This window comes from Paenibacillus sp. Marseille-Q4541, assembly GCF_018310695.1.
Classification (GTDB): domain Bacteria; phylum Bacillota; class Bacilli; order Paenibacillales; family Paenibacillaceae; genus Paenibacillus.
The window spans coordinates 1-107,741 of the sequence record NZ_JAGXCY010000014.1; the positions used below are offsets into that span (position 1 = coordinate 1).

The 107,741-nt window shown below is 42.9% G+C and carries 94 protein-coding genes, 1 rRNA gene and 1 riboswitch; of the genes, 15 read left to right on the forward strand and 80 right to left on the reverse strand.

Annotated elements, in window-relative coordinates; all coding sequences use genetic code 11:
* Positions 1 to 364: 364 nt before the first annotated feature.
* Together KFT32_RS15070 and lpdA are read right to left on the reverse strand one after the other, a co-directional pair.
* A complete protein-coding gene (locus KFT32_RS15070) occupies positions 365 to 1,519 on the reverse strand; it encodes a beta-ketoacyl-ACP synthase III (protein WP_211748055.1) in 1,155 nt (384 codons plus the stop codon).
* Between the two features lie 208 nt (positions 1,520 to 1,727).
* A complete protein-coding gene (gene lpdA, locus KFT32_RS15075; RefSeq protein ID WP_211748056.1) occupies positions 1,728 to 3,113 on the reverse strand; it encodes a dihydrolipoyl dehydrogenase in 1,386 nt (461 codons plus the stop codon).
* Between the two features lie 196 nt (positions 3,114 to 3,309).
* Between lpdA and KFT32_RS15080 the strand changes: the two genes are divergently transcribed.
* On the forward strand, positions 3,310 to 3,876 hold the full coding sequence (locus KFT32_RS15080; protein WP_211748134.1) for a TetR/AcrR family transcriptional regulator: 567 nt from the start codon (positions 3,310 to 3,312) through the stop codon (positions 3,874 to 3,876).
* A gap of 156 nt (positions 3,877 to 4,032) precedes the next feature.
* On the opposite strand, the gene KFT32_RS15085 is transcribed toward KFT32_RS15080, so the two are convergent.
* The 6 genes from KFT32_RS15085 to KFT32_RS15110 form a co-directional block, all read right to left on the reverse strand.
* Complete coding sequence (locus tag KFT32_RS15085) at positions 4,033 to 5,043, reverse strand: Gfo/Idh/MocA family protein (protein WP_211748057.1); 1,011 nt, start codon at positions 5,041 to 5,043, stop codon at positions 4,033 to 4,035.
* A 263-nt stretch (positions 5,044 to 5,306) separates the two neighbouring features.
* Positions 5,307 to 5,558 carry a hypothetical protein gene (locus KFT32_RS15090; protein ID WP_211748058.1) on the reverse strand — a complete coding sequence of 84 codons (252 nt, stop codon included), beginning with the start codon at positions 5,556 to 5,558 and terminating at the stop codon, positions 5,307 to 5,309.
* A 211-nt stretch (positions 5,559 to 5,769) separates the two neighbouring features.
* Positions 5,770 to 6,192, reverse strand: a complete 423-nt coding sequence (locus tag KFT32_RS15095; protein ID WP_211748059.1) for a hypothetical protein — start codon at positions 6,190 to 6,192, stop codon at positions 5,770 to 5,772.
* A 5-nt stretch (positions 6,193 to 6,197) separates the two neighbouring features.
* Complete coding sequence (locus KFT32_RS15100) at positions 6,198 to 6,515, reverse strand: hypothetical protein (RefSeq protein ID WP_249435908.1); 318 nt, start codon at positions 6,513 to 6,515, stop codon at positions 6,198 to 6,200.
* A 259-nt stretch (positions 6,516 to 6,774) separates the two neighbouring features.
* Positions 6,775 to 7,050: a hypothetical protein gene (locus KFT32_RS15105; protein WP_211748060.1), complete on the reverse strand. Its 276-nt coding sequence runs from the start codon at positions 7,048 to 7,050 to the stop codon at positions 6,775 to 6,777.
* 458 nt (positions 7,051 to 7,508) lie between these two features.
* A complete protein-coding gene (locus KFT32_RS15110) occupies positions 7,509 to 8,015 on the reverse strand; it encodes a DUF4241 domain-containing protein (RefSeq protein ID WP_211748061.1) in 507 nt (168 codons plus the stop codon).
* Between the two features lie 403 nt (positions 8,016 to 8,418).
* Here KFT32_RS15110 and KFT32_RS15115 point away from each other — a divergent pair, with 403 nt between their 5' ends.
* Positions 8,419 to 8,673 (forward strand): helix-turn-helix domain-containing protein, encoded by a 255-nt coding sequence (locus KFT32_RS15115; RefSeq protein WP_211748062.1) that lies wholly within the window; start codon positions 8,419 to 8,421, stop codon positions 8,671 to 8,673.
* Positions 8,674 to 8,704: 31 nt separating this feature from the next.
* On the opposite strand, the gene KFT32_RS15120 is transcribed toward KFT32_RS15115, so the two are convergent.
* From KFT32_RS15120 to KFT32_RS15165, 11 genes are all read right to left on the reverse strand, one after another.
* Positions 8,705 to 9,418 (reverse strand): nuclease-related domain-containing protein, encoded by a 714-nt coding sequence (locus tag KFT32_RS15120; protein WP_211748063.1) that lies wholly within the window; start codon positions 9,416 to 9,418, stop codon positions 8,705 to 8,707.
* Positions 9,419 to 9,816: 398 nt separating this feature from the next.
* A complete protein-coding gene (locus KFT32_RS27695) occupies positions 9,817 to 10,095 on the reverse strand; it encodes a 5-methylcytosine restriction system specificity protein McrC (protein WP_211748135.1) in 279 nt (92 codons plus the stop codon).
* 279 nt (positions 10,096 to 10,374) lie between these two features.
* Positions 10,375 to 10,785 carry an Imm7 family immunity protein gene (locus tag KFT32_RS15130; protein WP_211748064.1) on the reverse strand — a complete coding sequence of 137 codons (411 nt, stop codon included), beginning with the start codon at positions 10,783 to 10,785 and terminating at the stop codon, positions 10,375 to 10,377.
* Positions 10,786 to 10,808: 23 nt separating this feature from the next.
* A complete protein-coding gene (locus KFT32_RS15135) occupies positions 10,809 to 11,462 on the reverse strand; it encodes a restriction endonuclease fold toxin (RefSeq protein ID WP_211748065.1) in 654 nt (217 codons plus the stop codon).
* A 45-nt stretch (positions 11,463 to 11,507) separates the two neighbouring features.
* Positions 11,508 to 12,215, reverse strand: coding sequence for a WXG100 family type VII secretion target (locus tag KFT32_RS15140; RefSeq protein ID WP_211748066.1), 708 nt, complete (start codon positions 12,213 to 12,215; stop codon positions 11,508 to 11,510).
* 241 nt (positions 12,216 to 12,456) lie between these two features.
* Entirely contained in the window at positions 12,457 to 12,582 is a 126-nt protein-coding gene (locus KFT32_RS27470; protein ID WP_283246442.1) for a hypothetical protein, read from the reverse strand.
* Positions 12,583 to 12,713: 131 nt separating this feature from the next.
* A complete protein-coding gene (locus tag KFT32_RS15145) occupies positions 12,714 to 15,041 on the reverse strand; it encodes an ABC transporter permease (protein WP_211748067.1) in 2,328 nt (775 codons plus the stop codon).
* The gene (locus KFT32_RS15150; RefSeq protein ID WP_211748068.1) at positions 15,041 to 15,745 is read right to left on the reverse strand and encodes an ABC transporter ATP-binding protein; all 705 of its coding nucleotides are present in this window, start codon (positions 15,743 to 15,745) and stop codon (positions 15,041 to 15,043) included. Before KFT32_RS15150 ends, KFT32_RS15145 begins: the two co-directional genes overlap by 1 nt.
* A gap of 477 nt (positions 15,746 to 16,222) precedes the next feature.
* On the reverse strand, positions 16,223 to 17,386 hold the full coding sequence (locus tag KFT32_RS15155; protein ID WP_211748069.1) for a DUF4317 domain-containing protein: 1,164 nt from the start codon (positions 17,384 to 17,386) through the stop codon (positions 16,223 to 16,225).
* Positions 17,387 to 17,562: 176 nt separating this feature from the next.
* A complete protein-coding gene (locus KFT32_RS15160; RefSeq protein WP_211748070.1) occupies positions 17,563 to 19,197 on the reverse strand; it encodes a formate--tetrahydrofolate ligase in 1,635 nt (544 codons plus the stop codon).
* 332 nt (positions 19,198 to 19,529) lie between these two features.
* Positions 19,530 to 20,099 carry an SF0329 family protein gene (locus tag KFT32_RS15165; RefSeq protein WP_211748071.1) on the reverse strand — a complete coding sequence of 190 codons (570 nt, stop codon included), beginning with the start codon at positions 20,097 to 20,099 and terminating at the stop codon, positions 19,530 to 19,532.
* A gap of 262 nt (positions 20,100 to 20,361) precedes the next feature.
* Here KFT32_RS15165 and KFT32_RS15170 point away from each other — a divergent pair, with 262 nt between their 5' ends.
* Positions 20,362 to 21,216: a copper amine oxidase N-terminal domain-containing protein gene (locus tag KFT32_RS15170; protein WP_211748072.1), complete on the forward strand. Its 855-nt coding sequence runs from the start codon at positions 20,362 to 20,364 to the stop codon at positions 21,214 to 21,216.
* 306 nt (positions 21,217 to 21,522) lie between these two features.
* On the opposite strand, the gene KFT32_RS15175 is transcribed toward KFT32_RS15170, so the two are convergent.
* The 6 genes from KFT32_RS15175 to KFT32_RS15200 all read right to left on the reverse strand — a co-directional run bounded on the left by KFT32_RS15175 (position 21,523) and on the right by KFT32_RS15200 (position 28,647).
* On the reverse strand, positions 21,523 to 22,680 hold the full coding sequence (locus tag KFT32_RS15175; protein ID WP_211748073.1) for a cobalamin-independent methionine synthase II family protein: 1,158 nt from the start codon (positions 22,678 to 22,680) through the stop codon (positions 21,523 to 21,525).
* Between the two features lie 239 nt (positions 22,681 to 22,919).
* The gene (locus tag KFT32_RS15180; protein WP_211748074.1) at positions 22,920 to 23,897 is read right to left on the reverse strand and encodes a tRNA dihydrouridine synthase; all 978 of its coding nucleotides are present in this window, start codon (positions 23,895 to 23,897) and stop codon (positions 22,920 to 22,922) included.
* 409 nt (positions 23,898 to 24,306) lie between these two features.
* Positions 24,307 to 25,119: an MBL fold metallo-hydrolase gene (locus KFT32_RS15185; protein WP_211748075.1), complete on the reverse strand. Its 813-nt coding sequence runs from the start codon at positions 25,117 to 25,119 to the stop codon at positions 24,307 to 24,309.
* 76 nt (positions 25,120 to 25,195) lie between these two features.
* Positions 25,196 to 26,791 carry an extracellular solute-binding protein gene (locus KFT32_RS15190; protein WP_211748076.1) on the reverse strand — a complete coding sequence of 532 codons (1,596 nt, stop codon included), beginning with the start codon at positions 26,789 to 26,791 and terminating at the stop codon, positions 25,196 to 25,198.
* A 69-nt stretch (positions 26,792 to 26,860) separates the two neighbouring features.
* Positions 26,861 to 27,715 (reverse strand): carbohydrate ABC transporter permease, encoded by an 855-nt coding sequence (locus KFT32_RS15195; RefSeq protein WP_249435913.1) that lies wholly within the window; start codon positions 27,713 to 27,715, stop codon positions 26,861 to 26,863.
* 56 nt (positions 27,716 to 27,771) lie between these two features.
* Positions 27,772 to 28,647, reverse strand: a complete 876-nt coding sequence (locus KFT32_RS15200) for an ABC transporter permease (RefSeq protein ID WP_211748137.1) — start codon at positions 28,645 to 28,647, stop codon at positions 27,772 to 27,774.
* A gap of 297 nt (positions 28,648 to 28,944) precedes the next feature.
* On the opposite strand from KFT32_RS15200, the gene KFT32_RS15205 reads away from it, so the two are divergent.
* Positions 28,945 to 31,191, forward strand: coding sequence for an AraC family transcriptional regulator (locus KFT32_RS15205; RefSeq protein ID WP_211748077.1), 2,247 nt, complete (start codon positions 28,945 to 28,947; stop codon positions 31,189 to 31,191).
* A 708-nt stretch (positions 31,192 to 31,899) separates the two neighbouring features.
* Here KFT32_RS15205 and KFT32_RS15210 read toward each other — a convergent pair.
* Complete coding sequence (locus KFT32_RS15210; RefSeq protein WP_211748078.1) at positions 31,900 to 33,357, reverse strand: sulfatase family protein; 1,458 nt, start codon at positions 33,355 to 33,357, stop codon at positions 31,900 to 31,902.
* A gap of 138 nt (positions 33,358 to 33,495) precedes the next feature.
* On the opposite strand from KFT32_RS15210, the gene KFT32_RS15215 reads away from it, so the two are divergent.
* Positions 33,496 to 34,356 carry an AraC family transcriptional regulator gene (locus KFT32_RS15215; protein ID WP_211748079.1) on the forward strand — a complete coding sequence of 287 codons (861 nt, stop codon included), beginning with the start codon at positions 33,496 to 33,498 and terminating at the stop codon, positions 34,354 to 34,356.
* Between the two features lie 255 nt (positions 34,357 to 34,611).
* Here KFT32_RS15215 and KFT32_RS15220 read toward each other — a convergent pair whose 3' ends face one another.
* On the reverse strand, positions 34,612 to 35,328 hold the full coding sequence (locus KFT32_RS15220) for a 3-ketoacyl-ACP reductase (protein ID WP_211748080.1): 717 nt from the start codon (positions 35,326 to 35,328) through the stop codon (positions 34,612 to 34,614).
* 281 nt (positions 35,329 to 35,609) lie between these two features.
* Here KFT32_RS15220 and KFT32_RS15225 point away from each other — a divergent pair, with 281 nt between their 5' ends.
* The gene (locus tag KFT32_RS15225; protein WP_211748081.1) at positions 35,610 to 35,990 is read left to right on the forward strand and encodes a winged helix-turn-helix transcriptional regulator; all 381 of its coding nucleotides are present in this window, start codon (positions 35,610 to 35,612) and stop codon (positions 35,988 to 35,990) included.
* Between the two features lie 213 nt (positions 35,991 to 36,203).
* Here the strand turns inward: KFT32_RS15225 and KFT32_RS15230 are convergent, their stop codons facing one another.
* The 13 genes from KFT32_RS15230 to KFT32_RS15290 all read right to left on the reverse strand — a co-directional run bounded on the left by KFT32_RS15230 (position 36,204) and on the right by KFT32_RS15290 (position 48,302).
* A complete protein-coding gene (locus KFT32_RS15230) occupies positions 36,204 to 36,431 on the reverse strand; it encodes an HTH-like domain-containing protein (RefSeq protein WP_211748082.1) in 228 nt (75 codons plus the stop codon).
* A 39-nt stretch (positions 36,432 to 36,470) separates the two neighbouring features.
* Positions 36,471 to 37,961 carry a recombinase family protein gene (locus tag KFT32_RS15235; protein ID WP_211748083.1) on the reverse strand — a complete coding sequence of 497 codons (1,491 nt, stop codon included), beginning with the start codon at positions 37,959 to 37,961 and terminating at the stop codon, positions 36,471 to 36,473.
* Positions 37,962 to 39,190: 1,229 nt separating this feature from the next.
* The gene (locus tag KFT32_RS15240) at positions 39,191 to 39,886 is read right to left on the reverse strand and encodes a hypothetical protein (protein ID WP_211748084.1); all 696 of its coding nucleotides are present in this window, start codon (positions 39,884 to 39,886) and stop codon (positions 39,191 to 39,193) included.
* Positions 39,883 to 40,068 carry a helix-turn-helix domain-containing protein gene (locus KFT32_RS15245; protein WP_211748085.1) on the reverse strand — a complete coding sequence of 62 codons (186 nt, stop codon included), beginning with the start codon at positions 40,066 to 40,068 and terminating at the stop codon, positions 39,883 to 39,885. The genes KFT32_RS15240 and KFT32_RS15245 overlap by 4 nt, the downstream gene beginning before the upstream one ends.
* Before the next feature lie 180 nt (positions 40,069 to 40,248).
* Positions 40,249 to 40,437, reverse strand: a complete 189-nt coding sequence (locus KFT32_RS15250; protein WP_211748086.1) for a hypothetical protein — start codon at positions 40,435 to 40,437, stop codon at positions 40,249 to 40,251.
* A 250-nt stretch (positions 40,438 to 40,687) separates the two neighbouring features.
* Positions 40,688 to 41,065: a hypothetical protein gene (locus tag KFT32_RS15255; protein ID WP_211748087.1), complete on the reverse strand. Its 378-nt coding sequence runs from the start codon at positions 41,063 to 41,065 to the stop codon at positions 40,688 to 40,690.
* Positions 41,062 to 41,229: a helix-turn-helix domain-containing protein gene (locus KFT32_RS15260; protein ID WP_249435914.1), complete on the reverse strand. Its 168-nt coding sequence runs from the start codon at positions 41,227 to 41,229 to the stop codon at positions 41,062 to 41,064. The genes KFT32_RS15255 and KFT32_RS15260 overlap by 4 nt, the downstream gene beginning before the upstream one ends.
* Before the next feature lie 549 nt (positions 41,230 to 41,778).
* Complete coding sequence (locus tag KFT32_RS15265; RefSeq protein ID WP_211748089.1) at positions 41,779 to 42,303, reverse strand: hypothetical protein; 525 nt, start codon at positions 42,301 to 42,303, stop codon at positions 41,779 to 41,781.
* Positions 42,304 to 42,420: 117 nt separating this feature from the next.
* Positions 42,421 to 43,467, reverse strand: a complete 1,047-nt coding sequence (locus KFT32_RS15270) for a DUF262 domain-containing protein (RefSeq protein ID WP_211748090.1) — start codon at positions 43,465 to 43,467, stop codon at positions 42,421 to 42,423.
* Between the two features lie 588 nt (positions 43,468 to 44,055).
* A complete protein-coding gene (rlmD, locus tag KFT32_RS15275; RefSeq protein ID WP_211748091.1) occupies positions 44,056 to 45,936 on the reverse strand; it encodes a 23S rRNA (uracil(1939)-C(5))-methyltransferase RlmD in 1,881 nt (626 codons plus the stop codon).
* Between the two features lie 51 nt (positions 45,937 to 45,987).
* The gene (locus tag KFT32_RS15280; protein ID WP_211748138.1) at positions 45,988 to 46,869 is read right to left on the reverse strand and encodes a diacylglycerol kinase; all 882 of its coding nucleotides are present in this window, start codon (positions 46,867 to 46,869) and stop codon (positions 45,988 to 45,990) included.
* A gap of 366 nt (positions 46,870 to 47,235) precedes the next feature.
* The gene (locus KFT32_RS15285; protein ID WP_211748092.1) at positions 47,236 to 48,009 is read right to left on the reverse strand and encodes a sirohydrochlorin chelatase; all 774 of its coding nucleotides are present in this window, start codon (positions 48,007 to 48,009) and stop codon (positions 47,236 to 47,238) included.
* A 2-nt stretch (positions 48,010 to 48,011) separates the two neighbouring features.
* Complete coding sequence (locus KFT32_RS15290; protein ID WP_160033767.1) at positions 48,012 to 48,302, reverse strand: YerC/YecD family TrpR-related protein; 291 nt, start codon at positions 48,300 to 48,302, stop codon at positions 48,012 to 48,014.
* Positions 48,303 to 48,858: 556 nt separating this feature from the next.
* Between KFT32_RS15290 and KFT32_RS15295 the strand changes: the two genes are divergently transcribed.
* Positions 48,859 to 49,587, forward strand: a complete 729-nt coding sequence (locus KFT32_RS15295; protein ID WP_211748093.1) for a hypothetical protein — start codon at positions 48,859 to 48,861, stop codon at positions 49,585 to 49,587.
* A gap of 144 nt (positions 49,588 to 49,731) precedes the next feature.
* On the opposite strand, the gene corA is transcribed toward KFT32_RS15295, so the two are convergent.
* The 5 genes from corA to KFT32_RS15320 all read right to left on the reverse strand — a co-directional run bounded on the left by corA (position 49,732) and on the right by KFT32_RS15320 (position 55,182).
* The gene (gene corA / locus KFT32_RS15300; protein WP_211748094.1) at positions 49,732 to 50,691 is read right to left on the reverse strand and encodes a magnesium/cobalt transporter CorA; all 960 of its coding nucleotides are present in this window, start codon (positions 50,689 to 50,691) and stop codon (positions 49,732 to 49,734) included.
* 352 nt (positions 50,692 to 51,043) lie between these two features.
* Positions 51,044 to 52,036 carry an inorganic phosphate transporter gene (locus KFT32_RS15305; RefSeq protein ID WP_249435909.1) on the reverse strand — a complete coding sequence of 331 codons (993 nt, stop codon included), beginning with the start codon at positions 52,034 to 52,036 and terminating at the stop codon, positions 51,044 to 51,046.
* 14 nt (positions 52,037 to 52,050) lie between these two features.
* Positions 52,051 to 52,668, reverse strand: coding sequence for a DUF47 domain-containing protein (locus tag KFT32_RS15310; RefSeq protein ID WP_211748095.1), 618 nt, complete (start codon positions 52,666 to 52,668; stop codon positions 52,051 to 52,053).
* 267 nt (positions 52,669 to 52,935) lie between these two features.
* Positions 52,936 to 53,994 carry a right-handed parallel beta-helix repeat-containing protein gene (locus KFT32_RS15315; protein WP_249435910.1) on the reverse strand — a complete coding sequence of 353 codons (1,059 nt, stop codon included), beginning with the start codon at positions 53,992 to 53,994 and terminating at the stop codon, positions 52,936 to 52,938.
* Between the two features lie 111 nt (positions 53,995 to 54,105).
* On the reverse strand, positions 54,106 to 55,182 hold the full coding sequence (locus KFT32_RS15320; protein WP_249435911.1) for a DUF3048 domain-containing protein: 1,077 nt from the start codon (positions 55,180 to 55,182) through the stop codon (positions 54,106 to 54,108).
* 300 nt (positions 55,183 to 55,482) lie between these two features.
* On the opposite strand from KFT32_RS15320, the gene KFT32_RS15325 reads away from it, so the two are divergent.
* Positions 55,483 to 56,010, forward strand: a complete 528-nt coding sequence (locus KFT32_RS15325; protein WP_211748096.1) for a DoxX family protein — start codon at positions 55,483 to 55,485, stop codon at positions 56,008 to 56,010.
* Positions 56,011 to 56,161: 151 nt separating this feature from the next.
* Complete coding sequence (locus KFT32_RS15330; protein ID WP_211748097.1) at positions 56,162 to 56,374, forward strand: hypothetical protein; 213 nt, start codon at positions 56,162 to 56,164, stop codon at positions 56,372 to 56,374.
* 81 nt (positions 56,375 to 56,455) lie between these two features.
* On the opposite strand, the gene KFT32_RS15335 is transcribed toward KFT32_RS15330, so the two are convergent.
* The 3 genes from KFT32_RS15335 to KFT32_RS15345 all read right to left on the reverse strand — a co-directional run bounded on the left by KFT32_RS15335 (position 56,456) and on the right by KFT32_RS15345 (position 58,657).
* Positions 56,456 to 57,241 carry a DODA-type extradiol aromatic ring-opening family dioxygenase gene (locus tag KFT32_RS15335; protein ID WP_211748098.1) on the reverse strand — a complete coding sequence of 262 codons (786 nt, stop codon included), beginning with the start codon at positions 57,239 to 57,241 and terminating at the stop codon, positions 56,456 to 56,458.
* A gap of 102 nt (positions 57,242 to 57,343) precedes the next feature.
* Positions 57,344 to 58,174: an alpha/beta hydrolase family protein gene (locus tag KFT32_RS15340; RefSeq protein WP_211748099.1), complete on the reverse strand. Its 831-nt coding sequence runs from the start codon at positions 58,172 to 58,174 to the stop codon at positions 57,344 to 57,346.
* A gap of 126 nt (positions 58,175 to 58,300) precedes the next feature.
* Positions 58,301 to 58,657, reverse strand: coding sequence for a hypothetical protein (locus tag KFT32_RS15345; protein WP_211748100.1), 357 nt, complete (start codon positions 58,655 to 58,657; stop codon positions 58,301 to 58,303).
* Positions 58,658 to 58,849: 192 nt separating this feature from the next.
* Between KFT32_RS15345 and KFT32_RS15350 the strand changes: the two genes are divergently transcribed.
* Positions 58,850 to 59,602 carry a DUF1129 family protein gene (locus tag KFT32_RS15350; RefSeq protein ID WP_211748101.1) on the forward strand — a complete coding sequence of 251 codons (753 nt, stop codon included), beginning with the start codon at positions 58,850 to 58,852 and terminating at the stop codon, positions 59,600 to 59,602.
* An 82-nt stretch (positions 59,603 to 59,684) separates the two neighbouring features.
* Here the strand turns inward: KFT32_RS15350 and dhaK are convergent, their stop codons facing one another.
* Positions 59,685 to 61,442, reverse strand: a complete 1,758-nt coding sequence (dhaK, locus tag KFT32_RS15355) for a dihydroxyacetone kinase subunit DhaK (protein ID WP_211748102.1) — start codon at positions 61,440 to 61,442, stop codon at positions 59,685 to 59,687.
* Between the two features lie 5 nt (positions 61,443 to 61,447).
* Positions 61,448 to 62,581: a glycerol dehydrogenase gene (locus KFT32_RS15360; RefSeq protein ID WP_211748103.1), complete on the reverse strand. Its 1,134-nt coding sequence runs from the start codon at positions 62,579 to 62,581 to the stop codon at positions 61,448 to 61,450.
* Positions 62,582 to 62,796: 215 nt separating this feature from the next.
* On the opposite strand from KFT32_RS15360, the gene KFT32_RS15365 reads away from it, so the two are divergent.
* Entirely contained in the window at positions 62,797 to 63,852 is a 1,056-nt protein-coding gene (locus KFT32_RS15365) for a PocR ligand-binding domain-containing protein (protein WP_211748104.1), read from the forward strand.
* A 101-nt stretch (positions 63,853 to 63,953) separates the two neighbouring features.
* Here the strand turns inward: KFT32_RS15365 and KFT32_RS15370 are convergent, their stop codons facing one another.
* The 8 genes from KFT32_RS15370 to KFT32_RS15405 form a co-directional block, all read right to left on the reverse strand.
* Positions 63,954 to 65,762 carry a glycoside hydrolase family 35 protein gene (locus KFT32_RS15370; protein ID WP_211748105.1) on the reverse strand — a complete coding sequence of 603 codons (1,809 nt, stop codon included), beginning with the start codon at positions 65,760 to 65,762 and terminating at the stop codon, positions 63,954 to 63,956.
* 123 nt (positions 65,763 to 65,885) lie between these two features.
* Complete coding sequence (locus tag KFT32_RS15375) at positions 65,886 to 67,259, reverse strand: ABC transporter substrate-binding protein (protein ID WP_211748106.1); 1,374 nt, start codon at positions 67,257 to 67,259, stop codon at positions 65,886 to 65,888.
* 164 nt (positions 67,260 to 67,423) lie between these two features.
* The gene (locus tag KFT32_RS15380) at positions 67,424 to 68,260 is read right to left on the reverse strand and encodes a carbohydrate ABC transporter permease (protein WP_211748107.1); all 837 of its coding nucleotides are present in this window, start codon (positions 68,258 to 68,260) and stop codon (positions 67,424 to 67,426) included.
* A gap of 18 nt (positions 68,261 to 68,278) precedes the next feature.
* Entirely contained in the window at positions 68,279 to 69,208 is a 930-nt protein-coding gene (locus KFT32_RS15385; RefSeq protein WP_349304914.1) for a carbohydrate ABC transporter permease, read from the reverse strand.
* A gap of 259 nt (positions 69,209 to 69,467) precedes the next feature.
* Complete coding sequence (locus KFT32_RS15390) at positions 69,468 to 71,057, reverse strand: response regulator transcription factor (RefSeq protein WP_211748108.1); 1,590 nt, start codon at positions 71,055 to 71,057, stop codon at positions 69,468 to 69,470.
* Positions 71,050 to 72,768 (reverse strand): sensor histidine kinase, encoded by a 1,719-nt coding sequence (locus KFT32_RS27600; RefSeq protein ID WP_211748109.1) that lies wholly within the window; start codon positions 72,766 to 72,768, stop codon positions 71,050 to 71,052. Before KFT32_RS27600 ends, KFT32_RS15390 begins: the two co-directional genes overlap by 8 nt.
* A 134-nt stretch (positions 72,769 to 72,902) precedes the next feature.
* Positions 72,903 to 74,033, reverse strand: coding sequence for a glycoside hydrolase family 88 protein (locus KFT32_RS15400; protein WP_211748110.1), 1,131 nt, complete (start codon positions 74,031 to 74,033; stop codon positions 72,903 to 72,905).
* Between the two features lie 181 nt (positions 74,034 to 74,214).
* Positions 74,215 to 76,959 carry a stalk domain-containing protein gene (locus KFT32_RS15405; protein ID WP_211748111.1) on the reverse strand — a complete coding sequence of 915 codons (2,745 nt, stop codon included), beginning with the start codon at positions 76,957 to 76,959 and terminating at the stop codon, positions 74,215 to 74,217.
* A gap of 447 nt (positions 76,960 to 77,406) precedes the next feature.
* Between KFT32_RS15405 and KFT32_RS15410 the strand changes: the two genes are divergently transcribed.
* Positions 77,407 to 77,790, forward strand: a complete 384-nt coding sequence (locus KFT32_RS15410) for a VOC family protein (protein ID WP_211748112.1) — start codon at positions 77,407 to 77,409, stop codon at positions 77,788 to 77,790.
* A 94-nt stretch (positions 77,791 to 77,884) separates the two neighbouring features.
* Here KFT32_RS15410 and ilvA read toward each other — a convergent pair whose 3' ends face one another.
* Positions 77,885 to 79,165 carry a threonine ammonia-lyase IlvA gene (ilvA, locus tag KFT32_RS15415; RefSeq protein WP_211748113.1) on the reverse strand — a complete coding sequence of 427 codons (1,281 nt, stop codon included), beginning with the start codon at positions 79,163 to 79,165 and terminating at the stop codon, positions 77,885 to 77,887.
* A 218-nt stretch (positions 79,166 to 79,383) separates the two neighbouring features.
* Here ilvA and KFT32_RS15420 point away from each other — a divergent pair, with 218 nt between their 5' ends.
* Entirely contained in the window at positions 79,384 to 79,668 is a 285-nt protein-coding gene (locus tag KFT32_RS15420) for a DUF4176 domain-containing protein (RefSeq protein ID WP_211748114.1), read from the forward strand.
* A gap of 111 nt (positions 79,669 to 79,779) precedes the next feature.
* Here the strand turns inward: KFT32_RS15420 and KFT32_RS15425 are convergent, their stop codons facing one another.
* Positions 79,780 to 82,068 (reverse strand): beta-glucosidase, encoded by a 2,289-nt coding sequence (locus KFT32_RS15425; RefSeq protein ID WP_211748115.1) that lies wholly within the window; start codon positions 82,066 to 82,068, stop codon positions 79,780 to 79,782.
* A gap of 219 nt (positions 82,069 to 82,287) precedes the next feature.
* Here KFT32_RS15425 and KFT32_RS15430 point away from each other — a divergent pair, with 219 nt between their 5' ends.
* A complete protein-coding gene (locus tag KFT32_RS15430) occupies positions 82,288 to 83,541 on the forward strand; it encodes a helix-turn-helix domain-containing protein (protein WP_211748116.1) in 1,254 nt (417 codons plus the stop codon).
* A gap of 104 nt (positions 83,542 to 83,645) precedes the next feature.
* On the opposite strand, the gene KFT32_RS15435 is transcribed toward KFT32_RS15430, so the two are convergent.
* The 18 genes from KFT32_RS15435 to KFT32_RS15520 form a co-directional block, all read right to left on the reverse strand.
* The gene (locus KFT32_RS15435) at positions 83,646 to 84,257 is read right to left on the reverse strand and encodes an alpha/beta hydrolase (RefSeq protein WP_211748143.1); all 612 of its coding nucleotides are present in this window, start codon (positions 84,255 to 84,257) and stop codon (positions 83,646 to 83,648) included.
* 2 nt (positions 84,258 to 84,259) lie between these two features.
* Positions 84,260 to 85,210: a ring-cleaving dioxygenase gene (locus KFT32_RS15440; RefSeq protein WP_211748117.1), complete on the reverse strand. Its 951-nt coding sequence runs from the start codon at positions 85,208 to 85,210 to the stop codon at positions 84,260 to 84,262.
* A 451-nt stretch (positions 85,211 to 85,661) separates the two neighbouring features.
* Positions 85,662 to 86,927, reverse strand: a complete 1,266-nt coding sequence (gene purD / locus KFT32_RS15445) for a phosphoribosylamine--glycine ligase (RefSeq protein ID WP_211748118.1) — start codon at positions 86,925 to 86,927, stop codon at positions 85,662 to 85,664.
* A gap of 218 nt (positions 86,928 to 87,145) precedes the next feature.
* Positions 87,146 to 88,693, reverse strand: a complete 1,548-nt coding sequence (purH, locus tag KFT32_RS15450) for a bifunctional phosphoribosylaminoimidazolecarboxamide formyltransferase/IMP cyclohydrolase (RefSeq protein WP_211748119.1) — start codon at positions 88,691 to 88,693, stop codon at positions 87,146 to 87,148.
* Positions 88,694 to 88,895: 202 nt separating this feature from the next.
* Positions 88,896 to 89,546 carry a phosphoribosylglycinamide formyltransferase gene (purN, locus tag KFT32_RS15455; protein ID WP_211748120.1) on the reverse strand — a complete coding sequence of 217 codons (651 nt, stop codon included), beginning with the start codon at positions 89,544 to 89,546 and terminating at the stop codon, positions 88,896 to 88,898.
* A complete protein-coding gene (gene purM, locus KFT32_RS15460; protein WP_211748144.1) occupies positions 89,546 to 90,586 on the reverse strand; it encodes a phosphoribosylformylglycinamidine cyclo-ligase in 1,041 nt (346 codons plus the stop codon). The genes purN and purM overlap by 1 nt, the downstream gene beginning before the upstream one ends.
* A gap of 371 nt (positions 90,587 to 90,957) precedes the next feature.
* Entirely contained in the window at positions 90,958 to 92,439 is a 1,482-nt protein-coding gene (gene purF, locus KFT32_RS15465) for an amidophosphoribosyltransferase (RefSeq protein WP_211748121.1), read from the reverse strand.
* On the reverse strand, positions 92,424 to 94,667 hold the full coding sequence (gene purL / locus KFT32_RS15470) for a phosphoribosylformylglycinamidine synthase subunit PurL (protein ID WP_211748122.1): 2,244 nt from the start codon (positions 94,665 to 94,667) through the stop codon (positions 92,424 to 92,426). The genes purF and purL overlap by 16 nt, the downstream gene beginning before the upstream one ends.
* Positions 94,645 to 95,334, reverse strand: a complete 690-nt coding sequence (gene purQ, locus KFT32_RS15475) for a phosphoribosylformylglycinamidine synthase subunit PurQ (protein ID WP_211748123.1) — start codon at positions 95,332 to 95,334, stop codon at positions 94,645 to 94,647. Before purQ ends, purL begins: the two co-directional genes overlap by 23 nt.
* Positions 95,335 to 95,337: 3 nt before the next feature.
* Complete coding sequence (purS, locus tag KFT32_RS15480) at positions 95,338 to 95,583, reverse strand: phosphoribosylformylglycinamidine synthase subunit PurS (protein WP_211748124.1); 246 nt, start codon at positions 95,581 to 95,583, stop codon at positions 95,338 to 95,340.
* A 236-nt stretch (positions 95,584 to 95,819) separates the two neighbouring features.
* On the reverse strand, positions 95,820 to 96,692 hold the full coding sequence (locus KFT32_RS15485) for a phosphoribosylaminoimidazolesuccinocarboxamide synthase (RefSeq protein WP_211748125.1): 873 nt from the start codon (positions 96,690 to 96,692) through the stop codon (positions 95,820 to 95,822).
* A 132-nt stretch (positions 96,693 to 96,824) separates the two neighbouring features.
* Positions 96,825 to 98,123 carry an adenylosuccinate lyase gene (gene purB / locus KFT32_RS15490; RefSeq protein WP_211748126.1) on the reverse strand — a complete coding sequence of 433 codons (1,299 nt, stop codon included), beginning with the start codon at positions 98,121 to 98,123 and terminating at the stop codon, positions 96,825 to 96,827.
* A complete protein-coding gene (gene purK / locus KFT32_RS15495; protein WP_249435916.1) occupies positions 98,120 to 99,298 on the reverse strand; it encodes a 5-(carboxyamino)imidazole ribonucleotide synthase in 1,179 nt (392 codons plus the stop codon). Before purK ends, purB begins: the two co-directional genes overlap by 4 nt.
* Before the next feature lie 32 nt (positions 99,299 to 99,330).
* The gene (gene purE, locus KFT32_RS15500; RefSeq protein ID WP_211748128.1) at positions 99,331 to 99,816 is read right to left on the reverse strand and encodes a 5-(carboxyamino)imidazole ribonucleotide mutase; all 486 of its coding nucleotides are present in this window, start codon (positions 99,814 to 99,816) and stop codon (positions 99,331 to 99,333) included.
* Between the two features lie 158 nt (positions 99,817 to 99,974).
* Positions 99,975 to 100,076, reverse strand: a riboswitch (purine riboswitch).
* 231 nt (positions 100,077 to 100,307) lie between these two features.
* The gene (locus tag KFT32_RS15505) at positions 100,308 to 100,742 is read right to left on the reverse strand and encodes a universal stress protein (protein WP_211748129.1); all 435 of its coding nucleotides are present in this window, start codon (positions 100,740 to 100,742) and stop codon (positions 100,308 to 100,310) included.
* A 71-nt stretch (positions 100,743 to 100,813) separates the two neighbouring features.
* A complete protein-coding gene (locus KFT32_RS15510) occupies positions 100,814 to 101,077 on the reverse strand; it encodes a DUF1294 domain-containing protein (RefSeq protein WP_211748130.1) in 264 nt (87 codons plus the stop codon).
* A gap of 347 nt (positions 101,078 to 101,424) precedes the next feature.
* On the reverse strand, positions 101,425 to 101,562 hold the full coding sequence (locus KFT32_RS15515) for a hypothetical protein (protein ID WP_211748131.1): 138 nt from the start codon (positions 101,560 to 101,562) through the stop codon (positions 101,425 to 101,427).
* A gap of 97 nt (positions 101,563 to 101,659) precedes the next feature.
* A complete protein-coding gene (locus KFT32_RS15520; RefSeq protein ID WP_211748132.1) occupies positions 101,660 to 103,798 on the reverse strand; it encodes a DNA topoisomerase III in 2,139 nt (712 codons plus the stop codon).
* A 296-nt stretch (positions 103,799 to 104,094) separates the two neighbouring features.
* On the opposite strand from KFT32_RS15520, the gene KFT32_RS15525 reads away from it, so the two are divergent.
* Complete coding sequence (locus tag KFT32_RS15525) at positions 104,095 to 106,029, forward strand: amidase family protein (RefSeq protein ID WP_211748133.1); 1,935 nt, start codon at positions 104,095 to 104,097, stop codon at positions 106,027 to 106,029.
* Between the two features lie 225 nt (positions 106,030 to 106,254).
* Here KFT32_RS15525 and KFT32_RS15530 read toward each other — a convergent pair whose 3' ends face one another.
* Positions 106,255 to 107,256: a ketoacyl-ACP synthase III gene (locus tag KFT32_RS15530; protein WP_211748145.1), complete on the reverse strand. Its 1,002-nt coding sequence runs from the start codon at positions 107,254 to 107,256 to the stop codon at positions 106,255 to 106,257.
* A gap of 288 nt (positions 107,257 to 107,544) precedes the next feature.
* Positions 107,545 to 107,661, reverse strand: a 5S ribosomal RNA gene (gene rrf / locus KFT32_RS15535).
* Between the last annotated feature and the right edge of the window lie 80 nt (positions 107,662 to 107,741).

A 107,741-nucleotide genomic window follows, 5' to 3' on the forward strand; every position in this document is an offset into this window, starting at 1 on the left:
CTAAAAATTCATGATCATGGAAATTAATAAGGACATTCCCTTTTTTTATTTTAGTTAAACAAAAAGAAACCAATCCTTTAGTAAAGTGTAGTTACTACACCCTATGTAAAGGAGAGGTTTCTTTTGTCCATCTAATATTTATATAATCATTGTTTTTCAATTGGTTCATTAATTTCAAGCCAGCGATGAAGAAATTAATAATAGTGCAAAAGAATATATCAACTATATCTTTAAGTATCAATAGTTATGTGTAATTGATACAAATACAACAGGGGCTATCCCAAGTCTTTATCAAAGACACCTTAAGGATAGCCCTTACGTTATGAACAATATATCTCAACTGTTAGTCTTTCTTGTCAACGAATCAGCTGCTGTAATCGCCCATTTCAAATGAAGATCCCACGACGGTCAGCAGCATAACAGAGCTTTGAAATCTCCCACTTTCAGGAACCACGCATAACACTTGCTCACCCTCTGAGAGGTGTCCTGAATTCAGCAATTCCTCAAGCATAATATATATCGAAGCCGAGCCCGTATTGCCTTTCGTATATAAGTTCGTGAACCATTTTTCTTCAGGGATGTTCACCCCACCAAGCTCCAATAACCGGAATATTTCCTCTTTGAAAAAATGAGATGAATAATGACAGACCATCCAATCAATTGACTCAGGAACAATCTTACCTTCCTTCACAAGTTCCAAGAATCGATTCGTCCCCACCTTTGTTATTTCATTAACAAGCCTTACGTCTTGCTTCAGATTAAGGGCTCCTTGATCTGCTGCTTCATGAATCGATGGATAATCAAGCCAGGAAGCAATTCCACTCTCTTTATCCATTCCGGAATACATACAAACATCGTATTGATTTGCATACGACTTGTTGTCGATCCATTCGATTCGCAGGGATTGTCCCTCTTTGGAAGGATTATTTTGCAATATAGCCGCTCCCGCTCCATCTGAAAGCATAAATCTTAAGAAGTCCGTATCAAAGGGGACCCGGCCCTTAGCATAGATCTCCTGTGCTTCAAACTTTGTATGTTTAAACTCACGGCTGAGAAACTCACTGGCACATGAGATTGCTACTGTGTGCTCACCTGATTTTATATGTAAATAAGCATTCTTCAGTGCATGCATTCCACTCGCACATAACCCAGAATGAGATGAAATTTCCATAACGGGGAATCCAGTCTCTGCATGTACCATGCTTGCAAATCCAGGTAGGAGTAAGTCTGCTCTTGTCGTACCTGTCGCAAGAAATCCAATTTCATGTTCTTCTACATTCCTATTTCGTTCTAGTGCATCGCGAATAGCCAGGGTGGCCATTTCTGCATTCGAGTATACACTCTTTTGTTCTTTATTCATTGCATAATATCGATAACGAATTTGATTCTTCTCCAGAATGATTCGTTTGGTTTTGGAAGACTTACCTCCTATTTTGCCGAGATAATCTTCGATTTCATCATTACTAACCGGAGAACCAGGAAGGAATTTACCTAAACTTGTAATATAAACAGAACTCATATAACACCTCACTATTAAAATGAAATTGATAGATATATAGGTATTCTACCTTATTGAAAATATAGCTAATTATTCCTATTTTTTCAAACTATTATTTATCAGGGCAGACTTTATTAGTAGTCTTTCAGATCGTAGAAACGCTAAAAGGACATGACAGCACCTACTTCGTACCATCGTGTCCTTATTAATAACATGTAATCTGCTACTCTTATTTCCTTATCATCATTTTTCTAACCGCGTTGTCGGCAGCTTCCATAATCACTTCTCCCAATGTGGGATGAGGGTGAATCGTCATTGCCAAGTCCTCTACGGTTGCCCCCATCTCGATAGCAAGAGCAAGCTCCGAAATAAGTGTGGATGCCTCCACTCCTACGATTTGTGCACCGATCACGATGCCTGAGGTAGGATCTGCAACGATCTTGATAAATCCTTCGGTTTCCCTGAGTGCCAATGCTCTTCCGTTGATACCAAAAGAAGCTTTGCCAATCACAAACGGGATCGATTTTGCCTTTGCTTCTGTTTCACTTACGCCAACGCTAGACAGTTCAGGACTCGAAAAAACGACAAGCGGAATGGCTTTATAATCAACCTTGGAGGTAAGGCCAGCAATCGCTTCTGCGGCAACCTTAGCTTCATAGGACGCCTTATGAGCCAGGGCCGGACCCGCCGTAATGTCTCCTATTGCGAAAATATGAGGGATAGAGGTTCTGCACTGTTCGTCCGTCTCGATTAATCCCTTGCTCGTCACAGGTAATCCTATGTGCTCCAGTCCTAGCTTGCCGTCTGTATTTGGTTTTCTGCCGACCGTGACTAGCACATAGTCCGCTGTCACATGATACTGCTCCTGATTTTGTGAATAATGCAGTGTAATGGTATCCGCATTCTGCACCGCGCTCCCAGCTGTCGCCCCGGTAATAATATGAACCCCATCGGCTTTCAGCTGCCGTACAACCGGGGCTACAAGGTCCGCCTCGAATCCAGGCAGCACTTGTTCTCCTCCCTCCAGAATCGTTACCTTTGTTCCAAATTTGGCATACATCTGCCCTAGTTCGATTCCGATATATCCACCACCAATAACGATCAGGCTGGTCGGAATCTCTTGGAGCGACAGTGCTTCTGTGGAAGACAAAATACGTCCTTCAACTGGAAAGGCTTGCAGTTCAATCGGACGAGATCCTGTTGCGAGTATGGCATGCTTAAAAGAAAGGGTCTGCTCCTGTCCAGCTTGTTTGATTAGAACAGTATGTTCATCAACCAGACTAGCCTCTCCTTCCAGAATGCTCACACCAGCCATTTTTAATAAATACTGCACTCCGCCTGCCTGCTTATTCACAATCCCTCGCTTGAAATCCTGTGCATTCTTAAATGACCCTGACGCATCTATATTATTGAATGATCTGAACAAATCATAGCGATGCGATTCTGCAATTAATGCTTTGGATGGAATACAGCCAACATGCGTGCAGACTCCCCCAAGCTGACTTCGTTCAACAATCGCGGTCTTCATACCAAGCTGTGAGGATCGCAGCGCGGCCACATAACCTCCCGGACCTGATCCAATGACCAACGTTTCTACGGATTCAAGCTTACTCATATCCTGATACCTCCAGTTGAAGCTAAATTAAAATATGATGTTCATAATATATTATAGTCATCATATTTTAGAAACGTCAATATCTGTGTTTAAGCCTACTTGGGCTAACCACCATCAGATCGCTAAATTGACACGCTTTATTATGACGAATATAATATTTTGAAAAGTAGACTTACGAAGCTGTGGAGTGATTACAATACCGTATCCCAAAGGCCATAAAATAAAAGTACGGAATAAAATTGTTGAAAGTGCTGCCCAGGCTTTTCGCACCAAGGGTATTCAAGAAGTAAGTGTTCCGTTCATTATGAAGGGCGCCGGATTGACTCATGGAGGATTCTATGCGCATTTTGACAACAAAGATCAGCTGGTCACCGAAGCTTGCCGGTATGCCATTAGCGATACCATCGAACTTCTGCAGAAAGCCGCTGATCAAGAGACGCCGAACTCCAAAATCAATTCGGTCATTGATTATTATTTAAGTACGTATCACCGTGACAAAAAGGAGATCGGCTGCATTATTCCTGCCCTTTCTGGCGAGATATCCCGTTCTTCAGAAGAGGTTCAGCAGGTATTCACCCATGAACTGGAGCGGATGATTGCTTTTATCTCCCATCTGGCGAAAATAGACACTTCCAGAGGCAGTGCACTATTCAGTACCATGGTTGGCTCTCTTGTTCTTGCACGGTCTGTTAGTGATCCTGAACTGAGCGACAACATCCTCTCGGCAGGCAAGAAGGCAGCCAAAGAGCTGGTTATGAGCTAACATAGAGATATGATCCACGATTCCTTTGTACTAATTCACAAAAATAGGGGAACGGCTTGATGGATTGGGCTTTTCCCCATTTTCCATTCATCCATTCCCCTATTTCATCACGGCTTTATACTACCCGAGACCTGTTTCCGATTGTTTACGAGAATTCTACTGCTTCGCCCCCATCAATTGAGGTCTTACATCTGTAAAACCTTCACCCGGCTTACGCAGAGCTTCGAGTACAACCTGCGCATTATACCCGTCATAGAAATTATAGAAAATACCAGGCTCTCCGTTCAAAATCTGAATGATTTGCTTCAAGATCGGCAACGGACTAACGATGTCCTCCACATCTACAGGCTGAAGATCGGCATCCTTACCGCTTCGGAACAGGTGGCGCCAGTTTTCGAGCGCTATCGTTCCTTCCTCACCGTGAACCACTAGGGAGACACGCTCCTCCCCTTCCCGCTCATCAGTTCCAAACAGGTGAATCTCAATATCATTATGTAATCGCAGAACTGCACGGACACGGCTTTCGGACTGATTCGAATCCGCCGGAAACTGAACCTCGCTCTTCACATGCGTAATCGGACCGAACACCTGCTGAATCATTTGGATCCAGTGAATGCCGACTTCGAGCAGATATCCGCCCTGCTGTCTTGAGGAGATCCATGGATTTTGCTGCCAGGACCTCGGCCACTGCGGAAACTCCAGATATAGATCCATCTTGTGGATCTGGCCGATCGACTGCTCTTCCATTAATCCCTTGAGCTTCAGGACCGCCGGGTCGAGCGGAAGCGAGAAATGAACGGCATGAAGCACGTCGGCCTGCTCTGCCAGCTCCACCAGACTCCGAGCTTCGGTCAAGCTGTTAGCCAGCGGCTTCTCGCAGAAGACATGGATGCCTTTCTCAAATGCGATCTTGGCCACGTCATAATGCAGGGACGGCGGAACCGCGATATACACGAGGTCAAGCGGGACCTCATTCAGCAGCTGTCGGTAGTCGGTGTACAGCCGGGGGCTAATTCCTGCTGCTTCGACTTCCTTGTGCATACTAGCTTCATCACTTTCGCAAAGTGCGACTAACTCGATTCTTTCCGCATATTCGGGCAGCAACCGGTGAATCATAACTCGGCCCATGTGACCTAAGCCGATAACGGCCATTTTCTGTTTATTCATCCTGTTCTCCTATTCCATTGATGATTGAATTTTGTAAATAAATGCCACGCACCTATTATAGATCAGGTGTTGCTGCCAGTACACTTAGATATGTAGAAAGTCTAATATACTTCTAAACTGCCAAATCTCCAACAATTGTTTCCATAAATACTTTTTTTCTTCTTCATCGCAGACAATATTTCCTGAACATTAGTTTTATTAATCAAACGAAGGGAATAAAAAAAGACCCGAAAGGTAACAAACCAATCGAGTCTTGCATTGTTTTACGATTCAAATGTTGTTTTATCAGGAAATTGTCCGTTTTCATTATACAGACATCTTGCTAATCTTTGAGCCGCTCTATCGAAATAAAATTTAGACTCGTTGTTGGCATTTAATACTGGCTCAATTTCCTGAATTGTCTCCTTCTCTTTATTAAGTTCAATCTTTCCCATTACTTGTTCGTTCGGCCCAAAACGATAAATAACCTTTTCATCGTCTTCATAATCTTTCAGCAGTAATACAAATGAAGCCATTGAATTCCCTCCTAAGGTCTCCAAACCCTTCCGGACTTTTCAGAAGCAGAATGGGCAGTTTCATAATCTGTTTTGAAAATGTATTTGGTTACAAAGATCATTTGGACTCGCCAGACCTCACAGATTAACTTTCTTCATGAAATTGGTTAAATCTCGCTATACCTTTCTAATCTTCTTCACTCGACCAAACTAAAGGGAGCTGAGGAATTGATTATTTATACCGTTCTAAATTATGATACGGGTTCGAAATATTTACACCAACCTCATCAATAGTTTCTAATATCTCATTAAGTATCATTCCATCTATTTTTTCATTTTGTTTTATGGACTCCTTAATTTTTACAAAACAATTCTCTAATCCAAGGTTTACAACAATCGAAAGTATAATATCAACATCCTCATAAGAATCAGTATTCCATAAGTTGCAGAGAATCTTGTCCACTTGTTTTCTTGTTTCATTTTCCAGTACTTCATAAGTCATGACTTGCCTATCTGTTAATTGGCTAAGGATTAATAAAAACTCTCGTTTATCGATATTTTCTAATGCGAACTCAATTAATACATTTTGAAATATCAATGCTAACGTCTCTGATGGCATTCTATCAGGTAATTTCTCAATTTCTTCAAGATTCATTTTTTTTAATTCCCCTCTATTGGAACATGAACTTCATTTAAAGACTGGTTTCTTGTCCATGTTCCATCTGTTTTTAATTGTTTATTTCCTATCTTTATTTGTGCTGTCCAACGATTGCCTGAAGCAGCTTCAGGATAATTACTTGCAGCTACAGGGTCTGGTGAATGCCAGCGGATAATCGCCTTTTGCCCATCGGCAAGTAAACATTCATACTTTGCTGCATCTCTTGTGAGTGTCTCGATAGAAGTACTTATAGACCTTGAACCATTACCTGTTCCTTCAGCACCCTTCCCCCCATCCCCACCCGAATCATTTTTGTCCAATGAGTAAAGATAACAAAAAACAAGTCAATCATGGTGGTATCTGACCTTACGGGTATTACATAGGTTATAGATGTTAATGGTTGAATGATGAGTTCATTCGGCACTGGTTACTTGAATTTGTCACATTGGAATAAACCATCAATAGCAAGACAGCCCAGATAATAACGGTAAATCCCGAATGCACTCGAATAGCTGGCGGAAATGACCCCAGATTAAAAAAAACTTGAAAGGCATAAAGCCTATCAAGGTTAAGAAAATTCTACTCATACAATGGAACTAAGATTCTTCCTATCAAATCCTCAGGTGTATAGTTCGTACCATCGAATGCAAGATAGAGATAATCCTTCGAACGTTTTACGTTAGGACCGTCCACAAACATTGGCCCTTTAAGGAAAAAACGTTTGTTATTTTGACCCTTATCGACAAGAACTGTCTTTATCAACGGACTGTCTATGCTCCCTGATAGTTTAGCTTCGACTGTTATGAGGTTCACTTCTTTAAGTGAATCGGCCTTAATAATTTCTAGTTCAAACAATTGAATTCACCTCACTCTTCACCTAGTAATTTTCTATAATCCCTAAGTGCTTGAATTGTCTGTCTCGTTTCATTATTTGGAATTCCATATGCCTTCCTATCCTTCCGCAGCCCTTTCGACTTCATCCGATACTCGGATCAGCACCTCGGGCGGAACGAGTATTCTAGACATTCGCATCCTCTCCAAGATATCATTGGTACCTTATTCTATCTATTTTCTATTATATGGAAAAGGTTCTAGGGTCCTTCATAATCGAGAGGGTTGGAGTAGAAAGGCTAAAAAAATAAAGTTTTTCACTTAGATAATGGATCATAAGCACTAGTAAGCTCACCCTTTTTCCTCTCGAATAGTGACAGGCACGATTTTCCAATACGATGTATACATAATAAAAAGACCCTAGAAGGTTTTTCTTCCACGGCCGTTTGTGATTGCTTTTATTCAGTTTCATTAGAACAGTGTTAACTCTTAATAAATACGATCTTTACACCAACCACCTGATCCTGCCCATTCACTGCCTTATACACGCCGTAAGCACCGTCACCCATACCGGTACGAGATACGACGCCCCCCATCAGAACACCCGCTTCTTCCCCATTTTCGGTGATATCGCAGCAGGCAAGATACCATTCGCTGTCCGTATCGGCATTACCGGCCGCATCAGGGATTCGATAATGGTTACTATCAAAAACCCCAGCCTGTCCGCTATCTACCCCAGCCACAAAAGGACACTTGATCCACTCCAACAATGCCCCCTGTTCTGCAACCGATTGATGATAAGCCGTCAACTTCGCGTTGGCTTCGCCCCAATCCGGGATCTCTACCTTCTCCACTTCCGTGGCCCAAGTACCATTCAATACAGGTTCTAACACACCCATGATGATAATGTTCGTATCCAATTCATAACAAGGATCTGCGACTACCATTTGCCCAGAATTCACTTCGAAATTACCTAGTTGAATAAACAATAAGGATACCTCCAATAACTATGTATGATGATTCTATTTTAGCACGTATGACATGGAGGATAAGATAGTAGCTATTGAGAGACGAAGGTGAGCTTTATTTTTTAAAAACAGAGTGGTATGTTTCGTAGGGTATTTCTAGTTGGCTGGATATCTGAAGAAGGAGTTCATCTGCTCTATGTATCAAATTTGTTAGATGTGTAGGCTGCATTTTACTGATTAAAACGCTCTCCTGTAATAAAAAGGATAAGGATTGTATAAATATCAACGATTCCACGTTCATCACAGAACTTACAGAAAACATCCGCGCTATATCGTCCAGCATAATTTTTGTATTAAGTGTCCTTTTCTCCTGCTGAATAGAACCGTATAAGATAAATTTAACTATCCATTAAGGGGTTATAACGTGACTAATCATAGCGATAAATCCATAGAGTTACTAGCCTTCGGCAGAGCTCTTCGAACAATCCGCAAAGAAAAGAAGCTCACCCAAGATGAGCTCAGCCTTTACTCCCGTGTAGACCGGTCTTATATTAGCGAACTTGAGAATGGAGAAAAAGCGCCTACGTTGCTAACGATTACTGCATTAGCAAGGGCGCTTCATGTTAAGGCTTCGGTTTTGATAGAGGGTTATGAGATGGAATTGGAGGAAAAACAGTAACGGGCGAAGGATATATCGTAAATTCCGATTATCACTTTTTTGAATTCCCCATACTTCCTGCCCTTTCCACATGATCAGCCCGAATCTTCGGATCGGTGATATTTGCCTCTATTAATGATTGATAGATTCTCTGGATATCGGATTCCGCTAGATCAGATTCCTTCTTCTCGGCTTGAATCCGATTCATTTTGCGCTGGATATATTCAGAAAGTTCAACATCGTACACAATCAGTTCATCTGACTGGATTTTTCTCAGTTCCGGATCAACGCTGAACCTACAACGCATTGTAAAGGAAACTAATGAAATGTAACGGGTCTTTTGGTAGTCAGGAAGCAGACTTTTGACCGATTGAATATGTCCGTAATTTTGTAAAAAGGGATTGTACATTTTATAACGGTTACTCACCGTCCATGACTTATTCTCTCTTGTTCCTTTAATCTCTCCCGTGTAGTTCTTCGTCTCGATGACAAACAATCCTTGCGGGGTAATTACCACATGGTCGATCTGTGAATATCCCGTACGAGACTTCGAGTTGGCCACCATTAAATCACTTAGATATTTACATCCTTTAGGAAGTTGGTCTAGTTGAATATTAATCTTATGTTCTCCCAGTTCACCAATTCGAGTAGGCTGAACCTTGGGCTTAGTGCTATTTCCGGAAGTTTTGGTTTTATTCGTATGCCCGGTTTGTTTTTTCTTTGGCTTATCAGTGGATTTGAACAATGACATTATTTTTTGAAACATAAGAGAACTCCGTTCTTAAATGTAATAGTATTTCACCCAATCCGTTTCGTCTTCTTTGTCCATTTCAAGCAACGGGGCAAAAGTGCCTCAAAGTATATAAGTAATTTGTTGCACTTTGGCTTTATAAATTTTCGCCATGGCGCTTTAACTGCCCTTTTTACTTATTTCGTCTGAACTATGAATTCCTAGTACCCGCCCAGCTAAATCCACCTCATATGACCTTTTACCAATTGTAACCATGAACTAGACCGTTAAATTATCTATGTGTAATTAAACTTACTCCAACATAAAAATCTTATTTATCTCTTCTATAACACAGTCAGAATTATCCGATACCAAGTTTGATATATTTACTCTCTTAACTAACCATTTTATTGGTCTTTCTTGATAAGAGCGATTTAGATACTGAGGAAAATCGATGATATGTCCCGTATTCGGATACAATAATATGCATAAGAAATTTGATATTCTCTTAAATACGCATACATTTGGTAAAGATCTTCTTGATTAATTTTATATCTTTGTGAGTTTGGTAATATTAGTTTCCACTTAGTATCTATTATTGTAACAGGGGAGCCTGTAATCTTATCTACGAGTAAAATATCCGGAATAAGTTTACCTTCACCAGTGTTAGCATTAGCAAATAACCACCTTGACGCTTTCTTCTTTTCAATTATTACTTCTTATACAAAGTTATACTCATATTGAATCAATCTATTTCGAACGGTCCGCTCAAACAATTGATTCAGGTCAAACAATAAGCTAAAAGTCTGATTCGTCCCTTTTTGCTAACTTATCCGTTTTAGGCAGTACCTCAATAATAAGATTTGATGTTCCTATAACTCCTACCCATTGTTTGAATGCTAGCTTTTTATAGCCCCACCGAAAGAGATCCTTATTCTATAATTTTTCTAATTTCGAAAGGGATTCAGCATCAATGAAGAAAAATTATGGATTCATTCTTCAAACTCGAAATCATCTGTTACAACTGGTATTAAAGGTGATAAAAATGGGTCTTTTTTTTCTTTAACGCTTCCCCTCGCAAGAACGTATACTATAAACTCATTAGAATGTTTTGAGTGCTCATCATTAAAAACATAAAGCATTCCATAAGAGCCAGGTGCAATCATCCCTATATTTTCCATTATACCTACAGGATTAAATTTTGATGAAGGCTCACGATTCCATAAACCCGTCATCCAAAGATGATATTGTCCATTTATTGCCTTAATATCTAACACATCTACATTTGGCTGTAAATCTTCAATATATTTTTTAGCTGTTTCAATGATTATTTCTTCTCGTTCATTGCGTTCCTCATCACCAGTACTTTCTAAAATGACTGCCCAACCATGATATTGATACATGCTTTCACCTCTCTAGTCCTTCATTAAAATGGCGAGATATCAATAATAATCTCAACCTCGTATCTCTTCTCATATTCTCTTAATTGTCTAATTATTTTATCAGCAGGTGCTGTCTCAAAATGAAAGTATGCCTTTCTGCCTGTTTCAATACCAGCTTCAATGGTTGCCTTTGCCTGTTCTCTAAATTGAGGACTTAGATTATTCATTGATGTCTTAGTCTGACCAATGTACTTGTCAGAGACTACATCAAACTCTCGACCTTTGGGATCATTATTGAATATCATTCGAGACTGTCCATCAAGTTTTTCTCCAAGTAAATCTGCACCTGCATCTTCCTTATTTGATTTCTTTAGTCCACCTGAATATTGAGTATAGATACCTTTACCACTATTCAATGTAGAAGCAACTTCTCCCGGCCCCTCAACCCTATCCAAGTCCTCATCCCTTGCCCCCTCACTCCGGTTCACATGCGGAGATTCCTCCGGTGCAATCCTTTGAAGAATCTTGAAGCCTTCACCGGTGGTCGCTTGACGGTAAGGGAACAGCTCAGATAGCAAGGGTAGCTTCACTTTGCTGGTGTTGGCAGTGACTTTACCCACTTCCTTGATCTTGGATACTTTCGCTATATTTTTGAGGTAGAGACCTGGGATTAACATGGCAGTGACACTGCCCAGCATCTCACCCTTTTTCCAAGAGGAGCCTTGTTCAAAATCCTTGTACGCCTATTGGGGCGCTTCCCACAGAACCTCTGGATTCCGATATATGTAGTCTGCTGTATCCACAACTTCCTGGATGGTTTGTTTAGGGCGCCATACCAAATTATTGGCGAACTCCACAGCCCCCACGACATTCATTGCCGCATTCTTACCCAGCGACATGAAATACGCGCGAGTCGCAGAATCCGCCGCCTCCATGTTCTTGCGCCCCTCGCTCTTCCCGTAGGTCTCATCCAACCATTTCAGGTAGTCCAACTCCGGATTATCATTAATATCGTAGTCGTTCCTCATGAAATGCTTTTGCCAATACGCAAAAGTGTCATCGTTCTTTTTGTTATCCGGCGTAATGGAGGTTCCATCCGACAGCTTCAGAGGCGGTCCGTTCGGCTTTTGCTCTGGGCTTGCGTTCTGCTGCAACATAGGGTCTGAGTTCCGATTTAATGGATCCATGGCGTCAGCAAGAATAAACTTACTCGCAATGCGATTTAATTCAAGAGAAATGGAAGACAATAACGATGCCATTTGCTCCATATCTTTTCTAGCAGTAATAAAATCACTATAAAATTGCTGTCTTGTTGTACCATCCCATAAAGCTTCCATGGATAATACTTGATTAACTAAATGGTTAATCATTTGTTGAATGACTTTACTAGAATTATCAAAATGAGCCGCGACTGAAATAGCTTGGTCAGGAGTTATTCTAATGGTATTCATAAAATTACCTCATAGAAATAATATTACACACCACTCTACTATAATTTACCAAAAATGTGCAACCTCATAAGGTGATTGTCACGATTTGTTTCTTTCCGTTGCTGTTAATTCAGGTGCAAACCTAGCCGCTCTAATACTAGCCTGCGCTTCGTCAAGAGCGAAGTTCATTTTAAATGTCACCTTCAAGTCTTTATAATTCATATACTCTTCCTGCTTGGTAAGCCTCATAATGACCTACAATTTAATGTGCCACTGTTGGTCTGCCTGTGACTCGGGAATTTGCACTTAGGGTACCTATTCCCGTATTCTCAGCAGGCAGTACACCTGTATTTATAATAAACCGATCATACATCATTCCAGTTTCCATTCATCATAAAATCCGGTCTGCTTAGAATATTATTTTGTTCTGGAAAACCAAGAGATCTTGTGTAGTCCATGAGCTCTTTTTGTTGAAACTCAGTTAATAGGAGTTCATTTCTATAAGGGCTCCCATCCCCCTCACTCCACCCCTTTCAAAGCCCCAATCATATCAACCCGCTCCACCTTCCTCCTAAGCAACACGCTCGACACTACAGTGAGCACGAATGCAATAGAAACAGATATCAAAATAACGGGCAGATTGACTTGATTCGGGATTTGCTGATGGGCGCTTGCCATGGCCTGGACAGCTAGGGTATACATATAGGCACCTATTGGCAGCGCAACAATAACCGCAACGGTGGTCAGGATCATATTCTCAGTGAAGATGAGTCGGTATATTTTATTTTTGGGATAGCCTAGCACCTTTAGTGTCGCAAGCTCCCGATTTCTTTCATAAATGTTGATGGAGGATATTGTATAGATCGTACCAAAAGAAAGAACAATGGCACTTATAATAAACAAGATAAAAACAAAGCTATTTTGCTTCATCATATATTCCGCGGATCTCTTCAAATCCGCCTTATCTGCAATGGTCTCCACTGGTTGATCTTGCTCGAAGAAGTTACGAACGGTTGTAAGGTCCGCTACGTTACTCGCTTCCACTAATAGTGTTGTTGGATTATTGTCTATGCCAAAGCTCTCTAGATACGCCGGAGTAATATAAAAAGACGGATTCGAATACTGGGTGGATATGTGTGCAACCTGCATGTCGACTGTTTTGTTAGCAAACGCTGGATCAGTGAACTTGATTCCGATGCGATCCCCTTCTTGGATCCGGTATTTGTCGGCATACGATTTAGGTACTAGTACACCATTATCGTTCAACGCGAACCGCTTTTCATTTTCGTCCATGAAATGAATAAGAGAGTTTTCTTTATCCGTAACAACCAATGTGGCATTCTCGTTATTTCCCTCTAGGATAAGTTCGACGGGAAAGGTAGACAGCTCATAACTACTCTCAATGCCGCTGGGCAGTTGCACCGTCTCTAGGGCAGTTCCTCTCATATAATCGACTTTTAAATCATAGGTGTTCACCTTTTCAATCTGGGAAGCTACTTGCATCAAGCCCATCTGCGTACCAAAAGCAGTGATTAGTAACACCGTGCTCACCATTACACCAAAGGAGCTTGCTAGTGCTTTAGGTTTATTTAAAAATATATTTCTTAAAATGATCTTATTGCTGTAGGAAATATAATTCCAAAATCCAGTCGCTCGCTCGATAAGCAGCTTCCTCGTCTTCTTCGGTGGTTTTGGACGCATCGCCATAGCTGCACGTTCTCGTAAGATGGGTCTGGCACTTAAGTAACATGCTACGATTCCGAACGCACTGGAGAAGAAGATAGGTACAATCACAGAAGGTAAGGATAGGGAGAATGTAATGTCAGGGAGAGAAGTGGATACTGCACTCTTCGCTGCGATCATGGGGATGAATAGATTCGCGGCAATAACATAACCAAGAATGGAGCCGACGATCCCCACCAGCACTGGGTACCCCATATAATGAAGTAAAATGTTCCTGTTTTTCACACCCAACGCTTTCATGATCCCTACTTGATTTCGTTGCGAATCAATAATCCGCGACATCGTAAGGAATAGAATAACGGCTGTGATGATGAATAGGACCAGTGGCACAACATTGCTCATGACTTTATTGTTATAGAACATTTGTTGTAATTGAATATAATTGAACGTTCGCTCTTTGCTAACTAGGTTTACATAGGAGAGACCTTTGGACTCTGCTTCAATGGCTTGACCTAACTTATCAATATCGTAACCATCCTCCGCATCAATCATGAGCTCATTATAGTAAAGGCCGCCTGTGATTTCAGGCAGAGCGGCTTCTTTGATATACGCAAATCCGGAAGTTTTATGATCTTGGGTTGCGTTCTTTTTGACATATTCCACATTCATAGCCAAGCCGCTAATGGTGAACATCAGATTATGGTTATTCACATTTATCTGAAATTGATCACCTACTTGGTACTGATGCTCATTAGCATAATGATAATCTAGCAAAATTTCACTCTTAAGGGTTGGAATCTTCCCCTTCATGATCGCAGACGTATTCATCTCATTCATTTCAGGGATCGAATGTACCTTTATCGTAGCTTTCGTATCTTCAAAAACTTGCTCCGCCTCCAAGGTGTACCGTCCCTCGATTTTGTTTATACCTTGGATCTTACGTAAGCTCTCCACGTCCTGCTTGGAAATTTGTTTGTAATAGACATTCAAGTCACTTAAATTATGTTCTTTATAATACGCCTTTGAATAATCGCTAAGATCATCACTTAACGTGTCTAGTCCCGCATAGAAAAAAGCCCCGACTGCAATCACGAGAACAAAAGCTATAAATTGTCCGATCGATTGCCTCATATCCCTGAACAACTTCCATATTAATTTCGTCATCACCACTCAATCCCTTCAACACTTTGTTTCTTCTCATTTATGGTGATGCTTTCGATCCTCCCGCTTTTAACCTTGATTACCTTATCGGCCATCGGCGCAATGGCGGAATTATGTGTGACGAGCACAACACATTTTTTCGTGTCCTTGTTCAAATCTTGAAGCAGCTTTAGGACAGACTTTCCTGTCACATAATCCAAAGCCCCGGTGGGTTCATCACAGAGTAAAAGTGTAGGATTTTTGGCAACAGCTCTTGCGATCGCAACCCTTTGTTGTTCTCCTCCAGAGAGCTGGGAAGGAAAGTTTTTGATCCGATCTGTGAGTCCAACTTTATGTAAAACATCTTTCGCATCCAGATGGTTCTTACATACTTCCGTAGCAAATTCAACATTCTCCAGTGCGTTTAAATTCGGAATTAAGTTATAGAATTGAAATACGAAGCCAATCTTCTCACCGCGATAGGTCGTTAATTTCTTTTCACCTAATCTTGTGATTTCTTTACCACCAACCAACACTTGACCTGAAGAAGCCGTATCCATACCGCCAAGGATATTCAGTATCGTGCTTTTACCGGCACCGCTTGCACCTAATATAACGACGAACTCTCCCTCTGATATGGAAAAATCAACACCGGCAAGCGCCTGAATGGTCACTTCACCGATTTTGTAATCCTTCGTAACGTTTTTAAATTCAATTATCGTTCTCACGGCTTACATCTCCTCGTTATAAATTTTTTATGACGTAGTACCACTGAACAGGCGGGGGAGCGCTCCAACCGCTTCAATCCACTATTTTTCCATCATATAACAATGAAGAAAAATCACTTCCCCCAATCGATGTATATTGGGATCGGTCTCCAGAAGGAGTTCGAACTCACCGCCGTCAAGGTGTGCCGATAGAATCTGTTTGTACACTCGTCAGTAAAGAGATGAATGAAAGAACGTATAAGAGAATGACAACTTCAAAAAGTTAAAGATACGTAACGTGATAAATGACTCGTATATTATTATCCCTTCATCTTGAGATTCTTAATGAGGAGATTCAATCTATCTAGCGACAAAGAAAATAAGCTTAAAAACAAAAAAACTATCCCGTCTAGGATAGTTTTTGTTTAACTCACTCTATCGTTGCAATCAGATGATAAGAGAATGATTTTGTAGCGCCTTCTAATCTAAAAAATAAATCTACAACGTCTCAGTACTGAGTGTAAATCCTTCGATTACCACATCTTCATCGATCTCAATCATGATGCATCGTTTCCCTTGATAATTCACCTGTTTCACATACTTTAAATCCTGTGGGCTGACCGAAATTGTGGCTACCTTTGTATCGATCTTAATCGATTTTGACGTAAACTTCGGCATAACACTGCTCGCCTTCAGTTCATAGTTCTTATCGTCGACGATCGTTTGAAAAGCCCGTTCCACTTTTTCCGTCGTCACGTCTTCTACACCGCTTACCGTCAGCATATCTTCCACATCTTTATAATCGAGCTTCGGTGGTTCTTCATCATCATTGGTTTCTATCACACGGTAGATTTCCTCGTACACATGTGCGATGGTCGACGCATCGAGTTGTTCGCCCGCCACTTCCTTCACGATATCTTCGAAGATGGCTCTTTCCTCCAGTGCCGTCACGGACCTTTCGGCATTCAAGACCTGTTCGATGAAATGCGGATCTGGAAAGTTCGATTTTCCCGTACAATACAGAATGCGGTTCACATCAGAATAATTGTCCGTCACGCTAGGATAAAAGAACCCTTGTTCCGGCGTACTGAGCTTAATAATCGGATCTACATTCACATTGTACTTATATTCTCTCTCCACATAATCAAATAAAAGAGTTTTCCGTTGCTTCTCCGTAGAATTCACGGTGCATAGAATGAACGGATGTGCGAACACTTCGTCCTTCTCGCTCACCTCGGCTTGTTCATTCCTGTCCTTGGTTGGCAGGTAGTACTGTCCGCGAACGAACGTAACCACCATATCCCGTTCATACTTGACATCCACCAACATTTTATCCACGAGCAGCAGCATCAGGTCCTGCCATTCCTCCGGATCACCTGTCACCAAACCTTGGTGAAGCATCACCTGCGCCGGTTCCTCCGCTTCCTCCTGAAACTTTAACTCGAACAACTTCTGATCCAATTCACCGGTCAGCAGTTTTTTGAAATTGCCCAAATGCAGCTCCTGCTTCTCTCTCTCCAACAGTTCAAACGGCTGGCGCTCCGAATGATAGATCTCGTTGGTTTCCTTCATAATATACACGTTGAGAATGTCATAAATATTCAGCAAATCATGATCCATCTTAAATTGCTTGCGTATATGAGCGACTTCTTTCTTTATCATAATTCGTTAGACAACTCCTAAGTAGTAAATTGGTTTTATCAGTATAAACGATATAAAAACCCTTCGCTAGAAGGGCTTTTAACGTTACTACTTTTCAGTTCCAAATATTCAAGCCTATCATTCCAAAATCGTTTGTTTAAAATCGTCACATGCGAAGGACTGCCGTCCTCCCCCTATCAGCTCAGGCCTCCGATATGTCCCGATTCATCAAGTCTTATGCGCCACGCCGCCGGTTCCGCAGGTAATCCTGGCATCGTGACCACCTGCCCTGTCAGCACAACAACGAATCCTGCGCCGGCCGACCAGCGGACATCCTGCACTTCAATCGTGAACTGCTCCGGCGCCCCGAGCACGGCAGGACGATCTGTAAACGAATAGGGCGTCTTCGCCATACAGACGGGAAGATCGCGTACGCCAAGCCGCTCCAGTTCCTCTAATGCTCGCCTCGCAGCCGGGCGGTATTTGACTCCGGCTCCGCGATAGATGCGCGTAACGACCGTCTCAATCTTCTCTGTAAGTGGCATGTCATCCGGATAGAGCAACTCAAACGTATCCTCTGCCGTTCCGTCGGCTAGCTCTGCCACTTCTTGCGCCAACTCGCGGCAGCCTTCACCGCCACGCTCCCAAGCATCCGAGACAATCGCCTTCACACCAAGCTCTGCGCAAAGAGCGGCAACCTGCGCCAGCTCTGCCTCCGTATCCGCTGCGAAGCGGTTAATAGCGACGATGACCGGCACGCCGAAGGTGCGCATGTTCTCCACATGGCGCCGTAAGTTGGCGAATCCAGAATGTATCGCCTCGGCATTCTCCGTCAAGAGCTCCTGCTTCGGTACGCCACCATTATATTTTAAGGCACGCACGGTCGCGACGATGACCGTAGCCGCTGGATGCAGGTTTCCCTGACGACACTTGATGTTCATGAATTTTTCCGCGCCCAGATCAGCGCCAAATCCCGCTTCCGTCACGACGTAATCGGCCAATTTGAGAGCATGACGGGTTGCACGTATGCTGCTGCACCCGTGGGCAATATTGGCAAACGGTCCGCCGTGAACGAATACCGGATCACCTTCAAGTGTCTGCACTAGATTCGGATGGATTGCATCCTTCAGCAGAGCGCACATCGCGTCCACCGCCCGAAGCTCACCCGCTGTAACTGGCCGCTTGTCCATGTCATACGCCACGACGATCCGGCCAAGCCGCTCCCTTAAATCGTCCATATTTTCTGCTAAACAGAGCACCGCCATCACTTCCGAAGCAGTCGTAATAAGGAAGCCGTCTTCGCGCACGGTGCCGTTGTTGTCGCCGATACCGATTACGATCTGGCGCAGCGGCCGATCATTCATATCGAGCGCCCGTTTCCATACAATACGTACCGGGTCAAGACGCAAAGTATTGCCTTGGAAAATATGGTTATCAATGAGTGCCGCGAGCAGATTATGAGCTGATGTAATCGCATGGATATCACCCGTAAAGTGCAGATTAATATCCTCGGCAGGCACAATCTGGGCTTTGCCACTGCCTGTGGCGCCGCCCTTCATGCCCATGCACGGTCCGAGCGATGGCTCGCGCAGCGCAGCGGCCGCCTTCCGTCCAATCCGATTCAATCCTTGCGTAAGTCCGATCGTTGTGAGTGTCTTGCCTTCCCCTGCTGGCGTCGGATTCATCGCGGTGACGAGGATAAGCTTTCCGTCTGGCTGCTTCGAGACGGATTCCCATACATCCTCGGATAGTTTCGCTTTCCATTTCCCGTAAAGCTCAAGCTGATCTGGCGCAAGGCCCAGCCTGGCTGCAACTTCTGTAATTGGTTTCATATATGACGCCTCCATACCTATTCTGCTTTAAGCTATTTTATTGTTGAGGAGAATCCATAAGCTTTCAAAAATGCTAATCAATAATCATCCGAGTTTTCACTTCACCTACGTTTATTGCTCCTATATATTATTATAAAAAAAATACACCCCAAAAAGTTAACGAGCTTGAGGCAAATTTAGTACAGGCCCATTTTGCAAAGTATATCTTTCATATTTCTATAGAAGTGTTGCCCATAAACGCAGAAAATAGAGTATCGACGTTAGATTGCCGACACTCTATTTTTAACGGTTTATCTGGTCTTACATATTCTTTCAATGAAAGTTATTTATTTTCATAATGTACTCAGCCGTAATTCATAAAAATACTGCACAATGGGATGCTTTAACTTCATCTTTTCGGCCATGTTTAATATTCGTTTTTTTCCAACTCGTCTGTCCACTAAGGCTAGAATATTCAGTAAAATATCATTACTCTCTAGGCTTTCTTCTATTGAAGTAGATAAAAACTTAGTAGCAACAACGACAAAATTAGATTTACTTAATGATGCCTGGGCTGTCAAAAGCTCCTTAGCAAGTACGGATATTTTTCTACTTCTTGCAATTACAATGAGACGATCCTCTGGAACTGTCCCCTTAGTATCTTTTCTAACGGCTTCAATTTCTTCATTACTGATCGGAATTTGGATATTTGGATCATTCTTAATTTCCTGCTCCGTTTGATACCATCTGATCGAGTTATTTATATCACTCATATTGAGTACGTTCTTTTTATCTACGGCAATATAACAAATCCCTGATTTATCAAGTAAATAACGGTAACTTGTTGCGCGGTATTCGACTCTTCCAATTAACGCAGGACAGAGAAAACTCTCCAGCTCTTTCTTCAATTTACTCCAGGACATGTAATCCTCCTATTTCTCAATACCTAATCACCGTATTTGCGGCTGTCAGACTTTCTTTGCTTTCTTTTTGTATGATAAGACAGTTTTTTAAATTAAATCACTTTGTATCTTCCATTCAGGCCTTCCCACGATTCTATCACAACTTTATTTAATTTTCAGTACGGGTTTATTAGTTAATGATTTTATTGCGCCAGCAACTTTTTTAAGATATGAGCGTTACTATAGTAGCGTTTAAAATATACAATAAGCAGGTGATTGTACAATGAAAATAAAGTATTGGAAAAATGTGGTTGTCATTATGTTTATAATATCCGTGCTTTTTCCATTGGGAGCTCAAACATCTGATGCGGCTTCCAAATATGTGGAGCTAGAAATTGGGTGGGACGACGGCCGGATCACCCGTATTGAGACACTACATAAGGACGGAGTAACTTACGGAAGTTTATTTTCGTTAGGCATCGGGGCAGGTCTGAGCTGGGGGATGGAAAATGACAATACGGCATTTCTGAAGAGAGATACCAAACACATTGTTGTCCACATGGGAAGCAGCATTGCCGAAGTTGATGGTCAAGAAGTGGATATGGGCAAAGAACCCGTGTGGTATATTAGCAACCTCTATGTACCGATTAGATTTCTCGCATCTGCTTTGGACGGAGAAGTAGCTAGTCGGGACGCCAAGACGGGAAAGGTGACCGTGACGGGACTGAAGAATTATACGGATTCTTTTCATGGCAGTATGAGGGGATACAACTATATGATTCAGGCAGCAAAAGGAGATCTTGAGATTACGAATGCATTTACGGGTAAAAAGAATACAATACCGCTAGGCATAAAAGATATTAATGTAAATACTCACGAACTCACCTTAAACTTTAATCGGACTCCCAAAAATCTAACTATTGTAACAATTAATTATAAGAATCGAAAAACTGGAGACTACGACCTTTATACGTTGGTATTCAAGAATCAAGGGATGATTCGCAAATCTGTAGCTCACGGGCTAATCGAGTCACATGAAATCTTACAATCGGACGGCACCATTAGTCTCATTGATGACAAAAATATACGTATTATTGATGATGGAAGCGGGGATGTACTTGAAGTGATCGCTCGATAACTATCATTATGACGTAAAGTATGTTGGAAATCGGGAATTAAACAGCCTAGAGTCATCTTTTATGGCAGGACAAAAACATAGTCACAATCGAAGTCGCCTATATGGCGGCTTTTTTGCTTCTAATTTGGGCTCGGCTGCTTATTAGACTTACGGGTAGGGCAATCTTGAACACGGTAATGTTATCAATGACCTCTAAACTCCCTATGATAAGTACAGATTTTTGTTCATTGAAAAAGACTGCCGATATATACCATCGACAGTCTGCGTGAGAGAATCTACTTCCCTCTTTAACTTAGTTTAATAGGACTAACCCCAATATTGCGCTGCAATACGTTGTCCTTGATTAATTTTCGCCCACTGTTCATCTTCCGTGAGTTCATTGCCACCATCACAGGACGCAAACCCGCATTGATGAGAAAGTAACAATCTATCCTTATCAATAATTTTCGATGCTTCATCAAGCATTCTAACGACACGAGTCTCGTCGTCAAGGGTATTGGTTTTAGAAGACAACAATCCAAGTACAATTTCCGTTTCAGGCTTATCTTTGAAAACCGCAAGCGCCTCGAGTGAGCCTGCACGATCATCATCCCATTCAAGGAAAAAGCGATCATATTTAAGCTGCTTCAAGAACAGATTCGCAATTTTGGCATAGGAGCCACCGCCCATATTACGGGAATCATAGTTACCACGACAGTTATGAGTCCACATTTTCAAGCCTAAGCTATGACCATAATCAATGACTGTATTGTTAATGTCAATAAATTCGGTAGCTAGAGCCTGTACTTCCTCTTGATTGATACTCTCGCCAGTATATGGAGAGTTCGGGTTATCATCTGCAAACAGCTCCCATAAGCAATCGTCGAATTGAAGGATTTCCCCTCCAGCAGCAGCAAATTCCCGGACAAATTCTTTATAAGCCTTAACAAGACCGTTTTTAAGCTCTTGTTTATCCTTATAAACTGCATCTTTGCCACCAATGTTATCTGACCATGATAACTCACCAAAAATATGGGATGGAGAAGGTACGCACAGCTTTGTTTCACGGTCGCCAGCAAGGGCTTGAAGTTTTTTATATACAGGAATAAAATGATGGTTTTCTCCACTCAATTCACCTGTAATGCGCAAACCAATATCTTTTCGAGTCTCATATTTTGAAGTTCCATCGGTATCTCTAAAAAAATATCCATGATCCGCTATATAGCGGCTAATTCCTTGGAAGCCCCAGACAAAGTCCAGATGCCACATTGATTTGGAATATTCTCCATCCGTAAGAATGGACAAATCATTTTTAATTTCTTTATCGACTACAGCCTGAATCGCATCCGATTCACACTGCTCATACCCTTGAAAATCCTGATAAAAGGGATAACTGATATCATCACGATGTTCAATTTGATGTTTATATTCTAATAAATCTGTCGGACGCAGCAGGCTACCTACGATTTGAAATCTATTGCACATAAAAAATCCTCCTCAGTTAGCACATCTCTTTATGTAATGCTTTGATTCTAGCATGGAGGAATAAGATCCACATAACACTTAAAAGTAATATCTAGTTATAGCTAAAAGCTATACCAAGTATCTAAGCTTACCATATAGCTAATATCATTTTTTAAAGGTGAACTATATAAACAAAAACCCGAACTTAGAAAAGTTCGGGTTTTTATACTTCTGTTTGAGTAAAATATGGACTCTAAACACTAATTATCAAACTCAACATGATTTATTTCAAAATGATCAAGCAATACACGTACTTCATCCGTTGATTTGGTGTTCATCAATTGATTTCTTAATTCGCCTGCTCCTCGGAATCCTTTGACATATATTTTGAAGAAGCGATGAAGCGCTGCAACAGAACGAGGCAATGCTTCTATATATTGATCATGCAGATCAAGCTGCAATCGTAGGAGATCAAGGTGCTCCTTACTACTATGCTCTTTCGGTTCTTTTTCAAAGGCAAACGGATTTTTAAAAATACCACGCCCAATCATCACGCCATCCACACCATATTTTGTGGCAAGCTCTAACCCCATTTGACGGTCAAGAATATCGCCGTTAATGGTAAGTAATGTATTTGGCGCAATTTGGTCACGTAATTCCTTAATTTCCGGAATGAGCTCAAAGTGTGCATCGACCTGACTCATTTCTTTTCTTGTACGCAAATGAATGGAAAGGTTCGCGATATCTTGCTTTAAAATATGGGTTAACCATTCTCTCCACTCCTCTACTTCCGTAAAGCCAAGGCGTGTTTTCACACTTACAGGGAGTCCGCCCGCTTTTGCCGCTTGAATAAGTTCTGCCGCAAGATCTGGACGAAGAATGAGACCACTACCTTTCCCTCTTTGTGCGACATTCGGGACCGGGCAGCCCATGTTAATATCAATCCCTTTAAAGCCCATCTCCGCTAAGCCCATACTCATTCGGCGGAAATTCTCAGGGTTATCTCCCCATATATGTGCAACCATGGGCTGTTCATCTTCAGTAAACAGTAAGCGTCCACGAACACTTTTCATTCCTTCTGGATGACAATAGCTCTCTGCGTTTGTGAACTCAGTGAAAAATACATCGGGTCTGCCTGCTTTAGCTACAACATGACGGAATACTACATCCGTTACATCTTCCATTGGAGCAAGTACGAAAAACGGTTTAGGTAAATCATTCCAAAAATTATCTGCCATACTTAAATTCAATCCTTTCATTAATAGGTACATCTTCAAATGCTCATTCAAAATGAATAACGAAAATATTTCTATTTCTTTAATACATAATTAATAGACTAAGCCACCCGTTCCTAACAGGGTTGGAATATATGTGGACATTCGAATTAAAGGTATTAAATCATCATTTTAAAGTATAACCTAGCTTTAATCATTTTTCTTCACACAAGGTCCTCTTCAGGCGATATTTTTCATATCTTCCCCAAGTTCAAGAAAAAAGCCGAAGAAAAACAGGAGTGGATACCTGAGTTTCGTTCGACTCGTAACAGGACTTTTTATGCTTTGACCCGCATGTATGATCCCACAAAATAAAACTAATAAGACTGCCATTAAAATCATAGAACTATCCTCATTTTACTTATGAGCTAACTCATACGTACAGTTGCATCCCATCAAATGCTACTGTGATACCGTTCGGCTCAAAAATTCGAACCAAATCTTCGTGCAACAGATGAGCATTATGAGAGAAATGAGTGACTACGATTCGTCCTTCTGCTTGCATAACATGATTCTCTACTAACCAATCCCGTGTTTTTAGTGTATCCTTGACATTCATATGACCGTCACATTGTTCGGCATTCCCCGTCGTACATTCCAGAATGGCAAGATCTAGTTTCTTCCCTTTCAACCAGTTCCAAGTCTGTTCAGGAAACCAACCACTGTCGTGACCATAGAAAATGGTTTTGCCACCCTTTTCTATATAATACAATAAGCAAGTTTCTTTAGGATCATGGTTAGCAAGCAATGGGGTAATTGTAGCTGTTTGCGTTTGTATCGTTTCAAATGGCTTTAAGTTGTGGAATTGAAATCGATGGAATTCTGTGGCAAGCAATTGACTGCAGTTCTTAATTGGCAAGTCGTGGCCATACAGATGGAGTTCTTCTTCCTCCATAAACTGGGCATAACCAAACGCCCGAATCAATAAATCTTCAGGATACAAATGATCGGAATGTGAATGTGTAAACAATAAATCACGAACCTTATCCATATCTACAGAATCACGAATGGAATGATATAAGGTGTCCGCCGGAAAATCAATCTTAAGTACTTCATCAATCAAGACCGAAGTGCGTGTACGAATATTCTTCCCACCAAGTACTTTGGCTTGCTTGCAAGTCTCGCAATGACAGAATAGCGAGGGAATTCCTTCAAATGCAGCCGTTCCATGAAAAAGAACCTTCATAAACATTCCACCCTTGTAGTAGAGAACAACAGGACGTTAGTCCTGTTGTTCTCTCTGAGTAATATTCTAAACTGGCTCACTTAATGTTTGCATCATCCAAATACTGTATCCACTGCTTCGTGTATTCCGCTTGAATTTTATCGAGACCAGCTTTTTTGGCCTTTTCCATGAATAACTTCAAGCCGGCTTCAACATCCTCAACCATACCATCATTCAAAGGGTATAAGTATTGCTTTTCAACTTGTAGAAGGGCAGCCTTCTCTGCTTGATAAGATGTCCAATCCTCTCCGAAGCCTTGGAAAATATTCGGCTTTGCTATCTTATCCATTTCATCGAACATGTCTAGCACAGCTTGATAGCTCTTATCAAACAACATGAACTCTGGATTTCTCCATGCCCATCCATTCATACCTTCTCTTGTGAAGCCGTTTGATTGGGCATCACCAAGCATTTTGTAATATTTCCCATCCTCGATTTCAAAATTTTTGCCTTCGATACCGTATTGCGTCAGCCAATTGTAGCGTTTATCCGTGACCAATTTCTCATAGAAAGCAAGCGCTCTCTCTGGATTTTTGCTGCTGCGTGGAATTGCAAAGCCATTATGAATCGGGTGAACGGGTGAAGAGAATCCTTTTATATTTGGGTATGGGGTATAACCTAGCTCCCAATCCGGGTGCAGTGATTTCACTTTGACAACAGCATCACCAAAGCGGTTTGGATTCTCAGATCCTAAAATTGCTGCGGCTTTACCGCTGGCAAATATATCACTACCACTATCTTTAATGTTCAGCATATTCTTCATAAAGAACCCTTTTTCTTGCCAACTCCTGAACATTTTTAAATCTTTCAAATGCTGCGGAGAGCCCCAATAGCTAGTTACGTCTCTTGGAGTGTCATACATGATGTTAAGTCCATATGGAACTTTATCGTTGGTATTCACAGTTTTAGTTGTCATTTGACGGACGGAATCTACATGACCAACCTCAGTATCCGCCAGAGGCAGCATATCAGGTTCATTCTTGCGTATGCCATCCAAATACTGCTCTAGAGTTTCGAGTGATTCCGGCTTAGGCAAATTATACTTTTTACGCAAATCTTCCCGATAGGCAATACCATCATTTACATACTCTTTCCAGATCGCTGGAACTGTGTAAATTTTCTTGTCAACCTTAACTGCTTCCCAGAAATCCTGCGGTACATATTCTTGTAGCTTAGGTGCAGCCTTCGGTAGGAGATCATCTAGAGGAAGGAAAGCCCCTTTCATCGCATAGGACTGGTAATTTGTCCATTCTGCCGTAAAGATCAGGTCAATCGGCTGCCCTGAGGACAACAGAAGCTTATACTTCTGATCCCAGTCAGTCCAGGTTGTGAAGTTGAATTTGACGGTTGCATTCAAATCTTCTAATGCCATTTTGTTAACTTCATCCTGAATGACCTTTAAATCCTTTGGGGCATCGCCCAGCATATAGAACTGAAGCTCCACTTTCTTGGATGTGTCGATTCCAACTGGCTTCTGCGGTTCTGGAGATGACGTACTATCAGGATTGTTCTTGTCTGTTGCTTGTGGTGTTGCCCCCGTTTCCTTCGCAGTGCTACTGCATCCAGTCATGACCATTGTGAATAAGAATAACAAGGTTAAGACTGATGAGACGACCTTTTTCCCCTTTTTCATGTAAATCCTCCTTATTAGTTGCTATATGTCAGCCGATCGCATACGAGTTTCTTGCGTTTGCTTTCGATACTAACCCTTCACTGCACCAATCGTTAATCCCTTCACAAAATATCGCTGCACGAACGGATACAAGAAAATAATTGGTCCTGTTACGACGATCGCCATTGCCATCTTGGTCGACTCTGTCGGAATTTCGCGCCCTAGGGATACCCCTGTTCCAGTGGCCATTTGAGAAACGAACATCATGGTATTAACCGTGTTATACAAGTAGTATTGAAGCTGATACATGCTAGCGTCATTAATGAACAAGGAAGACATGAACCAGTCGTTCCAGTACGTCAGAGCAAGGAACAGACCGACAGTCGCAATTCCAGGCATAGCAAGCTTCAGCACGACACTGTAGTAAATCCTAAAATCGTTCGCGCCATCGATTTTGGCTGATTCGAATAATTCTTCCGGAATCGCAGATTTGATAAAGTTTTTCATTAAAATAATGAGAAAAGGTGTCATAAGACCCGGCAATATCAGTACGGCATAGGTGTCTGCCAGCCCAAAGTATTTGGTCAGCATGATATACCAGGGCACGAGCCCCCCTCCAAACAGCGTTGTGAAATAAATATAGAAGGACAATTGATTGCGATACTTGAAATCTTTCCTCTGCAGAACATAACCTGCCATCGTAATAAGAAACAATCCCAATAGCGTTCCAACCACAGTTACAAAAATCGTAACACCATAAGCCTTAATTAGCTGAGTTGGAAAGGTAAACACCATTTGATAGCCTTCCAGCGAAAACTCTTTAGGAATCAAGTGAAAACCGTCGCGAATAATGGATTCATTGGCTGTAAATGAGCCTGAAATGATCAGAATGAAAGGAAAGAGACAGAGCAAAGAAAAAACCGTAATGATCAGGTAAGCCATCATGCGGAAAACTCTAGAACTTAGAATGTTGTCATCCAATGTAATCCCTCCTCTCTATTTCAGAACAATGCGTAATCTTCATTAATTTTCTTGATGATATAATTCACTGTCATAATCAATACAAATCCGAAGATAGACTGATACAAGCCAGCAGCAGTTGCCATACCAATATCAAAATTAACTTTCAAAGATCGATAAACGTAAGTATCGATAATATCCGTCACGTTGAAGAGCATTCCGTTGTTCCCGACAAGCTGATAGAACAGATCGAATTGACCTTTCATAATGCTTCCGAGTGCAAATAAGAGCAGAATGATAAATGTTGGCTTCAGCATAGGTACGGTAATATGCCAGATTCGATGAAAAATATTTGCACCATCGATTTTGGCAGCTTCGTAATACTCATCGCTGATTCCCATGATGGAGGCAAGATAAATGACCATAGAATAACCAAGATTTTTCCATATATAAAATGCTGTAATCAGAATTGGCCAGAGCCATGGTGTATTGTATATGTCTACTGGATCAAATCGGAACGATGTTAGTACCTGATTAACGAAACCGGAATCAGCATTAAACATGTTAAACGCTAACACACTAATCAGAACAAACGAAACGAAATAGGGTAGAAACATGATGGATTGTGATAATTTTTTAAATAACTTACCTCGGACTTCACTTAATAGGATTGCTGCCCCTATAGATATCACGTTACCTAATATGATAAACACCACATTGTATCCAAGCGTATTGATTGTCAGCCTCAACAAAATTCCAGATTGAGTTAAAAATTTAAAATTGTCTAATCCTACGAACGGACTTCCAAATAAACCACCTGCAAAATCATAACTCGTGAATGCATAATAGATGCCGACCATTGGAAAATAAGAATTAATTAAGAAAAAAAGCAGTGTCGGTGCTATCATAAAAAACATGATTTTATTCTTATTTAATTCATATAAAAAACCTTTCTTCTTTAACAAATCTGACCACCTCCTGAATAGAATCACTCGAGAATCATTACATCCAAATCATAGAGGAAGCGAGTTCCATAATATACTGGACAATGCCGCAAATTGCTGTAATCTCGGCACTTTCAATGTGTGAATTTTATGTACTTTTGTGAATTTTTTCAATATTATCCTCTAATCTTGATTATTCGAGCGTGAATTCAATTGAAAGCAAACAACTGATCAGGTATACTCTAACCATAAATGAAAGGGGTTTCATAAATGGTGAAACAACGGTCTAGTGAGCATAAAAAAGTTTATAGTCGAATACTCTTAGGCTCTATCGGATGTGTTATTATTACACTTTTGATAACTTCAACTATTCTATATATGAACTTCATTAACAACGCACTTAAACAAGTTTATCGTTCCGATTCTAATAGTCTGAATCAAATTAAAACAGAATTATCTAGTATGACAGAGATTGTTACTTCACTGTCCTCCCAGATTTACTCTGATTCTGCGGTATCTAAGTTGTTGTATTATGCGGACTTAAATATCTATGATGTCATTTTTGCACAGCAACAACTTGATAACTATCGCGCATCCTTACCATTCATTGAATCCATTTATGTATATAATGCGAAATCCAATCAGTTCTATATTAGTTCCAATAATGCAAGAAGTGGAATTCAACCGAAGTCCGAACTTGATGATGATGGAATTCTAGACCTTTTTAAGAAATTCAAAGAACATCGTCCCTTCCAACCAATCCCCAGAACCTATAACATCGGTTCGGCCCAGAATACTCCAGTATCAAGCTACACTTACTTATGTTATAGCATCATTGATGATAATAACGATTTAAATACAGCAGTCGTTGTCAATATCTCAGCATCATGGTTAGACCAGCGATTAGATCAATCAGCGAAAGAGCTATCGGAGAAGAACACGTTTATCATTAATCAGGATGGAATATTGTACTCCAGTAATGACATGCATGCGATGCTAACGGATATGTCTGATAAAACCTATATACAGAAAATTATTCAGGATCCTTCAAACTCTACATATTTTGTGGATACCGTAGATGGAGTTAAATCTTTAATAACGTATACTTCACCCGATTCATTAGGCTGGAGATATGTTCGCATTACCCCTTATAGCAATATCACTCAAGAAATAAGCGGAATGAGGTATCGAATACTCATTATCTGTATTGGCATTCTTCTCTTAGGATTGTTGATTTCGTTAACTTTATCCCATGGTGTATATCGCCCGATTGACAAAGTCATACGCAAGTTCAAAACCCTCGAAACAGAAAGACGTGATCATCAACATATTCTCAAGCAGGATTTCCTTAGAAATACGATTTTAGGTAGAGAAACGAATAATGCTGAGGTGTTGCAACAAAAGTTACAATACTTCAATTCAGGGCTTATGGTTAATAGTAAATCTCTGATTGTTTTGGTAAGGATTGATCAGTACCTCCCAGTTCTCGAGAAATACAAAGATGATATTAAATTGCTCAAATACGGCATAATGAACGTTTGTATGGAAATTGCCTCGCCGACCTTTCAATCTGAAGCCATTGACATGGGGGATGATAGTCTTTTACTTATGCTGGGCTTCCATGATCCGCTTTATAACATGGAACGAGATTCGCTGATTGAAATGGCAGAGCTTATGCAATCGTCAATCACCAAACATTTAAAATTATCCATCTCGATTACCTTTAGTCCTGTAAAGGAATCAATCGAGCAATGCATTTTAGTTTACAAGCAAGTGCTTGAGGCTTCTTACCATCGATTATTCAAAGGACAGGGCTGCATCCTCTTTTCGGTTGACATTATGAACTTAAAATCCAAAGAGTATATGTTTCCTGTTCACAAAGAAAAACAATTCATTGAATCCTTGATGTCAGGAAATGTGGATAAGGCACGTAGCATCTATATCGATATAGTCGGAGAAATATCAGAGTATTCTTTTACCGTTGTTCAACTTGTCATATCGCATTTAGCACTTACCGTGAATAACGTCTTGAGGGCATTAAAAAAGAACAATGCGATATTAACATTACCCGAATTCGATACAACGTTCTTACTACCCAATCATGTTGAAACCATGGAAGAAATCAACACTCCGTATTTCAAAATATTTGAAGAAATAAGTCAAAAACTCGAAGAGAAGCGAAGTACAAAACAAGAAGATCTCATTAGAAAAGTACATCAAATTATTGAGCGAGATTATAGCAATTCAAACCTGTCCTTAAATTCAATTGCAGACGAGTTCTCGATGTCTCCAATTTATTTGAGCCGATTATATAAACAATTAACTACAAATGCTCTATCTGATAAAATAAGCGAATTGCGGTTGAATAAAGCCAAAGAGCTGCTGAAGACTTCTAAATACACCATTGGTGATATCGCTGAAAAAACAGGTTTTACTAGTAGTTCGTATTTTTATCGTTTATTTAAGAATAGTACGGGTATAACCCCAAGCGATTATAGAAAAAGGATAAATGTTTGAGATTAAACTTAGCACAACACGAATTCAAGTAGACCCATGCCCCCTATAAGGATTTGATGCTTTGTCTATGGTCTAACATTCAAGTAAAAAGGCCTCTCAACAATTCAGTAGATTGTTGAGAGGCGATCCCCATCGCCGTGATGATGCAGGCAGAACTGACAATTCCCGCGTGTACCATTGTTTTGTCCCCAGCGGTCATAGATAAACCCTCCGAGTACATTGCCGACGAAAGACCGCACCATTTAAGACTATTGTTAGAAGAACGGATACGAGCTCGGAAATGTCTAGCCGACCACGCCAAGACTACAACCTCAGGCAAACTTAATGGCAACATGGTCATTGACCTTCATTGGATGGAAATGTATCCGAAAAGCCTCAATCACGATAAAAAATAGGGACGTGAATAGCTCACGTCCCTATTTCGTCCCCATCTCCTCTATTCATTCACTTAAAACCCTTTGTTCAGTATTAGTAAACCCTTGCTACAAAACCGTGATTCCCTCGATTTTTTACTCAACTTGTTCTATCACTACTTTATTATAATCTGGATAATGTCTTGATATACACAAGAGCTGGCATCGTTTAATTTGGTAGGGCTGTCCCAATATCCAATTGCCTAGCTGACGAAACTCCGCCAAACAACAAATAAACTCAACTGCGCCATCTAGGTGTGGTTGAGTTTATTTGTTTGATGACGCACCCATATCTCTACCAATTCGTTTGACGCTCCGGCAGCGGATCTTGATCCTGTATCATTCGCTGAACGAGCATTTCCATCAAATTCTGTTTCACTCTGCTGGCTGCCTCTTCAAAATACAGATTGCGTCTTTCCTCAGGATCAAGATGCAAATCAAACAGCTCGCCGTAGGTCTCACCGGCAAACACTACCAGCTTATAGCGGTTGGTCCGCAAACATTTGGCCATAATACCACGATCATGCGCGTCGTACTCTGTCATTGCCGATTCCCGGATATGCTGCTTTTGACCAGAGAGCATTCCTAACTGTGAAACCCCTTGTATGCCGTACGGTCGAACCTGCCCGATCGCGTCGAGCAGAGTCGGGACTATGTCGACATGCTCCATCAGTGCATCAGTCCTTTGTCCCTTCGCAATCCCCGGACCACGGATGATCATAGGGATGCGCGTAAGCCCTTCAAAAAACCACGGCCCTTTGTACATCAGTCCATGATCGCCGAGCAGCTCCCCATGGTCGCTCGTGAACACGACGAGTACATTGTCATACACGCCTTTTTCCTTCCAGGCATCCATAATGCGCCCAATCTGCTCATCTATAAACGTAATCATCGCATAATAATTGCGAATTACCCTTCGAATGTGAGACTCGCCTGAATCATGCTGCTCTCCTCCTCCGGGCCAATAACCGCGAGCTCCCTGATGAAGCAGATGCTCCGGACGGAACGGCAGCTCGTCTTGCGGAACAAGTGGACCCTTCATTTCAATATCGGCATATAGTTCAGTGTAGGCCTTCGGGGGATTAAATGGATGATGTGGATCGACGAAGCTGGTCCATAGGAACAACGGTTGGTCATAATCATGCGAGCGAATCACATCGATACTTTTCTCCGCCATCCAGTAAGTCTGATGAAGCTCTGCCGGCATATCGCTTTCCCATACGTCTTGTTCTGCATCCTCTGAGCGGTACCGATCAAGATCGAAGCGGTTGGCAACAGCGGAATCCTGTTCACGCAGCCATCTCAAATAGTCGCCCACTAGGTTGTCTTCGGAAATATGATACTCATCAAATCCGTAATAGGTACCGTCTGCCGCCCTGCCGCGATCACGAATGTCCACGTCCTCAGGCTCCATTGAAAACCCCGTCTTACATTGAGGTCGGAAATGCATTTTGCCGACGCCAACCGAGCGATAATCCGATCGCTTCAAATGATCACACAACGTAATCTCATTCTCATCCAGAGATACACCAATGTTCCATGCCCCGTGGGCATGTGGATAACGTCCAGTGAAGATAGATGCGCGAGACGGTGTACAGACCGGACTCGCGCAGTATGCACTGCTAACAACGGTTCCCTCCGCCGCGAGACTATCAAGAACGGGGGTACGAACCGATTCGTTCTCGGCACCTATGGCATCAGCGCGCATTTGATCAGTTGTAATCAGCCAAATATGAGTTCGTTTTGTTGTCATATGATTTTCTCCTAGCTTGAGTTATTTTCGTATTTTTTAAGTACCATCTCTATGCTACGATAAGCTTTAAAAGGTTGTATTCAACCATTCAGTCCCTTTTTATAACGATCCAACTCTTTTATGAGGATGGTGAAGACGATGAGCACGAATTCATATTTTTATAAAATGCTAATAAATACCCCCAGCGAAATGATCAAGCCCTTTTTGTTTTATGTGCTTGATCTCGGCTGGTTCGAGTGCAGGCCGGATTATCGTATGCATCGAACGTTTTTTCCGTATTCAATTCGGTTCGTCATTCGCGGGAAAGGATATGTCGTGTGGAAGGGCAGAACGTTTGCGGTCAATCCGAACCAGTTGCTTTTTCTTGACCTGACGGAGGAGCATGAATATTATGCAGATTCGGAGGATCCGTGGGAAATCATTTGGGTTCGTTTTGGAGGGATGCAGGCAAGCGAATATTACCAAATGCTTGAATGTGCCAAAAACCCGGTACTTGATATTCGGGATGAGTCCTCGACCAAGCGGCTGTTTATGGAATTAATTTCGCTGTTCGAGGAATGTCCGCCCGGATACGAAATGACGGCGTCATCGCACTTGACCCAGATTATGACGGAAGCGGCGATAACACACATAAAGGGGAGTGAGACCCTCGGCACGCCTTCCTCTATACATCTAAATACCATGCGGCAAGCCATTCGCTATATTGAGGAACACTATCATATGCCGATCAAGATCGAAGATGTGGCAAACCATGTGTTTGTCAGCCCAAGCTATTTTTCACGAACGTTCAAACGCGCTACCGGCTGCACAGTCACAGAATACATTATCAAATGCAGACTAAAAATGGCTAAGGAGCTACTGGTTCAGAACGAACGGCCTCTTGGGGAAATCGCTCAATTATCCGGCTTTTGTGGCCAAAGCTATTTCTCCAGAGTGTTCAAGCAGCTCGAAGGAACGACACCTCTTGATTACCGCCGAACGATGCAGCTAAATCAATAGTTTTATCAGGAAGCAGTTACAACAAAAGGCATGATCATGAGCTTATTCTAAAAGAATATGCTTATGATCATGCCTCCATAGCATTTAATAGTTTGTATATCCTGTATAACTAACACTCACTAATACTTCAGACCACGCAAATCTGAATTCACTGTAGCCTGCTTAAAAAATTCATTCTCCCAATTTTTCAACCGACTTTTTCTATCACGACTTTAATATAATCTGAATAATGTCGTGATATTTCGAATAATTCTATTAAGGGTTCGTCGACCAAAGTCCAGCATGTTTTAATAAAACACGTGGATGAAGTTTAAGCTGTGCAACCATCAAGTCTGCTAAATCTTCTGCTTGCATCACTTTTTCTGGATTGCCGTCTGTTAAGTTCAGCTCAACAGCCATATCTGTTGCAACCGTGCTTGGCGTGAGTGTTGTAACACGAATATTTTTCTTACGCACCTCAAGCATTAATGACTCACTTAGTCCGATAACTGCCGCTTTAGAAGCTGTGTATGCACTAGTGATTGGTGCACCTTTTTGACCAGCTGTTGATGAGATATTAATAATGTCGCCTGTGTTACGCTCTATCATTTCAGGTAATACGGCACGTGTTGTGTAGTACACACCTTTTACGTTAACATCGATAATATTTGTCCATTCTTCTGGCGTTAATTCCATGAAGCCACCGAATTTCGAAATACCTGCGTTGTTTACTAAAATATCGATTGCACCAAGCTCGCCACGAATGGATTCAACCGCTGTGGTGATAGAGTCTAAATCTGCTACATTTGCCGCAGCAATTGCTACCTTCACATCATACTGTTTGAGTTCCTCTGCTACTTGTTGTAAATTTTCAAGGGTACGTCCTACAAGACCTACGTGAATACCTTCTTTTGCAAAAGCTACTGCTGTTGCACGTCCAATTCCACGCCCTGCTCCTGTAATTAACGCCACTTTTCCTTCAATCGTTTGCATGTTTTCCGCTCCTTGTGATGAGAAAATTTTATTTTAGACGAAACAAAAGTGTATTATACTAAAACATTTTAATAATTAAGTAAGGTGAGTTTGATAAAATCGTTCTGGTGGAATAATTAATAAAGCATTTTTACTCATAAATGTTTTTCGCCTAAAATAGAAAAAGATTTGTCTTTAAGACTAACTTCATTCTACCGACGAATTTCTACATTGTGAAGAACGCACTTTTTTGTGCGGAGGTTACCAAACGGTTACCACTATAGAAAAAGGAGTTAATACCCATGTCAGATACATTAAGAAAAGAGATCAAAGAGAGAATAATAAATCATGATTATCATTGTGAAAAAGAACTTACCTTATCGATTATTAGCGGAAAATGGAAAGTTGTTATTTTGTGGCATTTAGGTGTAGAAGGGCCACATCGCTTCAGCCAACTTCAAAAACTTTTCCCGAAAATATCCCATAAAATATTATCAAACCAATTACGTGAACTGATAGAAGATGGAATTGTTCATAGAGAAGTGTTTCCAGAAATTCCACCACAAGTAGAATATTCAATGACTGAACTTGGAATGACGTTATTACCAATCGTTGAAATGATGTATGAGTGGGGAAAAAATCGAATAGATCAAATCAAACTAGAAAACCATTATTCAGAGTAATAAAACAGAGGAAAGGCTTGATGGATCTGGGTTTCCCCTTTTTCCATTCATCCCTTCCCCGATTTTATTAAGGCTTTATTCGATTTTTAGCACGAGTTTATTAGGAATAGCATGAGTTTATTTGTTGGCTACAAATCCCTAACCGACACCGCCACACTCTCCACATGACTTGAGTGTCGGTCACTGTAATAACTCACTTCACATCGTGTAACATTAATTCTTTGGTACTACATATTCAGACAATTTCATACCTTTGCTGACTTCAGATGCGTAAGAAGGATTTAGTCCAGAAGCTGCAACAATATCACTCGGTTTTAAATGATTCCTCTGAATCACTGAAGCATATTTGACCCCAAACAAATGGATATTTGCTACCTGATGACCGTGGGGAGCTTTATCGTACATTTCTTTCAAGATTTTACCTAACTCTGTAATGTTCAAATTCACTACCTCCTGTCCTTGAGTGTCGGTCACTGTAAATTAAGCCGTAAGAAGAGCGGTGGCGGTAAACTTGTAATGAATGTTTACCGAGCCATCCGCTTGAACTTCAATCTTATCAATAAACCGATGAACCATCTCAGTAGTCAGTTCTTCTAGCTTCATGAAATGCTTGAGTTCCTTCTTTAATCTAACGATACTTTCCCCTGTGCCACTACTTGCCTGTAAAGACTGAATGCCTTTTAACTGGTCATGTAGGATACAGAGTTCAGCATTACCACTCTCAGTTGCTTCCTTGTATTCGGTCTCCGTAATAGTCCCGCTTGCCAACAGTCTGATTAACCCTGTCTTTTGTTCCTTCATCTTTTCTATGCGCCTTTGTAGAGACTGTATTTGCTTGTCTGCCTGCTTTCTTACCTGTAAGGTCTTTACCTCAAGCCGCCCCATGACTTCCTTCTCACTTAGGGTCTCAGCTATGTTACGAATATCATCAATGATTACGCTTGTGAGTTGTTTTTCCTTAACGCTATGCTGACTGCAAACGTGCTTACCGTGCTTGTAGTAGTTACCACATACATAACCTTTACGATATTGGACATACCATAGAGCCTTGCCACAGTCAGCACAAAATAGATAATTAGTAAATAGGTGCTTTTTAGCCTTCGGCTTTGCCTTTTGCCGCTTTCGCCCCGCCATATAATGCTGAACAGCTTCAAAATCTTCCTTTGAGATAATGGCTTGATGGGCATTTGCAATAACGATTTGCTTTTCCATTGGAACTTCTTCACGGACTTTCGATGTAACGCTTACCGTTGTCTGCCGCCCTTGAACTAAGTCTCCAACATAATGCGGGTTATTTAGAATTTTCTTCACGGACGTACCATGCCAATACAACCCCGCATTTTTCTTGCCAACAACCTGTGCAGGTGTTGGACATCCTTCACGGGTTAATGTACGTGCTATTGCGTCAAACCCCTTACCGTCTAGGTACATTCGGTATATACGCTTTACATTGTTCGGGGTGTCATCCTCAGCGATTACAAGCTTTCCGCTATTCAGTCTGTAACCATATGGCGGTAAAGAGCCTTTGAACTCGCCCTTCTTTGCCTTGCTACTGAGAGCGGCTTTTATTCTTGTGGATGTGCGCTGTGATTCCTGCTCGTACATCCAAGCATATAGCCCAAACATCTCATCTTTTCTCTCAATCGTGTTGATGGCATTGTCTAGTGTGATAATATGAATGCTATTGTCCCTTGCAATATCCCTAATTTTATAGGATAGTCCTCCATTACGGGCAAGCCGTGAAAGTTCTTTGGCAACGATCACATCGAACTTTCGAGTCTCTGCATCTTTTATCAAGCGTGACAAGTTCTCCCTCTTGTCAGTAGTCCCACTCTCAACATCAACATAGAAATCAAATACATCCCAACCCCTATCTTCTAGGTACTGGTAAAATAAACTTCTCTGATTTTCCAATGACAATTTTTGTTCGTCTTTGTCTGTCGAAACTCGAATATATACTGCACATCTCATAGTAACGCAACCCCTTCACTATGAGATGTATTGGCGTTACCACCATTATACTTTAAGTCGTCCTGCTGTTCTATAATTCTGTCAATCTCTGCATCAATCAACGGCAATAGTAGACTTATGAATGACTCGTTCCCATTAAAAGTTCTTTCAACATTCATTATTATCATCTCCCTTGCTATCAGTGGTCGCTCCATGTATTTGAAAAGGTGCGATCAATAATAGGAAGGCTGTAAAGAAGTTGGATGAAAACGAAAAGAATACTGTCGGTTAAACTGACGGTAATAGAGGGTATTGGTAAGTTTTGTTGAATAGTTCTACATACCTACAAACACACATCAGGAGGGAGTCAAAAGAAGTACAACATACTACTAGACCTACAATTAATCAACCTAATAGATCAACGCCCGCCCACGCTAACAGGGCGGTAAGCGGTCAATCTAGGGCGGCTAATCCCCAAGTAAATAGGACTGCTGTTAGTCAAACAGGGGGAGCGGGGAATCAGTCCAACACCACAAAAAATGTCAATGCCGTTACTTGCCGCAAATGTAAGTCACAGCAAATTGTAGCCAACAAGAAAGGCTACAGCTTTGCAAACATGTTCAAAACACTTGGATGGATGGGATTACTTCCTCTCATATTAGTGTTAGTCGGTACGGTTGGGGCTTATCTTTTTATAATGAATGCAAGAAATGGAATTGTCGGAAGTGGCATTGGTGGTGGAAGTAGCATTGATGGTTTGATAACTTTCATCGCCATTTTTTGTTGGATATCAATTAGTTTGTCCTTACCTGTAAGTATCTTAGTCGGGTTCGTTGGGAGAAGTGAAATTGTAAACGGCTGTATGAACTGCGGCTTTAAATGGAGACCTGCCAAGAAGAAGTAAAATTTGATGGGGGTGGGTCAAATTTTGACGTACCTCCATCAATTTTTGATGCTAGTCATTGTCGGGTAGAAATAGTGAATACGCAGGCTTACAATAATAAAAATACTGCCCAACTATTGCTTGGACTGAAAAACTCGTCGCCGACAGGCGGCGTGTTTGTGAGTGTTCTTAATATCTATTTTAAGTGTTAGTAATAGCTTTACTAAGTGTAAGTAATAGTGAGGAACAATTTTCCTCTGAGTTCACTTTATTGGGGAATTGTTTTCCTCCATGGAAGACCGTCAGCGGAAAGGTTTACCACTTTGAAATGCAATCTTCTCCCCAATAAAAGGGGAATTATATTCCTCTATACAGCTTCTGACATAAGCCCTAACTTTGTAGCCTTCCTGTTGCAGTTTTCGAGAATGAGCCGTAACAGTTCATCACTAAATTCAGTGACAATAGTATCATAGTTGTCAGGGGTTTCCGTCAGTCTCAGTACATACGGCTCATAGAACGTCTCTTTCTTCGCTTCTTTTGCCAAGGTATCTATTACCGCTTCTCTCCATAGTCGAATCCCCTCGCCGCCTACTTCTTGAATCCAGTCCTCATATTGCCGTAATCCGCTCTTGTAGTAATACTCGGCTACAATATTGTGGATGACCTCAGAAAGAATTAGGTAAGGGTTGTCCTTTAGGTTGTCGAACTTATAGATATTCGCCCTGCCTTGCTTGCTAACTTGGACAAACTTCTTCCCTGTAAGTTTCTTCACACACGTTCTTACCGTTCTTTCAGAAATTCCAAGTTTCAATGATACCAAGTCCATTGCTACTTGGCATTTTCCATCATCCTTAGCCCACGAATACAGTTCAAAAAGAACTAGCTTCTCGTTTGCATCAAGGTAATAGCACCGCTTGACGTTTTCAGGTAGGGTAAGAAACTTTTCAAGATTCGGGACTATGCTACTTCTAGTGATGACAGTATGTCCGTCCCCACGATCCTTGAACTCAGTTTTGACCATTCTTGCACCATCGTACACGATTCCTTCGATGAACTTTTTCAATATTTTCGCCCCCTTCTTTGGGTGTACTCAGCAATAGCCGAACGGCTTATTATGTAAGAGCAGGTCTTACCCTCACCAAGCTTAACAGCGTCAAGCTGACGGGCTTGAATCGCTCTTAGAATCGTTCTTGGGCATACCCCTGCGGCTTTAGCGGCTTCTTTGCGATTTAATATTTCTTTCATGCTCCATGCCCCCTTTGAAGTGTTATAAATTTGTGACAGTGAAGGACAAAAAAATCCTCACACTATTCATGGTCGTTGCTTCATTGGTAAAAGGTGAGAAGAACTCGCTTATTAACTTGTTGTCCCTGCCATGACTTAGCAGGGACTTTGTGCCCATTTCGGGCGGCTATTCATTGTGAATCAGTTACCAAAGGCGGCTCTAGGGTCAATTCCATTACTTGCTAAGAAATTCTCCAGTTCAGATAAATCATCCAATCCACAAATTTTATTAACTACCGTTTTATAAGGAAGACCTTCTTTTTGACACCAATCCCGAATATATTTATCAAAGTCAATCGCATAATCACTGGCGCTCATTCTCTTTCGCATGACTTCATCTCCTTAGATTGTGGAAAGATAGCTTCAACGTCAAATTCCTTTGCCTGTAAGAAACGCTTCAACACATCCTCCCGAATCCATACAGGCTTGTAAGATATTCCACGAACACCGATAGGAGTCACTTCATAACATAGCCCTTCATTCTGACACCAAGACCAAATACGCTGCATTGTGTAAACCCTAGTATGACTCGCCTTAGTCAATAGATTAGAAATTTCGTTTAATGTGTACATTCGCATGATTAGCACCGCCCTGTAACATACTCGTGTAAACTTTGGGTATTTACAATGTACGCCCCACCCTCAAAACCTGCCTGAAGTTGCCCTGCCTGTATCAGCTTGTGTACCGCCACTTCAGATTGCAATCCTAGCTTGGTCATTGTCTGTCCAATGATAAAGTTCCTTGAACGTGTTACAACGGGCGAATGGGCATCCTGAAGGTCTATTCCGCTTCTATCGGCGTACTTCTGTAGACTGCTCAAGATTATTTGTGTCTTACCATTCTCAGGTTTAGATTGCTCTAAGTACCCGTATTGGGCAAGTCGAAGAACCTCCTGTTCAGTCTTATTTAGCATTGTGGCGGCTTCGCTAAGTGATATAGCTTTACTATTGATAATCATTTTCCATTCCCTCCGGACGAGTCTTCAATCTTTCTGAGTGTCGCTTGTGAGATACGTATAGAACCACCGATTTTGGTAGCATTGATAGTACCTTTTTTAATCAATCGGTACACGGTATTGTAAGAAAGACCCAATATTCCCTTAGCTTCTTTAATTGAATACATTTGTTCCAAATTGATTGCCCTCCTTTATCCATTTGATATCATTATAAGTTGGAGACGGTAAAGGCTAACGTCAGTTGTGTAGAGATGATAATCAAGGACGAAATTGAGAAGTATAGATTTCATAAAATACAGAGAAAGGCAAGCTAAGGGAATCAATGTTCTTGGCGATGGTAACTGAGGATTTCTAAGAATTTTGCATGGAGAGGTTGTACTAAAAAGGGGTACTTTCTAATGCATTTTATTTTGGTGAGGATATAGGTATATTAGCCATCTTCAGGATAATAATAGAACCATCACGCTCCTTGTTTTGCCCTCCGCTATGTTTGGGGCTTTCTTTGTGCGTACAGATGGTATTTGCCAAAAATTTCAGGCGGGTATGACGAGTCTTAACATCGGTTTAGATGTACTGACTAGTTCATCAGCCACTGGGGCGGGGGTACAACAAAGGACGACTATCAATAGCCGCCCCTGACTGCACTTATGTTCCAAAAAAGAAGCGAGACTCTTCCCGCTCCGTTGCTATATTTCCTGTACACTATTGTGCATATGCTATGGATTGACTATCTCAGTAGCTAGAAACTTTAATGTTGCTACATAATGATGGAAGTATGTTATGGGAGTTGCAGTACTTCGTCTGTCAATCATAATCAAAAAGTCGGCTGGCGAAGTGTTAAGTGGATAATGCCCATGATGGTTTCTCACTAAACTCTCAAATTTTTGCTGTGAATTAATTGACATATGGGAAAGTGCATTACGTATAGTTTTAGTATCGTTTATGTGTGTTGACTGAAGTCGTAACTTTGAAAATGATCCGCCACCTTGAAAAAAATCAGTTGCAGTCTTCATGATCTTTTCTGCATTCGTCCAATCAGGATAAGAACTATTGCCCCGAATCATTTCATATGCGTGTGATTCATCACGTGGGTTCACATAACGAGTAAGTTTATTGCCATTCACACCTTCAAAATCCAAACAATACTTAACAAAGACTTTTTCTAAAAAGTCTTCCCAACGAAGAAAAAGTTTCATAAATGAGTACTCAACGACCATATCCCTCATGTTCTTATCGAACATAATCGTACCACTTCGTGCCCCGTTTGAATATAATTCCTGTCCGTCAAACGCATACTTTTCATATTCGGCACAAGCGAGTATAAACGTATTGTAAACTTGTTGTATGGTACTCATGTTCTATTGGGACAAATAATCGAAAATGTAATTCGCCATGAACTCGCACCGCATCCTTCTTGACGGGACGTCGGTTGTGGCTTTAGTAGTAGAATTGTAAAAATCTTGATATCTTTCAGGGACAGGATTCATGCCGAGAATTTCATCAATATTAGACAATGCACTTCGAACTTTAGGATAATCTGCTGGTAGAATGGGCATTCGTGATGAAGTAAGTCCTTCCACACCAAAATTCATATGATAAAGTGCGACAAACAAACCAAAGAATACGGGCACACGAGAGTAGTTGGTTTCTTTGAGAGTACCTTCAAACAGATCACCGATAAAATCCATCGTTGATTTAAATTCGCGTTCAATAACTTCCCTTTCTGGAAAGTTATCATCGTACCTATTGTAGTATTTTTCCACACTCTTTTTTGACTGAATACCATCCAACATTACAACCAGCAAATCTGAAGTCAACTCTGCTTCAGCCATCCTCATAATCTTTGTGCTTGTGAATAATTCATTGTCCGACCAAAACTTTGAATATTCAAAACTTAACTTGTACACCAACTGTTTAAAGTAACCAAAATACTTAGCATTAAAAAGTTCTTGTTTATTCAATGTTACGGAATAGGTGTTTAGTCTAGCAAAAATGTCAAGAATATCTCTGTCCTCTAAGTCCAAAAGCAAATCAACTGAAATTTCATATTTCAGGATATCTCCCTTTAATTCGCTTGGCAATTCTGAAAAATGCAGCCCACCATACTGTTCGTTGTGCACTCGGCTAATAGTAAATCCATCCTTGAGAAAATTTAAGATCGTACGTATGCGTTGCTGACCATCAACAATCTCGCGTAAGGTCGTTCTCGTCTCAGGATTAGTAATTTGTCTCATGAAAATTTTTGGAAGAGGTTTTCCCCTAATTATTGTATCCATTAAAAATGATTTTGCTTGAGGTGACCAAACTGATCGCCTTTGAAACTTGGGCGAAATTTCAAGCTGTTTCCTGTCTTCCCACTCAACAAAATCGTTTACACTATACGTCCTCGAATCATAATCTTTCATATAAGTATATACTCCCCGTGAATCCGACATTTGGATCGCTCCTAACTGAATTATATACTCCAATCTTTCCCATAACAATCTTTCGGCTAGAACTTCTCATTTTTCCTTATAATATGTGAACACGAATGAATTTAAAACCTTGACTACATATCGCCTACCTTCCTGCCGCAAGGTCAGTCTATAAAAAAAGCCTCCACCGAAGCAGGGCATAAATCAAATCGTTATAAAAAACAGTGTTGCCATCCTCAAACAGTATATACCTTCACAGAATTATGGAACGCCTAAGCAGTTTTTTTCAATTCTTCCCTCTCGACTTAGTACTTGACTTCCCTTATACCATCACCATAAAAGCAAATTTCCTTATTGGTAACAAATTACTAGGGAGAATAGATATACTGGACGATTTAACAGAAAACAGGAAGGTATTTCGAGCAATAATTTTGGCTACGTAGTAATAGCCTTTTTACTAGTGACAATGTGTTACAACAAAAGCTACAGGCTACAAGCTTCTCTTTTTTAAAAAAATAGTAAAAAAAGAAGCGGGACTTCTCCCGCTCCGTTGCTATATACGCCAATACATCTCAACTATTAGTCTTTCCTGACCAACAGTGAACAGCTCTCCACATGCACCGTATGCGGGAACATATCCACCGGCGTTACCTCAGCCGTCCGGTACCCGCCATCCTCTAGCACCCGCAGATCTCTCGCCAGAGTCGAAGGATTACAGGACACATATACCACTCGCTCCGGTCGCATCTCCAAGATCGTATCCAGCAGTCTCGGATCGCATCCTTTACGCGGTGGATCGACCACGATTACGTCTGGCGTGATCCCTTGTTCCTTCCACTGCGGAATGACATCCTCAGAGGGTCCGGTTTCAAAGGTCGCATTCGTAATGCCATTCAGTTCCGCATTCTTCTTCGCATCCTCGATCGCTTCCTTCACAATCTCTACCCCATATACATGCTCGGCATGCTGAGCGAGGAAGAGCGAGATCGTTCCGATACCGCAATAAGCATCGATAACCGTCTCTTTACCAGTAAGCCCTGCGTATTCCACAGTTTTACCGTAGAGTACTTCGGTCTGTACTGGATTCACTTGATAGAAGGAACGCGCGGAGATCGCAAACTTTACGTCTCCAATGTAGTCATAGATGACTTCACTGCCCCATAATACACGAGTCACATCACCGAAAATGACATTCGTCTTCTTCGTATTCACGTTCTGGCAGATGCTTGTCACTTGCGGAAGCTGTTCACGGATGCCGCGAATCCACTCATCCTTCTCTGGGATACTATCTCCGTTCGTGACGAGGACAAGCATCATCTCACCGGTACGGAACGCTTTCTTCACGACAACATGCCGCAACAGTCCGCGCCCCGTCTCTTCGTTATACGCTCTAATACCAACGCGGCGGCCGATCTCTTTGACACGCTCAACGACCTCATCGTTATGCTCATGCTGAATCAGGCAGCGCTCCATATCGACGATACGGTGGCTTCCTTTGGCATAAAATCCACCCACAAGACCGCCTTCCATCTCGCCCATCGGTACCTGCGCTTTGTTCCGGTAGCGCCATGGGTCGTCCATTCCGAGCGTAGGAAGAACGGTAATTCCAGTAGACTCATTTGGAACATTCATCCATTCACCCACAGCTTTATCCCCACTACTGTGCATAGCTTCTGTTCCTTCTGCGAAGTTATCCACCTGTGGATGATCATCTGCAGCATTTACCGTACTCTCATCATTGGCCTCACGCATCGCAGTTACTTCGCCTGCCACATTCAGCTTTCCGATCCGCTTCAGGTTGTCTACGACAATCTGGCGTTTCCAGTGCAGCTGCCCTTCATAACTCATATGCTGGAGCTGACAGCCACCACACTGAGCGTAGATCGGACATGGCGCAGAGACGCGGTCTTTGCTCGCTTCCACGATCTCCAGCAGTTTCGCATAGCCGTATTGTTTCTTCGTCTTCAGCACTTTGACGCGAACTTTTTCACCAGGAAGCGCTCCTGCTACAAACAAAGTATAGCCATCTGCACGCCCCACACCTTCACCGTCATGGTTCATGCCGATAATATCGATCACGGTCTCGTCATTCTTAGCTACAGGTAAACCGAGCTCGGCTGCGATGTCACGCACAGGTTGAACTTTACCGCCACGATTGCTGCCGGAGCGGCCGCGGCCTGATCTTCTTTTCTCAGTGATACTACCTTCTCTACGACCGGATTCGTCAGTCTGTCCACGACCAGCAGAAAAAGATGCCTCGCCTTGCGGCCGCATCTCTGTGCTTTTTCTTTTCAGCATTTCCTTGTTATCTGAGCTTGCTGCTAGATGACCTGTCTTCTCTGCCTTAGCGGGCACTCCGTCCTGACGACGAGCGGTGCTCTGTGACTTCCCTGCATTCGCCACTCCTGGGCGGTCTGCGTTCCGGCGGCTTTTTCCACGGCCGCTGCGGTTATTATTCATATTCGTTAATTCCTCTTTCTTTATTTAAGTTTATGTCCATCTTATCTGAACTTATCTAAAAATTTGAATGTGATGCGGAAGATTACGGAAGGTTGCTGGCAGCTGTCCGCCGAGCTCTCCATCCAGATTCAGTAGTACTTCACCCGGAGAATTGACTTCCATATAGTCCGTTTGAAAATGAATGACCTTTTTGTCCTGCAAATGCTCTCCGCGCAGTGCAAGGCTAACGAGCCGAATCATCTCCGCCAGATTACACTTCTTGAGTGCAATGACATCGAACAGTCCGTCGTCAATCGTTGCTCCCGGCGCAAGTTTTTCAAAACCGCCTACCGAGTTCGTGTTCGCAATGAGGAACAACATAAATTCATCATGAATGTCTTCTTGCCCATTCGCACGGATATACAGCTCCTGCGGAGTCAGGTTGATCATTTTCTCCATGCCCTTCATATAATAAGCGAGCTGTCCAATCATGGTCTTCAGTCTGCTTGGCACTTCATATGTCAGTTCCGTCAGCGTTCCGCCGCCGGCAATGTTAATAAAATAACGATCGTTCACGAGTCCAAGATCGACCGGACGGGTCTCTTGACGAATAACCATATCACAGTAATCTTCCCAGTGACGCGGAATTCCCAGCGCCCTTGCAAAGTCATTGGTTGTTCCCAGCGGAAAAATACCAAGCGGAGGTCTAACATCCTTTTTGGCCATTCCATTGATTACTTCATATAGGGTACCGTCGCCGCCGGCCGCAATAATCAAATCATACCCGCGATCAATAGCTTCCGAAGCTTCTCTTGTCGCATCGCCTTCGCCCGTCGTTGCATGGCAGGAAGCTTCAATTCCACCTTCATCAAGACGCTGCAATATCGATGCAAGTCTTCTTTTGGCTTCTTCCCGGCCTGAGGTCGGGTTATAAATTAATCTCGCCTTTTTCATTGTCATGATCCTTACGCCACCTACTTTTAGCAAATATCCGTTCCTCTTATGTGGGTGACCTGTCGCCGCCTATTAAGGGGGATAAGTCAAATCTCGCTGCTAAATACGTTCACTCTGACGGTGACGCTGCAAAAGTACACTTTCTTCTTAAGTATTCCCAAGAAATATAATCTTTAGTGTCCCTTCCTTTACATCACGTGCAGATCCAGATAGTTTATTATACAACAAAAACCCAGCCGTCGTCTTCATTCTAGGTTTGTGTACCACGTCAGGACGATCGGCTAGGCTATCTCGTATTCTATTGTATTCAAGCATAGCTCTATTGTTAACCTATATCACTCTTTGTCTTTACGTGAAGGGCACCACTTATGAACGAGAGTTCAAATGTTCCTGCATTGACGCAACTTGTCTCTCCATCCAGGTATGAAGCAGCGGATGAGGTAGAAGCGTGCGATCACCGCTGTAGATAACCTCTACTCCATCAAGCCGTTTTGGAATTTCTACATTGGTAAAATAACCCGCGCTGAGAAACAGCGGAACCGCAATAACGCGGTATCCCTCGTCTCTCCAGTAGCTCGCACGGTCTTTGACCTGATCCGGATTCAGCAATGCATAATCTGCTCTTGCTACGCCGCTGATCGCTTGCACTCGCTCTGCAAGAGCTCCAAAACCTTGTTCCCATCGCTGTAAAAATCCATCATGACGACTCCCATGACCAATAAGCAGAATCACTTCACGTGACAGATTCTCCGAAAATGACTTCACTTTGTCCCAAACCATGTGGGCAAGAAGTGGGTCATCATGAAGCGGAGATCCAAAATGGAGCCTGGCCGAAATTCGAAAAGGTGCAAGATCCGTCTCCTTCTCAGGAGAAGGCTTAGCACCCAAGGCGTATCCTATCTCATCAACATGGGTACTTCCAGCCGAAACAAACAGAGGGATGGCCAGAATATCCGTCACCCCTGCTGCTTCCAAGCGGTCAATCCCATCCTGAATCCCTCTTCCCTGCACATTCTCCAGAAAAGAAGCTTCCACAAGCGTAGAAAATGGAAAGGTAAGCTGCCCTACAGCTTCATCTACAAGCGCTGTCCAGCCCGAATCCCTAGATCCGTGACTGATGATGAGGACGCCCTGCTTCATCTTTAACGTCCGAGGCGCTCCAGCGCCATTTTGTAACCGTCATTACCGTAGTTCAGGCAGCGCTTCACACGAGAAATCGTCGCCGTACTTGCACCCGTCTCGGATTCAATCTGGTTATACGTATTGCCCTTGCCCAGCATACGAGCCACTTCAAGACGCTGAGACAGTGACTGAATCTCGTTCACCGTGCACAAGTCGTCAAAAAACACATAACATTCTTCGATATCTTTAAGCGTCAAAATCGCTTCAAATAATTGATCTATACTTCTATCATCTAGCTTCTTCAGCTGCATTATTATATCATCCCCTAAGGTTATGTGAGTACTTCTCCATTGTACCTACCCAATGTAGGTATTTCAAGCATTAACGGTTTCACGCGCTACAGAATGAAATCATCCTTGCTTCTCCGCGCTAACGTTCCTTGCCCAGTTATCACTGGTCTCTTTATCTATCCCCATGTCATACCATCATTCACTTACTGAATGATATTACATCGATCACTATCTTGTCCTATTTCAAAACACCACTCAACATTATAACACAATTATGTTGCTTACAATGAAATTTACCATTGGATTATTTATCCGATTGGTTACCCGCACCTTTTACTTAACTTCGCGGTTTGTGTACACATCTCCTTTAACCGTAAAAGAAAGATTTTCATCCACAGGTGTACATGTGCACATCGTGTGTGTAACTACAAAATTTCATTAGTTTCAGCTCGTCCTCTTTCTTCCTGGGCAACGGCCCAAATCCGCCAATATCACGGAAAAAAGTGATTTTCCCCAAACCATATGGGTACTTGTTACATACACTGTAGTAAATCATGCGCAAAGGAATGTGATTATCATGTCTCAGCAATACCATGGAAGACGCAGCCGGCATTCTCGTGCATTAAAAGACCCTCAGCAGTATGCACCCTATCCAGGTATTCCTCAATATAATAACACCACGCCCATGCCGGGACCAAATCCCCAAGGTTATGCTATGCAGCCCTATAATCAGCCTCAGCCGATGCCTCACCAACAGGGAGCCCCGCTATATCCCAACAATAACTTTGCTCAGCAAGCACCCGTCTATCCTGCAAACCAAGCAGCACAGGAAGCGGCAGGTGCCGCGGCTGCTGTAACGGATACGGCTGAAGCAGCTGCTGGGGGTGGAATACTTAGCAGCTTAAGCGGACTAGGCGGCAACATCAAAGATCTGAAAGGATTCATTGATCGCATGGGCGGCATCGATGGAATTGTGGATGGAATGGGTAAAGTACAACGGGTCGTAAACGGAGTCCAGCAGATGGCCCCTATGTTCAAACTGGTTACAGGTCTCCTGCCATTTGGTGCTGCGGCTGCCGCCAAAGCTGCCAAAGGTACTCCGTCGCCATCTCCTCTGTATGAAGAAGAATATTACACACCTAGACGGAGAAAAAGAAGAAGACGAAGAAGAAAATCTACATCGCCGTCCAAACGCAAAACCAGCGCTTCTAAAAAATCCAGTTCTTACAGCAAGTCTTCCACTAGAAAACGCCGTAAAAAAGCTAAAACCAAGGCCTATTACCCCTCAGCAACCGAAAAAGAATAACGGCAGCCATTTTTTGCCGGACAGCTCATAAAAGCACCCTCACTTATTAGAAGCGATGGGTGCTTTGTGATATTCCTTGACTTTCGTTCATATTGACCATATTGACAACATTCAGTCTCTTAGTTAGAAGGTTAGCAGACGTATTTATTGAAACCAACCCCGTTTTTTAAACCAAAAGATCATTCCACTACTGAGCAGCACCATCAGTAAGAGCACACCAAAATATCCATAGCGCATACCCAGCTCTGGCATATGCTCAAAATTCATTCCATATATACCGGCGATGAGTGTCAGCGGCATAAAAATCGTAGTAATCACCGTGAGTGTCTTCATAATGTTGTTCATCCGATTCGAACTCAGGGATATATAGCTGTCTCTTAGATCCGCCGTCATCTCCCGATCCGCTTCGAGCATATCGGTCAGCTTCAGTAGATGGTCGTAGATATCCGTAAAATAAAGCTTGTGCTCAGTTCCACCTTGAATATGTTGTGAGTTAATAACTCGGTACAACAAATCCCTCATCGGAACAAACGTCCTTCTCAGACGCAATAGCCTGCTCCGCAGCATAAACACCTGATTCATGAGCTCGTCAATAGGCTCATCACTACTTCGTCCTTCCAGCTCCGCAAGATCATCTTCAATAGCAAAGAGGATAGGAAAATACCCGTCTACGAGTTTATCCATTACGGTATACGCAGCTGCCACAGTAGCCTTACTCCAAATCGTACGTTCACTTGCGTGTTCCGCAATCCGGTCCCAAGCCTGATTGATCTCATCCAGCTCATCATGATGGTAAGACACCAAATAGTTAGGACCTAGAAACAGATCAATTTCAAGCGGCTGTGCATCTCCTGTTCGAAGCGCATGTAATACGAGAAACTGAACGTTATCATAATAGTCAAGCTTAGGGCGCTGAAGATTGTGCAGACAATCTTCCACTGCCAGAGGATGAAAATGAAAATAATCCGTGAGCAGACGAGTTTCCTCTTCCGAAGGATGACTAAAATCTGCCCATACAAAAGTATAATCCACAAGATTCATCTCTTGCAGTGGAGTGTTCATCACAACCTCATGCTCCTGAGTTATTGCCAGTGTACGAATCAAGGGAGCTTCTCCTCCATTTCGAGTATCCATCCATATACAAAAACCAGGTCCGTTATCAACAACAATTCATTAGACAAGCTATGTACTTTTACTATATTAATGGAATTCACCAAACAAGGTATCATATCTACTATGTTATACACAAAATCACAAGTTCTCAGACAAAAGACGACTGTCCACAAGTGGATAACTTAAATTATCGCTAATTTCTTTGGAAGATGTCCCCATATTCACAGAGTTATAAACATTTTCCACAAAAAGGAGTGAAGAACCCAAATAACTCGTAACAAAGCATCCACAGTTTACGAGTTATTCGGGTTCTTACTTATATATTGTATTGTACTTATCGTTTTTAGAAGAACAAGAACATAATTAGGCCTGCGAGAAGTCCAGTAATCGGGATGGTAATAAACCAGGTGACCACAATCCGTCCAGCGAGGGACCATTTGACAGCCGAGAAACGTTTGGCAGAACCAACACCGAGAATCGCTGACGTAATCGCATGTGTTGTACTTACTGGTAAATGAAGCAGTGTAGCTGAGAAGATTACCGATGCTGCAGAGAAATCTGCTGCAAAACCGTTAATCGGCTCAATTTTAAAGATTTTGGTACCCATTGTCTTGATGATTTTCCATCCACCAATGGCAGTACCGGCCGCCATTGCTGTTGCAGCTGCGATTTTAACCCACAGTGGAACTTCCATGTTGTCCTGAACGCCGCCTGCTACGAGGGCAAATGTGATAATCCCCATCGCCTTCTGCGCATCATTCGTTCCGTGTGTAAAGGATTGAAGAGCAGCTGTGAAAATCTGCATCGTACGGAATCCCTTATTTACACTGTGCGGACTACGCTTGGCAAAGATCCATTTCAGAATCGTCATAACCACATAACCAATGGCAAAAGCAATAATAGGAGACAAGATCAGACCTTGAACAATGCCAGTAAATCCAGACCAGTTCAATTCCCCTGGTTCGCTGATGAATACAGCCCCTGCCAGAGCACCAATCAGTGCATGGGAAGAGGAGGACGGAAGTCCAAACCACCAGGTAATCAAATTCCAAGCAATCGCCGCAATGAGCGTGGCGATAACAATGTTGATTCCGTTTTCTAGCTTCGTGGGGTCAGCAACGCTTCCCCCGATCGTTTTCGCTACTCCTGTAAACATAAGAGCACCAATAAAGTTCATGCTGGCTGCGAGTATAATCGCACGACGAGGTGTTAGGGCGCGAGTAGATACTGAAGTTGCAATGGCATTTGCCGTATCATGAAATCCGTTAATAAAGTCAAAGGCCAAAGCAAGAAAGATGACGATCCCTAAAATCCATAATGGAGTTGTTATATCCATGTGTCACCTACTCCTTATGAATTCCGCATAATGATTGACTCAAGACGGTTTGCTACGTGTTCACAAGAATCTGTAGTTGTCTCGAGGCGCTCGTAGATTTCTTTACGCTTAATCAGCTCGATTGGGTCCTGTACGGAAGCAAACAAGTTTTTGGTACAGATGCGAAGAAGCTCGTCCCCTTGATTCTCCAGATCATTCAGGCGAATCGTGTACTCACGGATGGCGAGCAATTTTTTCTGAGATAAGAGGTGAACTGCCTTCTGAATTTCATAAGCAGATTCACGAAGAATTTCGGAGAACTGAATAATATACTCGTCCGCTTCTTTCAGATTGTACATGTAGAAACGGGAAGCAGTGGCTTCAAGTCCATCCAGTACATCATCAAGTGTAGTTGCCAGAGCCATGATATCATCACGTTCAATCGGTGTGATAAACGTCTTGTTCAGTTCCTTGATGATCGTGTGCGTATAATTGTCGCACTCGGACTCATACTTCTTCATTTGATCAGTGAACTCAACCATGTTACTTAGATCGCCGGTGTTCTGCGCAAAGTAATCTGCAGCTTGTACAACGGTATTAGCCATATTTTCGAGAGTCTCGAAAAATATATCCTTCTTCTTTTTAAAAGCCATTTTTATATCCCCTTCACAGAAAAATTGCGTGAAATTTTAATGAAATGAAATGACAACATTTGATATCTTATCACACTTTACATCGTGTTTACATAAAAAACGAACGATTTTCACAATAGAATTTTTCATCTTTTGACATAGGTTGACCAAAGGCGACACATTTTATCCAGATTCTGTTTAATTCACCTAACATCATCCGACTTATATCTGCATTGCGAATGGACCTGCGGACCAGTTCTTCCAATCAAGCCCATTCACAATAGGTCCTTACTGGATCGTTATATTTCCTTTGTACATATTCCCTGCTGGACTTCGGGTGTTTCCGCTCACTGTCGCAGAAGTATTACTGTATGCCGCCACCACATAGACGTCAGGGCTCGTCAGGTAGAGGGTATTATTGAGAAACTGATTCCCTGTCCCAGAGCCGGGTACAATCTCATGAAGCTGGAAGGCATCGACGATGACCTGATTGCCATTCTGATACACCGTGTTATTACGAATGATGGCCCCATTTCCTTTCACATCGATAAAACTGTCAGCATAGTTGGCCCCGCTAATACCTTCCCCATGAAAAGTACAGTTCTCAACTAGGGTACCGATCGTTCTTTCTTTAATATCAATGTGCTCTGCCGTAATATTCGGGCCAAACACAACGTTCCGAATAACGTTATAATGCGTGTTCTGATTGTAGCTTGCCCCTTCAGCTGAACCGACGTATACACCTTCACCGTAACCTGCCCCTGTCAGGCCTGTATCATGGATATATGAATTCTCAATCGTGCTATAAGAAGAACCATCCCTGAAATGAACACCCTCATAACCAATATTGTAAACCTCTACATTCGTAATCAGCGTATGATTGGAATTATCGAGCATAATTCCTTTCTGAGCATTCGTCATTTTCAAATCGCGAATAATCCAGTAGTCTCCTTGAATACGCAGGCTGTATCCCGATCCTGCCGAGTAGCCAGACAGGATGGCTGGCTGAGCTGGATTCTGACTCCGAATCGTAATGGGCTGTGCATCTGTTCCATCCACTATAGAAGAAAAACTGCCCGTATAGGTCCCAGGTGAGAGTATAATTTGTCCGCCAGGGACTACATTTTTGAGCGCACTGGATAAACAGGAACTTGTGCTGCAAGTCGTAGTGGTCGCTTTCGGCTGAATAATGGTCTCTTGAATAGCTGGCTGTAATCCTAGTTGACCTGCTGCTTTCACTTCCGCTACACCTGATGGGTAAACTGGGCATAATATTACGGCTAGAGCCACAAACCCTACCACTTTTGTAAAACACCTATGGAACGCTCCCTCATTCTTACGTTTCATGTACATTTCACCCTCCCATATAAAAAAACTGACTCCATTTGGATCTGTATGTCCTGGGGTCAGCTTCTATATCTGTTTATTCTTCTAATAGAGGGATATTATTTTAAACTTTTAAGGAGTGTGGATCTTTACATGCTCTTTCAGTGGCGGTACATTGGTCACAATACTAAAAAAGGTTTTTCCTGGAACGAGCGGTAATTCCTCGCCATCTTTCGTAATTCGGACAATATCGCCCGCTTTTTTTGACCATTGCCCTTGTGTGACTTTGCCCTGTTGAAATAACATGGCCTCTCCGCCAGAGGTTGTATCTACACTCAGTCTTCCAACATCGTCCAGCACTTTGTGAGCAGTAGATAGTACGATGATATTGGAAGCCGCAATCCGCTGTCCGTTGTCTGCATCTACATCTTCCTTACCTCCTACACTCCTTAAATACTGATGAGTGGAGTCATCGTAATCGTAACTCACCTGATAACTGCTATTCATATAGGTAATATCAAAACTTGCAGCCTCTTCTCCTTCCACCTGAACTCCTTCATCCAAGTATGAATATACCGGTGAATTGTTTTCCTCCGAGTATCCGCGTTTCGCAGCGGCTTCACGCAGCTGATCAAGGGAAGAATACAGGTTGTGGGGTGCTTTGCGGTCTTTGCTGCGGAAATAGTACGGACCCGCATTAGAAATTTCGTCCAGATAGGGTTTGTCCTGGTTTTGTAAAATAGAATAGGCGGCTGGGCTGCCTCCTGCATGAGCTAGAATACTGCCATAGCTTTCTCCTATTTCAATTAAATAAGGGCGTATGCTGCGAATTGGGCCTACTGTTTCCGTGGTACCTTCGCTTTGAAAAATAGCAATCAGCCGGGTGATTCCTCCTTCTGCAAGGACTTCATAGATCTGATCAGCTTGACTCAGACCAGATTGAGGTCTTGCAGCAGGTGCGTTATTAATCATAACCGCAACCGGTCTTTTCTCGGCAGGCTCCTCTACTTTCATACCCGTTAGAGGTGCCGTATAAGCATTGCCTGGTTCTATCTCTCCTTTGGGAGGATCTAATGGTTCAGGCGGTGTCTCCACTACCAAACCAGAAGGTTCCTCTAATGTTGGTGCATCCGTCCTACAGCCTGTGGTTGATACGAGGAATACAAGTGTGAACAAAATTGCGATCATCAGTCTATTTTTATTGTGCAATGCTATTCTTCCCTCCTTGTTATCTTCACTCCTATAAATAATGGTATTTTATTTATTTAATCACATAAACGATGGTTTTGTCTTAATTCTTGTTTAAATGGAAATAAAAAGGGATTTTTCCGAGAGTTTTTTTATTTATTGTGAATTAAATCACAAACATATTGCTGAATATATTTTAAGATAAAGACATCAAAAGAGTGATCACTTTTATAGCACTACTCGCAATACAATAGAGCACCCTTAACCGGATGCTTGTAACATCTTATAGACAAAAACAAAAAAACGGATGGAGTGGTTTCTATGTTTACAACATGGATTAGAGAAAATAAAGTAGCAATGTGGTTACTGACTGTACTTCGTATTTATATCGGTTATGACTGGATGACTCACGGATGGGCTAAACTGACAGGCGGCGGATTTGATGCAAGTGGTTTTATTGGTGGAGCAATTGCCAATTCGACAGGTGAAGCTGCAACAGTTCAAGGCTGGTGGGGAACTTTCCTTGAAACTTTTGCCCTCCCGAATGTAGGATTGTTCAACTTCCTTGTACCGCTTGGTGAATTCCTTGTAGGTCTCGGATTGATCCTTGGATGTTTCACTACTTTCGCTGTACTGATGGGGATTGTCATGAACTTCGCTTTCCTCTTCTCGGGTACTGTAAGCACCAATGCACAATTGATCTTACTTCAAATGTTTATCCTCGTTGCTGGATTTAACGCTGGTAAAATCGGTCTCGACCACTGGGTGGTTCCTTACATCCGCAGCATGTTTGGCAAATTCAGAGGTAAAGACAAAGCGATGCACATTAAAACACAGCAAGATTTCTAATCAAATAGATATCCATCACGATAGATTCAACAACCGAGCTCCCTTTCTGGGAGCTTGTTTTTTTATGTCTCAGTATATGCTTTACGTATGATATACTTGCTTTTAGATCAAGATGCCTTACTTCATTAAAGCCACTTGGAGGTGTGAGTATATGGCTGTTAATCGCCGCCTGAACACGGATGCTGACTTTGAAGAAGCAATGAACGGCAGAAAGCGAATTCGGGTATTTCAGGATAATCATCAGATCAATAATGGAGGTCTAATTATTCGGTTTGACCAGAAGACCATCGTCATTCAGTCTAGTGTCAGCGATCTCGCTTATCACGATCGGAACGAATGTGAATTTTTCGAGATCAAGATGTAATCTATCGTAAATGTAATAAAGGCATCCCTCGGCGAGAGCGTTCTCGCCAAGGGATGCCTTGCTTTATTTTATATAAGTGAACTAAAGAGATGCTCCAAACTGCCAGCAGTTCAGACTAAGACTTCCATACTGGTAGGTTTGGAAAAGTCTTTCCGCCTTTCGATCTTCATCTGCAGCACCCATCGCATAGAACAACGGAGCAAAATGCTCTGAAGCATAGGAAGGTACTGCATCCTGAGCATGAGGGGCTTTTTTCTCATAAGCAAACAGCTCTCTGAGATTCCAGTTCTCTAGCTGCTCTGCGACCCATTCATCAAATTCCACTGCCCAGGCCTCAGGCTCGTCTTGCTGACTCAGCTTTCGTAAATTATGAACCAACCCTCCGCTGCCAATAATGAGAATTCCTTCTTCGCGAAGCGGGGCAAGCATACGTCCAATATGATACTGTTCCCTCTCGGAACGTACTGAATCTACAGACAAAGGGACAACCGGAATATTCGCTTCCGGGAACATATGCCGAAGAATAACCCATACACCATGGTCGAGTCCTCTGTCATTCGATGGTTTCACAGGAAGGTTCTCTTCCTTGAAAAGTTCGCATATTCTGGCGGATAGTTCAGGGTCACCTTGAGCCGGATATTCAAGCCTGTACATCTCACTAGGAAAACCATAAAAATCATGCATCGTGGAATGATGCTCATCCACCGATATGGTCTGAACAGGCTCATCAAAATGCGCCGAAAAAACGATGATGCCTTTGGGAAGCGGCATACGGGCACCGAGTTCTCTGAGGAAAGCAGTATACTCGTTATCCTCTACCGCAAGGGTAGGTGAACCGTGAGCTATAAACAAAGTAGGTAAGGTCATCGCTGCCAAGCCTCCAGACACAGGTATAATGGTTGCCCCTTTATTTTAACGCTAGGATATGAGAATTCCAATCATTTTCAGGGCTAAATCCATATTTTTACCTTAAATCATCCAGTGCTGCCAGTCTTGATCCATCCTATTCTGTTCACCAAGCCAAGCACGAGTCCGTTTAATGAGCTGCTCCCGCTCCGGCCCGGATGAAAATGTGTGATTTCCCTGAAAAATAATGTCCTTATCGCAGCGTCCGGAAGAGCGCATCCAGAACACTTTTTGATATAAAAAGGCGTAGTCGACCGGAATGGTATCATCGCTTGTTCCATGCACAACGAGTACATCCCCCGAAAATTTGCTCGCCTCCTGAAACGGCTGAAACTGAGCCAAAGAATCAAAGAATACGGGACTAAAACCGTAGCCGAGATGATCTGCGCTTCCTTCTTTTACGGATTGATCATACGTATCACGGCCTGTGATCTTCACAATATCATTAAACGGATAACCTACAGCGGACCACATGATCAGCCTAGTCACTCGCTTGTCTCTTGTCGCTGTCAGCAAAGCTGTTGCTCCCCCGAGACTATGTCCAAGCAGTGTGATTCGTTTCGGGTCCACGTCACAGCAGTCAACTGCATAGTCGAGTACGCTTCGTGTTTGATTAATCATCGATTCAAGACCTTCTGCTCCGTACTCTCCACTGCTCTCTCCGCAGCCGATATAATCAAACCGAAGTACCATATATCCATCTTCAGCGAGTTCGCGGGCAGTTTTTACAAAAAGACGATCGACACCAATCCGGCTGCCTATAAACCCGTGACATATAATAATAAGCGGCACACGTGCAGGCCGCTCTCCTTCTTGCAGTTCGGGCACGACAGGATAATGAATCGTTGCAGCCAGATCCTCCTGGCCATGACGAATGACGATTTGTCTTTCCATAAAAACTCCCCCTAGACTCGATTACTTTCATTTCAATTAAATCCGATAAGAATAATGTGGATTAAGTTGAAATCAGTTTAGCATCTTCATCCAAGAAAAGTCAATCGCTTTCTGCCTACGTTATCTTCACTCGTAACTTTGACGAAACAATGACTTCGTCTTCTGCTTTCCTTCCAGCTCATCAGGATGGAACGCAGAATCGTACGAAGGCTCACCTAATAGTTCGGAACCAAACTCACTGTCTTCACTTGTTCCATATACGGGTGCCAAATTAGAGATTTCTGCACTCACCTGAGAAGCAGAATTGGAGGTTTGACTTGCACGCTTCGCTTCCTCCGAGGAACTCACTTTCTCTGCCCAGGCAAACTCGGCTTTGTTTTCCGCGTGTTCATGAATGACCTCCGCTTGTACGACTTCATCCTTTACTCCCCGGGACTGACTGTTCAGTAAATATTGTCTTGTTGCATCATTATGTGCTTCCATCAACTACACACTCCCCTCTTGATTTACAATCCGTGTATGAATTTAGTGTGCAACAGGAGAAAGTTCACTATGCATCTGACTCAAAATGTTCGAAAATGAACGAATAAGAACATGCTTTTTTGCGAATTCCTGTATTGTCCCGTATACTAATTTACCGACAGCGCATTTACTCCAGAGAGGAGAGAACATAAAATGAAACCTAATAACAAACAAGTCATGCTGCTAAGGAATCGTCAGATGACTTTACTTGGTCAGATGAATAAGGAAACATCCACCTTTTATGAAACTTTCTCTGCTAGCGTCAGAGACACGCACATTCCAGATCAGAAGCAGGAAGAACTACTGCTAGACACTGCTAAACGTCTTGTTGAAGCACAAAATAAAGGACTTGAACCAGACTCCATCTATGAAGGAGATTCTCAAGGATACATACAGAAAATAGAACAAAAGTACAAGCCGCAAACGGGTACAAATCAGCCAACGGATCATAAGAAGAAGGCTTCCGCTGTACCTTCTACAGAATCGAGGGACACCAGAGGAATCTCATTCAACCTGATGATTGCCTGGAGCGCCATATCTATCGTCCTTGTGTTAATGGGATTCATAGGACTCGTCACCTTATGGGGAGGGCAAGACCCGACACCCTATACTCGAATTAGTATTTTTACATTAGCACTCATCGCTGTCGGAGCGATTGTACTCATCCAAGTATTGCTATCGTTCAATAATGGACCGGAAGATGAAGGAATGCCGGCTAGAAAGAAAGGATTTCAGCTGGGAGCCATGTTGAAATATCTCATCGTCGTCGTGGTCATCTTATTTCTAGGGTATAGTCTTGGTCGTATTCTGCCTGTAATTGAGTTCTCTTCTGTCACACTCCTCGTGATCGGATTCATTGGTCTTTGTCTGATCTATCCTATTTTTGTTCGTAAACGAAAAAAATAGAGTCAGAATAATATAAAAGAGGCTGTCCTTGCGTATCGCAATCGCGAATACTTGGACAGCCTCTTTTTTTAAACCTAACCTTTTACTTCATTGCCTCAGACAATTCTGTGAAAATAAAGCCGATCGCATATGCTCCCGCATCTGGGTAACCTATGCTTCGTTCTCCTACCGTACCGGCTCTACCCATACGAGCTACGATTTCTTCGGTTTTCTTAGCCCCTTCTACCGCAGCTTTTGCTGCTGTTTCAGAAGCAGACTTAATGTCTTCTCCTGCCTGAGCGCTCTGCTGCCAGGAGTCTGCCATAGGTACAAGTGCATCAATTAGCGTCTTATCACCCACTACAGCCCCGCGTCCAAATGATCTTTCCCCCGTATCTTGAATGCCCTTCACGACCGCAGACATCAGATCTGCAATATCCTGCACCTTGAGTACTTCTTTGTCACCTGCACTCTTACTTGCCGCACGGAATGCGGATCCCCAGATCGGACCTGAAGCCCCGCCGCATTTCTCCATAATGATCAGAGAACATGCATCAAGGAATTCGGATATGCTGGAACTTTTCTCTAGTACATGATCCCATTCTTTTTTGAGTTGCTTAAATCCGGTTGCGATACTTGTACCAAAATCTCCGTCTCCAGCATGAGAGTCGAGATCACAGAAAGGACCTTCGTTTTTGATAATGATTTCACTCATTTTATCAATATAATAGATTAGGTTATTCAAAGAGAATTGCTCGTTCTGTATCGAAGCGTACTCCTCAGCAGTTTCTACTACATGGGAAGCTTTTTTATCGTTGTCCGTCTGAAGCTCTTGCACTGCATTCGTATAGATGACCTCAGAGAGTTTCCCTTTCATCGTAAGCGCAGGAGTCTCACACTCCTCCGCCAAAAGTCCCTTCAGCTCTTCATCCAGCTGCATCAAAGACAGGGAAGCACCCGCCATATCGATACTTGTCATGTAGTCGCCGACAAGAACTTTCAGTACCTTTTTGCCTCTCGAAGTCAGCTCTCGCATCACTGCATTATTAAGCAGGTACAACTCCTGAAGCGGAGAACCACCAAAACCGTTCACCAGGACGGCGAACTCCTCTTCCCCGTTTGGATCCATATGCTTCAGCAGATCTTCTACCATGCGCTTTGCCAATTCATCAGCAGGGAGGATCTTTTCGCGTCTGATTCCAGGCTCACCGTGAATTCCGACCCCGTACTCCATTTCATCCTCGTTCAGTTCAAACGTAGGACTTCCTTTTGCTGGAACGGTACAAGAAGTCAGTGCAAAACCAATGCTTTTCGTACGATTTGCTGCCTTTTGTGCCACTTCTTTCACTTCAGAAAGTGATTTGCCGAGTTCAGCAGCAGCACCTGCAATTTTATGAACAAATACGGTTCCTGCGACACCTCGTTTACCCACCGTGTACAGGCTGTCTTCCACTGCGATATCATCGTCTACTTTCACGTAGTCCACTGTGATTCCGTCTTCCCCTGCCAAATGGGCAGCGTTACGGAAATTCATAATGTCTCCGCTGTAGTTTTTAATAATAAGCAATGTACCTTTCTCGCTACGTGACTCACGAATCGCTTGATAGACCTGGATCTGGGATGGAGAAGCAAATACGTCTCCGCAGACTGCTACATCGAGCATCCCTTTCCCAACAAACCCCCCATGTGCGGGTTCATGACCGCTTCCTCCGCCACTAATCAGTGTAACTTTGTTATTATTAAGTTCTTTCTTCTTAATGATCTTGTATCTTGAATCAAAGGTAAGCTCTGGATGGGCCAAAATAAGTCCGTTCGCCATTTCCCTAACAAGTGTTTCCGGTTTATTCATCATTTTTTTCATTATATTCACCCTAACTTTTGTTTGAATTCTCGTCCGATTTGATCAGCAACCATGATGGAAGCGACTACGGCTTCTTCTGTTACTGGGAACGGCATGGAGTGAATCGATTCTTCCGGAATACAAGCCTTTCTTGCTACTTCCTTCAGTTCTTCAACCGTCACTTTCTCTACACCGATGTCCGCGAGGCATACAGGCAGTCCGATGGAGACACAGAAAGCAAGAACTTCGTTCAGTTCTTCCTGAGGTGCATTTTCAAGGACAAGCTGGGCGATGGTACTGAAAGCTACTTTTTCACCGTGGAAATAATGATGTGTGCCTTCCAGTGCTGTAAGTCCGTTATGGATGGCGTGAGCAGCAGCAAGACCTGCACTTTCAAACCCAAGTCCGGATAGCAAAATGTTCGTCTCTACAATATTCTCAAGCGCAGGAGTCACCAAGTTGCAGTCACTTGCTACTTTTGCATTTGCTCCATCTTCAAGAAGAGTTTCATAACAAAGCTTGGCAAGGGCAAGCGCTGCTTTTGTACCGACTGCTTTTTGAGCACTGCCATCAAGGACGCCACAAGGAAGACCTGCGTTCACACCCGAGTAGGATTTTGCTGTTGCTCTGGCTTCAAAGTAAGTAGAAAGGGCATCTCCCATCCCTGAAACAAGAAAACGGGTAGGCGCGTTTGCAATAATCGTTGTATCGATCATGACTACACTTGGACTTTGTTTAAAGTAAGCGTAATCATCAAAAGCCCCATCAGCCGTATAAAGTACTGCCGAATGACTTGTTGGCGCATCCGTTGCTGCGATTGTTGGCACAATAATCAGCGCTTCTCCTTCGGCAACACACTTGGCAGTGTCAATTGCCTTCCCTCCGCCTAGGCCGATCGTACAGGAACATTGCTTTTCTTTCGCAAGCTCTTGAAGTCTAGCAATCTCTTCGCGAGTACATTCACCTCCGAACCCACCTTCCACCAGCGTGACATTAAATTTCTCGGATGTTGCATTCAGTTGTTCTTTTACACGTGCTATATCATCAGGATGGGCAATCAGTAACGCAGAGTCACCAAAGGTCCGAATAAAGTATCCCAAATTTAAAAGTTCATTTTCACCTTGTACATATTTCGTAGGACTGATAAAAGCTCTTCTCATCGTTATTACCTCCTAGCATTCTATATGTCTATTATATTTTTTACCCAATATTCTTACATTGAACTAAGATAACTAATTAAAGCGTTTTCTTATCGTATTTTCTTGTCCTCATGAGGCATAAATTGTACTTTTATGTACTTGTCTAGTAAAAAAAGATATACTAGCAGCAGAAGCTAAACATCAAGATTCTATTTTTATTACAGGAGTAAACCCTTATGAAGCCTACACATTTTCATCTGAATCAAATCATCGATATTGATAAATGGCACAAACTTCAAGACTCCCTCTCTCTAGTAACCAAAATGGCGATCATCACCGTTGACTACAAAGGAGTCCCTGTGACCAAGCACAGTCACTGCCAATCGTTCTGTCAGGCGGTACGCAAAGATGAGATGCTGTCAGAATACTGCCAGAAATGTGATGCAAGAGGTGGGCTTGAAGCGGTTCGAACAAATAAACCCTATATTTATTCTTGTCATTTTAATATTGTGGATATCGCCATTCCTATTCTAATCGACGGTCAATATGTAGGTGCCATTATGGCAGGTCAGATCAAGCTGACGGATCAGGAAGTACCGCTGGAGCAGATTGTGACACGCCCTGAAAATACCGAGACCCGCGCTAAATTTCGCGCACTAGAAAAAGAATATAATGCACTACCACAGCTCTCTTATGATGAAGTATCCGTTGCTGCCGAAATGCTGCTTCAGCTCTGCAATTATATTGTGGAAGAATCGATTCAGAAGAACGCAACGATAGACATGTATAAAAAGGCGCTGTCACAGGATATGCCTCTTACACTACCTGTAGATGCTCCTTCGGCAAAAGTGTTCAAGAACATGGAAGCGATGCAGCATGAGCTTGTGAACACGATGATCGATAGCAAGATTAAGAAATTCACAGCCCATGATTTCCATACGCTAAACCCGCTTTTAACGCCAGCCTTTGAATACATTTACCATCACAAAAACGAGAACATTTCCCTCCAGCAGATGGCTAAGTTATGTCATGTAAGCCCAAGCTATTTCAGCCGTATCTTCACTAGGGAGACCGGAGAGAATTTTTCTGTATTTCTCCCCCGTCTGAAGATGGAATGGGCGAAACAGCTGCTCGAAGAAACGGACCTTCCTATCCATCAGATCAGCGAGGATCTGGGATACGCGGATGCAGGCTATTTTATTAAAACATTTAAGAAGTTAGAAGGTCTGACCCCAGCGGTATATCGCAAAATGGTTCACGGCAAAGTGAAAATTCCGAATTCCAGCGGATAATGTTCATTACATTATCCAATAGAAGATGAACGTAAAAAAGACAGCCCTTTGTCACAAGCAGTGACCTATACTAGGGCTGTCCTTTGTTATTTTGGGATCGGTTACACCAATTGATCTTCTTGTTCCTGAACAAAGTTAAGTACACTCTCATCCATTACAGCTGTGTTCCCCAGATCAGGCACATCCGTAAGCGTGACCGTTGCATCCTCAGGACATTGTTCCAGCTCAAACACCACAATTTCATTCACACCTTGGCGCAGCAGAGGTCCGGGGATATATAAGGCACGCTGCGGTCCTGCTTCATAATATCTTCCTAGATTAAAGCCATTGATCCATACTACCCCCTTCTTCCATCCATCTAGACGAAGAAAGGTATCTCCAATGTCCTCTATATCCAAATAACCACGATGAAATGCCGGTTGGCCTATGTTCATGAGTTCTCCGTATTGTAAGCTCGCTACCGACTGTGGCGTAAGGGGCAATGTTCTTATTGTCCAATCGTACTGGAACTGATTATCGATTCGAACGCCTTCTGTAATTCCTTTCGCATCCCTCAGCATCGGTCCATAATTCACGCGCCCCATATTCTCTACCAGAATATCGAGCCTACCACCTTCCTTAGGTACATGAATCGGAAGCGGCTGCGGGTTCCAACGCTCTATCGTTCCGAGTAGTTCCCCGTTCAGATATACCTGAGCACGGTCACGAACTTCTTGTAAGTATAGCTTTTGTCCATGTCTTGGACCTTTAAGTTCTGTAGAATACATAATAAAGCCATAAGACTGACCCAGCTTTTCCATAGGCTGTACTGAGGTCTGCTGAACCGGTACCGAGAGCTGATCTAACTGGCTGAACAATGGACTGCACTCTTGTAAGCTGACTTTGCCGTAGGCTATTTTCGGAGTAGGTGCTGGCAGCTCACATCCTGGCTCAATTCCATGTTTCTCAAAAACCTGACGCACCGCCTCGTATTTCTCCGTCACGTCCCCCCATTCCGTCAAAGGTGCATCGTAGTCATAACTGGTAATGGTAGGTTCATAGGTTTCACCGTAGTTGGCGCCATTATAAAAGCCGAAGTTTGTTCCTCCATGGAACATGTACATATTAACGGAAGCTCCAGCGGAAAGGATCTCATCCAGTACCGTTGCAACATCGGATGCATCCCTTACATGATGGGGTTTCATCCAGTGATCAAACCATCCGTTCCAATATTCCATGACCATGAGCGGATCGTCTTGCCTGTGTTCTCGAAACTTTGCAAAGGAATCCGATACACGCGAACCAAAATTCACAGTTGCATGCACGTCCGTTAAGGTTCCGCCGATCAGCATTTCATCGGTAGGGCCATCGGAAGTAAACAGCAGTACGTTCATTCCCCTTGAAATAAGACCTTCTCGTAAATATGTAAGATACGCGGTATCATTGCCATAACTTCCATATTCATTCTCTACTTGGACCGCAATGATCGGTCCTCCGTTTGTCGAGAGGAGAGGAGCGAGTCTTGGAATGAGTTCATCATAATATCGATCTACCTTAGCTAGGTACTGCTTATCCATGCAGCGTAGCTGCATTTCACTCTCCAGAAGCCATGCGGGAAGTCCGCCAAATTCCCACTCAGCACAAATATAAGGGGACGGCCGAACAATAACGTGTAGTCCTATTTCACCAGCTAACTGAATAAAACGTTCGATATTAGCCATTCCTTCAAAGTCAAACCGGCCTTCCTCTGCCTCGTGAAAGTTCCATGGAATATAGGTTTCTACTGTATTAAAGCCACATGCCTTTAATTTTTGCAGCCTGTCCTGCCAGTACGCGGGAACAACACGAAAATAATGGATTGCTCCTGACAGGATACGAAAAGGCTTTCCATCCAGTTCATATTGCCCTTTGCTAATGGTAAGAATGCTCATCTTGTCCTTCCTCCCTCTCTCATCAGACACAAGTTCATCTTAACTATCGTAATATAACTTCCATATAAATCCAAGAAAAAAAGCTTTGAAGCAGCCATGATGTCCGCTTCAAAGCCACTTATTTTACTTTGTTTCCTTTTCATCAATAACTTTGGCAGCTTCATCTGCCATCCATTTCTGTACATCTTCGATAGGTTCATTGCTTAGCATGAATTTACTGAACCCGTCATCGATAATCTTTGTCAGATCTGAACCACTGACAGTGACGACGTCGGAAGCATCGAGGTATTTGATGTCTGGGCCAAACAACGTATTTTTAAGGGAATCTACATCGTACAGCTCTGTGTTTTTGCCAATCATACGTTCAAGAACTTTATCTTTATCTGATTTCTTCCATCCGGAGAATTCCATCCTTGCATCGGAATCTGCTGTCGTCATAAATCTCATGAGTTTATAGGACTCTTCTTTATGCTTCGATGTGGAGCCCATGAACAGTTGATTTCCGCCGACAAAGTATTTACCGTCCTCATATTCTTTAGGCAACGCACTTGCAGGAGGTAACGGAATCGGAGCAAATGCTGTCGTGAATTCATGCGGATATTCATCCGTTTTACCCGGATCTGGAATCATAAAACTTCCTGACATGATCATAGCTGCATCGCCGCTAAAAAATTCACTGCGATAGTTCAGTTTTGCAGCGAGTACATCCGCGTATGGTTTAGCCGATTGATCCTGTGTCTCCATGTCTTTACGCAGCTGGAAGAAATATTTATAAGTGGGGTCTGTTAAAATTGTTGTTCCATCACTATATCGGTATGGATCTTTCATAACGGTTTGCGCAGGACCGTTCATATACAGCTCCCAAGTATGAAAATACGTTCCGTACTGCTTGTCGACGCCTTCCCCTTTGGTCAACTTCTTCGCATAATCGCGGTAATCATCCCACGTCCATCCATAGGTTGGGACCGGTAAACCTGCTTCGTCCAGTGCATCTTTGTTTAGTAAGATGAACTGGTACCCTGCTGTCATCTGCATTCCGTAATATTTGTCATCCACTTTGGGATTTACATAGTATTCATCTTCAGGCACGATGCCTTCTGCTTCATAGAATTCATTCAGTGGTGCGAGTGCCCCTCTTGCTGCTCTTTCTACAATCCCTCCCGCACTCGGGAGATTCACAACGTCAACAGCTTCCCCGGATGAGATTAGAAAATCGAGCTTCTTCATCATTTCAACTGAATTACCAGGTACGAGTACGACATGCTCTACTTTGATGCCAGGATTCTTCTCCTCAAACTCTCGAAGCATGGCATCCGTAGCTCCTTCCTGATCAGCATTATCCCAGTTGTAGTACTTGATTGTGACTTCTCCGGAATTTTTATCACCGCTTGCGCCTTCTTTACCTGAGTCAGTTCCACCGCAACCACTGAGTGCCGTAACCATCGCAAGCGTCAAACACATCGATGCAGCCAAGTTCATCTTCCATTTTTTTCTCATTCTTGGGGCCCCCTCAATTTAAGAAGATCTGTTGTCTATCTACAAACTGATTATAAAAAAATTCGCTAAATGGAGAGTGCAATATTTTGAGGTGTCAGGTACACTTTTTACACCTTTTATAAATTCCGTAGTTGACTCATCTTTTTCCGTTTGCTAACTGCAGATTATCCCTTTACTCCGCCAAGCGCGATCCCGTTTATAACCTGCTTCTGTAGCACGACAAAGACAATCAGCAGTGGAATAATGGCAGATAGAGAAGCCATCATCATGATCGCATCATTGGTTGTATAGTCATCACGGAACAGCGTCATCCCCAGCGGAATCGTGTAGAGCTCTTTGGATTGCAGAAAAATGAGCGGATTTTGATAATCATTCCATGACCAGATGAACTTGATAATTGCTACCGTAGCAATGACGGGACGGCATAGCGGCACCATAATCGAGAAAAAGGTTCGCAAATGACCTGCACCATCCATTCTCGCTGCTTCCAAATACTCATCACTAATTCCCATCATGAATTGACGTAGTAAGAATGTGAAATAAATCGAGAACATGCTCATAAAAATCAGCGCAAAATGCGTATCGTATAAACCCATCCACCGAATTAGCATAAACCGCGGAATCAAGGTCGCTTGATCCGGAATAATCATAAAGGACAGCAAGAGAATAAACACGATGTTCCTTCCCTTAAATTTCAGCTTCGTAAACGAGTACGCCGCCATGGTCGATATAATTAAAGTAATCAAAGTAACAATGACCGCTATCTTCACCGAGTTAAAATAGATCTGGAGAAACGGTACATTTCCCATCCATACCGCTTTAAAATTGTTTAATCCATTAAATGACTCTGGAATCCATTGAATAGGGAAACGCATTACATCCCGCTCGTACTTCAAAGCAGATGAAATCATCCATATAAACGGAATTAGAAAGAGTATCGATAACGCACCCATAAGCGTGGTCATTATTATTTTTGTCAGGTTTTTGCGGATCGTTAGCATTGATCTTCTTCTCCTTCCTTAGAGGGGCTCCTCATTTCTCATCTTCCAAGTGGCAGCCGTAATCACGCCGATAATGATAAACAGAAGCCAGGAGATAGCCGAAGCATATCCCATGTTGTAGTTTACAAACCCTTCTTCATAAATGCGGAACACGATAACGGTTGATGAGTTGTTCGGTCCCCCTTCTGTCAGATAGGAGATGATATCGAACACTTTAAAGGAACCAATGAGCATCGTAATGAGCAAGAAAAAGGTAGTGGAACGAAGCAATGGTACAGTAATTTTAAAAAACTTAGTCAGCCCATTTGCACCATCAATCTCAGCTGCTTCATAGAGTTCATTCGATATGCTGGTAAGTCCAGCCATATAAATAATGATCGTATACCCGAGTCCTGCCCAAGCCGTGATAATGGCAATCGACAGCAGTGAGGTTTTCGGATCAACAAGCCATTTGGGAGGATTGCTGAATCCAAGGTCCATTAAAAATTGGTTGATGGGTCCAAGGGAAGGGTGGAATAATGCACTCCACACGGCAGCGATCGCAATAATGGAGGAGATATAAGGAATGAAAAATACAACTTTGAAATAGTCTTTGAAAAATACGGAGTTGTGGATAAGGACGGACAGTATTAAAGCAATGGCAATCGGAACCGGGACGGTGATGATTGTATAGATCAGATTGTTCTTCAAAGCCTGAATGATCGCAGGGTCTTGGAACATTTTGATATAATTTCCGATACCAATAAACTCAATGCCAGATATCCCCGATAACAGATTCCACGAAGTGAAACTAAGATATAGAGAAAATCCGAGTGCAAATACATTTAGTAACAGCATTCCTATTAGTTCTGGAGCAAGAAATAACCAGCCTACCAAAGCTTCCCTGCGTTTAGGAGTCCAGAATTTTCGGGCAATTTTTGTCTTTTTCACGGACAAGTTTGGTCTCACAGTCTGCAAGTTGGATCACCTCAACCTTTGAATGAAATAGGAGATTTGCCGAGTAACCTTGGTTAAGGTTCCCCTCACGCAAATCACGGAGTTGATTACATATCCTTATCTTACTTTGATCCTGCCCTTTGAGCCGGATGGATTCTGACCTCGTATAAGTAATATTTTGACTTTTTTATATACACAAAAAAGCTCACCGACACTGAGAAATGACACTCTCTCAGTACAGGTGAGAACCAACCCTTATGATGGTATGAGGTTAACTTACATAATGTTTTCTCTTATATTCACTTGGCGTCATCCCAACGTATTTCTTGAATACTTTAGAAAAATAAGTGCGATCTGAATATCCGAGCCCAATCGCCAGCGATTCCAGTGTCTGACCTGAGGTCTTCATCATTTTGGCAGCGATTTTCATTTTGTATTCATGAACATAATCTGTAAAATTCACTCCGGTTAATCGTTTAAAGTACCTTGAGAAATAGCTTGAATTCAAATACAGATACCTAGCCATATCGATAGAGGTTATATTCTCAGATAGATGGTTGTCGATAAACTCCTGAATGACCTGAAGCTTCGGCTCTTGTGTCTTTAGCCCGGTACTTTGCTGCCGATTCCTCATAGTATACAAGAGCAGTGTTTGAGACAGCTCCATGACGTCGTGACAACTTTGAGCGGAAGCAAGATAGCTGTACATCGACTCGTCTTGCTTTTTTCTGGAGAACATCAAGTCTACACCGCGCAGCACAACGGTCATCTCATGAACCAGATCTCTTGGTTCAATCCGTTTGTCTTGTGCGATACTTTTCATAGAAGATACGATCTGGTGGATCGCTTCAGCATCATTTTTAAGTATGGCTAGTTCCAGTTCCGATTTCCAAGTATCAAACATCCCTTGTGATGCAGGATAGAATACTTCTTCCGCATCCAGGGACAAATCGCTAATCACTAGATTTCCACTCTTATTCTTATAAAAGCCACTCTTCTGCTTCACATATTGACGATGACAGATCCCAATAGATTCTAATCCGATTCTATCATTTATGGTCACCGTACTTAATTGAATTCTGAGGAAATGTTCACATCTTGAACGAAGCTCATCCATATACTGCTGAAAATATAGATAGGTATGGTTCGCTAGATTCAGTCTGTAATTGTACAGAATGACCAGATTGTTCTTCTGCACAAACGGTGTAATGCCTTCGTATGCCGTTGTCAGTTCCAAGGCTATGTTATAGATTGCATAAGATATAAGAGGCAGATCGCTGTAGGTATAGATCTGCTCGTAAGCAGCGTAGCGAATATCTACCACAGCCATCATGAAATAAGGATGTCGCCATGTAATACCAAGCTCTGCGGCATATTCCACTGTGGAATCGAGTTTGACTCCTTCTATGACACGGGCGATCAAATCTTGTCTGAACAATAGTTCATTCGACTTGGCCCTTTCCGCAGTCATAGCAGTGCCCTTGGTATGAAGTTCACGAATCGCTTTCTTCAGGCTTCGCTCCAGCTGTTCTTGGGACAGCTGATCTTTTAGCAAATAATCATCTGCACTTAGTTTAATCGCTGCTTGAGCATATCCAAAATCTTCATGACAGGTCAGAAAAATGATCCTCGTATCTGGTTTAAGACTCATAAAGGACGCGGCTAGATCAATACCGTTTTTCTGAGGCAGGCCAATATCCGTAATCACGATATCCGGCCAAATCTCTTGAAACATATGTAATGCCTTAGCACTGGAATAGGTGGCGCCGGCAATTTGTAACTTTAAAGTCTCCCAATCAATCATTTGTTGAAGTACTTTGAGCATAGGGACGTCATCATCAATTAGCATCACTTTATGCATAAAGCGTACCCTCCGTTTTAGAAGTCACTCCATCCTGTACAGGAATCTGAATTACCGTCGTTATTCCACCATAGAGATTCGATTGCAAGGACATGATGGCATTCGGGCCGTAATATAAACGCAGTCTCTGAGATACATTCACGAGACCCACTCGCTCATAAGAGCTGTGATCCCTGCTCGCTTGGAGTCTAGTGTTCAGCCTCTCTCGCTCCAGATCCTCCATACCACATCCGTTATCTTCAATCTCAATCACGATCAAATTGTGCTCGCGTCTCGCCTGAATATGAATACATGCATCAGGCTGATCCAGCAGTCCATGTACAACTGCATTCTCAATCAGCGGCTGCATAAGCAATTTTGGAATGATCACACTTCGCACATCATCATCCAGTTCTATGTCGAGTTCAATGGGGATATCGTTTCTCACTTGCATAATTTCGATATAATGCTCTAGCAAATCACATTCCTCTTGAATCGTCGTTGGCTCCCCAACCTTTAGATAGGCACGAAGCAAACTCATTAATGAATCGACTACCCCGCTGTGAAAATGATCTTTCTGCAAAATCAGACTGCATTTAATCGAGTTTAGTGTATTCATAAGAAAATGGGGCCGAATTTGCATCACGAGTGCATCCATTTCCATTACTCGCTTCTCTTCTTGTTCCTGCTTAATGTCATGGACTAGATGCTCAAGCTGGTCCAGCATTGTGTTTAAGGTATGACTGAGTTCTGCCATATCATCTTTGCCTTTGATCTCAAGTCTTACGCTAAGATTTCCATGTCCAAACTGCCGAACGACACGCTTTAGCTTCTGCACTGGGCTGTGTAATCTTTTGGCAATGTACATGGAAGAAATTGAGAAGATAATCATGAACAGAAGGACGCAGGCAATGCCAATGTAAAATGTAGCTGAGATTTTTCCGGTAAACGCTTGTTTGCTTGCTTCATACACGAGGTTCCAGTCTGTTCTGTCCAAAGCAACCTCAGTACGCAGATTTTTCTCATCCGTGCTTAACATCGTAGGATTGAGTTCTGTACTTCCAGCAATCCGGTTCCCTTTTGCATCAAACAAGGCTACTTTGCCAAACTCTATAGGAGCAAATAGCTCTTCAAAATAAGCCTCAGAGATACCAATAAACAGAACAGATAAATATTCATCTTCCTTACTGTCTTGAATGATTCTTGAAATATAGTAGGTTCCTTTTCCTTGGCCATTTCTAACCATCCCAAGCCACTGAAGCGTTTCCGGCTCGTTATACCGAATCTGATCAAAGAGGTAATCCAGATCACCTCTGATCAGATTCGGATCATTCTCGTCTGAGGAAATAACGAACTGTTCCCGATTTACAAGATACATCCGAATGTTGTTGTTCAGTGGCTTGGAGTTAATGAGTGAAAACACCCCTTTAATATTGCTGAACTGGGTGTAGTCATCGTAATTGTTCAAACGACTGGTATTCGCAAAGTTTCTTAGATAAGTACGGAAATTGGAATCATTCACAATAAAATGGCTGGCAAAAGCAACATCATCGATCGTTTTTCCAAGCTCATTCACCATAACATTCAGAAAGTTGTTATTCGTTAGCTGAAGCTTCTCAACCATTGTCTGCTTAATGAGTACAAAAGAGATCACCGATACGGCGATAATGGGCACGATAATGAATAATAGAAAGGATAGCTGTATTCTGCGGTAATAAGTTAATCTGAACACCACGGTTCCTCCTCTGTTCTGCTGCTCCATGCCATCAAGGGAAATGCCTCACATCAATTAAAGGACCTGAAATGGTGCTTCTGGTGCCGATCTGTATCTAATCTCTCTATCGATTCTCGGGTATCTCTTTTACTCTAATTACGTTCATACCAATATCCTGTAGTACCTCTCTCCATACGAAGAAGTGCCTCCAGATAGAAGTAATCCCCCCAGATCATATAATCATCAGGAGATAATCCTCCCTGTACATGGTAAGACCCGTGCTTCAGCAACCCTTCTGCCTCTGGTTCTCCTATCGTCGAATAATGATCTACGAGCGAAGTCATAGAGACTTGTAGGTTTTCTTCAAAATAGGCTCTCTCTGGGTCCTCTTTATCCATGAGAGACAAGAGTTCAAGCAGACCTGCGCACGCAATGGCAGAAGCAGAGCTGTCCCGATAGGTCGACTCCGTAATCGGCGCATGGAAATCCCAATATGCCACATGATCTTCAGGCAAATGGTCGATGAAATACCTTGCTACACGTTTAGATGTTTCTAGGAATGCAGGATTCCCCGTATATCGATAGGAAAGCGCAAAACCGTAGATTCCCCAAGCTTGTCCCCGCGTCCACGTAGAACCATTCGTGTAGCCTTGATGGGTAGCCCCTCCAATCGGCTCGCCCGTTTCTGGCTCAAAAAAGAAAGTGTGATAGGAGCTGTCATCGCCTCTAACCAGATAACGTCTAGATTTTTCTGCCTGAGTGACCGCAGCTTCCTTATATTTCGGATCTCCTGTTTGTTCACTTGCCCAATAGAGTAGCGGAAGATTAAGCAAACAATCGATGATGATGCGGCCCTGTTCCTTCACATTGTCTGCTGTCCCCCAGGCTTGTATATATCCGCCTGGCTCACGCCACCGCCTCATTAACACATCTGCCGCTTGCAGGGTAAGCTGTTTCGCTTCCTCGTCTTTCTCCAAGATCCACTCGGCTTTGGAGGATAAGGAATATAGAAATCCAATATCATGATGATCCAGGACATGATGATGTTGAAGGCGCTCTCTAAAGCTATCAACCGTTTGATGAGCCGCCTGTCTAAAGCGCTCATCTTCTGAATACTCGTAGCAAAGCCACAGCATTCCTGACCAAAAACCGTTTGTCCAATCGTTGTTATCATTCAATTCATACTTACCATTTCGGCTCACATGAGGAAATTGACCTTTGAAACGGTCTATATTATGCAATGTTTTAGAGACTGCATCTTCAATCACTTTATTCCAATACATGGTTATACTCCTCCTTATTGCTAATTTTGGTCACCTTCATCATATCGAAAAGAAGGCCATAATCGATAGTAAAATTTACGCATCCATGTGCATAATTTTGACTTTTGAAATAAACAGACCTATAAATAAAAAAAGCCGGAACAATTGTTCCGGCTTTCGTACGTTTACAATGACGATTTCCTTATTTCGTATCTTCCTTTTTCTCTTCCTTCTTTGGTGAAATATCCTCCAGTACAATCGTGTCACTTGCTCGTGACAGGTTGTTTATCGTTGCCTTTTCCCCATCCGCTACTGAAAGAATAAAGAATCGGTAAGCAACACCGGGTTTCAGTGAACTTCCATCCGAATCAAGGGTATACGTATCTACAGTAACCGATTCATTTCGGCCTGATCTACTCACTGCCGTATATTGTGATCTTGGCAGGGCATTAGCTTGCTCCAAGGTAAACTGATCCGCAGCTGCTGCTTTTACAGCGATCACAGCATAGAATGAGAGCCCCTTTTCATCTCCTGCTTTATTAAAATTCACTTGCAGTGCTGGATTAACGTCCGGCTTGTTTTCTACCTTGGTAATATAAGCTTGATCTACCTGGACAGACGGTTGATTAAGTACAAAACTGCCTGATGCATCGGATAAGGCATTGACCGAACGCGAAGATCCATCTGCAAGCGATAAAACAAATGCTTTATAACTAGTTCCCGAAGCTAACTTATTACCGTTAATATCCTTCGTATTTTCAGTGAGCACCTGTGAAATATCTGTGCCCTTCTTGCCTACTGCCGTGTAATTGTTCGAAGCAACACGGTTCGCTGCAGAAAGATCAAAGCGGCTGGCTTCGTCTGCACGCACAAGCATAATTAGATAACGGGCAATTCCTGTTTCATCGGAAGCCTTTTGGAAAGAAATTGTTACGTCCCGTCCATCCCCGACATTTCCTTTAATACTCGCAGATACAGAAGAAACGGGTCTTACACTGCTTGCTGACAGCTGGATCGTAGATGAGGCAGAAGATAAAGCGTTTAGTTTGCTATCGCCACCGTTACTCACGGCAAGTACGAATACCCGGTAACTCACCCCGCTGCGGATCGCTGCTCCGTCTGTATCTCGTGCACCGGATGCAAGTGTAACCGACAGGTTTCCACCCGTTTTATTTACTCTTGTATATCGATCACTGCCTAAGCCATTTGCTCTGGATAGATCGAAGCTTCCTGCGTTACCAGACTTCACGACATATACGCGGTAATGATCAACACGTGATTCTTCAGACGATTTATTGAACGTAACCTGTAGATCACGGCCATCTCCGTAATCTTGAATATCATTTACTGCTACACTGCTCACCGGCTTCGTAACGGAGTTATTATTAAGGTTAATAAGAGCCGACGGGGCGGATAATAGGTTTCCATATCCCCCCTGTTGGTTGCCCATAGATGCTACAAAAATACGATAGCTTTCCCCTTCACGAACGGTGTAACCACTTGTATCTTTTAGATTCTGTGGCAAAGTAATCGTCTGATTTTTTCCATTCTTGGAGACGTCATAATAACTTCCGTTCGATACCCTATTCGCGTCGTTCATGGTGAATGCAGAGCTATTATTGTTACGAACAACGAAAATTCGATAAAAGCCTACTTTTGACTCATCCCCTGTCTTATTGAATGAGATCTGTAGATCACGGGCATCTCCATAGTCACTTCGGTCAGTTACCGATGTAATGGAAGGCGCTGTTAGTGTGCTGCCATCCAAAGTGAAGCTTGAAGATCCAGAAGACAGTTTATTCTGCTTGTCATTGGTATTCGTACTCGTCGAGAGAATAAAGAGCGTATAGGCTGTTCCATTTCGAATCAGGTCACCTGAGACATCTCTTGACGAAGATGTCAGTGTGGTGGTAACAACCGAACTACCTGACTTACTAATGACGGTTGAATAACTGCTAGAAGCACGGTTCGCTGCATTCAGATCGAAGGAAGCCGCATCTTTAGTTTTGACGATAAAAGCACGGTAGCTACTAATATCAGATGTAGTCCCCGGCTGCTTAAAGCTGATCTCAATATCCCGGCCGTCTCCGTTATTGGCAATATCTCGAGTACGCAGCTCAGTTGCTGCCTGAACCGCCGGTTTTGCTGTTAGCGTAATGGAATCTCTCGCTGAGGAAAGAACAGAAGCATAGTCCGATGCATCATTGCCAACAGTTAACACATAAACTTTATAAGTTACGCCAGTTCTTATCTTCTCTCCGCTTACATCACGTGTATTCTCACCAAGGGTTACACTTGCTGTGCCATTTCTTTTGCTTACTTGTGTGTAGTTGGCAGAAGTCGTATTCATCGCCGCATTAAGCGTAAAGTTACCTGCGTTTGTATCCTTGACTAGCATGACACGGTATTCGTATACTCCCCCCTCATTCTGAGAAGGGGTAAATTCAACTTTAATATCCCGGCCGTCTCCATATTGAGTGCCTACTTTAGTCGTCACCGTAGACGAAGACAGATCATCGCTTTTCGTAACGATATCCACACGTTTGGACTGAGAATTCCAATATACTTCTTCTCCCAAAGCTTCTGTCACGAAACGAATCGGTACCATCGTATTCCCCTTGATTACCGATGCAGGAACATCCAAGTACACCGTGCTTCCATTTATGTTCGCTGCCTTAGATCCCAACTTCAGGGATACCATCTGATCTCCTTTCGTTGCGGTCACCGTCTTCGTTTGATTGTTCCATACTACCTTTGCGTCCAGACCTTCAAAAATAGATCTCAGCGGAATAAGCACCCGAGCACCTTGCATGACAGGGGGTTGTGGGGCTGACAGTCTTTCATTATCGATGTAAATTTGTATGGTCGCCGCGGCATGAGATACAACAGGGGGTATACTTGCTGCAATTAAGGTAGCGATTACAGCCGTAGAAATCCATTTTTTCATATAAACTCCTCCAATATTTGGGTTATAAACTTAATTTGGGTATAGCAAACTTATAACGCAAAGTAATGGAATAAAGTTCCATATAAAAAGAGGAAACCAAAAATATATTTTTATTCTATCTTGGTTCTATTCCCTATCGAACGTGTGACAAACGGTTAATACATGCATATGCAGTCACTTTCAAGGATGCTCAATCGAGTTACTTACCTGAGAAATAGGCCTGTAACAACCGGCATTGCCGTTCTGAGCAGTGTAGCTCTACTTCTGACTGGTACAGGGATCGCAAATGCCCAAACAGCTCCTACGTGCATACGAGTTTATCGCCCAAAAACCGAACAATAACGAAAGCGAACAATTTACGATTTTACATTTTATTGATATAATGATAATAATTTCATTTAATGATACATAGTTTCATCATACGGAACATGCGAAGGAGTGAAATCAATGACCTATCATTATGTTGGGATTGATCACGTTCAGTTAGCCGCCCCTCCCGGATGCGAAACAGAGGCACGTCATTTTTACAGCGCAGTTCTTGGATTTATCGAAGTCCCCAAACCGGAAGCATTGCAAAAAAGAGGGGGCGTATGGTTTCAGTGTGGAAGTCATCAAGTACATATCGGCGTGCAATCCGATTTTACTCCAGCTACGAAAGCCCATCCCGCTTTTCATGTAAAACATATAGAAGCCCTGCGCAGCTCATTACTAGATCAAAGTATCTCCGTTATCCCAGATGATGCTCGTGATGATGAGGGAGTCATTCGGTTTTATATCCATGATCCCTTTGGTAATCGGATAGAGTTTATAGAGTGGGATAAACAGTTATAAAGCTGCTACACGTTACGTGAATAAAAACACACAAAAAACCCCCACAATATCTTTGGCGAATTGCGGGGGTTTTCTAAATCGTACTTCATTCTTTTTAGATTAGTAAATTAAATAAATTCTGGTCTTTATTTAGCTCGGTATATTGAATGTTCTTCGCCTTCATCCGCTCAACCAGCGGCTCATAATCTTCTTTGTTCAGCAGCTCAATGCCTACAAGGGCAGGGCCATTTTCTTTATCATTTTTCTTCGTATACTCGAATCTTGCAATATCATCGTCAGGACCGAGTACATCAGAGAGAAATTCACGAAGTGCGCCCGCACGCTGCGGAAAATTAATCATGAAGTAATGCTTAAGTCCTTCATAGATCAAAGAACGCTCCTTGATCTCTTGCATACGGTCAATGTCGTTATTACCGCCGCTGATGATACACACAACTTTTTTGCCTTGAATCTTGTCTTTATACTGTTCCAGTGCAGCCACCGCAAGAGAACCTGCTGGTTCAACGACGATCGCATTTTCGTTATACAGCTCCAGAATAGTAGTACAAGCCTTGCCTTCTGGAACCTTCACAATATCATCTAGTGTTTGGGTGCAAATTTCGTAGGTAAGATCTCCAACCCTTTTGACAGCTGCCCCATCTACAAACTTGTCGATGTGCTGAAGCGTAACGACTTGCTTCTGATCCATCGCTTCTGTCATGGAAGCTGCACCAAGAGGTTCGACACCAATTACCTGTGTCTCCGGATGCACTGTTTTCACATAGGTTCCGACTCCGGCTGCGAGACCACCGCCGCCAATCGTTACGAATACATAATCGGCAGGTCCGTGGAGGTCTTCCATCAGTTCCATCCCGATGGTCCCATTCCCTGCAATGATCTTCGGCTGATCAAAAGGGTGAATGAACGTAAGCTCCTGCTCATCTCGTACTCGCATAGCCGCTTCATAAGAATCATCATAGGTATCACCGGTCAAGATCACTTCAATGTTACTTCCGCCAAACCGTTTCACTTGTTTTACCTTCTGGTTTGGAGTTGTGCTGGGCATGAATATTTTGCCTTGAATTCCAAGGGCATTACATGAAAAAGCGACACCCTGTGCATGATTTCCTGCGCTTGCACAAACAATACCGCGTGCGCGTTCCTCGGAAGACAGATTTCGAATCATGTTATATGCACCACGAATTTTAAATGAACGAACGACTTGCAGGTCTTCTCTTTTCAGATAGACTTCACAATTGTACTTTGTGGATAACACGGCATCACGCTGGAGCGGCGTTCTTACGATAACCTCTCTCAGCACATGATGTGCTCTAACGATATCTTCCATTCCCACTACAGGGACAGTTCCATTATTAGGTGTCTCTACTGGTTTCATTTTCTCCCACACTCCGCTTGGTTTGGTCAGCTTTATGATGGCTGCACTTATTTCTATTTTATGTATTGTACCACTTTTAATCGGACGAGGGTCCCCTCATTTTGCGGATTTTCCGTAATTTTCATAAAAAAACTCCTTTTCACTATGCTCCCATTTTGCATACACTGCAAACCTGTGTTTAAATAAAAACAGTGTTTGAATGAGGAGGACAATAACCAATGTCGATTAATTACGAACAAGACTTACTGCCAATTGGCTCTGTCGTGCGCATCAAAGAATGGAAACAGAAGCTCATGATTTACGGTCGTTTGCAAAATGATACGGAATCTCAAAATACATGGGACTATGTAGCTTGCTACTATCCACACGGCAATCTAACTGAAGATTCCAATGCATTTTTTAATCATGAAGATATCAAAGACGTTATTTTCAAAGGTTTTGAAGATCATGAAGAAGTTGCTTTCCGTAAGATTCTGGCGGAAGCGATTAAAGAAGCACAGTAATCATAAACTGCGGCAATAACTGGCCCCCTGAAAAGAAAACCCAAAGAAGCTCCCGCGTACGGAGAGCCCCTTTGGGTTTTTGTGCATTTACACTTTTTACGAATTAATTTCTTATTTTAGGTCATTCATTTTCGCAAGAACAGCCTTCAGTTCCTCTTCGGAAAACGCTCCGCCGCTGAAAATAACGATATTTCGAAGTGGTAAGTATTTCAAGGAAGCCTCCATCATATCTGAAGTGGAGTCCTCTTCGTCATCTCCGCTCATTTTGGAAAATTGTTCGGTCAATTGATCCACGAGTGGTTTAATCATAGCTGCTGCATCCTCATGCACCATAATGTCGCCAATCGTCGTATTGCGAGTAAAGACTGGTTTTGGTGCGGGAACCGTTGATTCTACATGAATGGGTTCTTTCAGCTCAATGACCTGAGAAGAACGTCCAATCAGAATTTCGAATTCACCTGATTCGACATGCCAGTCTTTCATATCTACGTTATAGTAAGCGAAAGCACGTTTCCCCAGCGTCATGGTCACAGTCTTCGTTTCACCTGGAGCAAGCTCCACTTTGCCAAAACCTTTCAGTTCTTTCACTGGGCGAATCACGGTACTTTCTACATCACGTACATATAACTGCACCGATTCTTTCCCTGCAAGGTCTCCTGTATTTTTCACATCAACGCTGACTGTGAGCGTATCTGTATCCTTAATGTTCTTCGCGCTGACTTTCAGGTTACTGTATTCAAATGTGGTGTAGCTGAGTCCGTGTCCAAATGGGAACAAAGTTTGAATTCCGGTTTTATCATAATAACGATATCCCACGAATAGCCCTTCACGGTACTCTACACGGTCCCCTTCGCCAGGGAAGTAAATATAAGAAGGATTCTCTTCTACACGTTTTGGGAATGTCTCAGCCAGTTTACCGGATGGGTTCACTACGCCGAATAGAATGTCGGCCACTGCACCACCAAACGCCTGCCCTGCCAAGTAGCCTTCAATAACCCCTTTTACTGATTCAATCCAAGGCATTTCCACTGGAGATCCGTTACTCAAAATAACAATTGTATTGGGCTGCACTTCTGCAACAGCCTCAATCAGGCGATTATGATTCTCTGGAAGCTTCATATGGAAGCGGTCATACCCTTCCGATTCATATCGATCTGGAAGTCCTGCAAAGACGATAGCAACATCCGCTTGCTCAGCAGCTGAACGCGCTTCAAGAAGAAGTTTCTCATTCACATGGTCTTCTTCAATATTGTAGCCTTTAGCAAAGGTGAAAGTTGCTGCATTACCCGTGATCTTTTGCATTTCTTCTATGGCATTGTCCTTGCGAGTAGGGTTGATATGAGAGCTTCCTCCACCTTGATAACGTGGTTTCTCAGCAAATCCGCCGATAATCGCGTAATTCCCTTCTTTTTTCAGAGGAAGGACAGCTTCTTCATTCTTCAGCAGTACCATCGTGTCGGCAGCCACTTTTCTTGCCAAAGCGTGATGCTCATCTTTGTTGTAAGTTGCATTTTCTTTTTTATGTTCTACGACTTTCGCAATGAGAGTAAGGATACGCTCTACCGCTTGATCGAGTTTTTCTACTGGAAGAGATCCATCTTCTACGGCAGCAAGCACTTTCTTCTGACCGATTCCATGTGAAGCAGGCATTTCAAGTTCATTTCCGGCTTTTACTGCATGTGCCGCTTCATTTACGCCGCCCCAGTCCGATACAACGACGCCTTCATGGCCCCATTCTCCTTTAAGGATATCTGTCAGCAAATATTCATTCTCAGATGCATACGTACCGTTAACACGGTTATACGATGTCATCACAGTCCAAGGCTGGGCATTCTTCACGACCCCTTCAAAAGCCGTCAAATAAATTTCACGCAGTGTACGTTCATCAACAATAGCATCTGTGCTCATCCGGCGATGCTCCTGGTTGTTTACAGCAAAGTGCTTGAGAGATGTTCCTACCCCTTGACTTTGCACTCCTTTAACATGGCCAGTTGCCATTTCACTTGCATGGTAAGGATCTTCAGAGAAATATTCAAAATTGCGTCCTCCAAGCGGAGAACGTTTGATATTTACCCCAGGACCCAAGATCACGCCAACGTCTTCTGCTTGCGTTTCTTCACCAAGAGCCACACCGACTTGCTCAATCAGATCGCGGTCCCAAGTGCTCGCAAGACCGGAAGCTGTTGGAAAAGCAGTTGCGGGTACACTAGCATTCAGCCCCAGATGATCCGCATTTCCGTCCTGTTTACGCAAACCGTGAGGTCCATCTGTAACCATAATGGAAGGTACGCCAAGTCGCTCAATCCCTTTCAGGTTCCAAAAGTCTTTACCTGACACGAGCGCTGCTTTTTCTTCTAATGTCATTTCATTAAGAATTTGGTTTACGTTTAATTTTTCCATCCTATTTACACTCCTTTTGAATCACATTTATGGTGAACCGTTCAAGTCATAAAAAGCTTGTAGAAAAATGTATTGTGTAAGTAAGAAAGCGATTACATATAAGTCTGATCGCCTTCTTTGTTTCTTTTGATATCTTTATGATAAACTACAGAGAGATACATTTATGGTATTATTTTTTGATTTTTTTTACTTTTTATCACTCATTTTGGAGCGAGTATAATGAAAACAATTCAAGATTTTCACACAATAAATAAATTAATTCATGATGCATATCATGTTCCCATCTTCCTAATCACACCAGATGAAGCCATTCAAGAGAAGTTAAGTTATGGCGAAGTACCTTCGCCTGTCCATCCTCACGCGGCTGAAATGCTGGCAACCCTGATCGCCACACAAGATGAGGAAATCCAACAGATGCCGGTTATTAAAACAACTTCATTAGGTGAGTACTATGTAGTTCTGTATCTGGTAGATGATGAAGCGTGTTATGTTGGCAAGCTCATTGCTGGCCCCTTTTTGCTGGAGTCCTACTCGGAGGAGGTCATTGTTAGTCTGATGTATGATGTAAGTGCTCCAAGATATCAACTAGAGACTTGGAAACAATATTTCAAGCAAATGGCCATCTTGAATCGTAAAACAATGAAGCATCTTGGCGAGCTGATGTACTATCTGGTCCACAACAAGAGACTAGATGGCGAAGCCATGCTGAAGCAGCAAGTCTCTCCTATTCTAGAGCAGGATGAGGAAGACGAGATTGAAAAAGAAATTGAGCAAGAGCTTTCGCAGCGCCGTGACCACGAAACCTATCACCATGAGCTTGCCCAAGAAGAATCGCTGTTTGCTTCCATTCGGCAAGGATCTGTCAGTCGCCTAATCGCTCAGCTTTCTTCATTAGACCTCTCGAACAACGCGGTCCTATCAAAAAAGAGTCATCTGCGCAGTCAGAAGAATCTAGCGATCAGCGGCATCACCCTTGCAACCCGTGCTGCGATGAAGGGCGGTCTTTTGCCAGAACTGGCGTATACGTTAAGTGATATTTATATACAACGAGTTGAAGAGCTTCAGAATGTGAAGGACGTTTTCCAACTGCAAAAAGAAACAATCATTGAGTTTGCTAGACGGGTGCAGAACAGTAAAACCGAGCAGTTCAGTAAAGAGGTTGCCCAGTGCACCTACTATATATTTAATCATTTGCTTGAAGATTTATCTCTCGAAAGACTTGCTAGACACGTTAACCTTACACCAAGCTATTTATCCACAAGGTTTAAGAAAGAAACAGGACTGTCCATTGTGGATTACATCCAGCGTGAACGTGTATATGAAGCGCAGAAAATGCTGAAATTCAGCTCCATAAGTCTGTCTGATATCTGTGCTCGGCTGAATTTCAACGATCAAAGTTATTTTACGAGAGTTTTCAAGAAATGGTCTGGTGTAACCCCTTTGCAATATCGTAAAAAAGGAGAACCATCTTAAATCCCCCCTCTAATTTGTTAAAGAAATTAAATATTAATGTATTAAAAAAGTTGCCTCTATAGCCCTATACTTCAGGCTCCCGAGACAACTTTTTTATCTTGTAGTTATGAAATAACGTTCTGCTTAAACCATGCTGCTGCCGAAACGACTTCAGTACGGCTCAGCTGATGACCATTATTTTCCCAGTGCAACTGTACGCTTGCTCCGGCCCCTTCAAGAAGCTGCTGAAGATCTTCCGATTCTTGCGGAGCACACATCGGATCATTTTTGCCTGCAGCAATAAAGACAGGGACTCCTGACAGATCAGGTAGTTCTTTGTCACGCAAAGGCACCATGGGGTGATGCAAAATAGCTCCCTTGAGAGAGTCTGCATAATGGAACAACAAACTGCCTGCAATATTAGCACCGTTAGAATATCCGATGGCAACGACATTGCTTCGGTCAAAGTCATAGGTCTCCGATGCTTCATTCACAAACTCATGTAACTCTTTTGTACGGAAGATGAGATCTTCTTCGTCAAATACGCCTTCTGCCAGACGGCGGAAGAAACGCGGCATCCCATGTTCACTCACATTTCCACGAACACCCAAAATGTTGGATCCAGGGGATACCATATCTGCGAGTGGAATTAAATCGGTTTCCGTTCCTCCTGTACCGTGCAGCAGCAATATCGTAGCTAAATTTGGATTCGACCCTTTATGGAATACATGTTTCATTGTCATATCTTAGCTCCTCCTTTGAATTCACGAACCGTTACGTTCGGCAAGTTTTGTTCGATTAATTCCCGGTGCGGTTCGTACCAGGATGGAAGCATCAATGTTTCGCCCAGTTTCTCTTGCGGTTCATCCTTAGCAAATCCCGGCGGATCGGTAGCAATCTCAAACAGGATGCCTCCTGGCTCTCTAAAATAAACAGCATTGAAATACTGACGGTCAATAACCGAAGTAGGATGCATTCCCGCTAATTCTGCTCTTTTTTGTAATAACTCATGTTCCTCATAATCTTTTGCACGCCAAGCAATGTGATGAACCGTACCTGCTCCGCCTCTGCCTTGTGCGATAACTTTCCGGTTGATATCAATCATATTACCCAAATCTCCAGTTCCTTGATAACGTACAAAATCATGTTCTTCTGCCGCTTTCGTCATTCCCAGTATGTTCTCCATAACTGCCATCGTCTGCTCTGGAGCCATACTGTATAGGACTGCACCGCCGAAACCTTTAATGGCTTCTTCAGCTGTCACACCATTATAAGACCAAGTATTAAGCGGACCTTCTTCCCGCTCTACAAGTTCCAGAACTAGTCCCGCATTGTCCAAAAAACGAAGATACGTTTCACCAAACCGGTGTTTCTCTTCAAAATGTACCCCAAAGGAAGTCAGACGCTCTTTCCAGAACGGTGTCGTTCCCGGCGGAATCGCATAAACAGTAACTCCTGTCTGACCACCACCGACAACACCTTTACGTGCACCTGCTTGTGGGAAGAAAGTAATAATGGTACCCGGGGAACCTTTTTCATCTCCAAAATACAGATGATACACTTCAGGAGCATCAAAATTGATTGTTTTCTTTACTAGACGAAGTCCAAGAACCCCGGCATAGAAGTCGATATTTTTCTGTGCGTCATCGACAAAAGCGGTAATATGGTGAATCCCTGCTGTCCGTAACATAACGTTCCCTCCATTTTTTTGATTGTATTTGTATTTGTGCTTTTCGTTCGTTTCATTAAAATGTTTTCTGATCAATAACTCGTTCATTTTCACTATTTATAATGTTCCTGATTATTATCTTAAATTTAAGATAATTACTATGAATTCATCATACTTTTTTTTATCTTAAATTCAAGACTTTAATAAAAATGCTTGCATTTGATCTGAATGCGCGCCGACTAGAGCTGATCTACTATTTTCACCTCAGGTTATGTTATGTGGATAACTTTTTACAGCCATTTATTTATTCATCACTTTACAGTGAATAAGTAACAATTGTTCATAACCTGTGTATAGGATTTTATGAATTTCTATAACATCAATAACAAAGAAAGAGGAATGACAAAAAGACCAAAAAGAGCGTATCCCGCTTCGCTCTTGTTTGATCTTTTTGTGTACTAATATTCTACTTCTATACCAATGCTTTCGCGGCAATATCGGACCGCTGATGTTTTCCTTCGAACGTAATCAGCTTTGCAGCGTCATATGCGTTGTTTCTTGCTGCTTCAATAGAAGAACCTTGGCCGACAACACCTAGCACGCGTCCTCCGTTTGTCACGTATTCCCCTGCATCATTCGTTGCCGTACCTGCATGGAATACAAGGGATTCCCCTACCTGTTCAAGCCCGGAGATTACAATGCCTTTTGGATAGGAAGCTGGATATCCTCCTGAAGCTAGAATGACGCACACCGCTGCTTCATCACTCCACTCGATATCGATATCAGCAAGCGTACCGTTCACAGCAGCTAGAAAAATATCGAGCAGATCCGTTTTCAACCTTGGAAGAACTACCTGCGTCTCCGGGTCACCAAAACGGGCATTAAATTCAACTGTCTTCGGTGTACCATCCGGTGAAATCATTAGCCCTGCAAAAAGAATACCACGGAACGGACGTCCCTCCGACACCATCGCTTTCGCCGTAGGAATAACAATCGTTTCAATTGCCTCATCAATAATAGCCTGATCGATATGTGGTAGTGGAGAATAGGTCCCCATCCCCCCCGTATTTGGACCTTTATCTCCGTCAAATACAGGTTTATGATCTTGAGCCGCTGGCATACATCTCACCGTTTCCCCATCGACGAATGCCAGAATCGACATTTCCTGACCTGCAAGGAACTCCTCAATGACTACATTTGTACCTGCCTCACCAAAAGCTTTCTCCACCATCATACTGCGAAGTGCTGTTTCTGCTTCTTCACGAGTATAAGCTACGGTGACTCCCTTACCTGCAGCAAGGCCGTCTGCTTTAATGACGATAGGAACAGGGCGAGAACGAAGATAATCCAGTGCCGCTTCATAGTTATCGAACTTCTCGTAAGCTGCGGTAGGGATATGATATTTGCGAAGCAGGTCTTTCATAAACGTCTTACTGCCTTCAATCTCTGCTGCATTTTTACGTGGCCCAAAGACCGGAATGTTCTTCGCTTCAAATACATCCACAATTCCGTCTGCTAAAGGATCGTCAGGTCCAACGACCACGAGTCCCACTTCTTTTTGGAGTGCAAACTCGGATAGTTTCTCAAATTCGTGTACACCGATCGGAACACATTCTGCAATTTGACCAATCCCTGCGTTTCCGGGAGCACAGTAGATGGTGTTTACCTTTTCACTTTTTGATAGAGACCATACAATGGCATGCTCACGCCCACCAGCACCAATAACGAGAATATCCATATGTTCCTCCTTTAATATGCCTATAAAATAATAAAGGCTGAGAGGCCAAGCTCTCCGCTTTGCACTCCCAGCCTAGGAAAGATAAGATCACGCTCTGCTGTTCCGTTCAAAAACCCCTTTTTGATGGTGAGCAGATAACGCTCTTATCGGGAATTCATTAATCTGTTCTATTGTTTATATGATGAATGAATATATCATTGTCCCTTATTTCCAGGAAATTAATGTTTGAAATGACGTACTCCCGTAAATACCATAGCGATTCCATGTTCGTTTGCTGCCTTAATGGACTCTTCATCCTTGATAGATCCGCCTGGCTGAATGATCGCTGTAATGCCGTGTTTAGCAGCAAGTTCTACCGTATCGCCCATCGGGAAAAATGCATCCGATGCAAGTACAGATCCTTTTGCCTTGTCTGCCGCTTGTTCCAGTGCAATTTTGGCTGCACCCACACGGTTCATTTGACCAGCACCGACACCAACCGTCATATTATCTGCAGCGAGAACGATAGCATTTGATTTCACATGCTTAACTACTTTCCATCCGAATAAGAGCTGTTTCAGTTCTTCTTCCGAAGGAGCACGGTCTGTTACCACTTTCAGATCATCTGCATCCACTGAATGCACATCACTTTGCTGAACCACCATACCACCATCGATACTCGTTACTACAAACTGGCTGCTGCGTTCTTTCGCAGAAGACAGTTCCCCCATTTTGAGCAGACGGATATTTTTCTTTTTCGTGAGGATTTCAAGCGCTTCTTCTGTAAAATCGGGAGCGAGTACAATCTCAAGGAAGATTTCGCTTAGTTTTGCTGCAGTATCGCTGTCGATCATTCGGTTCGCGGCAACAATACCTCCAAAGATAGAAGTTGGATCTGCTGTGTATGCTTTCATGTAAGCTTGATAAATACTTTCGCCCGTACCAACGCCACAAGGGTTCATATGCTTAACTGCCACAACAGCCGGTTCTTCGAATTCTTTTACGATTTGAAGTGCTGCGTTAGCATCATTGATGTTGTTGTAGGAAAGCTCTTTACCATGAATCTGCTCTGCAGTTGTAAGCGTACCTTGTGGAGCAAGCGGTTTACGATAAAATGCAGCCTGCTGATGAGGATTTTCTCCGTAACGAAGATCTTGAATCTTCTCATAAGTGACAGTATAACGCTCTGGAAGTGGATCGCCGTTCACATTAGACAGGTAATCGGAAATAAGAGCATCGTAAGCCGCCGTATGACGGAACACTTTAGCCGCCAGCTGTTTACGAGTTGCAAGAGAAGTGTCTCCTTGTTCACGAACTTCAGTCAGAACCTGACTATAATCATTCGCATCAACGACAACACTGACAAACGCATGGTTTTTCGCAGCCGAACGAAGCATCGTTGGGCCACCGATATCAATGTTTTCAATCGCATCTTCGTAAGAGACATCTGGCTTCGCAATCGTTTCTTGGAAAGGATAGAGATTTACGACAACCAGATCGATGTAATCAAGACCTAGATCTTTCATTTGCTGCTGATGCTCAGCGTTGTCTCTGACTGCGAGAAGTCCACTGTGTACGGCAGGGTGAAGTGTTTTAACACGTCCATCCATAATCTCTGGGAATCCGGTTACGTCGGAAATACCAATGACCGGGATACCTTCTTTCGACAACAGGCTGCTAGTTCCACCTGTCGAGATAATTTCTACCCCTAAATTAGACAGCTCACGGCAAAAATCCACGATGCCCGTTTTATCTGAAACGCTAACGAGTGCTCTTTTTATACTCACGATGAAGCTCCTCCTCTTATGTGTCCCCATATAGAATAGAACTGAACTTACTTCCGTAAAACTGCTTGATTAGAATCATTCAAACCGTATTTAAAAGTTTGCTGTCGTTCTAAAAAACTGACGTCGAAACTTAGTTTATTTCCCGAGAAATATCACATCATGCTACTTCTGTTTGCCGGATGGCACAAAATGTTGGAATGTCTCAATTCTCGCTCATAAACCCTGTATTTTCACGGCATACTTTGGCATCAATCGTAACTTTTCGTCCTTCCAACTTCACAAGGCCTTTTGCAAACCAAGAAACAACTCCAGGATATAACTGTTGTTCCAGTTCATGAATGGATTCACTGAGCGTTTCTGGAGTGTCACTAGCTGAGATCTCAACTGCACGCTGTGCAATAATTGGCCCCGTATCCATTCCGCCATCCACAAAATGTACGGTTATTCCCGTAAGGGTTACTCCATAGTCCAAAGCTTGTCCGATCGCGTTTTTACCTGGAAAAGCAGGCAAAAGAGAAGGATGAATATTGATCAATCTCCCTGCATATGCCTCGACAATGACAGGAGTCAGTAATCGCATATAACCTGCAAGCACAATAAGATCAATCTTAAGGTTGTTCAGCTTTTCGACGATTTCCTGCTCGTATGCCTCACGCGAAGGATATTCTTTCGGCTGGAACAAATGACACTGGATACCGGCAGACTGCGCTTTTTGTACAACTGGAGCCTGTGGTTTATCACTGACAAGCAGTTCGATAGAGCCCCCAAGCTTGCCGTTTGATGCAGCTTCCACCAAAGCCTGAAAGTTGCTTCCTTGCCCGGAAGCGAATACCGCAATACGGAAGCTGGACATTATACATCCGCTCCAGTAAAGGTTACGACTTGGTTTCCTTCCGTTACCTGGCCAATCGTATAGGCTTCTTCTCCGTTTGCACGCAATGTTTCGAGTGTTTTTTCTGCATCTGCCTCGCCAACTACAATAACCATCCCAATACCCATATTGAAGGTAGTGAACATATCTTTGTTTGAGATGCTGCCTTTATCTTGCATCAGTTCAAAGATAGGCAAGATCGGCCATGAACCATGGTGAATCTCTACATTCACGTTTACTGGAAGCATCCGCGGAATATTTTCGATAAATCCACCACCCGTAATATGAGCCATCCCTTTCACTTTCACTTCATCCAAAAGGGCAAGAATCGGTTTCACGTACACTTTGGTTGGCTTCAAAAGCTCATCTCCGAGCTTACCGCCAAGTTCAGCTACCTCATCATGAAGACTATATCCCGCTTGCTCTAAGAGCAGCTTACGTACGAGAGAGAATCCATTGCTATGAACTCCACTCGAAGCAACGCCAATTACGGTATCCCCAGGAGCAATCGTACTTCCGTTGATGATTTTGGCTTTATCAACGATACCTACTGTAAACCCAGCAATATCATATTCGCCTTCACTGTACATACCTGGCATTTCAGCGGTTTCACCACCGATAAGTGCTGCGCCCGATTGATGGCAGCCTTCGGCAATACCAGCTACGATCGCTTCAATTTTATCTGGAACCACTTTGTCACAAGCAAGATAGTCGAGGAAGAAAAGGGGTTCGGCTCCCTGAACAACAACGTCGTTTACACACATAGCCACTGCATCAATACCAATGGTGTCATGACGATCCATAGCGAATGCAATTTTGAGTTTGGTTCCCACGCCATCTGTACCCGATACCAATACCGGCTCATCGTATTTGTCTTTATTCAAACCAAACAAAGCGCCAAATCCACCGAGATCAGTCATCACTTCCGGGCGGAATGTACGCTTCACGTGTTTTTTCATCTTTTCAACCGCTTCGTTGCCTGCCGCGATATCAACGCCGGCATTCTTATATGCTTCTGACAACTTGGACACCATCCTTTTAAGGGAAATCACCCACCTAAATCCTCCCTGACAGGGAGGACCCCAAAGGGGCAACGCCCCTCTGGACACCCGCAAATTTGCTAGCGGACCGGAGTTTTGGGTGTTCTTGCTATGTTTACGTTGGTGCTGTGGATTGCTAAGGGTCTTTCAGACCGGCTTACATTCGGATCATTGTGTGCGAGAGCTCAGCTAGGAAGTCCACCTGTTTGCCTTCAGCAAATGTGGCGGCTTCCCTAGCTGAGCAAAAGACTTCGAGCTTCACGCGGTAGCTCCGCTGAATCTCTCTGTTCGCCTGCGGCAAGTGCGAAGCTTCTCTCTGGCTTCGCCAAGGGCATACACCATGCTTGCTTAGCTTAGCAGCCGCAGCCGACCTTTGCCCCTTCTTTGAAACTTAGGGTCGTCGGGTAATCATTATCAAAGCAGGCAAGGCATAAGCCACCTTTATAATCATCTTGATGATTGCCTTGAATCGAGGCAATCAGGCCTTCGGGACTGAGGAAAGACAACGAGTCTGCATTGATTTCTTTACAAATCTCTTCAATCGATTTGTTAGATGCAATCAGTTCATCCCGGTTCGGGGTGTCAATCCCGTAGAAACAAGGATTTTTAAACGGAGGTGAAGTAATCCGTACATGCACCTCGGTCGCCCCTGCATCACGCAGCATATTTACGATCCGGCGTGATGTGGTTCCTCGTACGATCGAGTCATCAATCATGACAACACGCTTACCTTCTACCACACGGCGTACCGCACTCAGCTTCATCTTCACGCCCTGCTCACGCAGTTCCTGACTTGGCTGAATAAACGTTCGGCCGGTATATTTATTCTTGATCATTCCCAGCTCATAAGGAATGCCGGTTTGTTCGGCATATCCGATTGCCGCGGAAATACTAGAATCCGGTACACCTGTCACCACATCGGCATCTATGAAGGATTCAATCGCCATTTGGCTACCCATCCGTTTTCTAGCCGAGTGCTGATTCGAACCGTTCATGTCACTATCCGGACGAGCAAAGTAGATATATTCCATCGCACAAAGAGCTTTACGATGCTTCTTCTCTTCAAAACGATCTTCATGCAGTCCGTTTTCATCCAAGATTAGCATTTCACCAGGCTCAATATCTCGAATCAGTTCTGCGCCAATCGTCTCCAGTGCACATGTCTCGGAAGCGAAAATATATCCATCTCCCAGCTTACCCATCGTCAAAGGACGAAGTCCATGCGGATCAGAAGCCACAAGAAGACGGTCGTTCGTCATAATCAGAAATGCATATCCTCCCACAATTCGGCGGAAAGCATCTTTAGCCGCTTCAATTAAATCCTTGGATGAACGTGCAATTAGATGAGCAATAACTTCGGTGTCACTTGTTGTCTGAAAAATCGATCCGCTCTGCTCCAGTTCCTTACGGATCTCCGGCGCATTAACGATATTTCCGTTTGTAGCGACAGCGAGATCACCGTCACGATATTTAAATACAAGAGGCTGTGCATTGGTCAGTTTGCTGTCTCCACTGGTCGAATATCGTACATGACCAATAGAGATGTCCCCTGTCAAGGAAGCCATAAGATCTTTCGTAAATACTTCTTTAACGAGACCCATCCCGCGGTGGTAATGGAACTCATTGCCGTCACTAACACACATGCCGGCACTTTCTTCTCCACGATGCTGAAGTGCGTGAAGTCCGTAATAGGATAAAGAGGCGGCTTCAGGGTGTCTGTACACCCCGAAAACCCCGCACTCCTCTTTTAATTTATCGAAAAGTCCTTCTTTACCTGAACCCTCGTTGTAATAATCACCTGTCCAGAACTTCGGAGTGCTTACTTCATCAGACATGGAATAACATCCTCCCAGACCTGTTTCAGAACCGCTACCGGTTCGTTCACAGCTGATGTACCGTTCAACTCCACTGTTAGATTGCTGCCTGTTACTTGTCCGATCACTTGTACAGGAACTCCGCTGTTTTTAATAAATGTTACTAACGCTTCTGCATTATCTTTCGTTGCCGTAAGCAAAATACGAGACTGACTTTCACTAAACAAAGCAATATCTTTACGAAGCTCTGTAGCCATACTTACGTTTGCACCCTTGCCACCACTAATACAGCTTTCTGCGAGTGCAACAGCTAGCCCACCTTCAGACAAGTCATGTGCAGACTGTACAAGCCCTTTTTGAATCGCTCCAAGTACGGCATCTTGTAGTGCCTTCTCTACGGTAAGGTTCAGCTGTGGCGGACGACCTTCAGTCAAACCGTGTACCGCATATTGGAACTCACTTCCGCCGAGTTCAGCGAAGGTATCTCCGAGCAGGATAATCACATCGCCCTCGTTTTTGAAGCCTTGCGTTGTAATATGATCCGTATCATGTACGAGCCCTACCATACCGACAACCGGAGTCGGATAGATCGCTCCTTTTGCATTTTCATTGTACATACTTACGTTACCGCCGATCACCGGCGTTCCAAGTACGTTACAAGCTTCCGCCATACCGTCTACTGATTTTTCCATTTGCCAGAAAATATCTGGTTTCTCTGGAGAACCAAAATTCAAGTTATCTGTAATAGCCAGCGGCTCTGCGCCAGAACATACAATGTTACGCGCTGCTTCACTGACCGCAATTTTGCCGCCTACTTCTGGATCAAGGTATACATAACGACCATTGCAATCTGTTGTCATTGCAAGACCTTTACGTGTTCCGTGTACAGTGACGACTGCTGCATCTGAACCTGGACGAACGGCTGTACTTGTACGAACCATATAGTCATATTGGTTATACACCCATGCTTTGCTGGAAACGGTCGGAGATGACAGTACCTTTTTCAGAGCACCTGTAAGATCCGACACTTCTTCATAACGCAAGGTGTCGATTTTTCCGTTTTCTATATAATACGCTGGAACGGAAGACGGTTTGTTGTATACCGGACATTCGTCAACGAGTGCCGTAACCGGCATGTCGCCAACAACCTCACCGTGATGATACAACTTCAATCTTCCATCATCCGTTACTTTACCAACCTTGGCACAGATAACGCCCCAACGTTCAAAGATTTCCATCGCTTGTGCTTCATCTTTCGGTTCAACCACGAAGAGCATCCGCTCTTGAGATTCAGATAACATCATTTCATAAGGGGTCATACCCTCTTCACGTTGCGGTACTTGGTCAAGGTATAGTTCTAGACCATTTCCTGCTTTACTTGCCATCTCCGCACTAGAACAAGTCAGTCCTGCTGCACCCATATCTTGAATACCAAGAACGATGCCAGAATCAATCAGTTCGAGACAAGATTCCATTACGAGCTTTTCCATAAATGGATCGCCGACCTGAACCGCTGTACGTTTGGATTCGGATTCTTCTGTAAGTTCTACTGAAGCGAATGTTGCACCATGAATTCCATCACGCCCGGTTGGAGGTCCTACGTAGAACACAGGATTTCCTACACCTTTTGCAACACCACGCTGGATTTTATCATGGTCAATGAGTCCGACACACATGGCATTAACTAGCGGATTCCCATCATAGCTCTCATCGAACATGACTTCGCCGCCGACGGTTGGAATCCCGATACAGTTTCCATAACCAGCGATACCGGATACAACATGCTCAAACAGGTATTTCACGCGGTCACTCTCGAGTTTCCCGAAACGAAGGGAATTCAGTGTCGCAATCGGTCTTGCTCCCATGGAGAAGATATCACGGATAATGCCGCCGACTCCCGTTGCCGCACCTTGAAAAGGCTCTACCGCAGAGGGATGGTTATGACTCTCGATTTTAAATACAACAGCCTGATTATCGCCAATGTCGACAATCCCTGCTCCTTCACCCGGTCCCATTAGGACACGTTCTCCCGTCGTTGGGAAGCGGCGAAGAAGAGGTTTGGAGTTCTTGTACGCACAATGCTCAGACCACATTACGCTAAATACGCCAATTTCCGTGTAATTGGGCTGACGACCCATAAAAGATACGATCAAATCATACTCACTGTCCGAAACGCCCATTTGCTGATAAAGTTTATGCTCTGCAACCTGAGCTGCAGTTGGTTCTTTAACGGATACTTGCTGCGTCATGCTGATCCCTCCAGGAGTTCAAAATCGAAGTAAACATACGTTTGCCATCCGTCGTTCCAAGCACTTCATTCACGGCACGTTCCGGGTGAGGCATCATGCCAACGACGTTACCGGTTTTATTGCTGACACCGGCAATGTTATTTAAAGATCCGTTAGGATTATTTTTATAAGTAAAGACGATCTGGTTATTTGCTGTAATTTCAGCCAGTGTCTCTTCATCACAGTAATAGTTGCCTTCTCCGTGAGCGATTGGAATGACGATTTCTTCGCCTGCCACATATTCGCGAGTAAACGGAGTATTGTTATTTTCCACTTTTAATACCGAGTCCTGACAAATGAACTTCATACCTTCGTTGCGGAGCAGTGCACCTGGAAGGAGACCTGCTTCCGTGAGGATTTGGAACCCATTGCAGATTCCGATGATATATTTGCCTTGTTCTGCTGCCTTAGCTACTTCATTCATGACGGGAGCAAAACGAGAAATCGCTCCGCATCTTAGATAATCGCCGTAAGAAAAACCACCGGGTACAATGATGCAATCATAAGCCGACAAGTCTGTCGCTGTATGCCATACATAGTCGACAGTTTGTCCTACTGTATCTTCAACTGCTTTGAAGCAGTCGATATCACAGTTGGAGCCTGGAAAGACGAGAACTGCAAATTTCATGGATTAAACCTCCAATTCAAAGCGATAGTCTTCTACAACCGTGTTGGCGAGTAGTTTTTCACACATCACTTTCACGCGTTCTTCTGCTTCCTTCTTATCACTTGTGTCTAGTGTGAGCTCAAGGTATTTACCGATTCTTGCACTTTCCACTTCTGCAAAACCCATCGAATGCAGTGCACCTTGCACAGCAACGCCTTGCGGATCAAGCACGCTTTGTTTGATAGTCACGTATACAGTAGCTTTTATCATAATCGGAAGTTCCTCCTAAGGAATGGTAAAAGATTTTGGTAATAGTCAAAGGCTTGCGGTTTTACTGTGATGATATTTAATTGTGTTAAATCTATCATGCTATGAATCTTTCTTTTTTGAATCTATCATTATTTAAAAACATGGCTCTATCTATTTGAAATCTTTCTAATTGGCTATGCTATTAAAAACTTCTTAGCTTAATGATTTATGGGATGAAGTAAAAGGACGTGTTTTACCTACATTGTCAGTCGCTTCATAATATCCTTATAACGTGCTGATGTTGCTTCAACGACCTGCTGCGGAAGTGGATCTGGCTGACTGTTTTTGTCCCAATCGGTGGAGGCCAGATACGTTCTAACAGGTTCTTTATCCATGCTGTCTATTTCTACATCCAGTGCATAATTTTCTTTGGCCCAGAATCTGGAGGCGTCTGGTGTGAAAATCTCATCGATGAGAATCACATTTCCGTCTACCATTCCGAATTCAAACTTACAATCTGCCAAAATAATGCCTCGTTTCTCGCAATAATCTCTTGCATACTCATAGAGTTGAAGGCTTTTTGCTTTAAGCTCTTGAGCTAGCTCTTTCCCTACGATCTCTTCCATCTGAGCCATCGAGATATCCTCGTCATGACCAACATCATTTTTGGCTGCTGGGGTAAAAATGGGGTGTTCCAGCTTGGAGTTCTTACGCAGACCTTTCGGAAGCTCAATACCATTGACGGTTCCAGAAGCCTCGTATTGTCTCCAGCCGCCGCCCGTAATATAGCCACGAACTACACACTCGATATCGATACGTTCTGCCTTACGTGTAACCATGACGCGATCTTTCAACTGTTCTTTATCTTTGACCACATCACCAAGCAAATCTACATCCGTGTGAACGACGTGGTTCTCCATCCATTCTTTTGTCTGATCAAACCAGAATGCACTAAGACGGTTCAGAACATTCCCTTTCTCGGGAACATCCGGCGTAAGTACATAATCAAAAGCGGAAATACGATCCGTTACAACAATCAGATAGTGTTCGCCTAGATCATACAATTCGCGAACTTTACCTTTGTATAACAGTGGTACGCTGATGAGTTCTACCGCGGTAGACAGTGCCATAGCTTGAATCACTCCACAACTTCATATTTAAAAAATGGACCTGCCTTGGCACTTTTTCAATGCCAAGGCAGATTACAAATTTCGTTACATGTTACTGCCTAGTACATTCTTGCTCCTCTATTTCACAAGATCCTATTCGTTCAGGCCCAGCTTAGCAAAGATCGTGTCTACATGCTTCAAATGCCATGCCGGATTAAAAGCATCTTCGATTTCATCTGCACTCAGTGCTTCAGTAATCTCCGGAGTGGATTCTACAATGTCACGGAACTGACGCTGTGTTTCCCACGCTTCCATAGCACGAGGTTGAACCGTATCGTATGCTTGCTCACGGCTGAATCCTTTATCTATTAGTTTCGTCATAATACGGCCGGAGAAAGGAACACCATACGTTCTTGCCATGTTGCGTTTCATGTTTTCCGGGAATACCGTCAGGTTCTTCACAATGTTACCGAAACGGTTCAGCATATAGTTCAGCAGCATCGTTGCGTCTGGCAAGATGACACGCTCAGCGGAAGAATGTGAGATATCACGCTCATGCCAGAGCGTTACGTTCTCATATGCAGTAAGCATATGTCCACGGATCACACGAGACAAACCAGAAATATTTTCGCTGCCGATTGGGTTACGTTTATGCGGCATTGCCGATGATCCCTTTTGTCCTTTTGCAAAAGCTTCTTCCACTTCACGGAATTCACTCTTCTGAAGCGCACGTACTTCGGTTGCAAATTTGTCGAGTGAAGTCGCGATCAGAGCAAGAGTAGCCATGTATTCTGCATGACGGTCACGTTGCAATGTTTGTGTGGAGATTGGAGCTGCCTTCGTTCCGAGCTTTTTACATACAAACTCTTCAACAAAAGGATCAATATTCGCGTAAGTTCCAACCGCACCGGAAATTTTACCGTATTGAACATTGTCTGCTGCACGGCGGAAACGTTCCAGATTACGCTTCATTTCCTCATGCCATAGTGCCATCTTCAGACCAAATGTAGTCGGTTCTGCATGAACGCCATGAGTACGTCCCATCATTGGCGTATGTTTATACTGGATTGCTTTATCTTTCAAAATTTCAATGAAATTCAGGATATCTTTCTCCAAAATTTCATTCGCTTGACGAAGCAGGTAACCATTCGCAGTATCTACTACGTCAGTAGAAGTCAGGCCATAATGTACCCATTTACGCTCTTCACCCAAACTTTCCGATACAGTACGAGTAAATGCGATGACATCATGGCGAGTTTCCTTCTCAATCTCATAGATACGATCGATATCAAAGCTTGCATTTTTCCGAAGCAGTGCTGCGTCTTCTTTTGGAATCACTCCAAGTTCTACCCAAGCTTCACAAGCACAAATTTCAACTTCTAACCAAGCTTTGAATTTATTTTCTTCGGTCCAAATGTCCCTCATTTCGGGTCTGCTATAGCGTTCAATCATAAATTTTGATTCCTCCAAATATTTGTTTTCTCAACCCACATCAGTGCATGCTGCACATCGTGACATAAAAGATTAATATGCCCCATTTTACGGCCTATCTTAGCTTCGTCTTTTCCATACAAATGAAGTTTTGCAACAATGCCGAGTTCTTCCGCCAGCGGGTCTGGACTAGACAAACGAGTCGTTACCTCTTCCATATGTTCACCCAGTACATTGACCATAACAACTGGACATAGTAATGTGGTGTCCGCAAGAGGAAGACCGCAAATCGCTCTTACATGCTGCTCAAATTGAGTAGTCGTACAAGCTTCCATCGTGTAGTGACCTGAGTTATGAGGACGTGGGGCCAGCTCATTAATGTATAGTTGCCCTTCCCCCGTCACAAACATCTCTACGGCAAGCAGTCCTACAACCTGTAGCGATTCGGCAATCTGTGAAGCCAGATGCTGTGCTTCGAGTTGAAGTTCAGAAGATACTCTTGCAGGTACAATCGATGTATGAAGAATATTGTTCACATGTATGTTTTCTGCCGGAGGGAACGTTCTTTTCTCCCCTTGTGGATTGCGTGCTGCAACGACAGAGATTTCACAAGTAAAAGAAATGAATTGCTCGAGTACGAGTTCCGTAGTGCTGCCTCCAAGTTCTTCATATGCTGTAAGTGCTGCTTGCTTCTCGCGAATCACACGCTGGCCTTTTCCGTCATATCCCCCGGTTACCGTCTTCAGTACACAAGGTACACCGAGTTCTTCCACTGCCTGAACCATGTCCTCAGCACTCTTCACTTCCCGGTAGGGAGCAACAGGAACACCCGCTGCTTCGAGAGCTTGTTTCTCTCTTAGTCTGTGCTGTGTCGTATATAACAATTTACTACCTTGGGGTACATAGGATTCTTTTTCAAGAAGGGCTGCTACATCAGCATCCACATTTTCGAATTCATAGGTGATGACATCGCACCGACTTGCAAGCTCACGAGCTGCGTTCTGGTCACCGTAACCTGCTACAATCTGCTCAGCAATTTGTCCGCAAGGGGATGATTCAGCAGGGTCTAACGTAATGAAACGATATCCCATTGCCGCTCCGGATAACGTCATCATTCGTCCAAGCTGTCCACCACCGAGTACGCCAATGACGGATCCAGGTTTAATGATATTCACGTTTGAATCATTCGCCTTCATCTTTTCAATTGCTGTACTTGCGTTGTCTCGAATCATAGGGTGTCACTGCTTTCAAGCACTTCATTACGGATACGATCTCTTCTTTCCGTTATACGGTGTGCAACATCAGGATTAAAAGAGCCAATGATCTGTGCTGCCAGTAGTCCAGCGTTGACTGCACCAGCTTTCCCTATTGCTACGGTAGCAACAGGAATGCCGCCTGGCATTTGTACGATGGATAACAAGGAGTCAAGCCCATTTAAAGCTTTGGACTGTACAGGAACGCCAATGACAGGCACAACCGTTTTGGACGCTACCATCCCTGGCAAGTGCGCAGCTCCCCCTGCTCCAGCAATAATTACCTTGATCCCGCGCTCATAAGCAGACTCTGCATATTCAAACATCAGGTCTGGCGTACGATGAGCGGACACTACCTTTTTCTCATAAGGAATGTTAAGCTCCTCAAGCACTTCACACGCATGCGCCATGGTTTCCCAATCCGACTTGCTTCCCATAATAACACCGACTTGCAATGACATCTAATCCTCTCCCTTTGATCCAAACTTCTATTCAAAATAAAAACCGAAATCCTTGAGAAGAAGATCAATTCACGGATTCCGGACATTTTGCAGAAGATACCTGTTTCCCTTCATGGGCATGGAAAAGCGTCAGCCATTAAGCCGCGGCTATTAGCTGCGGACGGCACAGATACCCTCGTAGTCCGGAAATTTTCGGTCTCCAGGTAGATACTTCCGGGCCATATCCCCGGCATTATACGAGTTATTTATATGGTTTTCATTGAGATTTACGTTTTCCTATTCCTTCTTGCTTTACCTCTCATAGTTTAACAATCCCCTACACTAGATGTCAACTTAAAGACGAACATTCAATAGATTGATATTTGTAATGTTCGTGATTTTTGCTAATAAACAAAAAACAAAAACCAGTAACTTCCACCTATGATGAAAGATACTGGTTTGGATTAATTTATTTACGTATGTGATAAACATTTTGTATTAATTTTCCTAGCTCATTTTACGATCAAAACAGGAATACTTGCTTCTTGTGCAACACGGTGACTGACGCTTCCCAGCATAAATTCACGAATTCCGCTTAGACCACGACTGCCAATGACAATCAAATCAGTGTTATTTTGTTTAATATACTCCACAATAACGTCAACTGGTGAACCTTGGATGAGTTCAACCTGCGCGTCCGCTCCCATAGCAGCCAGTCTTTTCTTCGCTTCTTCTACCGTTTGCTCGGCAAGTTCGTACACTTCATTGTTAACCGAAGGAGGAATAGGTGCAAGCCCCTCGCCAATAAATACTCTTGGGAAATCATAAACATGCAGTACTTCAAGAACGGAATTCTCTGACATATTCGTTAACTGCACTGCCTTTTCAAGTGCTTTATTTGCTACCTCGGAGCCGTCATAGGCTAGTAGAATTTTAGAAAACGACATGAGGAACCGCCACCTTTCTGTATGTACTGTTTATTAACCACTCTCTTGAACGATTGAATCATTTTAAATACCTAACTTAAAAAATATCCATAAAGTACCGCATTAACAAACAAAAGAACAGGAACACCGATTGTAAAACTGGCATGCTTCGTTTTATGACGCTTACGGTACATCGCTATGAGAATGCCGAGTGAACCACCAATTGTAGCAAGCAAAAACAATGTTTTCTCCGGCACCCTGTCTCTTCTCTTCTGGGCTCTTCTTTTATCTTCAGACATCACCAGGTAGGCTACCACATTAATAAAAACAAACCATACCATGATTCCCTCTCTCATACAGACAGCCCCTTTCATCGCTTGTTGTTAGCAAGCCCCATCTCCTATTATACCGTTCGCTAGAACATGGAAGCAATGAATACACTCACTGTATAAGAAGGTCTTTAAGGGAAGAGTAAAGATATGTATTCAGAATTGTTCGATGATATGGATCTCCATTTTTAGTCATGAAGTAACACGAATTTATTGTTGCTTATCTTATTGTAACGTAGCCCCCGCATTTCTATACACACGGGCCTCACAATTAGAAAAGAACAGGCACCTTTCGGAAAGGCGCCTGTTCTTACTCTACCTATATTCAAACATTATACGGTAAAATTAAAAATTTCGCTCCCCTTACCAAGTGTTTAAGACTCCTGTTTTGGAATCCCGTTCAAGCTCGGCGGATACTCAGCAGCTTTAGCCGGCCGAAGTGTCTTGCTTTCTTCAAGGATACTCGACTTGTTTTGCTGGTTTTTAATTTTCTGCGGTTTGTTATGCGGCATTTGTGGCTCACCCCCTGAAGAATAGGTTGCCATCCTGCCATTTCATTATGCGAAGGAATATTTACATGCTATAGCCCGCGGTGCTCTGCTGACTAGATTACTTCCCTTCCTTCTGCTCCATTGCTGCTTTCAGCAAATCTCCAAGATTAGAACCAATCGATTCCTTTTTCTCGAATTGCTTCACCAGCTTTTGTTGTTCACGTTTATTTACACGTTGTTTGTCCTTATCTACCGTTTCCGTGATCCCGCAAGGTAAGCATTGAACATACAGACCTGCCTTACCTTCCTTGAGTTCCATCTTCTTATGACACTGTGGACAACGACGATTCGAAAGTTTTTTTTCTGCAGAGCGTTTGTAACCACAATCACCAGAAGGACATACTAGAAATTTTCCACGTTTCGATTTCTTCTCGAGTAATCGTGTACCGCAATCTGGACAATGGCTATTCGAAACATTATGCGGTTTGTATTCCGTTGTACTGTTCTTCACACTGCGCACCAGCTCGCCTGCCATCGTACGGATTCCATTCAAAAATGGTTCAGGCTGACCTTGCCCCTTGGCAATACGCTCAAGCTCAGCTTCCCATTTCGCAGTGAGCTCCGGAGTACGCAGCTGCGGAGCAGCCAGTTCAATTAGCTGTTTTCCTTTGCCTGTTGGATGCATCACATTCCCTTGACGCTCGATGGTATCTGAACTCACGAGCTTCTCAATAATGTCCGCACGAGTAGCCGGGGTCCCAAGCCCATGCTTCTCCATTTGACCGAGCAAAGCAGCTTCATTATACCGTTTAGGTGGGAGTGTTCTGCCTGGTTTCACAATACACCGCTGGATTTTGAAAGTTTCACCTTCACGAAGTTCAGGAAGCTGCTGACCACCTGATTTTGCATCGTGAGACTCATCTTCTGAATCCCCGTCGTCCTCGTACCCCTCTGCTCCGTATACTTCACGCCAGCCGTGATCCTTTACGGTCGTTCCTTTAACTGCAAGCGTTTCTTTTTCCACTTCTAACTTCACCTGGACTGCATCATATCTTGCAGGAGGATAGAACAAACTAATGAATCTTCTCACGATAAGGTCATATAACTTACGCTCGTCGGTAGATAGTCCATTTAATAGCACCGTCTGCTCCGTAGGTATAATCGCATGGTGGTCGCTTACTTTACTGTCATCCACTATGCGTTTCGTAATAGGAAGCGACTTACGTAGTAATGGACGAGCTAGAGCGCTATAAGGTCCCACCGCCACACTCTCTAGCCGTTCTTTAAGTGTACCTGTCATGTCACTCGTCAAATATCGGCTATCTGTCCGAGGGTAGGTGACCAGCTTATGCTGTTCATACAAACGCTGAAGAAGATTTGAGGTCTCTTTTGCCGAGAATCCGTATCTTTTATTCGCATCCCGCTGCAGTTCCGTCAGATCATAAGCGAGAGGATGAGGCTCAACCTTTTCACTCTTCTTCACCTGGATTACTTTTGCTGATGCACCATCTAATTTGCGCTTCAATTCTTCCGTCCGTGTTTTGTCAAAAATACGAGCGTCTCCTTGAGGAGCACGCCACATTGCTTGAAAACTTCCAAAATCAGCAGCAATTGTATCGTACTCTTCAGAACGGAAATTCATAATTTCCTTTTCACGATCCATAATCATTCCGAGCGTCGGTGTTTGAACCCGACCGGCAGATAACTGAGCACCATACTTCACGGTAAGAGCTCTTGTTACATTTAGTCCCACCATCCAGTCAGCTTCTGCACGGCAGCGAGCCGATTCATACAATCGATCAAACTGATGTCCTGGTTTCAGATTAGCAAAACCTTCTTTTATCGCTTTATCTGTCTGTGAAGAAATCCAAAGACGTTTAAAAGGCTTCTTAAAATGCGCCATCTGAATAATCCAACGAGCAAGAAGTTCCCCTTCTCTCGCCGCATCTGTAGCTATAATAAGTTCTTTAATATCCTGTCTTTTCATTAGCTGCTGCACAGCTTTATACTGATGGTTCGTTTCCCGAAGCACCTTAAGTTTCGTTTGTTTCGGTAGAATCGGCAAATCTTCTAGGTTCCATGTCGCATATTTATGATCATAGTCCTCCGGCTCCGCAAGACCTACCAAATGTCCCAAAGCCCAAGTCACCACATACTGCGGTCCTTCAAAATAACTTTTATGTTTTTCACGGCTTCCCATGACGCGTGCAATCTCACGTGCTACCGAGGGTTTTTCTGCTAATACGAGTACTTTCATAACTCTCCCCTTTCTGCAATATCTCTATTATAACATTCACGTAAAGTGATGAGAAAATGCTATAAACGATATTGATGTTATATATTATCACATTAATATTATTGTTATTTAGTTTTCGTTATTTCCATGTCTATTTTAAATCACAAAGTAATTCAATGAAAAAGAAAGATATACCGAGAAAATAACATATGTAATCGTTTTAATTAGTATTTTGCTAATTTGTAAGATTACCTAACATAAATTATGATTCGTTTAACTTATTTTTCCTCTACAACTTTAAAGGAGTGAATTCACTTATGAATCGTCAGCCATCTTCTCTGTGGAAAAAAGCGGGTCAGACTTTCCTTACTACCGCACTTATTTCAGCATCACTTTTCTCCTCTTCTTCAGAACTATTCGCATCCCCCTCCAAAGCAGATAGCAGTAAGACAGCTACATCAACTTCTGTCCAAACCAAAGTTACCGTAGATTATTTCTATGAATCCATGAAAAAAACTGCGGAAATCGCAGGAATTCCTTTTACAATGGCCAAACCTGAAGGTACTATGCTACAAAGACAAACTGCAGCCAAGGCAATTCAAGAATGGTTATCTCTACCTGTATCCTCTAATTCATTCAAAGATGTACCTGAAAAGCACGCCTATACATCGGCAATTAGTGCTGTTTATCAAGCCGGTATTATGAATGGGTACAGTAAGGAACTGTTTTTCCCTAAATCCCCATTGACCCAAAGTGACATAGATCTAATATCTGAACGGATTTTAGCTTACATACAACCTTTTGAGATTGAAGAAGCTACGATTAGAAGTATTCAAAAAGCGATGGAACAAGGAAAACTAACCTCCCACGAACTGGTGCAAATGTACCTTGATCGAATTGAAAAAAATGATGATAAGGGCTCTGCTATCAATTCTATTATTACAATAAACGATAGCGCACTTGAGATAGCCGATCAACTAGATGCTGAGCGAAAAACATCCGGTCCCCGCGGTCCCCTTCACGGGATTCCTATTCTCGTCAAAGACAATTATGACACTTCAGATATGCCAACATCGGCTGGATGCATTTGCCTTAAAGACTCCATTCCAAGTGAAGACGCAGATCAGATCGCCAAATTAAAAGCAGCAGGGGCAATCATTTTAGGTAAAACCAATCTGCATGAATTCGCCTTCGGAATTACGACCTCCAGTTCCTTAGGTGGACAAACCCTTAATCCATATGCCTTGGATCATTATCCAGGTGGATCAAGCGGCGGAACGGGAGCTGCAATCGCAGCAAACTTTGCCGTTGCAGGTATGGGTACGGATACAGGCGGTTCCATCCGTATTCCGTCCAGTTTTAACAGCCTTGTAGGCATTCGGCCAACCATTGGATTGTCCAGTAGAGATGGTATTATTCCCCTTGCTCTAACACAAGACGTAGGAGGTCCAATGGCTCGTACTGTTGCAGATGCAGCATTGGTTCTAGAAGCAACCACTGGATACGATCCAGATGATCTTGCGACTTCCTATAGTGTCGGCCGTACTCCTGAATCCTACACTTCATATCTTGATGAAAAGGGACTACAAGGGGCACGAATCGGGGTAGCCACTGAATTATTTGCAAGTAGCAATGCGGAAGAAAAAGAGGTGTCTGCACTCGTATATCAAGCGGTAAGTGATATTAGATCACTTGGTGCATCTGCTGTTGAGATCAAAATTCCGAATCTGGACCAAATAGGTAAATTCCCAAGCCTCAGTAGCTATGAATTTAAGTTCCAATTGAACGATTATCTAGGCGAGCTTGGCGATGCTGCCCCTTATCACACACTTTCAGAGATTATTGAGTCTGGTGAATTTGACCAAAGCCAAGCATCCTCAATGAAATCAAGAAATGCACGCGAATTACTAGAAACAGAAGAGTATAAAGATATCGTGCTAAACCGGACAAAAGTAACCCGAGAAGCTTTACTAAAAGTGATGGCCGAGAATGATCTGGATGCTATTGTGTATCCAACAACAACACAAGCAGCAGCCGTTATCGGAGATTCTCAAAATGCAGGTGGTAATAATCGCCTTAGCCCTTTCTCCGGCTTCCCTGCGATTACAGTTCCTGCAGGATTTACAACAGAGGGGCTTCCGGTAGGAATTGAGTTTCTTGGCAGAGCCTTTGATGAAGGTACACTCATTAAGCTCGCTTACAGCTATGAACAAGGAACTCAGCATCGTAAAGCACCTGTCCTTTCGGAATAGTACCTATCATTTTTCATTTTCTATATGAATTAGAGAAAGGAAATAGTACCTACTACGATCTGTAAGTTTTTCTTCGAGAATAAAAAACAGACTTGCATACGAGCAAGTCTGTTTTTTACTTATATTACTTTTATCAATATCCTTCACGGAGTGCCCTTACCACTACTGGCACATGATCTGAAGAATACCAATAAAAGAAATCTCTTGTCCAGACGAGATCTTCACCTATGAATTTGTTACATCAGGGACTCCCCAACGCACAATACTTCCTGCATAAGTTAGTCCTCCTCCAAACCCAAACAGTAGCATCGTATCGTTATATTTCACACGTCCCTCGTCTACAGCTAACTGAATAGCAAGAGGAATAGAAGCTGCAGATGTGTTCCCACGATATTCTACACTTGTCAGCGTGCGTTCTAAAGGAACAGGTCCCTTTTCACAAATCGATTCAATCATACGCAAATTGGCACTATGGGGTACAAACCACTGGATTTCAGCTGAGGTTAGCCCTGATTTAAGTATTAACTCTTTTGCTTTTTCCGGAACGTTACGTACAGCCCATTTGTAAACTTCACGTCCATTCTGGATAAGATGACCATTCTTCTGAAGGTCTTGACCTTCCATCTGTTCAGCAAAGGTCGTTTTATATAAATGGATCCCACCAGTGCCTTGTGTCCCTGAAATAGATGCGATGAATCCAGGTTCATCTTCACTTCTCTCCACAAGTACTGCTCCCGCACCATCTCCGAATAAAATACAAGTGGTTCGATCTGTATAATCCGTAATCTTTGACAGGGTTTCAGCACCAACCACGAGAATTTTATGATACATTCCGCTAGTAATGAGACTGTCTGCTAGTTGTAATCCATATACAAAGCCTGCACAAGCAGCACTTAAATCCATCGTTCCTGTTTGAGGTATATTAAAATAGTGCTGTATTCGTGCAGCAGCACTTGGGAAGGTATATTCTGCCGTACTGGTAGCTACAAGAATCATGTCCACATCGTTAATATCTATTTGATATCGTCTTATCATATCCTCAATTGCTTTGCAGCTTAGGTCTGACACGTATTCATGCTCTGCGGCAATACGCCGCTCTCGCATCCCTGTACGTTGTACAATCCATTCATCATTAGTATCCACGATCTTCTCTAGTTCTGCATTACTCAGAATTTTCTCTGGAACATAAGTACCGATTGCAGTAATTTTTGCTTTTGAATGTACGATAAGATCACCTTCCCATATTTTATATACACATTATAACACCAGGTACTAGTACTTGGTACTAATTTATATTGAGAAAATACACCATTATTTCAATCTCTCATATATCTTTCACATAGATTAAATAATAAATTGGATGAATCTACACTAGTATGTGGGGCACGTGAGGTAATTTATTAAGTATAAATTGGAGGAAAAGGAAATACAAGCAATCTGAAGATTAGACGAGTACCTACTTTATGACATTATTATATATAAAAAGACACTACCTACTGGTAGTGTCTCATCTTTGCTTGGCGGCGTCCTACTCTCCCAGGACCCTGCGGTCCAAGTACCATCGGCGCTGGAGGGCTTAACGGTCGTGTTCGGCATGGGTACGTGTGGAACCCCTCCGCTATCGCCACCAAACGGTGCATTTTTTCAAATGCGGTATTCAAGGAATTGCTCCCTGAAAACTAGATACGAAACAATCTTTGCAATTTATAGCA

Excerpts from the sequence above, each read along its gene's own strand:
- KFT32_RS27470 (WP_283246442.1), bottom strand. The coding sequence starts at position 12,582 with ATGGAAACTGGAATGATGTATGATCGGTTTATTATAAATACAGGTGTA.
- KFT32_RS15155 (WP_211748069.1), bottom strand. The coding sequence starts at position 17,386 with ATGATAAAGAAAGAAGTCGCTCATATACGCAAGCAATTTAAGATGGAT.
- KFT32_RS15430 (WP_211748116.1), top strand. The coding sequence starts at position 82,288 with ATGAAAACAATTCAAGATTTTCACACAATAAATAAATTAATTCATGAT.
- KFT32_RS15340 (WP_211748099.1), bottom strand. The coding sequence starts at position 58,174 with ATGGAAAGACAAATCGTCATTCGTCATGGCCAGGAGGATCTGGCTGCA.
- KFT32_RS15410 (WP_211748112.1), top strand. The coding sequence starts at position 77,407 with ATGACCTATCATTATGTTGGGATTGATCACGTTCAGTTAGCCGCCCCT.
- KFT32_RS15175 (WP_211748073.1), bottom strand. The coding sequence starts at position 22,680 with ATGTGCAATAGATTTCAAATCGTAGGTAGCCTGCTGCGTCCGACAGAT.
- KFT32_RS15310 (WP_211748095.1), bottom strand. The coding sequence starts at position 52,668 with ATGGCTTTTAAAAAGAAGAAGGATATATTTTTCGAGACTCTCGAAAAT.
- KFT32_RS15330 (WP_211748097.1), top strand. The coding sequence starts at position 56,162 with ATGGCTGTTAATCGCCGCCTGAACACGGATGCTGACTTTGAAGAAGCA.
- KFT32_RS15145 (WP_211748067.1), bottom strand. The coding sequence starts at position 15,041 with ATGACGAAATTAATATGGAAGTTGTTCAGGGATATGAGGCAATCGATC.
- KFT32_RS15225 (WP_211748081.1), top strand. The coding sequence starts at position 35,610 with ATGTCAGATACATTAAGAAAAGAGATCAAAGAGAGAATAATAAATCAT.
- KFT32_RS15200 (WP_211748137.1), bottom strand. The coding sequence starts at position 28,647 with ATGTTTTTTATGATAGCACCGACACTGCTTTTTTTCTTAATTAATTCT.
- KFT32_RS15485 (WP_211748125.1), bottom strand. The coding sequence starts at position 96,692 with ATGGCACTGTCTACCGCGGTAGAACTCATCAGCGTACCACTGTTATAC.
- KFT32_RS15285 (WP_211748092.1), bottom strand. The coding sequence starts at position 48,009 with ATGAAGCAGGGCGTCCTCATCATCAGTCACGGATCTAGGGATTCGGGC.
- purS (WP_211748124.1), bottom strand. The coding sequence starts at position 95,583 with ATGATAAAAGCTACTGTATACGTGACTATCAAACAAAGCGTGCTTGAT.
- KFT32_RS15370 (WP_211748105.1), bottom strand. The coding sequence starts at position 65,762 with ATGAGCATTCTTACCATTAGCAAAGGGCAATATGAACTGGATGGAAAG.
- rlmD (WP_211748091.1), bottom strand. The coding sequence starts at position 45,936 with ATGAATAATAACCGCAGCGGCCGTGGAAAAAGCCGCCGGAACGCAGAC.
- KFT32_RS15280 (WP_211748138.1), bottom strand. The coding sequence starts at position 46,869 with ATGAAAAAGGCGAGATTAATTTATAACCCGACCTCAGGCCGGGAAGAA.
- purL (WP_211748122.1), bottom strand. The coding sequence starts at position 94,667 with ATGACGCAGCAAGTATCCGTTAAAGAACCAACTGCAGCTCAGGTTGCA.
- KFT32_RS15205 (WP_211748077.1), top strand. The coding sequence starts at position 28,945 with ATGGTGAAACAACGGTCTAGTGAGCATAAAAAAGTTTATAGTCGAATA.
- lpdA (WP_211748056.1), bottom strand. The coding sequence starts at position 3,113 with ATGAGTAAGCTTGAATCCGTAGAAACGTTGGTCATTGGATCAGGTCCG.
- KFT32_RS15160 (WP_211748070.1), bottom strand. The coding sequence starts at position 19,197 with ATGAAACCAATTACAGAAGTTGCAGCCAGGCTGGGCCTTGCGCCAGAT.
- KFT32_RS15345 (WP_211748100.1), bottom strand. The coding sequence starts at position 58,657 with ATGGAAGCACATAATGATGCAACAAGACAATATTTACTGAACAGTCAG.
- KFT32_RS15295 (WP_211748093.1), top strand. The coding sequence starts at position 48,859 with ATGTCTCAGCAATACCATGGAAGACGCAGCCGGCATTCTCGTGCATTA.
- KFT32_RS15130 (WP_211748064.1), bottom strand. The coding sequence starts at position 10,785 with ATGTATCAATATCATGGTTGGGCAGTCATTTTAGAAAGTACTGGTGAT.
- KFT32_RS15405 (WP_211748111.1), bottom strand. The coding sequence starts at position 76,959 with ATGAAAAAATGGATTTCTACGGCTGTAATCGCTACCTTAATTGCAGCA.
- KFT32_RS15185 (WP_211748075.1), bottom strand. The coding sequence starts at position 25,119 with ATGAAGGTTCTTTTTCATGGAACGGCTGCATTTGAAGGAATTCCCTCG.
- KFT32_RS15265 (WP_211748089.1), bottom strand. The coding sequence starts at position 42,303 with ATGTTCGATAAGAACATGAGGGATATGGTCGTTGAGTACTCATTTATG.
- KFT32_RS15510 (WP_211748130.1), bottom strand. The coding sequence starts at position 101,077 with ATGAGAGAGGGAATCATGGTATGGTTTGTTTTTATTAATGTGGTAGCC.
- KFT32_RS15140 (WP_211748066.1), bottom strand. The coding sequence starts at position 12,215 with ATGAATACCATTAGAATAACTCCTGACCAAGCTATTTCAGTCGCGGCT.
- KFT32_RS15520 (WP_211748132.1), bottom strand. The coding sequence starts at position 103,798 with ATGAAAGTACTCGTATTAGCAGAAAAACCCTCGGTAGCACGTGAGATT.
- KFT32_RS15390 (WP_211748108.1), bottom strand. The coding sequence starts at position 71,057 with ATGCATAAAGTGATGCTAATTGATGATGACGTCCCTATGCTCAAAGTA.
- KFT32_RS15250 (WP_211748086.1), bottom strand. The coding sequence starts at position 40,437 with ATGCGAAAGAGAATGAGCGCCAGTGATTATGCGATTGACTTTGATAAA.
- KFT32_RS15420 (WP_211748114.1), top strand. The coding sequence starts at position 79,384 with ATGTCGATTAATTACGAACAAGACTTACTGCCAATTGGCTCTGTCGTG.
- KFT32_RS15070 (WP_211748055.1), bottom strand. The coding sequence starts at position 1,519 with ATGAGTTCTGTTTATATTACAAGTTTAGGTAAATTCCTTCCTGGTTCT.
- KFT32_RS15215 (WP_211748079.1), top strand. The coding sequence starts at position 33,496 with ATGAGCACGAATTCATATTTTTATAAAATGCTAATAAATACCCCCAGC.
- KFT32_RS15380 (WP_211748107.1), bottom strand. The coding sequence starts at position 68,260 with ATGCTAACGATCCGCAAAAACCTGACAAAAATAATAATGACCACGCTT.
- KFT32_RS15220 (WP_211748080.1), bottom strand. The coding sequence starts at position 35,328 with ATGCAAACGATTGAAGGAAAAGTGGCGTTAATTACAGGAGCAGGGCGT.
- KFT32_RS15095 (WP_211748059.1), bottom strand. The coding sequence starts at position 6,192 with ATGAATCTTGAAGAAATTGAGAAATTACCTGATAGAATGCCATCAGAG.
- KFT32_RS15525 (WP_211748133.1), top strand. The coding sequence starts at position 104,095 with ATGAATCGTCAGCCATCTTCTCTGTGGAAAAAAGCGGGTCAGACTTTC.
- KFT32_RS15440 (WP_211748117.1), bottom strand. The coding sequence starts at position 85,210 with ATGTTACGGACAGCAGGGATTCACCATATTACCGCTTTTGTCGATGAC.
- KFT32_RS15305 (WP_249435909.1), bottom strand. The coding sequence starts at position 52,036 with ATGGATATAACAACTCCATTATGGATTTTAGGGATCGTCATCTTTCTT.
- KFT32_RS15245 (WP_211748085.1), bottom strand. The coding sequence starts at position 40,068 with ATGAAAGAAATATTAAATCGCAAAGAAGCCGCTAAAGCCGCAGGGGTA.
- purF (WP_211748121.1), bottom strand. The coding sequence starts at position 92,439 with ATGTCTGATGAAGTAAGCACTCCGAAGTTCTGGACAGGTGATTATTAC.
- KFT32_RS15360 (WP_211748103.1), bottom strand. The coding sequence starts at position 62,581 with ATGAGAAGAGCTTTTATCAGTCCTACGAAATATGTACAAGGTGAAAAT.
- KFT32_RS15325 (WP_211748096.1), top strand. The coding sequence starts at position 55,483 with ATGTTTACAACATGGATTAGAGAAAATAAAGTAGCAATGTGGTTACTG.
- KFT32_RS15165 (WP_211748071.1), bottom strand. The coding sequence starts at position 20,099 with ATGTCCTGGAGTAAATTGAAGAAAGAGCTGGAGAGTTTTCTCTGTCCT.
- KFT32_RS15180 (WP_211748074.1), bottom strand. The coding sequence starts at position 23,897 with ATGGCAGATAATTTTTGGAATGATTTACCTAAACCGTTTTTCGTACTT.
- KFT32_RS15120 (WP_211748063.1), bottom strand. The coding sequence starts at position 9,418 with ATGTTTCAAAAAATAATGTCATTGTTCAAATCCACTGATAAGCCAAAG.
- KFT32_RS15335 (WP_211748098.1), bottom strand. The coding sequence starts at position 57,241 with ATGACCTTACCTACTTTGTTTATAGCTCACGGTTCACCTACCCTTGCG.
- dhaK (WP_211748102.1), bottom strand. The coding sequence starts at position 61,442 with ATGAAAAAAATGATGAATAAACCGGAAACACTTGTTAGGGAAATGGCG.
- KFT32_RS15505 (WP_211748129.1), bottom strand. The coding sequence starts at position 100,742 with ATGTCGTTTTCTAAAATTCTACTAGCCTATGACGGCTCCGAGGTAGCA.
- KFT32_RS15350 (WP_211748101.1), top strand. The coding sequence starts at position 58,850 with ATGAAACCTAATAACAAACAAGTCATGCTGCTAAGGAATCGTCAGATG.
- KFT32_RS15260 (WP_249435914.1), bottom strand. The coding sequence starts at position 41,229 with ATGTATTCAATTAAAGAAGCTAAGGGAATATTGGGTCTTTCTTACAAT.
- ilvA (WP_211748113.1), bottom strand. The coding sequence starts at position 79,165 with ATGAAACCAGTAGAGACACCTAATAATGGAACTGTCCCTGTAGTGGGA.
- purE (WP_211748128.1), bottom strand. The coding sequence starts at position 99,816 with ATGTCATTGCAAGTCGGTGTTATTATGGGAAGCAAGTCGGATTGGGAA.
- KFT32_RS15400 (WP_211748110.1), bottom strand. The coding sequence starts at position 74,033 with ATGTATTGGAATAAAGTGATTGAAGATGCAGTCTCTAAAACATTGCAT.
- purB (WP_211748126.1), bottom strand. The coding sequence starts at position 98,123 with ATGATTGAACGCTATAGCAGACCCGAAATGAGGGACATTTGGACCGAA.
- KFT32_RS15170 (WP_211748072.1), top strand. The coding sequence starts at position 20,362 with ATGAAAATAAAGTATTGGAAAAATGTGGTTGTCATTATGTTTATAATA.
- KFT32_RS15135 (WP_211748065.1), bottom strand. The coding sequence starts at position 11,462 with ATGCTGGGCAGTGTCACTGCCATGTTAATCCCAGGTCTCTACCTCAAA.
- purK (WP_249435916.1), bottom strand. The coding sequence starts at position 99,298 with ATGAAGGCGAATGATTCAAACGTGAATATCATTAAACCTGGATCCGTC.
- purQ (WP_211748123.1), bottom strand. The coding sequence starts at position 95,334 with ATGAAATTTGCAGTTCTCGTCTTTCCAGGCTCCAACTGTGATATCGAC.
- KFT32_RS15085 (WP_211748057.1), bottom strand. The coding sequence starts at position 5,043 with ATGAATAAACAGAAAATGGCCGTTATCGGCTTAGGTCACATGGGCCGA.
- KFT32_RS15425 (WP_211748115.1), bottom strand. The coding sequence starts at position 82,068 with ATGGAAAAATTAAACGTAAACCAAATTCTTAATGAAATGACATTAGAA.
- KFT32_RS15515 (WP_211748131.1), bottom strand. The coding sequence starts at position 101,562 with ATGCCGCATAACAAACCGCAGAAAATTAAAAACCAGCAAAACAAGTCG.
- KFT32_RS15435 (WP_211748143.1), bottom strand. The coding sequence starts at position 84,257 with ATGAAACATGTATTCCATAAAGGGTCGAATCCAAATTTAGCTACGATA.
- KFT32_RS15195 (WP_249435913.1), bottom strand. The coding sequence starts at position 27,715 with ATGATGGCTTACCTGATCATTACGGTTTTTTCTTTGCTCTGTCTCTTT.
- KFT32_RS15255 (WP_211748087.1), bottom strand. The coding sequence starts at position 41,065 with ATGATTATCAATAGTAAAGCTATATCACTTAGCGAAGCCGCCACAATG.
- KFT32_RS15090 (WP_211748058.1), bottom strand. The coding sequence starts at position 5,558 with ATGGCTTCATTTGTATTACTGCTGAAAGATTATGAAGACGATGAAAAG.
- KFT32_RS15375 (WP_211748106.1), bottom strand. The coding sequence starts at position 67,259 with ATGAGAAAAAAATGGAAGATGAACTTGGCTGCATCGATGTGTTTGACG.
- purN (WP_211748120.1), bottom strand. The coding sequence starts at position 89,546 with ATGTCCAGCTTCCGTATTGCGGTATTCGCTTCCGGGCAAGGAAGCAAC.
- KFT32_RS15235 (WP_211748083.1), bottom strand. The coding sequence starts at position 37,961 with ATGAGATGTGCAGTATATATTCGAGTTTCGACAGACAAAGACGAACAA.
- KFT32_RS15315 (WP_249435910.1), bottom strand. The coding sequence starts at position 53,994 with ATGAAACGTAAGAATGAGGGAGCGTTCCATAGGTGTTTTACAAAAGTG.
- KFT32_RS15365 (WP_211748104.1), top strand. The coding sequence starts at position 62,797 with ATGAAGCCTACACATTTTCATCTGAATCAAATCATCGATATTGATAAA.
- KFT32_RS15210 (WP_211748078.1), bottom strand. The coding sequence starts at position 33,357 with ATGACAACAAAACGAACTCATATTTGGCTGATTACAACTGATCAAATG.
- purD (WP_211748118.1), bottom strand. The coding sequence starts at position 86,927 with ATGGATATTCTCGTTATTGGTGCTGGTGGGCGTGAGCATGCCATTGTA.
- KFT32_RS15270 (WP_211748090.1), bottom strand. The coding sequence starts at position 43,467 with ATGAAAGATTATGATTCGAGGACGTATAGTGTAAACGATTTTGTTGAG.
- KFT32_RS15190 (WP_211748076.1), bottom strand. The coding sequence starts at position 26,791 with ATGAAAAAGGGGAAAAAGGTCGTCTCATCAGTCTTAACCTTGTTATTC.
- KFT32_RS15290 (WP_160033767.1), bottom strand. The coding sequence starts at position 48,302 with ATGCAGCTGAAGAAGCTAGATGATAGAAGTATAGATCAATTATTTGAA.